The organism is Pseudomonas sp. A-RE-19 (assembly GCF_019956555.1).
Lineage (GTDB): Bacteria > Pseudomonadota > Gammaproteobacteria > Pseudomonadales > Pseudomonadaceae > Aquipseudomonas.
Window position 1 is genome coordinate 1 of the sequence record NZ_JAHBDQ010000070.1, and the last position, 115,343, is coordinate 115,343.

Below are 115,343 nucleotides of genomic sequence, written 5' to 3' on the forward strand. Positions count from 1 at the left end.
GTCCCCAAAATGATGGCGTTAATGGGCTGAAAAGCCTTTTTTCGTCTGCTTCCCGCACAAAAGCAAACGCCCCGAACAAGTCGGGGCGTTTGCTTGATCCGCTAATATTGCGTTTTCACACAGTCTGCTTCGGCAGCTCCTACGGTGGGCAGTGTGTTCAACCCGGATTCTCGCGAACCCTCTCCAGAAATGTCGCCACCACCCGCCGTGTGCAATCGGTAATCGACAAAGGCGTCACTGCATGGGATCCGAGCGGTTGATCAGCCAATCAAGCAGCAGACGGCCATCGCGGTGTGTTTCGGGGGCTGGCCGGGAAGGTTGGAGATGGCCCATGCCGGCACACAGCACCGGCCGGTCCGGGTCGCTGTCGAGAAAACTGATCAGCACGTCGGTGCCGGCCATGGGCAGCCTGGCCGGATCGATCCGACTGTCCGGCATGGCGAGGGCGACCGGTAGCCAGAGGCCGACGGATTCTTCCGCCTCGAACGCCGGCGTCGGCCATAGCCTTACCTGGATGCGGCCCTGATCATCGAGCGGCGCCGGTTGCCCGACGGGGCCCAGCACCCGAGCGCTCTGATAGCCCGGGATACTTGGCCTGGCCTGTTTGAGCGCCGGCCTGTACGCCGTTGACCAGGGAATGGCGGTGAACCGATTGCTGTAGCGCCGGGCAATGCCAGGCTTCTCCTCGGTGAGAATCGACGGCTGCTGCCCTTGGTGCTGGATCTCGGTGAGCAGCCACTGATCGTTGAAGCTCGAGAGCGGGTGCTGCGCCACTTGCAGAATCCGTCCACTGCGCAACTCACTCTGGTTGCTTTGGCCGTGGATCTGTCGGTGCTGGCAACGCAGACGCTCCAGTAAGCGGCGGCCGAGCTGATCACGATAAAGCTGTTCGGGCGCGTGGCGTGTCGTCACGGGGGCCGTGTTGGCGAGCGGATGATTGGCCGCTCCATCGCCGCTTATCGGCGTGCCGCGGTTTCTGGCATCCCATTGCGCAGAGGTGGGGGTCGAGTCATGGCGCAGGAACAGTTCGCTGATCACCGGCGAGAGCGGGGCATTGAATGCATTGTCATGGAACGGCGTCAGCAGCGGCTCCTGCGGGAAACTCAGGCTGTCATCGGCCAGAACCAGCACATGCCCGTCGCGCTGATGTTCGAAGTGATAGTGAATGCCTTCTTCTTCACACAGCCGCTGCATGAAGGCCAGATCGCTTTCGTCGTATTGAATGCAAAAAGGCCGGAGCGGGTAGCGCCCGCTTGTCAGGTTGAAGCGATAGCTATGCTCGGGCAGCCGATGTTCCTCCAGCAACTGACGCATGATCATTGGCACGCTGAGGCAATGAAACACCCGACGCGGGCTGCGACACGCCAGTACTTGAAGGTGAGGTACCAACACCAGTCGGTAGCCGACCCGGTGCGGGCCGCGATGTTCACGACTGACACTGTGGATCACACCGTGAATGCCCTGGTCATCCACCAGCTTCAGGAATGCCGGTTGCCGTAGCCATTGATCGAGGTTCATCGCCGGCGCGAGGCCGATCACTTCGATGTCGAATCGATAGGGCTGGTTGAGGCCTTCACGGCCACTGAACTGCAACACCTGCATGCTCAACCCGCCGTCGATGAGTGTCAGGGTAAAGGGGCTTTCCTTGTCGTTGTGCATCGAACGCGCTTCTGCCAGGGAGGATGGGCGCAGAGGGTACGAAACCACAGCCCTGAAGCGTCACCGCAAATCGACTTTTCAGAATCGCCCTACAAACGCTGGTGAAGATGTCGATACGTCACGGGGTGAAGTTCTTGGAATTTTTGGTCGATTGGCATCTTTAGGCCGTATAAACTTGCGCAACGCGTCGGCCAATAGATGTCTCGGCGCCACAGATCAAGAGAGTGAGTAATGGGCGCACAGTGGAAGGTTAAACACAAAGAAGCGGCAGCCAACGCCAAGGGCAAGATCTTCGGCAAACTGGTGAAAGAAATCACCATCGCTGCCCGCAACGGTGCCGATACCGCCACCAACGCACACCTGCGTCTGGTGGTCGAACAGGCGAAAAAAGCCTCGATGCCCCGCGAAACCCTGGAACGCGCGATCAAGAAAGGCTCCGGCCAGCTCGGCGAAACCGTGCAATACCATCGCGTGACGTATGAAGGGTTCGCACCGCATCAGGTGCCGCTGATCGTTGAATGCGTGACAGACAACATCAACCGCACCGTCGCTGAAATCCGCGTCGCGTTTCGCAAGGGCCAATTGGGCGCTTCCGGTTCGGTGGCCTGGGATTTTAACCACGTCGGCATGATCGAGGCGTCCCCGGACAGCCCTGACGCCGACCCGGAAATGGCTGCGATCGAAGCCGGTGCTCAGGATTTCGAGCCGGGTGAAGACGGCGCGACGTTGTTCCTGACCGAACCGGCGGACCTGGACGCGGTACAAAAAGCACTGCCGGAGCAGGGTTTCACCGTGTTGTCGGCCAAGTTGGGTTACCAGCCGAAAAACCCGGTCACTGGTTTGAGCGACGAGCAGATGGCGGAAGTCGAAGCGTTCCTCGAAGGCCTCGATAACCATGATGACGTGCAGGACATGTTTGTCGGGTTGGCGGGTTAAGTCTGGCTGTCATTGATGGTTCTGTTACCTGACAGGCCGTCATCGCGAGCAGGCTCGCTCCCACAGGAGATTTGTGAACGCCACAGATCAATTGTGGGAGCGAGCCTGCTCGCGATTGACCGCATAGCGGTCACCGTCCCTTCAATTCCCGCACAACCTCGCTGAAACCCGGCCGCGCCAGCACCTGCGGCTGACAACAGCGCTGCTGCAATGCCACTAACGACTCACGCCCTGCATCGCTCAGCCCCGAGTCGATGCGCTCCAGCAATTCCCCCAGCAAAACACCAAACGCCCGCACCTCGATCCGTTGCAGCGCGCGGCTTTCAAGGTTGTCCGAAGTGGCATGGAAGGATGCCGCCCCAAAGTCTCCCAACAGGCAATCACCGTCCTCGTTCCAGAGAATGTTGTGACCATAGAGGTCACCGTGAGTGATGCCTTGGCGGTGCAAATGTTCAGCCACTGAAGCAATGCCACTGGCGATGCGCAGTGCCACGCCAGCGCTGAACCGGGTGTCGTCGGTGTAGACGTCGCGGGTGCAGGACGCCAGGCTCGGCAGCGCGGCCAGGTTGCGGTAACTCGGATCGATCAGTTGCATCACCAGCCCGGCCTGCGCCTGCGGATGGCCGACGATGCGCCCTTCGACCCGGATCAGGTTGGGGTGGAGGCCGGCGGTGATGCAGGCGTTCATTTCGTGCAACGGCGAGCCATCGCTGGTCATTTCGCCTTTGTAGAGTTTTACCGCGACCCGTTTCGTTTGCTCCCACAACGCCTGATGAATAATCCCCGACGCACCTTCGCCGAGTTTTTTCTCCAGATTCAGCTCGGACCAGGGAATGCTCGCCGTGGCGTCGAGGGCCGCCGCATCGGCTTCGGTTTCCAGCGGGTTACCGGCGTACGCCAGCCAGGTCAGGCTCGGCAGGGTCAGCAGCCACTCGGGAAGCTCGGTGAGCTGATTGGCGGCGATGCGGATCAGTTCGAGTCGATGGCAGCGGCTCAGGCTTTCGGGCAAACGCTGTAACCGGTTGCCGGCGAGCATGAGTTTTTGCAGGTGCGGTCTATCACCCAGTTCGCTCGGCAGATCGGTGATGCGGTTGTCGGTGAGGATCAGCCAGCGCAACAGCGGGGGCAGGGCGGCGGCCGGCACCTTTTCGATGGCGTTGGCCTTGAAGCCGATCATCGTCAGCGCCGTGCACTGGCCGAGGCAGGCGGGCAGTTCGGTGAACAGGTTGTCCGAGCAGAACAGCACGCGCAAACGGGTCAGGCGGTGCAGGTCGTCCGGCAGGCTGCGTAAGGCGTTGCCGCTGAGGTTGAGCACTTCCAGCGAGTCCGCCAGGTCGAAGATTTCCCGGGGGAACTCGGTCAGGCCGCAGGCCAGATCCAGACGGGAGATGCCCGACAGTTGGCCGGTGCGTAGTTGTGCGAGGGTATCCATGGGCAGGTTCGCTATTGATCAGGAGGAGGGCGTGGGGGCCTGGAAATGGGCGACATGATAGCGGGAATGTTGTGGTGCTTGTCAGGGCCTCATCGCGAGCAGGCTCGCTCCCACACTGGACCGCCATTGTTCGCGGATTTTGTAGCCACTGGACATCCAATGTGGGAGCGAGCCTGCTCGCGATGAGGCCGGTGCCGCACCACAAACCCTGCGGTCAAGCCAGATCCCTGACCTCCACCAACTGCCCCAACCGACTGCGCGTCCGCGCCAGGTCGATGGCATCGCCACCCAGGCTTTCGCGCAATGCCTGTTGGCCGAGCAGAATCAGGTGCTTGTCCTGGTCATACAGGACGTCGATCAGGTTGATGAAGCGCTGTTGAGCAGCGATCGAACAGTCCGCCAGGCTGGGCAGTTTGTCGATGATCCAGCGGTCGAACCGCCGGCACAGTTCCAGATAATCCATGACCGCTGTGGGATATTCGCACAGGTCGCCGAAGGTGAAACCGATGGTTCGCCCCGCGCAGTATCGGGCTTGAAGGTGGCGTGTCCCGACGGGCAACGGGATGGCCGGCGCGTCGTGTTCAGGCAGACTCAATGCCTGACGCTGCGCCACCGTGGCTGGCCAGACATACTGGCCCTGGGTGAACAACTGCTGGGCGTGGGTTTTCACCTGGCCGCGGTAATCATGGGGGCCGCCGACTTCCATGACCTGCATGTGCGCGTTGATCAAGTCGATCACCGGTTTGAAACGTGCGTGGTAGAGCGGGTTGGGCAGCAGACCTTCCGGTGGGTAATTGGAGGTCACCAGCAGCACAATACCGCGCTGAAACAGCGCCTTGAACAGCTGCGTGATGAGCATCGCATCGCCGATGTCATGCACGTGGAATTCATCGAAACACAGCACCCGGCAATCTTGCAGCAGTTCGTTAAGGGTGGTCGCCAGTGGGTCGGGCTGATCGCGATGGCTGAACATGCCTTGGTGCAGTCGAGCAAAAAACTCATGGAAGTGCAGGCGCTGTTTTTCCTCGAGCGGGATGGCCTGGAAAAAACCGTCGAGCAACCAGCTCTTGCCGCGCCCGACTGCACCATAAAGATAAAGACCGGGGCGTGTTGGCGCCGATGTGCCCAGCAGCGCCGACGCGTGCTGCGCCATACAGTCGATCACTCGCTGCTGACTGTGGCTGAGGGTGTAGCCCAGGGCATGGGCCTTATGGCGAAAGTAGTCATGAATCACCCGACCCTGCGCGCTGCCACTGGCCGGGGCCGCGAATGCCGTGCCGAAGAAACGGCGTAGCGCGGGCCAGCGTGGCGTGAGTCGCGGACGGTTGGGCGGTCGAGCGGCCACTGTGGTGTCACCCCATAATCTTCAGGCCGGCTCCCTGAGCCGCGGCGGCGTAGTGTAACCAAATGGGGAATTTGCCTTCCACTGGTGTCGATGAAACTCCTGTGTCCCTAAGACCTGTAGGAGCGAGGCTTGCCCGCGAAGAATGCACTGCGGTTTTACAGGTATTACGCGTCATCGTTCTTCGCGGGCAAGCCTCGCTCCTACAGGATTTTCGTCGCTCACTCCGCGCCACAGGCAGGAGCTGCCACATGCGATCCTTTGATCTTCGAGGCTAGCGCTCGATGCTGCGATTCCACCGGTCATTCCACGCCGGCCGCTGTTCGTTGACCTGATCCCAATCGATGGCGATCGCGGTCGCCAGATACTGCTTCATCGCCTCGACCTGACCGCGGGTCTTGTCGGTGGTTGGCGTATTCGGGTTGGACGGAATCTGATCGCCGTCTTCAAGCGCGGCGGCTTGCGCTTCGGGCGTCAGCAGGAAGGCGGCGAGTTTTTGCGCCAGTGCCGGTTGGGTGTTGTTGGCGATGGCGCATTCGGCAACGTTGAGCACCACGGCGCCTTCCTTCGGCTGCGCATATTCCACCGGCATGCCCTTGAGTTTCAGCGCGGTGACCTGGGTCGGCGTGAGCGGGAACAGCGCCGCTTCGTCGGTCTGGAGCATTTCGGAAATCTTCGCCGAGCTCGGAATGTACTCCAGCACATTGCGTCCGACGGTGTTCGGCCAGGCCTTGAACCCTGGTTCGACATCGGTTTCGCTGCCGCCCTGAATCCGGTTGAACATCAGGAAACCATGCAGGCCGAAGGTCGAGGAGGCCATCGACTGGAACACCAGTTTGTCCTTGAAGCGCGGGTCGGCCATGTCCATCCAGGAGGTCGGCGCGTTCCAGCCTTTTTCCTTGAACAGTCGCGTGTTGTACGCCAGCCCTGTGACCCCAAGGCTGACCGCCACCGCTTGATCCTTGATACGGCCCTTGGCCGGAATCTGCGCCAGGGTCGGGCTGTCTTCGAGTTTGTCGCACAAACCCATGGCGATGGCGCGGTACATGATGCCGTCGTCGAGGAACATCACGTGCATCTGCGGGTTGCCTTTGCTGGCCTGGACCTTGGCCAGAATATCGGCGGAGGTTCCCGGCACGATCACCACTTTGACGTTATTGGCTTTCTCGAAAGCCGGCAGCACCTTGTCGGCGTAGAGCCGCTCCATGGTTCCGCCGTTCATGCCCAGGTAAAGCGTCGGTTCGGCCTGGGCCTGGCTGACCGTGAGCAGGGCGCCCACGCAAGAAAAACTTAGCCAAGAGAAACCGAGCAGTGCACTGCGTTTGAAATGATTCATGGTGCGACCTTCCTCTATCAAGCTACGGAGATGGAGTGAAACCGGGTGATGGAAAACGCATCCAGCGGCGTCTTTGACGCGCCGCTACAGATGATCTCGGTGAGCGCCTGGCCTACCGCAGGCCCGATCTGAAAGCCCGCGCCGGCAAAGCCGAACGCGTGCAACAGACCGGGTTGAGTGCTGCTGTGGCCGATCACCGGTTGGCGATCGGGCAGATAACCTTCGGTGCCGCTCCAGGTGCGAATCGCCTGGGCGCCTTCCAGAAACGGGTAGAGCTCGACGGCCTGACGCAGAATCTCGATGACTGCGTTTTGACCAGGCCTGGCGCGGGCACCGTCGAGGGCGAAGCCCTGGCCGCCACCCAACACGCAGTTGCCGCGAGCGACCTGACGGGCATAGATGCCGCCGCCCTCGACACCGGTGCTGGCATTCATCACCAGTGGCAACGGCTCAGTGACCAACATCGCCGGGTGCCCGGCGTGCATCGGCACCGCTTCACCGAACTGCGCGGCGAGCTTTCCGGCCCAGGCGCCGGCGCAGTTCAGCAGCCAGGGAGCCTGCACTTCGACGCCGGATTGAGTGCTGACGCGAAAGCGCTGACCGTCGTGCTCCACCGCTGTCACTGCGCATTGTTCATGGATTTGTGCACCGTGCCGACGCGCCGCCTGCGCGAAGGCGGGGGACACCAGGCGCGGGTTGGCGTGGCCGTCGTCCGGGCACAACGAGGCGCCGACCGCCACCTCACCGACCCACGGAAAACGTGCGCGCACTTCATCGCGATCAAGCACCTGCAAATCGAGGCCGAACCCCTGGCTGCTGTCGGCGTAGTCCTGCAAGGCGTGCAGGTCGTTGAGACTGCGGGCAAGTTTCAGATGGCCGCTGCGCTGGTACTCGCCGTCGATGCCGATCAACTGCGGCAGCTGGCCCCAGATCTCATGAGCCCGTTGCGACAGCGGCAATTGCGACAGTGGCCGGCCCTGACGACGCACGCCGCCGTAGTTCACGCCGCTGGAATGCGAGCCGCAAAAATCCCGCTCCAGTAATGCAACGCGCCGGCCAGCCTTGCTCAGAAACAGGGCGGCGGAGGCCCCGACAATGCCACCGCCAATGATGATTGCATCAACCTCGATCATGGCTCGACCTCCAGACCGAACGGCAAGGGTTTGATCGGTGCTTGAGCCCGCAATCGGCCGATGTCGGACACGGGGCGCTGGCTTTCGCAGGCAATGATTTCTGCTGCTGCGGCACCGCACATTCGTCCCTGACAGCGACCCATGCCGACCCGGCAATGGGCCTTGACCCGGTTGATCTCCCAATGGCCTTCGCGCACGACCTGGCGGATGTCGCCGGCGCGTACTTCCTCGCAGCGGCAAATCATCAGGTCATCCGCAGCGTCGGCGGCCCAGCTTTCGGGAAAGATAAAGGCGCGTTCAAGGCCTTGGCGGAACCTGCCGATAGTTTGAAGCGACTGTTCCAGCTGGATGGCGCGTTGCGGTGCCATCAGGTAACCGATGTCTTCGAGCAGTGCCAGAGCGGCCCGTTCACCGGCCATTTCCGCCGCGTCGGCGCCCATGATGCCGGCGCCGTCACCGGCCAGGTACACCTCGGCGACACTGCTGCGACCGACGCTGTCGCGCTGCGGCAACCAGGCGCGGTTGAGCGGGTTCCAGATGAATTCACAACCCAGCAGATCGGCGAGTTGGGTTTCGCTGCGCAGACCATGGGCGAAGGCCACGGCGTCACAGTCGATTCGATGTTCGCCTTTTGCGTTGCGCCAGTTCAGCGATTGCACGCGCTGTTCGCCATTGATGCGTTTCAAGGTAGCGTCCTGGTGCACCGGGATGCCGTGGGCGGTCAGCCAGGCGCGGTAATAAATGCCTTTGGCCAGCGTGGAGGGTTGCGACAGCAGGCCGGGCAGGGCGCGGGCTTGAGCGCTGAAGGGCGAGCTGTCGAGCACCGCGACCACGTTTGCCCCGGCCTTGGCGTATTGATAGGCCACCAGGTAAAGCAACGGTCCGCTGCCGGCGAACACCACGCGTTCACCGATGGCACAGCCTTGAAACTTCAAGGCGATCTGCGCTGCGCCAAGGCTGTAGACCCCGGGCAACGTCCAGCCCGGCACCGGCAGAATCCGGTCGGTGGCGCCCGTGGCGACGATCACGCGCGAGAACTCCACGCGCATAACGCGGCCTTCATGCAAGGTGTCGAGCGCGCCGGCCTCGGCGTTCCACACCAGTGTGTCGGGGCGGTAATCGAGTTGTTCTCGCAGCCCGTCAATTGTTTGATGCAGCGCGTTGGCCCTGGCGGCTTCGAAGCCATACAACTTGACCGACGAACGCTTGAAGTTGGCCGGCTGACGCCGATAAATCTGCCCGCCACCGCGTGCGGCTTCATCCAGCAGCACCGGGCGCACGCCGTGGGCAACGAGGGTTTGCGCCGCACGGATTCCAGCGGGGCCTGCGCCGATGATGACTACAGACTTCATACCCACCTCGTTGGCGTTGCCCAGATTATTTGTGACCGCCGCTGAACCCCTGTGGGAGCGAGCCTGCTCGCGATGACGGGGGTACATTCAACATTGATGCTGGCAGACAGTCCGCTTTCGCGAGCAAGCCCGCTCCCACAGTTGATTGGTGTTGCCCACCTGTTTTGTGATTTGCACGGAACCCCTGTGGGAGCGAGCCTGCTCGCGATGACGGGGGTACATTCAACATCGGTGCTGGCTGACAATCCGCTATCGCGAGCAGGCTCGCTCCCACAGGGGAGCTCGGTTGTGCAGGTAGAAAAAAAGTTCACAGGGATCGCCCCGGTTCGCGGCTGATGTGTTGCCCCGCTTCAAGCAACGTCGAACAGGCCCGCACCCGGCGGCCATCGCCCAGGCGCACCCAGCAGTCCTGGCAGGCGCCCATCAGGCAGAAACCGGCGCGGGGTTCGGCGCTGAAGTCGCTGCCGCGCAGGTGTTCGCTGCAGGTCAGCACGGCCGTCAGCAAGGTGTCGCCGAGCAGGCCACGGGCAGGCTTGCCGTCGAGGGTAAAGTCCAGGGCCGGGCGGTCGCCTTCGGCCAGTCGTTTCAGCAGAGCCATGGCGCCCTCATTGTTTACCCACCAGAACCCGATCCAGGCCATAGACCCGATCAAGCAGAATCATCGTCAGCGCGGTCAGCGCGATCACCAGGGCCGACACCGCCGCCATCATCGGATCGATGGATTCGGTGGCGTACACGTACATGCGCACCGGCAACGTTTGGGTGGCCGGCGAGGTGACGAAGATCGACAACGTGACCTCATCGAAACTGTTGATGAACGCCAACAGCCAGCCACCGGCGACCCCCGGCAAAATCATCGGCAAGGTGATTTGCCGGAACAGCGTGAAGCGTCCGGCGCCCAGGGATTGCGCGGCATGTTCGGCGCTGCGGTCCAGGCCAATGGCCGAGGCCAACACCAGTCGCAGCACGTACGGCGTGATCACCAGCACATGGGCGAAGATCAGCCAGGTGAAGCTGCCGTTGACGCCCATCAGCGCGAACAGGCGCAGCAACGCCACCCCCAACACCAGGTGCGGAATGATGATCGGCGACAGGAACAGACCGTTGAAAAAGTCCCGTCCGGGGAATTCGAAGCGCGTGATCGCCAGGGCTGCCGGCACCGCAATCAGCGTCGCCAGGGTGGCGGCGCAGAACGCCAGGATCAGGCTGTTGTAGAACGCATCGACAAAGTCCGCGCGTTCGAACACTGCGCGGAACCAGCGCAGGGAGAACTCCGTGGTCGGCAGGCTCAGGGTGTTTTCCGGGGTGAAGGCGACGAGGCAAACCACCACCAGCGGGGCGAGCATGAACAGCACCACCAGGGTATGGAACAGCAGGGCGAAAGGACCGTTTCTGGACATGACGAATTATCCCAATGACTTCTTGTAGCGGCCTTCGATCATCCGGTTCCACGACAGCATGATCAGCAGGTTGAGCAACAGCAGGGCGACGGCAATCGCGGCGCCCATCGGCCAGTTGAGTTCCGACAGGTACTGGTCGTAGATCAGCGTGGCGACCATCTTTATCCGGCGTCCGCCGAGCAATCCGGGAATGGCAAATGAACTGGCCGCGAGGCCGAACACGATCAAGGTGCCGGACAGCACACCGGGCATGATTTGCGGCAGCACCACTTTGCGCATCACCGTGAGGTGGCTGGCGCCCAGTGACAGCGCAGCCTGTTCGGCGGCGGGGTCGAGTTTTTGCAGCGAGGTCCAGACCGGAATGATCATGAACGGCAGCATTACGTGAACCAGCGCGATCACCACCGCGAACGGCGTGTAAAGCAGCTTCATCGGCGAACCACCGAAGGCTCGCAGCGTCTGGTTGACCAGGCCGTCGGCACCGAGCAACAGGCTCCAGCCAAAGGCGCGCACCACCACCGAAATCAGCAACGGCGTGAGGATCAGAATCAGGAAAATCGAGCGCCACGGCGCGCCCATGCGGCTGAGGATGTAGGCCTCGGGCACGCCGATCACCACGCAGAGCAGGGTGGTCAGGGCGCTGATCCAGAACGTGCGCAGAAAGATTTCGTAGAAGTACGGGTCACCCAGCAGGCTGCTGTAATGGACGAGGGTGTAGGCGTCGCTGTTGATCCCCGAGCTGTAATCGAAGACGTTGAACGACAGCACCAGCGTCAGGCCCAACGGGATGACCAGTAAACCGAGGTACAAGGCCAGGGCCGGTGCTGACAGCCAATAACCCTGGCGTCCTTGGTGTCCGTGGCGAATGGCGACAAGCGTACTCATGCCGACACCTCGTCGACACTCAGCACCCGCAACAGCGCCGCGTCCCAGTCGAGCCCGACCGCCGTGCCTTCGATCAAGGGGGCCGAGCCGTCGTTACGACGTACCACGCAGAGTTCGCCCAACGATGTCGATACGCCGTACAGCCATTGGCTGCCGAGGAAGAAGCGGCTGGCGATCTTGCCTTGCAGTCGACCCAGACCTTTATCCAGCAAATCGATTTTTTCCGGACGCAGGCTCAGGGTCAGTTCGCCGTCGCCACGATGGCAGACCTGCACGACACCAGCGCTGTCCCGCTCACCGGGCAGCAGGTTGGCCTTGCCGACGAAGCCGGAAATGAATTCGGTGCGCGGGTGTTCGTAGAGGGTGTAGGGCGCGTCGATCTGGGTGATGCGCCCGGCCTGCATCACTACCACCCGGTCGCTGATCGACAGCGCTTCGGACTGGTCGTGGGTGACCATCAGCGTGGTGATGCCGACTTCGCGCTGGATGCGGCGGATTTCGAACTGCATCTCTTCACGCAAATTGGCGTCGAGGTTGGACAGCGGTTCGTCGAGCAGCAACACCGGCGGTTCGATCACCAATGCCCGGGCCAGCGCAACCCGTTGGCGCTGACCGCCGGAAAGCTCCCGTGGATAACGCTCGGCGTGCAGGTGTAAGCGCACCAGTTTCAGCACCCGATCCACTCGCAGCTGTAACGCTGCGTTGGGTACTTTGCGCATGCGCAGGCCGAAGGCGACGTTGTCTTGCACGGTCATGTGCGGGAACAACGCGTAACTCTGGAACACCACGCCCAGACCGCGACTGGCAGGTTTGGCGTGGGTGATGTCGCGACCGTCCAGCACAATGCGCCCGCTGCTGACTTCGACGAAGCCGGCGATCATTTGCAGGGTGGTGGTTTTGCCGCAGCCGGAGGGGCCGAGCAAGGAGACGAACTCGCCTTTCTCCACCGACAGGTTGGTGGCGACGACCGCGTCGATTTCGCCGTAACGTTTGCCGAGGTTTTCAAGTTGCACGAAGGCCATGACTGCGCTCCACCTGAGATTGTTATGCGTCGCCAAAGGCGCGCTTTTTTGTATGGGCAGATACGAAAAGGATGTTGCCGGGGTGCGTTGGCGCTCGACTTCTGTCGGCTGCCGCTGTTGTTCGAATCGCCCCTGTATGGACGCAGAGTAGGACGAAGAATAGGATGGGCTCAATGACCTATTTCACTGAAGCGATGACTATTTTCAGTTTCATTCAGTGAGTAAATTTATCGTCGAGAAATCACATGCCTGATTCCATTGAGCGGAATGAAAATAAAAATGAAGTCGGCGTCGGTGCCGTCTCAAGGCTATTTGCGGTACTGCGCAGTCTGGGGGACACCGTCGAAGGTGGAGAGCGCGTGACGCAACTGGCCCAACGCATCGGTTTGTCGCAACCGACCACCCACCGCTTGCTGCGCAGCCTGATGGACGAGGGCATGGTCGAGCAGGACGCGCGCAGCAAACGCTATCGCCTGAGCCTGGAGTTTTTTGCGCTGGCGGCCCGCGCTGGCAACACGGGCAATTTGCGCGAACTGGCGCGGCCGGCATTGCTGCGGCTGTCGGCTTCGTTGGGGGATTCGTTGTTTTTACTGGCGCGCAGCGGCTTCGATGCGATCTGTCTGGACCGCAGTGAAGGGCCGTTCCCGATCCGCACGTTTACCGGTGACATTGGCGGGCGGGTGGCGCTCGGTGTGGGGCAGGGCAGTCTGGCGATTCTGGCGTTTCTGCCGCAAGAGGAGCGCGACACGGTGATTCATTACAACTTGCCGCGGCTCAAGGATTTTCACCTGTATGACGAGGTGTTCCTGCGCTCGGAAGTCGACAATGTGCGCACCCTCGGTTACGCCGGGCGCAACACCGGCGTGTTGCAAGGCATGGCCGGGGTGGCGGTGCCGATCCTCGACCGTGAAGGCCGGGCAGTGGCGGCGCTGAGTGTGGCCACGGTCAGCGATCGCCTGGGGCCGGATCGTTTGCCGACCGTGGTGGAAATGCTCAAGCGCGAAGCCGCGCTGATCGGGCCGCGGATCAATCCGTTTGATCCGCTGTTGCGAAGGCCTTCGCAGGTCTTCGGGCAGGGGTGACTGCAATCTCCAAGCCTCCGCCGACCCAATGTGGGAGCGAGCCTGCTCGCGATAGCGATGTATCAGTCGACATTAAATGTTGAATGTACCGGCCTCATCGCGAGCAGGCTCGCCCCCACAGGGGAATGATGGTGATCAGAACTTCAACGTCTGCTTGAGCATCTGCGCCGCCGGCGTGTCACTCAGGCTGACCATCGCGTAGTTGTACCCGGCCCCCGACCAGTACTCAGCCTGCAACTCGCCATCACTGCGACTACCGCGAGGCAGCAGGGTGTTTTTCGGCCCGGGTGGACGGACGTAGAAGCTGACTTTATGGCCGTTCTGATCCTCGTACACCACCATCGCCGCTGGCCCTTGTTCGGTGCTGAGCAGCCGCCCGCTGATGGGTGTGTACCCGGCAGCGGTCAGGTTCGGCAGGCGTTGGGCCTGGTTGAAATACCGATCGAGCCAGCCCTGCATGTCGCCGTCATCGCTGACTGTGTAATCCGCCGGCAGGATGCCTTGCTGGGCAATCAGCCGGTAGGCCTGCATCGCATCGGTCATTGGCAGCGGGGCGCTGACCAGGGTCATTTGCCGGGCCTGCCAACCGCCCAACCCGCCGACGCTGAGCGCGATCAGCAACACCGCGGCGCTGGCCAGATGACGACGGGACTGGCGTTTGAGGCGCTGGCGAATCAGCGCCGGGTCGAGTTCCGGGTTAGCCGGTTGCTGCAAGGCGCCGTTCAGGGCCGCGCGCAATTGTTGGGCATCGTGCTGCCAGGCGCGTACTTGCGCGGCCATTTCAACGTTGCCGGCCAGATAAGTCTCCACCCGATGTCGGTCGGCATCGCTGAGTTGGTGATCGACGTAGGCATGCAGGTCACGCTCACTGGGAGGCATGCTGATCATTTGAGTCTCCGCAGGGAAGGGCGGGTGATTTCGCCGTCGCTGAGCTGGCGCAAGGCCTGGCGTGCGCGGGACAGGCGTGACATCACGGTACCGGTGGGGACGTCGAGAATCTCGGCGACCTCCTTATAACTCAAGCCTTCCACCGATACCCAGAGCAGCAGCGCGCGCTGTTCGGTGCTGAGTTGATCGAAGGCTTGCAGGGTCGATTGGGCGATCACCGTGCGTTCTGCCGAAGGCTGCGCATCGTCACGGCCGGTAAAGAATTCGAGCATCCGCGCATAACGCCGGGAGCGGCGGTGGGCGTCGAGGAACTGTCGATAAAGAATCGAAAACAGCCAGGCACGCAAATCACCCTCGGGACGTTTGCCGTCCCAATTCGACAGCGCGCGCTCGAGGCAGGCCTGCACCAGATCGTCGGCGCTGCTGGAGTTGCGCGTCAGCGATACGGCGAAACGCCGCAGCCTTGGAATGATTTCCCTGAGTTGTTCGTCGATATCGTTCATGAAGTTCGGACTAGTCACTACGCTTGAGTGTTCAGGAAGACGCCCGGCATTGGAGGTTATTCCACGCCTGAAAAAATAAACACCGGGCGATGGAATAAACCCTGGTGGGGGTCGTCTGCCTGATTCTTCTCACTTGTGGCCGATGGCCCTGGAGTCATTCATGGTAGATCGCTCATCACCACCAACGGGGCCTGGCCGGCCACCGCTGAGTGCCGCGAGCCTGACGTTGCGCCTGACCGGCATTGCCCTGGTGGTCGCCGCGCTGGCCGGGGCTTTTGCCTACGTCAACGGCACACTCGACCCACAGCGTCTGACACCGAACGCCTTGATCAATGTGCTGGAGAAAAACAACGGCGTGCATCCGGGGTTTCGTCGCAATCACGCCAAAGGCGTGTGCGTGATCGGGCATTTCGAGAGCAGCAGCCAGGCGCGCGAGTATTCCAGTGCCCAGGTGTTCAGCGAAGCGCGGACCCCGGTGGTCGGACGTTTCGCACTGCCTGCCGGCAACCCTTACGCGCCGGACAACAGCGTGCCGATCCGCAGTCTGGCGTTGCGTTTCACCCAGGCCAACGGTCAGCAATGGCGCACCGGGATGAACAGCATGCCGGTGTTCCCGGTGGGCACACCGGAGGCGTTCTATCAGCTGCAACAGGCGCAATCACCGGACCCGGCTACCGGCAAACCGAACCCTGCGGCTGTGCCAGCGTTTTTCGGTTCTCACCCGGAAGCCGCGCCGTTTCTGGCCTGGATCAAGACCGCCAAACCTTCGGCCAGTTACGCGACGGAAACCTATAACAGCGTCAATGCGTTTTACCTCGTCAACGGGGCCGGGCAGCGGCAGGCGGTGCGCTGGAGCATGGTGCCGGTCGCTCAGGACGCGGCAGGCGCAACGGCCCCCGAGGGCGGTGATTTCCTTGAGAAAGATCTGGTGCAGCGCTTGTCCGCCGGCCCGCTGCGTTGGCAGTTGAACATCACCCTGGCGAACCCTGGGGATCCGGTCAACGACGCGAGCAAGGCATGGCCCGACGGCCGCAAAGTGCTGAACGCCGGCACTCTGGTGCTCGAAAGTACCCAGCCGCAACTCAATGGCGAGTGCCGTGACATCAACTACGACCCACTGGTATTGCCCAGTGGTATCGAAGGCTCCGACGACCCGCTGCTCGCCGCTCGCTCAGCGGGTTACGCCCGTTCCTACCTGCGCCGCACCAGCGAAGTGAAGCAGTTGCCCAACGCCAAACAGGAGTCTCAACAATGAGTGCTCAATCGAACCATTTCGCGCCATTGGCGCGACTGCTGCACTGGCTGATGGCGCTGATGATCATCGCGATGCTGTTTATTGGCGCGGGCATGGTGGCCTCAGTGTCCGAGCGACATGAGTGGCTGATCCACCTGCACAAACCTTTGGGCGTTGCGATTCTACTGTTGGTAGTCGTGCGTCTGGCCGTGCGTTTCTCGACCCGGCAACCACCGCTGCCGGCAGACCTGCCGGGGTGGCAAGTGCTCGCGGCGAAGGCCTCACATGTTTTGCTGTATGCCTTGATGCTGATTTTGCCGCTGCTGGGCTGGGCAATGATTTCGGCGGCCGGCGACCCGGTGATGCTCAGTAATTCGCTGCAGTTGCCGTCGATCCTGCCGGCCAATGCGCAGGTGTTTGCGTTCCTGCGCAAGGCGCATGGGTATTTGGCGTATCTGCTGTTTCTAACCGTGCTGCTGCACTTGGCGGCGGCGTTGTTTCACGGCTGGGTGCGTCGTGATGATGTGCTGAACAGCATGCTGCGAGGTAAGGATCGCGGCTGATCCTAGCAGCCGCAGCTAAATACTGTGGATGTACGCGGTCAATGTAGGAGCTGCCGCAGGCTGCGATCTTTTGATCTTGGGGACACCTTCGATTTCTAAGATCAAAAGATCGCAGCCTGCGGCAGCTCCTACGCGTCAGCGTGAAGCTGCTTCCATAGGTTGGTCCTTTGTGGCCAACGTCATCCACCAATAAATCAACGCCACGGCATTGATCCCCGCTCCCAACAGGCACACTCCAAGCCATCCGGCCCAGGCATACATCGTCGTCGAACCGATAGAGCCCAAGGCGCTGCCGATCGAATAGAACAGCATGTAGCCGGCGGTGAGTCGGCTCTGTGCTTCGGGGCGCACGCTGTAGATCATGCTCTGACTGGTAACGTGAACGGCTTGTAAGCCCAGATCCAGCGTGATCACTCCAAGCAGTAGGGCCCACAGCGAGGATTGGGTGAGTGCGATGGGCAGCCATGAGGCGAGCATCAGCAATAACGACAGTCCGCTGGTCCATTGCCCCAGGCCGCGATCGGCCAGATGCCCGGCACGAGCGGCGGCCAGTGCGCCGGCAGCTCCGGCCAGTCCGAACAGTCCGATTTCGGTGTGGGAAAGTGAAAGCGGCGGGGTACTCAGCGGCAATACCAAGGGTGTCCACAGAACCATGGCGCTGGCGAAGGTCAGCAGGGCGAGCATGGCCCGTTGACGCAATACAGGTTCTTCCTTGAACAACGTGAATACCGAGCCGATCAATGCACCGTAAGCGCTGTCCGGTCGAGAATCTTCATGCTTGGGCAGTACGCGAAACAACAGCAGTGCCATCACCAGGGTCAACCCGGCGGACAACAGATAAATTGAACGCCAACCAGCCAGATCGGCCATGCCGCCCGCCACCGTTCGTGCCAACAGGATGCCGACGACAATGCCGCTGGTGATCACGCCCACCACACGTCCACGTTGCGCCGGGATGGCCAGAGTCGCGGCGTAGGCCACCAGGACTTGCGTCACGACCGCCAATAACCCGGTCAGCGCCATGCCGAGCAACAGCCAGGTGCTGCTCGGCGCTAATGCAATCATCAACAAGGCCAGCGCCGACAGCAGGGTTTGCAGGACGATCAGCCGGCGGCGATTGAGCAGATCCCCTAGCGGAACCAGCAACAACAGACCCACGCCATAACCAATCTGGGTAAGGGTGACAACGATACCGATGGTTGCCGGGTCCATGGCGAAGGCTTCTGCCATGGCGTCGAGTAGCGGTTGCGCGTAATACACATTGCCGACGGCCAGGCCGCAGGCGATGGCAAACAACAGCACCACTGTGCCGCTTAACGGGTGGTCAGGTTTCATCACAGACTTCCTTTTGTGGTTTCAAAACAAAACCAGTTGTACGGTAGGGAGTCTGGTTTTATATTGCAACCACATTTGTTGCCGGTGGACGCGATCATGGTTAAACGTACAAGCATGGAAGGTGCCGAGTGCCCGGTCGCCCGCTCACTGGATGCGATTGGTGATTGGTGGTCGTTATTGATCGTGCGCGATGCGTTCGATGGCCTGCGGCGATTCGGTGAGTTTCAGCGCAATCTGGGCATGGCCAAAAACATTCTCTCGGCCCGCCTGCGCACGTTGGTGGCTCACGGGATTTTCGACCTTGTGCCAGCGTCGGACGGCAGCGCGTATCAGGAATACGTGCTTACGGAGAAGGGCGAGGGCCTGTTCCCATTGATCATCGGGTTGCGGCAGTGGGGCGAGGCGTTTTTCTATGAGGCGGGGGAGGCGCATTCGCGGGTTGTCGATCGTGAGAACGGTCGACCGGTGCGGCCGCTGGAGTTGCGTGCCGAAGATGGGCGTTTGTTGGGGCCGGAGGATTGTGTGCGGATTGCTGCCAAGTGAAACGTCAAAAGATCGCAGCCTTCGACAGGAGTTGGCGAAGCCTGCGATCTTTTGATCTCAGGGGCGATCAGCGCAAGGTATCGACCATGTCGGCGATGGTCGTCAGTACGTCCTTGCCTAACTGCTTCGAGCGCTTGCCGGACCAGCCGGTGAGGGCATTCGGTGCGTCGTTGTTGTCCTTGAAAGGCATTTCCAGGGTCAGCGACAGGCAGTCGAACTTCTGACCGACGCTGTTGCAGGCCAGCGTCATGTTGGCTTTGCCAGGCTCGTCGCGGGTGTAGCCGTGTTTGGTCTGGAAGTCTTTGGTCTGGTGTTTCAGATGATCGCGAAAATGCGCTTCGAGTTTCTCGATACGGGGCGTATAGCCCGGGTTGCCTTCGCAACCGGCGGTGAACACGTAGGGGATTTCTTCATCGCCATGGATGTCGAGGAACAGGTCGACGCCATATTTTTCCATTTGCTGCTGAACGAATAGCACTTCCGGGCTGATGTCCTGGCTGGCGCTCTGCCAGGCGCGGTTCAGGTCCTGGCCCATGGCGTTGGTGCGCAAATGACCGTGGAAGGCGCCGTCCGGGTTCATGTTCGGCACCAGGTACAGGTCGGCGCTGGCCAGGAGCTTTTTCAGCACCGGATCGTCGTGTTTCTCCAGGCGCTCGATCACGCCTTCCATGAACCATTCGGCCATGTGTTCGCCGGGGTGTTGCTGGGCGATGATCCAGACCTTGCGCTGACCTTCGGCACCCGTACCTTTGCGCAACAGCTGAATGTCGCGACCTTCAACGCTTTTGCCGGTGGCCAGCAGTTCAGTGCCAGCTTTGGTCAGCGCCTGTTCGATCAGCCAGTCATGCCGACCACGGCTGTAGGGCTCGAAATAGGCGAACCAGGCGTGGGTGGCGGTGGCTTCGAGGCTGAAACGCAGGCAGTCGCCTTCGAAGATGGTCGGCACCCGGAACCAGTTGACGTGGTCATAGGATGCCACCGCCTGATAGCCATCCCAGGCCTTGTTATACGAGGATTTGCTGGCGTTGTTCAGACGAAACCAATGATCTTGACCGACGTGCAGACCGCTGGCCTTGAAATGGAACCACTGGAAGTGCTGGCTGCGGGTGTCTGGCTTGATCGCCAGCAGCGCTTGCAGAGGATTGCTGATGTCCAGCACTTCGATGTTGCCGCTGTCAAAGTTTGCGCTGATGTCGAAAGAAGATTTACCCACGGCCATAGTCGGTTCCTGAATATGATTTTTATGGCTGCTACTTTACACGCAAGGGAGGGAGAAACCGGGGGAAATTGCGGGGGGATAAAAAGGGGGGGCGTCCTCCTTGACGCCGATGCAGCTTAGAGACTGCACGAGTGATTCTCAAGTGCTATTTTCGTTAGTTTGGCCCAATGCTGCCGGGCCTCTCTGGCCAGCAGATATTCTTTTGATATCATCCGCGTCAATCGAATTCGCAGCGCCTGCAGACTTCATTAGCCTGAAGCTCAAAGCCAGATTAACGGGCAAAAAAAGACCCGGCAAAAAGCCGGGTCAAAAACCGTGATTAGCCTGATGAGGAGATAGTCCAGGAAACCGACCTAAGGTCCCTGGTCCATCGACTGATCTCGCGACCAGATGCATGCAATAATAATCATTATCATTTACAAGTCAAATGTTTTTATCTGCTCGATTGGGAAAGTCTTTTCTTTCCTCCTCCAGCGATTCACCTCACTCGGGCCGGACGCCTTCCAGGGATCGATCTACCATCGCCTTGGCCATGTCGATCATGTGCACCGTCGAAAACGCCAGATCCCGGTTTGTGCCCTGCAGATGGTTGGCTGATTCATGCGCGGTGGCGGCGGCACACCGCAACAGATCCGAAGCATGGACCAGCGCTTCTTCGCTGCTGATGCTACGGTTCACATCGAAGAAACGTTCTTCGCTGGCCTCTTCTGACACAGCTGGTTTCAAGTAATAGTCCAGCGCGCGCTGCGCGGCGGCAGAGCCTTTTGGCGAGGTGAGGGTGGTGTCGATTTGCATGTCGGGCAGGGAATTGCTGGGCAGGGTCATGACGATGGCAAGCTCCGTAATAGATTCAGATCCGTGAGCCCAGCTTAGTACGTACTGTATTTGTTTCTTGAATTTAAATACTACAATTTGTGTTTTGATGGTCGGAGTACCCCACGTATCGTGCCGCACATGGATAAATGGATTGAATTGGTCAAGGCCAAAATGAGTGAACTCAAAGTCACTCAAGAGATACTCGCCGAGCGCATCGGAATGTCCCAGGGCGGCGTCGGCCATTGGCTGAATAAACGTCGTCAACCCGGCATCCAAGAGATGAACCGTGTCTTGCAGGCGCTGGGGATGGACTATCTGGAAGTCGCGATGGTGATCAGGGAACCGCAGACCTCACGGGAAGAGGAAGTCTCTCTGACGCAAAAGTACAACCCGTACTTTCGCTACCCCGTCAGTGACTGGCGAGAAACGGGGGAGGTGCGCGATGGAGAGCTATCGACCTACGGCGCTTCATCGGCTGCCGGCAAGCCGCGTTTCGAACTGTCCGATTACCACGCACAGGGCGCGGCGTTCTGGCTGGTGGTGGCTGGCGATGCGATGACCGCACCCACAGGTGTGAGCATTGCCGAGGACATGCTGATTCTGGTGGATCCGGCCATCGTGCCAGAGCCCGGTAAGCTGGTGATCGCCCAATGGCCCGGTAGCACCGAGGCGGTTTTTCGTAAACTGATCGAAGAGGGCGGGCAGCGTTACCTGGTCCCGCTCAATCCGACATATCCGAAAGCCCTTTACACCGAAGAATGCCGAATCATCGGCGTGGTGGTTCAGGCAACTGCCAAATTCTAATCAGATCGGTCCTCGCAACGCGTAGGACCGATCTTCATTTCACGCTTGTTCCAACTCCACCAACGCACTGCCTTCGCTGACCATTTCGCCTTCCTGGCAATACAGCGCCTTGATCACTCCGGCATGGGGCGCGCGAATGCTGTGCTCCATCTTCATCGCTTCCAGCACCACCAGTTGCGCCCCGGCTTCGACCGTTTGCCCGGCCTCCACCAGCACTCGCACGATGCTGCCGTTCATGGGCGCGGTGAGCCCGCCCTGATGGCTGTGACTGGCTTCGACGGCACTGATCGGGTCATACGACTCGATGCGGCGCAGTTCGCCGTCCCATTGCAGATAAAGCGTATCGCCACAGCGGATTGCCCGGTGCTGGCGGCGCATGCCGTTGTGTTCGGTCAGCAGGTATTCACCCTTGAGCTGCGCGGTATGAGTGTCGGCATCACCCAAAGTCAGCGCCCGGTCTTGCCCTTCGCAACTCAAATGCAGGGTGATTTCTGACGGCAGTCCGGCACGCAAGCCGTTGTTGATCGCCCAAGGTGAACTCGGATCATCGGCGCGCGGAGTATTCGGCTGGCTTTGCGCAAACGCCTGGGCCGCCGCTTGCCAGAACGCATCACTCAGTGGCGCAGGTTCTGGCAGCAGTTGTTCCTGATAACGCGGAATGAACCCGGTATCCAGTTCGGCCGCGGCAAACGCCGTGTGGCCGATGATCCGGCGCAGGAAGTTGATGTTGGTCTTCAGCCCGCCAATGGCAAACTCATCGAGCATGCTCAGCAATCGCAACCGCGCCTGTTCACGGTCTTCGCCCCAGGCAATCAGCTTGCCGAGCATCGGGTCGTAGAACGGCGAAATCTCGTCGCCTTCTTCGACGCCACTGTCCACGCGACGTCCCGGTCCTTCGGCGGATTCGCGGTACAACGCCAGATGCCCGGTGGCCGGCAGAAAGTCGTTGCCCGGGTCTTCGGCGTACAGCCGCACTTCGATCGCATGGCCGATCAACGGCACCTGGTCTTGAGTCATCGGCAGCGCTTCACCGCGAGCCACGCGGATTTGCCAGGCCACCAGGTCGAGGCCGGTGATAGCTTCGGTAACCGGGTGTTCGACCTGCAGGCGCGTGTTCATCTCCATGAAGAAGAACTCACCGCGCGCATCCAGCAAAAACTCCACGGTGCCGGCACCGACGTAACCGATGGCCTGCGCTGAACGCACGGCGGCTTCACCCATGGCGCGACGCACCTGCGGGCTCAGACCTGGAGCCGGTGCTTCTTCGACGACTTTCTGATGCCGACGCTGGATCGAGCAATCACGTTCGTTGAGGTACAGACAATTGCCATGCTGGTCGGCGAACACCTGGATTTCCACATGGCGCGGCTTGAGCAGGTACTTCTCCACCAGCATCCGCGAATCGCCGAACGACGATTGCGCTTCACGCTGCGCCGAGGCCAGCGCTTCGGCCAGTTGGCTGACATCCTCGACCACTTTCATGCCTTTACCGCCGCCACCCGCCGTGGCCTTGAGCAGCACCGGATAACCGATGCGTTCGCAGGCGTCGCGGAAGGTGTCGAGGTCCTGGGCTTCGCCGTGATAGCCGGGCACCAGCGGCACGCCGGCGGTTTCCATCAAGGCTTTGGCCGCGGACTTGCTGCCCATGGCGTCAATGGCCGAGGCGGGCGGGCCGAGGAAGATCAGGCCGGCCGCTTCGATTGCGCGGGCGAACCCGGCGTTTTCCGAGAGAAAGCCATAACCGGGATGTATCGCCTGAGCGCCGCTGGCTTGCGCGGCGGCGATCAGTTTGTCGATTTGCAGGTAACTGTCAGCGGCTTTGCTGCCGCCCAGGTCGACGCGTATATCTGCTTCGCGGCTGTGCCGGGCGTCACGGTCTGTGGCGCTGTGCACAGCCACGGTGGTCAGGCCCAGGGCCTTGGCGGTGCGCATCACTCGGCAAGCGATTTCGCCGCGGTTGGCCACCAGCAGGGTGGTGAGAACAGGTGCGCTCATCAACGCGGCTCCTTGAGGGTGGTTTCGGCTTGCCAGGCTGGCGAGCGTTTTTGCAGGAAAGCGCGCAATCCTTCCTGGCCTTCGGGGCTGACGCGGATTCGGGCGATGGCGTTCTCGGTGTAGCGCCGCAACGCCGGGGTCAGCGCGCCATGACCGACTTCACGCAGCAAATCCTTGCTGGCGCGCATGGCCGCCGGGCTGTTGAGCAGCAGGTTGTCGATCCACTGATCGACTTTCTGCTCCAGTTCAACCGTCGGATAGCTCTCCGACAACAAGCCGATTTCCCGAGCCCGTTGCCCGCCGAAACGTTCGGCGGTCAAGGCATAGCGGCGTGCCGCGCGTTCACCGATGGCTTGCACCACGAACGGGCTGATGACCGCTGGCGCCAGGCCGATGCGTACTTCCGACAGGCAGAACTGCGCGTCGTCGGCACCGATGGCCATGTCACAGCAGCTGATCAGGCCTAGCGCGCCACCATAGGCCGCGCCTTGCACCACCGCCACGGTCGGGACTTTCAGTTTGGCGAGGTTGTACATCAATTCCGCCAGTTCCCGGGCGTCGTCGAGGTTGGTGTGGTAATCGAGTTCGGCCGATTGCTGCATCCAGGCCAGATCGGCACCGGCGCTAAAATGTTTGCCGCGCCCGCGGATCAACAGAAAGCGCAGGCTGGCATCGCTCGACACTTTGTCCAGAGCAAGGATCAGTTCGCGGATCATTTCGGCGTTGAAGGCGTTGTTCTTTTCTTCACGGCTGAGCCACAAGGTCGCAAAACCCCTTGGATCGCTCAGCAGTTCGAGGGTGTTGAAGTCGCTCATATTCATCCGTCTCCACAACTCTTTCTGGATAGGAGCGAGGCTTGCCCGCGAAAGCGGTTTGTCAGTCACATCTATATTGGATGTGCCGACGCCTTCGCGGGTAAGCCTCGCTCCTACAAGGTCGGATCACATCCGGAACACGCCGAAGCGGCTCGGTTCGATAGGCGCATTCAGCGACGCCGACAAGGCCAGGGCCAACACGTCGCGGGTTTGCGCCGGGTCGATGACTCCGTCGTCCCACAGCCGGGCGCTGGAGTAGTAGGGATGCCCCTGTTCTTCGTACTGATCGAGAATCGGTTGCTTGATCTCGGCTTCCTGCTCGGCGCTGAAACCATGGCCACTGCGCTCGGCCTGCTCACGCTTGACCTGCACCAGCACGCCCGCCGCCTGTTCGGCCCCCATCACGCCGATCCGTGCGTTCGGCCACATCCACAGGAAGCGTGGATCGTACGCCCGACCGCACATGCCGTAGTTACCGGCACCGAAGCTGCCACCGATGATCACGGTGAATTTCGGCACTTTGGCGCAGGCCACGGCGGTGACCAGTTTCGCGCCGTGCTTGGCGATGCCGCCTGCTTCGTATTTCTGACCGACCATGAAACCGGTGATGTTTTGCAGAAACAGCAACGGAATGCCGCGCTGGCAGGCCAGTTCGATGAAGTGCGCGCCTTTCTGCGCGGCTTCGGCGAAGAGGATGCCGTTGTTGGCGAGGATCGCGATCGGATAACCGTGCAGGTGGGCAAACCCGCACACCAACGTCGTGCCGAACAATGCCTTGAACTCATCGAACACCGAGCCGTCCACCAGTCGCGAAATCACTTCGCGCACGTCGAACGGTTGCTTGGCATCTGCCGAGACCACGCCGTACAACTCGTCGCTGCTGTACAGCGGCGCGATTGGCGTGCGTTGTTGCAGTTCACCGAGCTTGCGCCAGTTGAGATTGGCAACGCTGCGTCGGGCCAATGCGAGGGCGTGTTCATCACTCTCGGCGTAGTGGTCGGCGACACCGGAAATCTTGCAGTGCACATCGGCCCCACCGAGGTCTTCGGCGCTGACTACTTCACCCGTCGCGGCCTTCACCAGCGGTGGGCCGGCGAGGAAAATCGTTGCCTGCTGACGAACCATGATCGCTTCATCGGCCATCGCCGGTACGTAGGCGCCACCGGCGGTGCAGGAGCCCATGACCACCGCAATCTGCGGAATGCCCATGGCGCTCATGTTGGCCTGGTTGAAGAAGATCCGCCCGAAGTGTTCGCGGTCCGGGAACACTTCATCCTGACGCGGCAGGTTGGCGCCGCCGGAGTCCACCAGGTAGATGCAGGGCAGGCGATTTTGCTGGGCGATGGTTTGCGCGCGCAGGTGTTTTTTCACCGTCAGCGGGTAATACGAGCCACCTTTCACGGTGGCATCGTTGGCGACGATCATGCATTCGACGCCTTCCACCCGGCCGATACCGGCAATCACGCCAGCGGCGGGAACGTCTTCGCCGTACACCGCGTAGGCGGCCAGTTGGCTGATCTCGAGAAACGGCGAGCCGGGATCGAGCAGACGATTGATCCGTTCACGGGGCAGCAGTTTGCCCCGCGAGGTGTGGCGTTCTTGAGCCTTCGGGCCACCACCTTGCTGCACTTGCGCGAGCAGGGTGTGCAGGGCGTCGACCTGTTTGAGCATCGCCGCGCTGTTGGCCGCGAACTCCGCTGAACGGGGGTTGAGCTGGGTATGCAGGATAGCCATGGACAGCTCCGTTTAGCGGGTTTCGTTGAACAGTTCGCGACCGATCAGCATGCGACGGATCTCACTGGTGCCGGCGCCGATTTCATACAGCTTGGCGTCACGCAGCAGACGACCGGCCGGGAATTCGTTGATGTAGCCGTTGCCGCCGAGAATCTGGATCGCGTCGAGGGCCATTCGGGTGGCGCATTCTGCGCTGTAGAGGATGACTCCGGCGGCGTCCTTGCGGGCGGTTTCGCCGCGTTCGCACGCTTGGGCCACCGCATAAAGGTAGGCGCGGCTGGCGTTGAGTTGGGTGTACATGTCAGCAACTTTGCCCTGGATCAGCTGGAATTCACCGATGCTCTGGCCGAACTGTTTGCGGTCGTGGATGTACGGAACGATCAGGTCCATGCAGGCCTGCATGATCCCGGTCGGGCCGCCAGACAGGACAACGCGTTCGTAATCGAGGCCGCTCATCAGCACTTTCACGCCGCCGTTGAGCACGCCGAGGATGTTTTCTTCCGGCACTTCGACGTCATCGAAAAACAGCTCGCAGGTATTCGAGCCGCGCATGCCGAGCTTGTCGAACTTGTTGCTGCGGCTGAAGCCTTTCCAGTCACGCTCGACGATGAACGCGGTGATGCCGTGCGGGCCTTTTTCCAGGTCGGTCTTGGCGTAGATCACGTAGGTGTTGGCGTCAGGGCCGTTGGTGATCCAGGTCTTGCTGCCGTTGAGCACGTAATGGTCGCCGCGTTTGTCGGCGCGCAGCTTCATCGACACCACGTCGGAACCGGCATTCGGTTCGCTCATGGCCAGGGCGCCGATGTGCTCGCCGCTGATCAGTTTCGGCAGGTATTTGCTTTTCTGTTCGTGAGTGCCGTTGCGGTTGATCTGGTTGACGCAGAGGTTGGAGTGGGCGCCGTAGGACAGCGCAACCGAGGCCGAACCACGGCTGATTTCTTCCATGGCGACGACGTGCGCCAGGTAACCCAGGCCAGCACCGCCGTACTCTTCCGGCACGGTAATGCCGAGCAGGCCCATGTCGCCGAATTTGCGCCACAGGTCGGCGGGGAACAGGTTGTCGATGTCGATCTGAGCGGCGCGCGGGGCGATCTCTTTGGCGACGAAGGACTGAACCTGATCGCGCAGCATGTCGATGGTTTCACCGAGGGCAAAGTTCAGGGATGGGTAGCTCATGGGGCACCTTTTGGCATTTTTGTAGGGTGGGGAGGGCAGTGATTCGGCTCTCACCTTTACGTTAACGTAAGCCTGTGACGAATGGCTGTCAATCACCCTTTACGTTAACGTCAACTTGAGCGAGAGTAGAGCCAGTTCAAGATAGAAAAGCGGACCAACCCTGTGGGAGCGAGCCTGCTCGCGAAAGCGTCGGATCAGTCGACATCAATGTTGAATGTTCGGCCGCTTCGCGAGCAGGCTCGCTCCCACGGGTGACCGTCGGCAGCCCATTAAAAAAGACAACAGGGGTCGTCATGGATCAACCCAGTGCAAGCCCGCAGCGCAGCTATACCCGTGGTTCCCAGGATAAAGCCTTGCTGGCGATGACCATCGGTCAGGCGTTCGATAACACAGTCGCGCAATACCCGAACGGGGAGGCGCTGGTCGTGCGCCATCAGCAGCTGCGCTACACCTGGCAGCAGTTGTCAGAGGCCGTCGACGTGCATGCCAGAGCACTTTTGGCGTTGGGCTTGCAAACCGGTGACCGGCTCGGCATCTGGGCACCGAACTGCGCCCAATGGTGCATCAGCCAGTTTGCCAGCGCGAAAATCGGTGTGATTCTGGTCAACATCAACCCGGCTTACCGCAGCTCCGAGCTCGAATACGTGTTGAAGCAATCGGGTTGCCAATGGCTGGTCTGTGCCGGGGCCTTCAAGACCTCCGACTACCATGGCATGTTGCAAGGGCTGGTACCGGAATTGGCGGAGCAATCCATCGGCCAGTTGCAGAGCGAACGCCTGCCGGAACTGCGCGGGGTGGTCAGCCTGGATGCGCAGCCGCCCTCGGGTTTTCTGCCGTGGTCGCAGTTGGCCGATCTGGCGGCCAGCGTGTCGGTCGAGCAATTGCGCGAACGCCAGGACAGCCTGTATTTCGACCAGGCGGTAAACATCCAGTACACCTCTGGCACCACCGGTTTCCCCAAGGGCGCGACCCTCAGTCACTACAACATTCTCAACAACGGTTACATGGTCGGCGAAAGCCTCGGGCTGACGGCCAATGATCGGCTGGTGATTCCGGTGCCGCTGTATCACTGCTTCGGCATGGTCATGGGCAACCTCGGCTGCGTCACCCACGCCAGCACCATGATTTACCCCAACGATGCCTTCGATCCGCTGCTGACCCTGACTGCCGTCGCCGAAGAAAAGGCGACTGCGCTTTACGGTGTACCGACCATGTTCATCGCCATGCTCGATCAGCCCCAGCGCGCCGAGTTCGATTTGTCGAGCCTGCGCACCGGGATCATGGCCGGGGCAACGTGCCCCATCGAGGTGATGCGCCGGGTTATCAACGAAATGCACATGAGCGAAGTGCAGATTGCCTACGGCATGACGGAAACAAGTCCGGTGTCTTTACAGACCGGTCCGTCAGACGAGCTGGAATTGCGCGTCACCACCGTCGGCCGCACCCAGCCGCAACTGGAAAGCAAGATCATCGACGAGGCGGGCAACCTGGTGCCACGCGGCACCATCGGCGAGCTGTGCACTCGGGGTTACAGCGTGATGCTCGGCTACTGGAATAACCCGCAAGGCACCGCTGAGGCTATCGATCAGGCGGGCTGGATGCACACCGGCGATCTGGCGAGCATGAACGACGAAGGCTACGTGCGCATCGCCGGGCGTAACAAAGACATGATCATCCGCGGCGGTGAGAATGTTTACCCAAGAGAACTGGAAGAGTTCTTCTTCACCCACCCGGCGATAGCCGACGTGCAGGTGATCGGCATTCCTTGCTCCCGGTACGGCGAAGAAATCGTCGCCTGGATCAAATTCCACCCCGGCCACAGCGCCACCGAGCAGGAACTGCAAGCCTGGTGCAAGGAGCGCATCGCACACTTCAAGACACCGCGTTACTTCAAGTTCGTCGAGGAGTTTCCGATGACGGTGACTGGCAAGATCCAGAAGTTTCGGATGCGCGAGATCAGTATCGAGGAGCTGCGAGGTAATCACGCCTGACCACAATTCCTTGTGGGAGCGAGCCTGCTCGCGATGACGGCAGCACATCCAATATAGATGTCGACTGAACCACCGCTATCGCGAGCAGGCTCGCTCCCACAGGGGGGCGCAGTGGAAATGGCAAACATGATAAAGCACAAAGGGGAGCCGAAGCTCCCCTTTAATTTTGTCGTACGTGCTCTTTTTTTATTATTGAGGGGCGGTCTGTTGTTGTTTTTGGCAACCGTGGCCCTTTACCGCTGTTTTTGTCGATCCCCATCCGGGATCAAGAGCAAACGTATTTTTTTGAGCGCTGATCTACTTTTTCGCCAAGCGATCCAACCAGTTCGGGAGCTACCTGAAGGTAGTTTTATTGTTCTCTGCCCGGTTGCGGGTTACTTCGAAAAGCACCCTGAAAAGCACACCTTCTCCAAAAAAATCTGTTAGCTGCGTCTCTGCCGTGTTGTTCTTGTTATGTCAGAGTCGTTACGTCTTATTTTTATTGGTTTGCAGTTTTTATTCTTGTTATGCCATAGAGATAGCAGAAGCCGTGCCAACTTTTAAAAACCCTTTAAATTCAATGCTTTGAGTTTTTAGTAAGATTTTTCATCCAACCCAAACCCGACAATTTGTTTCCGTGTTACTCGTTTCCGCCCCACGTCTCAGAACACGCGGTAACACCCGGACACATCGATACTGTCACTGCGCGCTGCGGGCCTTGGCCACGCGCGAGCCGGTAGGGCGCCCCAACACCGCGCAAATCTGCTGGCCGGCTCGAATCAAGGCGTCCAGGTCGATTCCGGTCTCGATGCCCAGGCCGTTGAGCAGGTAAACCACGTCTTCGGTCGCGACGTTACCGCTGGCGCCCTTGGCGTACGGGCAGCCCCCGAGGCCGGCGATGGAGCTGTCGAACACCGCGATGCCTTCCAGCAGGCTGGCGTAGATGTTGGCCATGGCCTGGCCATAGGTATCGTGAAAGTGCCCGGCCAGTTTTTCACGTGGTACATCGGCCGACACCACTTCGAACATCTTGCGGGTCGCGCCGGCGGTGCCGGTGCCGATGGTGTCACCCAGGGAGACTTCGTAGCAGCCCATGGCGTAAAGCTCGCGCGCCACCCGGGCGACTTGTGCAGGTGCGACGTCACCTTCATAAGGGCAGCCCAGCACGCAGGACACGTAACCGCGCACACTGACACCGTGTTGCTTGGCGGCGTCCATGATCGGCACGAACCGCTCCAGACTCTCGCTGATCGAGCAGTTGATGTTGCGCTGGGAAAACGCTTCGGACGCTGCGGCAAACACGGCGACTTCCTTGACCCCGGCGGCGATGGCGTCTTCAAAGCCCCGCAGGTTGGGGGCGAGGGCGCCATAGGTGACGCCCGGCTTGCGCCGGATCTGCGCGAAGACCTCGGCGGAGCCAGCCATTTGCGGCACCCATTTGGGCGAGACGAAACTGCCGACTTCTATATAGCCCAGGCCGGCGGCGGTCAGTGCGTCGACCAGTTGCACCTTGTCCGCAACGCTGATGGGTTGGGCTTCGTTTTGCAGGCCGTCGCGGGGGCCGACTTCGACCAGGCGTACGTGGGTGGGTAGGGACATGGAGTTGACCTGTGTTGATTGTCTGAATGTTCAGAGAACCCTGTGGGAGCGAGCCTGCTCGCGATAGCGCCGGGTCAGTCGACATAAGTGTTGAATGCGCTACCGCCATCGCGAGCAGGCTCGCTCCCACAATGGAATGGTTAAACCGCTTGCTGGCTCTTGATCGTTTGCTCCAGCGCCTGGGTACAGCGCTCTTCGGCCGTGTCGAGTTCCAGTTTCATCTGTTCGATGTCCAGCAGTTGCTGTTCGAGTTGTTCCCGACGCTCGGCGATTTTCGCCAGCATGCTGTGCAATTGCTTGGTGTTACCGCTGGAGGGGTCATAGAGCTCGATCAGTTCGCGGCATTCGGCCAGGGAAAAACCAATGCGTTTGCCCCGCAGGATCAGTTTCAGGCTGACCTTGTCACGGGGCGAATAAATGCGTTCCTGGCCACGACGCTCGGGGCTGAGCAGGCCTTGCTCTTCATAGAAGCGAATGGCCCGGGTGGTGATGTCGAGCTCGCGGGCGAGGTCGGAAATGCTATAGGTCTGGCTGCTCATGGAAGCGCTCGAAAAAGGTCATGGCGCTAAGCTAATGGCAGGTTGACGTTTACGTCAAGCGGCATGGATTTTCAGTGTGCTTGCAGGCCTCATCGCGAGCAGGCTCGCTCCCACAGTAGCTCTACGGTGAACACAACATTTGTGTGAAACAGAGATTCCCTGTGGGAGCGAGCCTGCTCGCGATGAGGGCGCCGCGGCCCCTACACCTTATCGAGCTTCTTCTCATGCGCCGTGACCTGTTGGCACAACTCGATCATCTGCTCACGCATCCAGCGGTTAGCCGGGTCCTGGTCGGTGCTTTCATGCCAATAGAGATGAGTTTCCACCGGCGGAACGTCGTTGACCGGCAGGTTCACGGAGTACAAATCATGGCGACGGGCGAAGCGTTCCGGCACGGTCATGACCATATCGGTCTGCTGCAACACCTGGGACGCCATCAGGTAATGCTGAGAGCGCAGGGCGATCTTGCGCTGGATGCCCATTTTGCCCAGGGCCAGGTCGACATAGCCCAGACCGCTGCGGCGGCTGGAAATATGGATGTGGGTCAGCGACAGGTAATCGTCGAGGGTGAACTTCTCTTTGCCCGCCAACGGATGCCCCTTGCGCATGGCGCACACGTAACGGTCCTCCATCAACTTGACGTGACGCACTTGCGGGTCAGTGTTGAGCGGCGCATCCACCGCGAAATCGAGACGCCCGGCCGCCAGTTCCTTGGTGGTTTCCCGACGTTTGGACAGAAAGCTTTCGATGATCACCGTCGGCGCCAGGCGACGCAGGCGCTGGAACAGCGGCGGCAGGATCACCGCCTCAGTGAGGTCGGTCATGCTGATGCGATAGGTCTTGACCGCCTGCAACGGGTTGAAAATGCGGCTTTCCTGCACCGACACCCGCAGCAGGGAGAGGGCATTACGCACCGGGCCGATGATGTTTTGCGCCATTGGCGTCGGCACCATGCCTTGGGCGGTGCGCACGAAAAGCGGATCGTTGAAGGTCTCGCGCAGGCGGGCCAGAGCGTTCGAGACTGCCGGTTGAGTAATGCCGACAATCTGCCCGGCGCGAGTCAGGTTGGCTTCGGTGTAGATCGCGTCGAAGACGATGAAAAGGTTGAGGTCGACCTTGCTCAGATTCATTGCACTGCGCTCTCTGCTCTTGTTTTAGGAAGGTAGCTCGATCAGTCGATCATATATCGGTGATGAATGTTAATACACGCCGAGAATAGGCTAGGTAAATTATCAACGCTGTTCTAGCATCGATTGCATGACCTGAACAACTCCTCTGAACCCTCTGTTAAAAAGGTAGAGCTGCCATGGATTTCGCTTATTCGCCCAAGGTCCAGGAACTGCGTGAGCGCGTGACCGCGTTCATGGACACCTACGTTTATCCCGCCGAAGCGGTGTTCGAACGCCAGGTCGCCGAGGGTGATCGCTGGCAGCCGACGGCGATCATGGAAGAACTCAAACTCAAGGCCAAAGCTGAAGGCTTGTGGAATTTGTTTCTGCCTGAATCCGAACTCGGCGCCGGCCTGACCAACCTCGAATATGCGCCACTGGCGGAAATCATGGGCCGCTCGCTGCTGGGCCCTGAACCGTTCAACTGCTCCGCGCCGGACACTGGCAACATGGAAGTGCTGGTGCGTTACGCCAATGAAGAACAGAAACAACGCTGGCTCGAACCGCTGTTGCGCGGCGAGATCCGTTCCGCGTTCGCCATGACCGAACCGGACGTGGCCTCATCCGACGCCACCAACATGGCCGCCCGTGCCGTGCGTGATGGCGACGAGTGGGTGATCAACGGCAAGAAATGGTGGACGTCGGGTGCTTGCGATCCACGCTGCAAGATTCTGATTTTCATGGGCCTGAGCAACCCGGATGCACCGCGCCATGCGCAGCACTCGATGATTCTGGTGCCGGTGGATGCCCCGGGCGTGAAGATTGTGCGTCCGTTGCCGGTGTTCGGTTACGACGACGCGCCTCACGGCCACGCCGAAGTGCTGTTCGAAAACGTCCGGGTGCCGTACGAAAACGTCCTGTTGGGTGAAGGACGCGGCTTCGAAATTGCTCAGGGTCGCCTTGGCCCGGGCCGGATTCACCACTGCATGCGTTCGATCGGCATGGCCGAGCGTGCGCTGGAGCTGATGTGCAAACGTGCGGTCAACCGCACCGCATTCGGCAAACCCCTGGCGCGGCTGGGCGGTAACATCGACAAAATCGCCGACTCGCGGATGGAGATCGACATGGCGCGACTGCTGACATTGAAAGCGGCGTACATGATGGACACCGTCGGCAACAAGGTGGCGAAGAGCGAAATCGCACAGATCAAAGTCGTTGCGCCGAACGTGGCATTGCGGGTGATCGATCGGGCGATCCAGATCCATGGCGGGGCAGGGGTTTCCAACGATTTCCCGCTGGCCTACATGTATGCCATGCAACGCACCCTGCGCCTGGCCGACGGCCCGGATGAAGTGCACCGCGCGGCGATCGGCAAGTTCGAGATCGGCAAATATGTGCCGAAGGAGATGATGCGCAGCGGGCAGTAACACCGCGTCATCGTTCTTCGCGGGCAAGCCCGCTCCCACAGTGTCCGTGTCGTACACAAAATCTGTGAACACCACTGCAACTGTGGGAGCGGGCTTGCCCGCGATGGCGTCGGCCCATTCAACCCATCAACATCAGACTCAATACACCCAAACCTCAACCCGCCGATTCTTGATCCGCCCCTCATCCCCGCTGTTGGCCGCCACCGGCATTTCGGCACCGAAACCGCGAATCTCGCGAAACACCACGCCGCTTTTCACCAATTCTCGCCGCACCGCCATGGCCCGCAGCTTCGACAGCAAGTCGGCCCGCGCCGGGTCGCTCTTGGCGTCGCCAAACCCTGCCAGCGTCACCTGTCGATTGGTTTTGTCGTGCTGCTTTATATAGTCGAGCACCCGCGACAAGTCCTGTCGGGCCTTGTTGTCCAGTGTTGCGCTGCCTTCTTCGAAGCGAAAATTCACCGTCAGCCGCTGGGCATGGCGGCTGAGCGCCTGATAACCCTCTGGCATCAATGCATTTGGCGTGACCGCCATGGCCTGAACGGTCTGAGCGATAAAACCATTGGCGGCGACGATCGCCTGGCCTTTATTGCTTTGGGCGAATTTCACCAAGGCCTGGGCCCAGGGATTTTTCCCATTTGGCGGTAGGTAAAAGAACAGCCGACGGGACAACGGGTAATCTTCCGTCGCGATCAGGCTATTGAGCGGCAGCATGGCCTGGGAGTCGCCATCGACAATGGCCACGGCTTTGGCCTGGCGCACATAAGGCAAACCGATGAAGCCAATGCCTTGCGGGTCCAGACTGACGGCGTCGGACAATTGTTCGCTGGATTCGAATCGTTTCGCGTTGGTGCTCAGCGTTTTCCCATGCGGGCTGAGGACCAGTTCCTTGAACGTGTCATAGGTGCCCGATTGATCATCCCGCGCATAGAGATGAATCGTCCCGCCGGTGCCGCCGAGTGCTTCCCAGGTTTTCGCTTCACCGCTGAAGATTCGCGCCAGTTGTACGGTGTCAAGTTGCTTCAGCGGATTGTGCGGATGAAGGATGATTGCCAGCCCATCGATGGCGATGACCTGCTCGGCTGCCGGGCTTTTCAGGTCGCCCAGCGGTTCAAGATCCGCCCGTTCACTGTCCTTGATCGGACGCGACGACGCCGCGAGATCGGCAGAGGCAATTTTCAGGGCTTTGAACCCGGTGCTGGAACCATGGGCCGCGACCTCCACCTCGACTCGGTGTCCCTGAACGGTTTCGCCGACGATGCGTTGTTCATTGGCTTTGTCCGGGACTTCGCGATGAACCTTGAGCAGGCCCTGTTCGCGCATCATCCCCTCGACCAGCGCCGGGCCCAATGCCGCGCCAATGGTATTGGAGCCCTGGATGCGCAGCACCGGGCCACGTTCGGGCGTCGGCAAATCGCCGGCCGACACCGTCAAGGGCAGCACGGTGGCGAGCATCCACAGGAACAACATGCGCAGCGTCATGCGGCACCTTATAAGCCAAAGAAAGTGCCGGGAGAATAAGACAGTAAGGTTTCTGAACGATGACAGTTACCAAGTGTGGGAGCGGGCTTGCTCGCGAAGGCGATCGATCATTCAACATTGATGTCGACTGACCCACCGCCTTCGCGAGCAAGCCCGCTTCCACATTAGCTTTGTGTAGATTTGTAGGATTAGCTCAACTCAAGCCAGATCGGCGCATGATCGGAGGGTTTTTCCATCCCGCGCAGATCGTAATCCACGCCGGCATCCCTCACTCGCGGCAACAATCCATGGGATGTCAGGATCAGGTCAATCCGCAGCCCGCGCTTGGGCTCATCCTCAAAACCGCGGCTGCGGTAGTCGAACCAGCTGAAACGGTCGGCAACGTCCGGGTTCAGGTGACGGAAGCTGTCCACCAGGCCCCAGTTCTTCAGGCGGGCCATCCATTCGCGTTCCTCGGGCAGGAAACTGCATTTGCCGGTTTTCAGCCAGCGTTTCATGTTGTCCGGGCCGATACCGATGTCGCAGTCTTCCGGAGAAATATTTACGTCGCCCATCACCACAACGGGCTGTTCATTGCTGAACCGGCTTTCCAGCAACTGCTGCAAATCGCTGTAAAAACGTTCCTTGGCCGGGAATTTGGTGGGGTGATCGCGACTTTCGCCCTGTGGGAAATAGCCGTTCATGATGGTCACCGGCACGCCATTGGCGTCGGCGAACGTGCCCCAGATGAAACGCCGCTGAGCGTCTTCTTCGTCAGTGGTAAACCCCTTGTACAGGGCAAGCGGCGCCTGACGCGACAGCAGGGCGACGCCGTAGTGGCCCTTTTGCCCATGGAAATGCACGTGATAACCCAGCGCCTGGACCTCAGCGAGTGGAAACTGATCGTCATGGACCTTGGTTTCCTGCAACCCGATCACGTCCGGTTGATGCTTTTCGATCAGCGCCGCCAGCTGATGGGGGCGAGCGCGCAGCCCGTTGATGTTGAAGGAGACGATCTTCATGGTCGGCAGTCCTGGCAAAAATGCGATGCTAGCTGACATGTAGGAATGGGGCCAGCCTTGGGGTGAGGCGATTCGTTGTGTTCTGTCAGAGATGTGTTGGCAGATCGGGCCTCTTCGCGGGCAAGCCTCGCTCCTACAAGGTTCGCGTCGAGCCACGATTAAATGATCGACATCAAACTTGTAGGAGCGAGGCTTGCCCGCGAAGGCGTCAGCCCAGTCGATGAAGATCCTGGCTTGGTCTATACCTGTCAGGGGAACTGTGAAGCTACCCAAAGGCTCGTACCAATAAGAACGCGGCCTTCTGAGCCGCGCCCCAGGGGAGATCTACCGTTATGCCCGAAACCTCGACCGTCATTGCCGATATTCACATGCTCGACAGCGGCTATTCCCGCGAAGCACGCTCCCTGTTGTATCAGGCGTACCGGCACGAGCCGACATTCGGCTACCTGTTCGAAGCCGAACGCCCCGGTTATGAACAGCGGGTACGGGCAACGGTGCGCGAACTGGTCAAACAACACTTTCTGCAGGATTTGCCGGCCATTGGCCTGCTGGTCAATGACCGCTTGATTGGCATTGCCCTGATCGCACCGCCGCAACGCCGCCTGGGCATCACCGAAAGCTGGGCCTGGCGCCTGCGGATGGTACTTAGCACCGGTTTTCGCTGCACTCGACGCTACTTGGATTACCACGGCGCCGTGATGGCGTGCGTGCCGTCCGACGCGGTGCACGTCTTGCCATTACTGGGCGTTCATCCGCAATTTCAGGGCAAGCACTTCGGCGAACAATTGCTGCAAGCAGTCCATAACTGGTGCGCGGTCGATGAGCACTCCCAGGGCGTGATCCTCGACACCGGGAATCCTCGTTATCTTGAGTTCTATAAGCGTCAGGGCTACGAGGAAATCGGCGAAGTGGCCGTAGGGCCGATTCGTGAGCACGTGTTTTTCCACGCCAACCCGCAGGTGTTACAAACAGCAACGGCTTAAAGTAGAACTTTCGCGGCAGGTCAGGCTCTATCAGGCTCCCAAGCTCGTGATAGCATCCGCGCTATGAAGTTTTCCGGAAGATTTACCAGTGGCGTGATCATGCTGATCTCCAGCTGCACGGTGCTGGCGCAAAGTGAATTGGATGTGCGGATCAAACCGTCCAACGATGAACTGAAGGCCAATATAGAGGGCTATATCGGTAGCCTCGGCGATCGCGATGAAGAAGCCTTGCTGCGCTTCAGTCGTGGCGCCGAAGAACAGGCGCGCAAGGCGGCCCAGGCCATGGGTTATTACCAGCCGCACATCGACAGCGACGTGAAGGGCGGCAAGACGCCGCGCCTGGTGCTGAACATCGACCCCGGCGAGCCCATCCATTTGCGCAACGTCACGGTGCGCATCGAAGGCCCGGCGGCCTCGCTCAAATCTTTTCGTGTACCCCAAAGCGACCTGCTGAAATCCGGCGCGGTGCTTAACCACGGACACTATGAAGACGCCAAGCGGCTGATCCAGAATCAAGCCTCGCGCTATGGCTTTTTCAGTGGGCATTTCACCCGCCAGAAACTGTTGGTGGACCCGCGTGCCGGTGTCGCCGACATCGAATTGATCTACGACAGCGGCCCGCGCTATGCGCTGGGCAAAGTCAGTTTTGAAGGCGACACGCCGTTCGACGAAGACCTGCTGCAACGCATGGTGCCGTTCAAGGCCGGTACGCCCTATGACTCCGAACTGATCGCCGAACTCAATCAGGCGCTGCAATCGAGCGGTTATTTCGAGGGCGTGCGCGTGGACGCGGCGCCGACCGCCTCCAAAGACGATGTGATTCCGGTGGCGGTCAAGCTCGAAACCCGCAAGCCTCGGACCATGGGCTTGGGTCTGGGGTTCTCCACCGACGTCGGCCCGCGAATCAAGGCCAACTGGACCCGGCACTGGGTCAACCCGCAAGGCGACAGCTATGGCTGGGAAGCCGAGCTGTCGGCACCGCGGCAGAACGTCGGGGTGTTTTACGACATTCCCCTGGACCCGCCGCTGACCGACAAACTGCGCTGGGCCGCCGGCTATCAATATGAAGAAATCGCGGGCACCGACTCCCTGAGCAAGCTGCTGACCCTCGGCCCCGAATGGCACAGCAAGTTGCCCAGCGGCTGGCAGCGGGTGGTGTCCCTCAAGTGGCAACGCGAGGAATATCAACTCGGCGACGACTCGGGGCTCAGTACCTTGCTGATGCCCGGCGTGAGTTATTCGTACCTCAAAAGCGACAACCGCATCGACCCGCACAACGGTTATCGCCTGCAATTCGAAACCAAAGTCGCCAAGGAAGGATTGGGTTCGGACACCAATCTGGTCTACGGCACGGCACTGGTCAAAGGCCTGACCACGGTCTTCGATAAACACCGTTTGCTCGGTCGGGTGCAGGTCGGCGGTAGTGCCACCAACGGCTACAAATCAGTGCCGCCATCCTTGCGCTTCTTCGCCGGTGGCGATCAGAGCGTGCGTGGTTACGACTACCAGAGCCTGTCCCCGGAAAACTCCGATGGCGACCGTATCGGTGGCCGTTACATGGTTGCCGGCAGCGTCGAGTACCAATACTCCATCGCCGAAAAATGGCGGGTCGCAACCTTCATCGATCAGGGCAACTCCTTCAACACACTCCAATTGCCGAACCTCAAGACCGGTGTCGGTATTGGCGTGCGCTGGGTCTCGCCAGTGGGGCCGATTCGCCTCGACCTGGCCCATGCGCTGGACGACGACGGCGGCATTCGACTGCACTTTTCCATGGGGCCTGAGCTGTGAAGCGTGGTTTGAAAATAACGCTGCTGGTGATCCCGGCGCTGCTGATGCTGATCGTGCTGACACTGGCCGCGGTCCTTGGTACTCCGGCGGGCAGTCGTTGGGCGCTCGGGTTCGTGCCGGGTTTGACGGTGGAGAATTTCCAGGGGCGTTTGGGGGGACAGTGGAGCGCCGATCATCTGGTGTGGCAGCAGGACAGCAGCCGGGTTGAGCTGAGCAAAGCGATTTTCGCCTGGTCGCCGCTGTGCCTGACGCGGATGACACTGTGCATCGAGCAATTGCAGGCCGAGCAGGTCAGCCTGCAGTTCCCGCCCGGCGTGGAAGAGCCAAGCAGCGGTCCGATCCGTCTGCCGGACTTGAAGTTGCCGCTGGCCATTGAATTGGGTGACGTGCAGGTTGGCCGTCTGATATTCAACGGCAGCGAAGAACTCAAAGGGCTGCAATTGGCTGCGCACTGGACCGCCAAAGGTTTGCAGATCGACTCGGTGCACTTGCAGCGTGACGAACTGAGCCTGAATCTGTCTGGCCTGCTGCAACCCACCGGCAACTGGCCGCTCAACGTCGAAGGCAAACTGACCTTGCCGGCGCCAGGCACCGAGCCTTGGGCTCTGGCTTTGAAGGTCGACGGCGACCTGCTGAAAACCCTGAACCTGAAAGCCGACAGCAGCGGCTACCTGAACGGACAACTCAGCGGCGAGCTGCAACCGCTGGTGGAAAACCTGCCGGCCAACGTGCGGATCACCGCCGACGGCTTCAAACCCAGCGCCGATCTACCGGACACCTTGCAACTCAATCAACTGGAACTCACCGGCGACGGCGACCTGAAAAATGGCTACCAGTTGCTCGGCAAAGCCACGTTACCCGCCGAACTTGGCCCGGTCGCGTTGTTGCTGCAAGGCAAGGTCGACGCCAAGGGCGCGCAGATCGCCGGTCTCGACTTGACGGCCAACGACAAACAAAGCCTCAAACTCACCGGGCTTGTGGACTGGAGCAAAGGCCTGAGCGCTGATGCAAAAATCGACTGGATGGATTTCCCGTGGCACCGTCTCTATCCGTTGATCGACGAGCCGCAAGTGGCGCTGCGCAGTTTTAACGGTGAAGTCTCTTATACCGACGGCAACTACATCGGTAACTTCAAAGCCGCACTGGATGGGCCGGCCGGGGCGTTCAGTCTGAGCAGCCCGTTCAGCGGTGATCTGAGCAAAATCCATCTGCCGCAATTCAAGCTCGAAGCCGGGCAGGGCAAGGCCGAAGGGCACCTGAACCTGCAATTTGCCGACGGCATCGCCTGGGATACCGCGCTGGACCTCTCGGCGCTCAACCCGGCGTACTGGCTCTCGGAGTTGCCGGGCACCTTGGCTGGCTCCTTGCGCAGCAAGGGCGAGATGAAAAACGAAGCGCTCAGCCTGACCGCCGACCTGGACCTCAAAGGCAAACTGCGCGGGCAACCGGCCGTATTGCAAGCCAAGGCCGAGGGCGGCGGCGAGCAATGGAACCTCAGCGCGTTGCAGATTCGTCTCGGTGACAACAGCATCAACGGTCAAGGCAGCCTGCAACAGAAACTCGCCGGCCGGATCGACATCAAGATGCCGCGTCTGGCCCAGCTCTGGCCGCAACTGCGCGGTCAACTCAATGGTCGGGTCGATGTCGCCGGCACGCTCAAGGCGCCTCAAGGCAAGCTCGGTCTGCAAGGCACGCAACTGGCGTTCGAAGACAATCATCTGCAAAGCCTGAATCTGGACGCCACCCTCGACAGCGCCCAGCGGGCGAAGATCGATCTCAAGGGCAGCGGCATTCAGGCCGGCGACACGTCGCTGGGTACGTTGACCGTCAATGGCCAGGGCGATATCAAAAACCAGAAACTGGCCCTCGACCTTCAGGGGCCGAAGCTGAAACTGGCGCTTGGCCTCGACGGCACGCTGGACAAGGGCAATTGGCGCGGGCGTCTGGCCAGTGGCGATATCCAGGCCGGCGGTCAGGACTGGAAGCTGCAAAATCCGGCGAAGCTTGAGCGACTGGCGGATGGCAAAATCAACGTTGGCGCCCATTGCTGGATGTCCGGTGAGGCCAGCTTGTGTGGCGAAGACCAGCGCTTGATGCCCGAGCCGAAGCTGCGTTACCACCTCAAGCAATTCCCCATCGACAGCCTGGCGCAATGGCTGCCGAAGGATTTCGCCTGGAAGGGCAAGCTCAATGCCGACCTGCAACTGGATTTACCGGCCAGCGGCCCGAACGGCCAGGTCAGCATCGATGCCAGTGGCGGCACGTTGCGTATGCGCGAGAAGGAGCAATGGCTGGACTTCCCGTACCAGACCCTGAAACTCACCAGCAAACTCACGCCAAAACGCATCGACACCGACCTCAACTTTGTCGGTGGCAAGCTCGGTGAGCTGATGCTTCAGGCGCAGATCAACCCGCTGGCGAAGAACAAACCGCTGACCGGCTCATTCCGCCTCAGTGGTCTGGACTTGTCGGTAGCGCGACCGTTTGTGCCGATGGTCGAAAAACTCACCGGGCATTTGAACGGCAGCGGCACGCTCTCCGGCGGGTTGCTGGCGCCGCTGGTCAACGGCAACCTTGAGCTGCGCGACGGTGAAATCTCCGGGCCTGAGCTGCCGATGGCGCTCCATGCCTTGCAACTTCAAGCCGAGATTGCCGGTGAAACCGTGCAGTTGCATGGCGGCTGGAAAAGCGGAAAGACCGGGCAGGGCAACCTCAATGGCAACATCGCCTGGGGCCAGGCGTTGGTCGTGGATCTGGCGCTCAAGGGCTCGCAGTTACCGGTCACCGTTGAGCCCTACGCCGCACTGGAAGTCGCGCCGGACCTGAAGATCTCCATGAAGGACGACAGACTGGCGATTGTCGGCAAGGTGCTGGTGCCCAAGGGCGAGATCACCGTGCGTGAGCTGCCGCCGTCCACGGTCAAGGTCTCCGATGACACGGTGATCGTCGGTCAGCAGACCGAAGAGGGCAAACCGCCGATGGCCATGGCGATGGACATCGATGTGGTGGTGGGGGAGGACAAGCTGAGCTTTGCCGGATTCGGCCTGACCGCCAACCTGCAAGGTCATGTGCACATTGGCGACAACATGGACACCCGAGGCGAGCTGTGGCTCAACGACGGGCGTTATCGCGCCTACGGTCAGCGGCTGACGGTGCGCCGGGCGCGTCTGTTGTTTGCCGGCCCCATCGATCAGCCGTATCTGGACATCGAAGCGATCCGCCAGACCGACGACGTGATCGCCGGCATTCGCCTGAGTGGCAGTGCCGAGCAGCCGACCACGCAGATCTTTTCCGAACCGGCGATGAGTCAGGAGCAGGCGTTGTCCTATCTGGTGCTGGGGCGTCCGCTGAGCACCACCGGTGAAGACAACAACATGCTCGCCCAGGCCGCCCTCGGGTTGGGCTTGATGGGCAGTTCGGGTGTAACCAGCGGCTTGGCCAAGGACCTGGGGATTCAGGACTTCCAGCTTGATACCCAGGGCAGCGGGACCAACACTGCGGTGGTGGCCAGTGGCAACATCTCGGAAAAACTCAGCTTGCGTTATGGGGTTGGGGTGTTCGAACCCGCCAACACCATTGCCTTGCGCTACAAACTGAGCAAAAAAGTCTACCTCGAAGCCGCCAGCGGCGTGGCCAGTTCGCTGGATATCTTCTACAAGCGGGATTTCTAAAACCTCGATCCTTTCAGATAGACCGGGTCGCTCCCATCGTAAGCAGGCCCGCCCCCACACGGTTCGGTGTGGTCTTTGTGGGAGTGGGGCGGCGGCGCTTTGAGTGGCCAGTGCCAGGCTCTTGCCCATGGCGTTCACGGCCCCGTCGGCTCCGCGTTGCACGGTGCTGATCATGCCTTCGATTTCCACGGTGGAGGCCTGAGTGCGATGGGCCAAGGCACGAACTTCGTCGGCAACCACGGCAAAACCACGACCTTGCTCACCCGCACGGGCCGCTTCGATAGCGGCATTCAAGGCCAGCAGGTTGGTGTGCTCGGCGATGCTGCAAATCACGTCCAGCACCTTGCTGATCTCCCGGACATTGCCGGCCAGTTCGGTCACTGCCTGGTTGGAACCGGTGATTTCGGCCACCATGTGGGTGATGCCTGTCACGGTCTGTTTTACTTGTGACTGACCGTTAACGGCGTCGCTACTGGCGCTGCTTGAGGCTTGTGAAGTGGTGACGGCGTTACGTGCTACTTCTTCAACCGCAGCGGTCATCTCGTTGACCGCCGTAGCAGCCTGCTGGATTTCATCATTCTGACGGGTTAACCCGCGTGTGCTTTCTTCGGTCTCGGCTGACAGTTCTTCGGCGGCCGAGGCCAGTTGATCCGAAGCGTTGGCGATTTGTGTGAGGGTGCGCTTCAGGCCCCCTTGCATCGCAGAAATGGCATTGAGCAACTGGCCTGCTTGAGGGGTAATCGGATGCCGCGATTGACATCAAAATGTCATCTTTTAATCGCATGAACGCCATGTTCGCTGAGTAATGTTCTCGCCAATGAGATCGATCTCAAGCGAGCGACAATGACTGATTTGAAAGAAGTTGCACGACTGGCAGGTGTATCGCGGGCGACTGCCGCGCGGACCTTTGCCTCCCCCGAAGTGGTGCGTCCGGCGACCCGCGAGCAAGTGTTCGCCGCTGCCCGCGAGCTGGGTTTTCGGCCCAATCGCCTCGGCCGCCAACTGCGTTTGCAAACCACCAACCTGATCGGGGTGGTGGTCCCCAATCTCCTCAATCCGGTGTTCGCCGAGCAGTTCCAGGCAATGGAGCGGGCCGCGCGTTTGCGTGGCTACAATTTGTTGCTGGCGACCACCGATTACAACAGCGAGCGTGAAAGCGCGGTGGTCGAGGAGTTGTTGCGCCAGCGGGTTGACGGGCTGGTGCTGACCGTCACCGATGCCGAAAGCAACCGCGTGCTGCAAAGCCTCGCCAGCGAGGACACGCCGTTTGTGCTGGCTTATCACCAACCGGGCAATCCCGATTACAGCGCGGTGTCGGTCGACAACCGCGCCGGGATGGCACTGGCCACGCGTTACTTGTTGGACGCGGGGCATCGGCGCATTGGCATGGTCGCCGGCCCGGCATTGCAGTCTGACCGTGCCCGTCTGCGTTACGCCGGTTATGGCGACGCGATGCGTGAGCACGGCCTCGACAGCTTGCCGGTGATCGAAATGCCCGCCCATACCCAAGCCGATTTCGCCGCCCTTGAACCTTTTTTGTCCGGACCACAGGCGCCCAGCGCGTTGGTCTGTTCCAACGATTTGCTGGCGATCAGCCTGATCGCCGAACTGCGCCGACACGGCTGGAATGTGCCTCGGCAACTGTCAGTGATCGGTTTCGACGGTATCGCCCTGGGCACGCAAATGCACCCCACGCTGTGCAGCGTGGTGCAGCCAATTGCAACGCTGGCCAGCACGGTCATTGACCAGTTGCTGGCACAAATTGCTGGCGCCGCCCCGGTTTCCCATTGCCTGCCTTGCCATGTCCGGCCAGGCGAAAGTACTCAACCCTATGAGGAGAAACTCGATGATCCGCTTCACTAAAACCCTGGCGGCGTTATGGCTGTGCGGTGTGGCCAGCCTGGCCCAGGCCGCTGAAACGGCGATTTGCTACAACTGTCCGCCGGAATGGGCGGATTGGGGCACTCAACTCAAGGCCATTGCCGACACCACAGGCGTGCAGGTACCGCTGGACAACAAAAACTCTGGCCAGGCCCTGGCGCAGCTGGTTGCCGAGCACGCCGCGCCGGTGGCGGACGTGGTGTATTACGGCGTGACGTTCGGTTTACAGGCACAAAAAGCCGGAGTGGTCGGGACTTATAAACCCAAAGGCTGGGAGCAGATTCCGACGGGGTTGAAAGACCCGCAGGGGCACTGGTTTGCAATTCATTCCGGCACGTTGGGAATCATGGTCAACGTCGATGCGCTGGGTGGCTTGCCGGTTCCGCAGAGCTGGGCTGATCTGCTCAAGCCTGAGTACAAAGGCATGGTCGGCTACCTCGACCCATCCAGTGCATTCGTCGGTTACGTGTCGGCGGTCGCCATTAATCAGGCCATGGGCGGGACCCTGGATAACTTCGCGCCCGCCATTGATTACTTCCAGAAACTGGCGAAAAACGCGCCCATCGTGCCGAAACAAACCGCGTATGCGCGGGTGCTTTCCGGTGAGCTGCCGATTCTGGTCGACTACGATTTCAACGCTTACCGCGCGCGCTACAAAGACAAGGCCAACGTCGCTTTCGTGATCCCCAGGGAAGGCAGCATCAGCGTGCCTTACGTGATGAGCGTGGTCGACAACGCGCCGCATCGCGCCAACGCCGAAAAGGTCCTGGATTTTGTGCTGTCCGACCAGGGGCAGGCGTTATGGGCCAAGGCATATCTGCGTCCGGTTCGTGAGATGAAGATGCCGGCCGACGTCGCCGCGCAGTTCCTTCCAGACAGTGACTATGCCCGCGCCGGCGTGGTCGATTACGAAAAAATGGAGGCGGTGCAGGAAGCCTTTGCTGCGCGCTATCTGAGTGAGGTCAAGTAAGTGACGACTGTGCCGCTCAACGTGCAGGACGTCTCGTCCCGCCACGATGTTTTACAGCGCTTGCGACCAACGGCCGCCTGGGCGCTGGCCCCGGCGGCGGCGGTTCTGCTCGCGTTCTGGCTGTTGCCGCTGGCGCATTTGATTCTGCTGGGTGGGCAACGGCGCGACGGCAGCGACAGTGGCTATTGGCAAGTGCTCAGTAGTGCGCAATACCTTGGCAGCTTGGTGCAGACCTGCCTCCTGGCGGCGTTGGTGGCACTGGCGGCGTTGTTGGTCGGTGGCATCAGCGGGGTGTTTCTCGCTCGCCAGCAGTTCTTCGGGCGCTCGGCGTTGGTTGCGCTGCTGACGTTTCCGCTGGCGTTTCCCGGGGTGGTGGTCGGCTTTCTGGTGATTCTGCTGGCCGGTCGACAAGGCCTTTTTGCCTCGCTCGGTCTGGAGCTGGCGGGTGAGCGCTGGATTTTCGCTTACTCGCTGACGGGGCTGTTCATCGGTTATCTGTACTTCTCGATTCCGCGGGTGATTCTCACGGTGATGGCCGCGTGTGAAAGCCTGGATCGCAGCCTGGAAGAAGCCGCGCACTCACTCGGCGCCGGGCATTGGCGGGTGGTGTGCGACGTGATCGTGCCGGGGTTGGCTCCCGCGCTGGTGTCCTGCGGCGCCATTTGTTTCGCGACGTCGATGGGCGCTTTCGGCACTGCGTTCACCTTGGGCACGCGGCTGAACGTGACCCCCGTGGCCATCTATAACGTGTTCACCAACTACGCCAATTTCACCGTGGCCGCTGCGCTGTCGGTCATCCTCGGAGCGGTCACCTGGGCGGTGCTGTTACTGGCACGGCGCGTGGCCAAACAGTCGGGGACGGTTTTGTGAAACGAACAACACTGTTTATCGCACAGCTGGTTTTTACCCTGCTGGTCTGTGCCTTCATGTTGCTGCCCGTGCTGATGTCGTTGCTGGCGGGGCTGACGCGCAATTACTTCGTCGGGGTGTCCGGTGGCCTGACGTTCGACTGGTTGATTCAGGTCTGGCAAAGCTACTCGCCGACGGTCTGGTTATCGCTGCAATTGGCGGTTGCCTGTGCCGTGTGTGTTTGCGTGATCGGCGTGCCGGCGGCTTATGCCCTGGTGCGGATGAACAACCGCTTCAGCCGCGCATTCGAAGAGCTGATGGTATTGCCCGTGGCCATGCCAGGCTTGGCCACTGCTTTGGCGTTGCTGCTGACCTACGGGCAGTTCGGTGAATTTCGCAGCAGTTGGCTGTTTATCCTGGTGGGTCATGTGCTGTTTACCTTGCCATTTCTGGTGCGCCCAGTGATGGCGGTGATGCAGCGCCAGCACTTGCCGACGCTCGAAGAGGCGGCGGCGAGCCTCGGTGCCGGGCCGATCAAGCGTTTCTTCAGTGTGGTGGTGCCCAATTGTCGGGCCGGGATACTGGCCGGAGTGCTGATGGTCGTCACCCTGTCGCTGGGTGAGTTCAACCTGACCTGGATGCTCCACACACCGATGACCAAGACCTTGCCAGTGGGCCTGGCTGACAGCTATGCCTCGGCGCGGCTGGAAGTGGCCAGCGCCTACACCCTCATATTTCTGTTGATGATCGTGCCGCTGCTGATTGCGTTGCAGGCCATCAGCGCCCGTCTTTCTCGTGGAGAGCGTCGATGACTGGAACCACTATTCGCCTGCAGGGTTGCCGCAAGGCGTTCTCTGACGGAACCGTTGCTGTAGACGATTTGAACCTGACTATCGAGGCCGGGGAAACCTTGGCGATCCTTGGCCCGTCCGGTTGCGGTAAAACCACCACGTTGCGCATGATCGCCGGCCTTGAGCGCCCGGATGTCGGGCAGATTTTCTTTGCCGACAGTGACGTCACACGCCTGCCCATCGAGCGCCGCGACGTGGGCATGGTGTTTCAGAATTACGCGTTGTTTCCGAACCTGGACGTGGCCGGCAATATTGTTTACGGCCTGAAGATAAGAGGCCTGTCGCCCGCCGAACGCAACAAGCGTTGCGCCGAGTTACTGGAACTGGTCGGCCTGCAGGGTCACGGCAAACGCCGCATTCACGAGTTGTCCGGCGGCCAGCGTCAGCGGGTGGCACTCGCCCGTGCGTTGGCCCCCCGGCCTCGGGTGTTGCTGCTTGATGAGCCGTTGGCAGCGCTGGATGCGCAGTTGCGCGAACGGCTGCGCAGCGAGCTGGATCAACTGCTGCGCAGCTTGCGCATTACCTCGGTGTTTGTGACGCACGACCAGGGCGAGGCCATGGCGCTGGGGGACCGGATCCTGGTCATGGAGCGCGGACGCATCGCACAACTGGCCACGCCGCGAGACATCTATCAGCAACCCGCCAACGCGTTTGTCGCCAGTTTCGTCGGCAACCTCAATGCGTTCCCGGTGATCGAGCCGACCGCCCATGGCTTGAAGGTCAGCGGCGGCGAGTTGCCCTGGAAGGGCATCCCTGTGCCGACGACGGTGTACTGCCGTCCTGAGCATTTGCGGGTGATGGACGGTGCCGGGCATGTGCGCGGTCGTCTGGTCGGGCAGTTTTTCCAGGGGGCGCAAAGTCGCCTGTTGGTGGACGTTGGGGCTGGGCAGCCATTGCTGGTCGACAGCGCTGACGGCGTCATTCATGCCACCGGCGCGCTGATTGCCCTGGCCATCGAGCCACACGTGTTGTTCACCCTGCATTCGTGATGTTTTTTGTTTAAGAGCACTTATTTTGAACAGTCCGTTTCTTATTGCGCAGATCAGCGATTTGCACCTTAAAGCCGATCAAAAGCTGACCTATGGCGTGGTCGACTGTCTGGGCGCGTTGCGGCGCGCGGTCGATCATTTGAATGCCAGCCAACCACGCCCTGACATCGTGGTCATCAGCGGCGACCTGGTGGATTTCGGCCGTGCCGATGAATACGCGGTGCTCAAGCGCGAACTGGCGCGATTGCACATGCCTGTCTATCTGGTACCCGGCAATCACGATGATCGCGAGCAGCTACTGGCGGGATTTACCCATCACACTTATTTGCCGACTAACGCCAATGCGCCGCTCGATTGGGTGGTCGAGGAGCACCCGGTACGCCTGATCGGCCTGGACTCGACCCGGCCGGGCGCCCATGGCGGTCAATTGCTGGACAGCCAGTTGCGCTGGCTCGATGAGCAATTGTCCCGTCGCCCCCATGTACCGACGCTGTTGATTCTCCATCATCCGCCGTTTATCACCGGTATCGGCCACATGGACCACGAGCCGTTTATCAATACCGCGGCGCTGGAAGCGCTCGTCGCTCGCCATCCGCAGGTAGAACGCTTGCTTTGTGGGCATCTGCATCGGCCGATGCAGCGTCGCTTCGGCGGCTCGCTGAGTTGTGTGTGCCCCGGCACTTCCCACCAGATTGTGCTGGATCTGGAGGCATCCGCGCCCGCACATTTCAATCTGGAGCCAGCGGGGTACCTGGTGCATCGCTGGCATCCGCAACAAGGTCTGGTGACCCACAACGCCGTGTTCGGTGAATACGCCGGGCCTTATCCATTTTATGACGTTCATGGATTGATCGACTGATAACACCAGGACGATGACGATGCTGTCCTTATTTAGCTTGGGGAGGTTTTAACGACGGCCACTTAGTACGGTTACACGACGTTTATCTCAATGATGACTTAATGCTCGGGCTTATCCATTGGCGGGCCCGTTGCTTCCTGCTGTCTTTTTACTGCGCACAGAACATGGTTTCTGCGCTGGAGTTCGCCCTGATGAAAGCCTCGCTTCAAGTATTAAGTTTTTTGACCGGCGGTTTGGGCATGGCCCTGAGTCCCCTGGCGTCTGCTGATTTCATTAATGACAGTAAAGCCAACTTGAACTTGCGTAACTTCTATTTCAATAACGATAACCGCGACGGTGCCGCCGCGCCGTCGAAAACCGAAGAGTGGGGCCAAGGCTTCATGCTCAACTATCAGTCGGGGTTCACCGACGGTACGGTGGGTTTCGGTCTGGATGCGATCGGTTTGCTTGGGATCAAGCTCGATAGCGGTGAAGGACGGCATGTCGGCAGTTCAATGATTCCCAGCGATGGCGATAAGGCCGCGGATCAATGGGGGCGTGTCGGTGCGACGGCAAAGATGCGGTTCTCCAAGACCGAGTTGCGCTACGGCACCTTGCAGCCGAAGTTGCCGATTCTGGTGGCGAACGATGGTCGACTGCTGCCGCAAACCTTTGAAGGCGGTCAGGTCACCAGCAACGAACTCGATAACCTGACCTTTACCGCCGGCCAAATTGAGCATGCTACTGGCCGCGGTTCCAGCGACAGTGCCGGCCTGGCGGTGGCGGGCGCCACCCAGGAAAGCAACAAGTTCACCTTTGCCGGCGGTGATTACAAACTGACTAAAGACCTGACTGCCCAGTATTACTACGCCAATCTCGAAGACTATTACCAACAGCACTTCGCCGGTTTATTGCATGTTCTGCCGTTGGGTGAATACGGCTCGCTGAAAACCGACTTGCGATATTTCAAGACCACTTCCGATGGCAAGAACAGCAATGCAGCCGGGCGTGCCAGTGGTTACAAGTTTGGTGGTTATACCAAAGGCGGGACGGGTGAAATCGACAACGATACCTGGAGTGCGGCATTCATTTACTCGTTAGGCGGCCATGCCATTACGGCGGGTTATCAAAGCGTTTCCGATGACAGCAACTTTGCTCAACTCAATCAGGGCGGGTTGGTCGACAAAGGCGAGGGCGGCGCCAGTCTTTATCTGTACACCGACCGCACCATCCAAACCTTCATCCAGGCCGGCGAACGGACCGCTTTCGCGCAATACGCCTACGACTTCGCCGCAATGGGAGTTCCGGGCCTGAAGGCGTCGGTCATGTACCTCAAGGGCAACAACATCCAGACGACCAGCGGCCAGGACGCGAGCGAATGGGAGCGCGATATATCCCTGGATTATGTAATTCAAAGTGGCGCGTTGAAAAACGTCGGTTTCGGCTGGCGCAACGCAATGTTACGCAGCGATATCGCCCGCAACCAGGATCAGAATCGCCTGATCGTGAGCTATTCCATTCCCCTGATGTAAGCCCGCCTTCAAGCCCATCGGCGAACAGGTTCACGATCATGTGCGTGAACCTGTTCCTGCCGACGATTTGCCCCTTCGTTCCCCGCCGCTGATCAGCCAAATACAAAGCATCCTAACTAATGCGTTGACATTGGCTGCCTAGGCAGTAATATCTCGACATACATTCTCTGCCTAGGCAGCTAATTGGTGTTCAGATGAAACATTTCAGCTCATACGATTTCCATAATTGCCATCTCGGCCTCCTGCTCGGACGCGCCGCGCTGCTCAAGGACCGGATCATCGACACGCACATGGAACCCCACGGCATCACCGCCGCGCAGTTCAAGGTGCTGATCATCATGGCCCAGTTCGGCGTCGATACCCCGGCCGAGCTATGCCGTCACCTATCGCTGGACAGCGGTTCGATGACTCGCATGCTCGATCGTCTGGAACAGAAAGGTTTCCTCGCCCGCCAACGCTCCGAGGCGGACCGCCGTCAGGTTCAGTTGGTGCTGACCGAACAGGGCCAGCAGCTGACCGACCAGTTGCCGCAGATCGGCGCCGACGCCATGAATGAACTGGCCGGCGCCATCACCCCGGAAGAATTGAAAACCCTGGAACAGATCCTGAAGAAAATTCTGGTAGCAGCGGGTGACTCGATCACCTTGTTGCGGGTAGGTGGCGATGAACAGTAAAAGCCTGCGTAGCGGACTGAGCCTGGTGCTGTTGGCCATGAGCCTTGCCGGTTGCGCCAGTTACAGCGGCCTGACCACCGAAGGCGTCAGCCTCGATGCGAAAAATCTCAAGGCCGGGCAATCCCTCAACGGCGTGACCCTGTCACCCGCCGCGTGGCCGAAAAGCGACTGGTGGAAAAACCTCGGCGACCCGCAGCTTGACGGTCTGATCCGCGAAGCCCTGCACGACAGCCCCGACATGCAAATCGCCGACGCCCGTGCCCATCAGGCCAGCGCCGCCGCGTATGCCGCCGATGCCGCACGGATGCCGACTCTGGATGCCAGCGCCGGTGTCAGTCGTTCGCGTCTGGCTCGCGATCAGGACCCGAGCGGGCAGGGCGGCACCTACTCCACCGTGCGTAATCTCGGCGCCAAGTTCAATTACAACTTCGACCTCTGGGGCGGTCAGCGCGATGCCTGGGAAGCCGCATTGGGCCAGGCCCGCGCCGCCGAAGTCGATCAGCAGGCCGCGCAGCTGACCTTGTCCGCCGACGTCGCCCGCGCCTACAGCGATTTGGGCCAGGCACACATCATCCATGACCTGGCCAGTGAAGACCTCAAGCGCACCAAGCAAATGCTCGACCTGAGCCAGCGTCGCCTGAACTCGGGGATCGACAGTCAGTACCAGTTCCAGCAGACCGAAAGCCTGGAAGCCAGCGCCGAAGCCAGCCTGATAGACGCCGAGAAACGCCTGCAAAGCGCGAAAATCGCTTTGGCTGTGCTACTCGGCAAAGGCCCGGATCGCGGCAATGAAATCGCCCGGCCGAAAATCCTTCAGGCCAGCGCAGTGGCACTGCCATCGGTGTTGCCGGCCGAGTTACTGGGTCGTCGTCCAGACCTGGTAGCCGCCCGCTGGCGGGTCGAAGCGGCGAGCAAGAACATCGCCGCCGGCAAAACCCAGTTCTATCCCAATCTGAACCTTAGCGCCGCGGCCGGTGCCGAATCGTTATTGGGAGACGCAATGTTCGGTTCCGCCAGTCGCTTCTTCAATATCGCGCCGACCATCTCGGTGCCGATTTTCGACGGCGGCCGTTTGCGTGCCGACCTTGATTCCCGCGACGCCGATTACGACCTCGCGGTGGCGCAGTACAACAAAAGCCTGGTGAAAGCCCTGGGCGATGTCAGCGACACCATCAACCAGCTGCGTGATATCGGCCGGCAAATCGGCGCCCAGCAACATGCGACCGACATTGCCCAGGATTCTTACAACACCGTGGTCCAGCGTTACGGTTCCGGTATCGGTAACTACCTGGACGTGCTCAGCATCGAGCAGCAATTGCTCCAGGCCCAGCGTCAGCTGGCCAACCTGAATGCCGAGCAGATCGACCTGTCGATTCAATTGATGCAGGCGCTGGGTGGCGGTTTTCAGGGCGAAACCCTGACCGCAGCCAACGCAATCCCAGCCACGCAGCACAACTAATTCAAGGTACTCGTCATGGCCACTGTCGATACAACCCCTGCTCCAACTGATATAGCGTCTGACAACGCTCAAGACACGAGCAATCCACGCAAACGCAAAGTGATGCTGTTTGTACTGACCCTCGTGGTCATCCTCGCCGGGCTCGGCGTCTGGGGTTATCACGAACTCTTCGGTCGCTGGAATGAAAGCACCGACGACGCCTATGTGAACGGCAACGTGGTGGAAATCACCCCGCTGGTCACTGGTACCGTGGTCAGCATTGGCGCCGACGATGGCGATCTGGTCCACGAAGGCCAGGTGCTGATCAACTTCGACCCGAACGATGCCGAAGTCGGGCTGCAAAGTGCCCAGGCCAATCTGGCCCGCACCGTGCGTCAGGTGCGCGGTTTGTACAGCAACGTCGACGGCATGAAAGCCCAGGTCAATGCGCAGCAGGCTGAAGTGCAAAAAGCTCAGGACAACTTCAATCGCCGGAAAAACCTCGCCGCTGGCGGCGCGATTTCCCAGGAAGAACTGTCCCATGCTCGCGATGACCTGACCTCGGCGCAAAACGCCCTGGCCAACGCCAAACAACAGCTCATGACCACCAGCGCGCTGGTCGATGACACCGTGGTGTCGTCGCACCCGGACGTAATGTCCGCTGCCGCGCAATTGCGTCAGGCGTACCTGAACAATGCCCGCAGCACCTTGATCGCACCGGTCACCGGTTACGTTGCCAAACGCAGCGTGCAACTGGGGCAGCGGGTCCAGCCGGGCACCGCGCTGATGGCGGTGATCCCGCTGGATCAACTGTGGATCGACGCCAACTTCAAGGAAACCCAACTGCGTGACATGCGCATCGGTCAGCCAGTGGACATCGAAGCCGACCTCTACGGCAGCGACGTCAAATACAGCGGCACCATCGACAGCCTTGGCGCCGGGACCGGCAGCGCGTTTGCCTTGCTGCCGGCGCAGAACGCCACCGGTAACTGGATCAAGATCGTCCAGCGGGTGCCGGTACGCATTCACATCAACACCGAAGAACTGGCCAAGCACCCGTTGCGGGTCGGCCTGTCGACTCAGGTCGATGTGAACCTGCATGACCAGAGCGGTCCGGTGCTGGCGCAACAGCCGCCGCAACAGGCGTCGTTCAGCACCAGTGTCTACGACCGTCAGTTGGCCGAGGCCGACGCGATGATCACCCAGTTGATCCACGACAACAGCGCCGCGGTCATTAAAACCGCGCACCGCTGATTCGCCACAGCTCGCTCCCACAAGGTCAGCTGCGTCAGTAACAGGCGCAGCGCCATCCTCGTTCCAAAGGATTCGCGATGAGCAAAAACGCCTCTTTCTCGCCGCCCAGCCTGGTGCTCAGCACCATCGGCCTGTCGCTGGCGACGTTCATGCAGGTGCTCGACACCACCATCGCCAACGTGGCCTTGCCGACGATTTCCGGCAACCTGGGCGTGAGTTCGGAGCAGGGCACCTGGGTGATTACCTCGTTTGCCGTGAGCAACGCCATTGCGCTGCCGCTGACCGGTTGGCTCAGCCGGCGCTTTGGCGAGGTGAAGCTGTTTCTCTGGGCGACGATGCTGTTCGTGCTGGCGTCGTTTCTCTGCGGTATCTCGACCTCGATGCCGGAGCTGATCGGCTTTCGGGTGCTTCAAGGCTTGGTGGCCGGGCCGTTGTACCCGATGACCCAAACGCTGTTGATCGCGGTCTATCCGCCCGCCAGGCGAGGCATGGCCCTGGCGTTGCTGGCAATGGTCACGGTGGTGGCGCCGATTGCAGGGCCCATCCTCGGCGGCTGGATCACCGACAGCTACAGCTGGCCGTGGATTTTCTTTATCAACGTACCGATCGGGGTTTTCGCGGTGATGGTGGTGCGCCAGCAACTCAAGGCGCGTCCGGTGGAGACCAGTTACCAGCCGATGGATTACGTGGGTTTGATCTCCTTGATCATTGGTGTCGGCGCACTGCAGGTAATCCTCGACAAGGGCAATGACCTGGACTGGTTCGAATCGAATTTCATCCTGATCGGCGCGGCTATTTCGGTGATAGCACTGGCGGTATTCGTGATCTGGGAAATGACCGACAAACACCCGGTGGTCAACCTGCGGCTGTTTGCTTACCGTAATTTCCGCATCGGCACCGTTGTGTTGGTGCTGGGTTACGCCGGGTTCTTCGGCATCAACCTGATCCTGCCGCAATGGTTGCAAACCCAGATGGGCTACACGGCCACTTGGGCGGGGCTGGCGGTGGCGCCGATCGGTATTTTGCCGGTGCTGATGTCGCCGTTTGTCGGTAAATACGCACACAAGTTCGACCTGCGGCTGCTGGCCGGCCTGGCGTTCCTGGCGATTGGCCTGAGCTGCTTCATGCGTGCCGGGTTTACCAACGAAGTGGACTTCCAGCACATCGCCCTGGTGCAGCTGTTCATGGGCATTGGCGTGGCGCTGTTCTTCATGCCGACCCTGAGCATCTTGATGTCGGACTTGCCACCGAGCCAGATTGCCGATGGCGCGGGGCTTGCGACCTTCCTGCGGACCCTGGGCGGTAGTTTTGCCGCGTCGTTGACCACCTGGATCTGGATTCGCCGTGCCGATCAGCACCATGCCTATTTGAGTGAAAGCATCTCCACCTATGAGCCGGCGACCCGGGATGCCCTGAATGCGCTGGGCGGGGCGGGCAACCCGGCCTACGCGCAGCTGGATCATGTGCTGACCAGTCAGGCGTACATGCTCTCCACCGTGGATTACTTCACGTTGCTGGGGTGGGCGTTCATGGGGTTGATTGTGCTGGTGTGGCTGGCGAAACCGCCGTTTGCGGCGAAAGCGGGGCCGGCTGCTGCCGGTCATTGAGCGAAACCCTGTAGGAGTGAGGCTTGCCCGCGAAGGCGTCACCACATTCAACATCAATGTTGACTGATATGACGCCTTCGCGGGCAAGCCTCGCTCCTACAAGGATTTCACTCTGCAGTCAGGCGCGGGTTACCAAAATCAAACGGCGCCAGCGCAAACCCTTGCTCATCCACCTGCAACGCCCAGCCCTGACGATCCCAATCCCCCAACACAATGCGTTTGGCCGCCTGCTCGCCAATCTGCAACTTGTGGATGGCGGGGCGATGGGTGTGCCCGTGGATCAGGGTTTTCACGCCATATTGCTGCATGATCCGCGGTATTTCTTCCGGCGTGACATCAACAATGTCATTGGCCTTCATCCGCGTCTGCGCACGGCTTTCACTGCGCAGCTTGCGCGCCAGTTTATGGCGAGTGCGCAAGGGCAGGTGCCGCAGGACAAACAGGGTGATCGGGTTACGCAGGTAGCGTCGCAGCTTCATATAGCCGACGTCGCGGGTACAGAGGCTGTCGCCGTGCATCAACAGCACCGGCTCGCCGTAAAACTGCACGACACTCGGGTCTTTGAGCAAGGTGCAGCCGGCTGCTTTGCAGAAGGCCTTGCCGAGCATGAAGTCGCGATTGCCGTGCATCAGAAAAATGGCCGTGCCGCTGTCGCCAAGTTCGCGCAGGGCCTGGCAGATGGAACGCTGGAACGGCGTCATGGCATCGTCGCCAATCCACGCCTCGAAAAAGTCGCCCAGAATGTACAACGCACTCGCCGAGCGGGCGCGTTCGGCGAGCAAATCCAGAAACGCCCGGGTAATGTCCGGGCGCTCCTCTTCCAGATGCAAGTCTGAAATCAGCAATATCACGCTTCGATGATCTCGGCTTTCTCGATGATCACGTCTTCTGCGGGTACGTCCTGGTGGCCGGCTTTGGAGGTGGTGGCCACGCCTTTGATCTTGTCGACTACATCGGTGCCTTCAACGACTTTAGCGAACACCGCGTAGCCCCAACCCTGAGTGGTTTTGCCGCTGTGGTTCAGGAAGCTGTTGTCAGCCACGTTGATGAAGAACTGGGCGGAAGCCGAATGCGGCTCCATGGTGCGGGCCATGGCCACGCTGTACTTCACGTTCGGCAGGCCGTTGTCGGCTTCGTTCTGGATGCTTGGGCGCTTGTCTTTCTTTTCTTTCATGCCTGGCTCGAAACCGCCGCCCTGGATCATGAAGTTACCGATGACGCGGTGGAAAACAGTGTTTTCGTAGTGACCGGCTTTAACGTACTCGATGAAGTTGGCCACGGTGATCGGGGCTTTCTCAGCGTTCAGTTCCAGGACGATGTCGCCATGGTTGGTGGTCAGTTTGACTTGGGTCATGATCATCACTCTTTATGAGGTAAAGCGTTTTCTATGAATTCGTGGGTTTCGGGGCGTTCAGGCCCTCAACCGGTCCGGCCAAATTCGGCCAAGGTGCGCAGTTTAGCGTGCCGGGCGCGAATTTCGAGGCTGTTTTTCATTGGCAACCGATTAAATGCAACCGATTGCCGGCCTGCTCTGTCAGCCACTTGACAGCATCGGCTATGATAAGCCCCTTTGATTTATAACAGCCGCTTTGATTTGGCCAACTGGCCGCGCACTTGTACGTTCAAGGATCCTATGAGCAAGCCCACTGTCGACCCTACCTCGAATTCCAAGACTGGCCCTGCCGTGCCGGTCAACTTCCTGCGGCCGATCATCCAGGCAGACCTGGACTCGGGTAAGCACACGCAGATCGTCACCCGTTTCCCGCCTGAGCCCAACGGCTACCTGCACATCGGTCACGCCAAGTCGATCTGTGTGAACTTCGGCCTGGCCCAGGAATTCGGCGGTGTCACGCACCTGCGTTTCGACGACACCAACCCGGCCAAGGAAGACCAGGAATACATCGACGCGATCGAAAGCGACGTCAAATGGCTGGGTTTCGAATGGTCCGGTGAAGTGCGCTATGCCTCGCAGTATTTCGACCAGTTGCATGACTGGGCGGTAGAGCTGATCAAGGCCGGCAAGGCTTACGTTGACGATCTGACCCCTGAGCAGGCCAAGGAATACCGCGGCAGCCTGACCGAGCCGGGCAAAAACAGCCCGTTCCGTGACCGCTCCGTGGAAGAAAACCTGGACTGGTTCGCCCGCATGCGCGCCGGCGAGTTCCCTGACGGCGCACGCGTGCTGCGGGCCAAGATCGACATGGCCTCGCCGAACATGAACCTGCGCGACCCGATCATGTATCGCATCCGTCACGCGCATCACCACCAGACCGGCGACAAGTGGTGCATCTACCCGAACTACGACTTCACCCACGGTCAGTCGGATGCCCTCGAAGGCATCACGCACTCGATCTGCACCCTGGAGTTCGAAAGCCACCGTCCGCTGTACGACTGGTTCCTCGACAACCTGCCAGTGCCGGCGCACCCGCGTCAGTACGAGTTCAGCCGCCTGAACCTGAACTACACCATCACCAGCAAGCGCAAGCTCAAGCAACTGGTCGATGAAAAGCACGTTCATGGCTGGGACGATCCGCGCATGTCCACGTTGTCGGGTTTCCGCCGCCGTGGCTATACGCCGAAATCGATCCGCAACTTCTGCGAAATGATCGGCACCAACCGTTCCGACGGCGTGGTCGATTTCGGCATGCTCGAATTCAGCATCCGTGACGACCTCGACCACAGCGCTCCGCGCGCCATGTGCGTACTGCGTCCGTTGAAAGTCGTGATCACCAACTACCCGGAAGGCCAGGTCGAGAACCTCGAATTGGCGTGCCACCCGAAAGAAGACATGGGCGTGCGCGTCCTGCCGTTCGCCCGTGAGCTCTACATCGACCGTGAAGACTTCATGGAAGAGCCGCCGAAAGGCTACAAGCGCCTGGAGCCGAACGGCGAAGTGCGTCTGCGCGGCAGCTACGTGATCCGTGCCGACGAAGCGATCAAGGACGCCGAGGGCAACATCGTCGAACTGCGTTGCTCCTACGATCCGCAAACCCTGGGCAAGAACCCTGAAGGCCGCAAGGTCAAAGGCGTGGTGCACTGGGTGCCGGCCGCGGCCAGCGTCGAATGCGAAGTGCGTCTGTACGATCGCCTGTTCCGTTCGGCCAACCCTGAAAAGGCCGAAGACAGCGCCAGTTTCCTGGACAACATCAACCCTGACTCGCTGCAAGTCCTCACCGGTTGTCGTGCCGAGCCTTCGCTTGGCAATGCACAGCCGGAAGACCGTTTCCAGTTCGAGCGCGAAGGTTACTTCGTCGCGGATATCAAGGACTCGAAACCAGGTCATCCGGTGTTCAACCGTACCGTGACCTTGCGTGATTCGTGGGGCCAGTGATTCAAGGAAACTAAAGTGCTTACGATCTACAACACGCTCACCAAGAGCAAAGAAGTCTTCAAGCCTCTGGATGGCAACAATGTGCGCATGTACGTCTGCGGGATGACCGTGTACGACTACTGCCACATTGGCCATGGCCGCAGCATGGTCGCGTTCGACCTGGTGACCCGCTGGTTGCGGTTCAGCGGTTATAACCTGACCTATGTGCGTAACATCACCGACATCGAAGACAAGATCATCAATCGGGCGAAGGAGAACGGCGAGCCGTTCGACGCGCTGACCGAGCGCATGATCACCGCGATGCACGAGGACGAGGCGCGCCTCAACATCCTCAAGCCGGACATGGAACCGCGCGCCACCGATCACATCGCTGGCATGCAAACCATGATCCAGACCTTGATCGACAAGGGCTATGCCTACGCACCGGGCAATGGCGACGTGTACTACCGCGTCGCCAAGTTCATGGGCTACGGCAAGTTGTCGCGCAAGAAGATCGAAGACCTGCGCATCGGCGCACGGATCGAAGTCGACGAGTCGAAACAGGACCCGCTGGACTTCGTGCTGTGGAAAGCCGCCAAGCCGGGCGAGCCGAGCTGGGAATCGCCGTGGGGCGCCGGTCGTCCGGGCTGGCACATCGAGTGCTCGGTGATGTCGACCTGCTGCCTCGGCGAGACCTTCGACATTCATGGCGGCGGCAGCGACCTCGAGTTCCCGCACCACGAAAACGAAATCGCCCAGAGCGAAGCGGCCACCGGCAAGACCTACGCCAACACGTGGATGCATTGCGGCATGATTCGCATCAATGGCGAGAAGATGTCCAAGTCCTTGAACAACTTCTTCACCATTCGCGACGTGCTCGACAAGTACCACCCGGAAGTCGTGCGGTACCTGCTGGTGTCGAGCCACTACCGCAGCGCCATCAACTATTCGGAAGACAACCTCAAGGACGCCAAAGGCGCACTGGAGCGTTTCTACCATGCGTTGAAAGGCCTGCCGAGCGTGGCGCCGGCTGGCGGCGAAGCCTTCGTCGAGCGCTTCACTCAGGTGATGAACGATGACTTCGGCACGCCGGAAGCCTGCGCGGTGCTGTTCGAGATGGTGCGCGAGATCAACCGTCTGCGCGAGAGCGATCTCAATGCGGCGGCCGGTCTGGCGGCGCGCTTGAAGGAACTGGCAAGCGTCCTGGGTGTGTTGCAGCTTGAGGCCGATGACTTCCTGCAGGCCGGTGCCGAAGGGCGGGTCGATGCGGCGCAAGTCGATGCACTGATTCAGGCTCGTCTGACGGCCCGTGCCAATAAAGACTGGGCCGAATCCGACCGCATCCGCGACCAGCTCACCGCCATGGGCGTGGTGCTGGAAGACGGCAAGGGCGGGACGACCTGGCGATTGGCTGACTGATTGCTGCGTTCGTTACGCCTTTCACAAAAACGAAAACCCGCCTTGTGCGGGTTTTTGTTTGTTTGAAGATCAAAAGATCGCAGCCTTCGGCAGCTCCTGCACCGGACGGCGTCCAACCGCGTCATTGGGCGAACGAAATCCTGTAGGAGCTGCCGAAGGCTGCGATCTTTTGATCTTCGCTTTTAACCTTCCAGCTGGCGCAATCGCTTGTAAAGGGTGTTGCGACTAACCCCGAGCCTGCGGGCTAAATGGGAAATATTGCCTCCCGCCGCCTGCAACTGCCGATTCAATGCCTCGGCATCATTCAAATCAATCGCTACCGGCTCCGGCGAATCCACCGGTTCCATCTCCAGATCGACAAAAAAATCATCCGGCAAATGCTCGGGCCGCACCGGTTGCTCCTCGGCCATGGCCAGCGCTACCTGCATCACACTGCTCACCTGACGTAAATTCCCCGGCCATGGATGACGACTGAACAGCTCCATCACTTCGGGACTCAACCCAGCCCACTGCGATGGTTCACGATGCTGTTCCCACAAGCGCTTGAACAGCGCCTGCTTGTCGCTGCGCTCCCTGAGTGGCGGCAGCTCCAGGGTCAAACCACCGATGCGGTAATAAAGATCTTCACGAAACCGCCCCAACTGAACCTGCTCGCGCAATGAGCGATTGGTCGCTGAAATGATCCGGATGTCTACCGGGAACAGCTCGCTGCTACCCACCGGTTGCACGCAACGTTCCTGCAAAACGCGTAACAACCGAGCCTGGGTCGGCAACGGCATGTCGCCGATTTCATCGAGGAACAGCGTGCCTTTGTCGGCCTTGCGGATCAGGCCGATGCTGCCTTTCTGGTTGGCGCCGGTGAACGCGCCTTTCTCGTAGCCGAACAGCTCGGATTCCACCAGTTCGGCGGGGATGGCTGCACAGTTGACGGCAATGAACGGCTGTTTGCTGCGCGAGCTGGCCTGGTGCAGGGCTTTGACGAACACTTCCTTGCCGACCCCGGTCTCGCCGTGGATCAGCAGGGGGATGTCTTTCTCCAGCAAGCGCTCGGCCTGACGCACGGCTTTTTCCACGCGACTGTCGCCGAAATGCAGGGTGTTGAGGCTGATCGCGTTCGATGCGGCGACTTTCGGCTCGGTACTTTTGGGCTCAGCAAACACCCTGGGCTGAATCGATGCCTGCTTCGGTCGCTTCAACAAACACTGAAAACGATTACGCCCGGATGTCTGCAAGGCGAACGGCAATCCATCGGGTTGATTGATCAATTCCAGCAGCGACACCTTGAACAGACTCTCGACACTCACCCGCGACAGGCTGATGCCCAGCAGATTGTCGGCCCGGCGATTGGCGGACAGCACCTGGCCGCTTTCATCGAAGATCAGCAACCCGGCCCATTGGCTGTCGAGGTTGTTCAGCCCGGTGTTGAAGGTCAGTTGGAAATGCTGGCCGTGGAACAGGTTGAGGATCAGCCGGTTCTCCACGGTCTGGCTCATCATCTTGACCATGCCCAGGGTATGAGACGGCGGCAGGTAGCTGTCGCTGGACACATCCAGCACCGCGATCACCTTGCGCTCGGCATCGAAAATCGGCGCGGCGGAACCGGTCATGAAACGGTTGGCCTTGAGAAAATGTTCATCGTGCTCAATGTGCACTGCCTGTTCGCAGGCCAGCGCGGTGCCGATCGCATTGGTACCGCTGCAATGTTCCATCCAGCTGGCGCCCGCGCTGAAACCGCGGGTCAGGCTCGGCTCGATGAAACGCTGGGTGCCCCAGGACGTCAGCACCTGGCCCTGATTGTCGGCGAGCATGATCAGGCAATTGGAGTTGCTGAGGATGTTCTCGTAATACGGCAGGACTTCCTGATGGGTGGTCTGCACCAATGAATGCTGGCTCTCCAGTAACCGGGCGATGCCAGCGGCCGGCAACTGATCGAACGCCGGCGCGCTCTGATGATTGAGCCCGAACGCGCGGCAGCGGGACCAGGAGTTCTGGATGATGGCGTCGTGGGAGAGCGGCGGGGCAGGTGCGGCCATGGCATTCAGCCTCTAAATAAAGCTTTTTATTGTTGTTATAGGTTTTGCATCACGTTCAAACGCCACGTACCCCGTAGGAGCCAGGCTTGCCGGCGAAGGCAATTTCGATGACGCCTTCGCCGGCAAGCCTGGCTCCTACGGGGGCAATGTGTGGCTGAAAACATCCGTAGAGTGTTGTTCACATTTGTTCATTGTCAATCGTTGAACTGTTCAATTGTTCAGTCGCGGTTGTTCATTTCTGTTCAGCAACGAACGCGGTTTCTATCTCATTTGAAGGAATTTCCAGCCAGATCAACCGCTTGGATTTTCTGGCACGAATGTCGCTGTAGTGCTCCGGTCGCTTGACTCCAATAATAAAAAGGCCGAGCCATGTCACTAATCCTGGAGCACGTCAGTCGCACCGTCGAGGGCCAGACCTGGATCGACGATGCGTGCCTTAACTTCGAACCCGGATCGTTCAACGTTTTGCTCGGTCGCACGCTGTCCGGCAAAACCAGCCTCATGCGCCTGATGGCAGGTCTGGACAAGCCCGACAGTGGCCGCATCCTGATGAACGGCGTCGACGTCACCCAGCGTCCGGTGCGGTTGCGCAATGTGTCGATGGTCTATCAGCAGTTCATCAATTACCCGACCATGACGGTGTTCGAGAACATCGCATCACCCCTGCGCCAGTCCGGTGTTTCCAATGAGCTGATCCAGAGCAAAGTGCTGGAAACCGCGAAGATGTTGCGCATCGAGAAATTCCTCCAGCGCCATCCTTTGGAACTCTCCGGCGGCCAGCAACAGCGCACGGCGATGGCCCGGGCGCTGGTCAAGGACGCCGAGCTGATTCTGTTCGACGAGCCGCTGGTCAACCTCGATTACAAGCTGCGTGAAGAGCTGCGTCAGGAAATGCGCGAGCTGTTCAAGGCCCGGCACACCATCGCGATTTATGCCACCACGGAACCCAACGAAGCCCTGGCGCTGGGTGGCACCACCACGATTCTTCACGAAGGTCGGGTGATTCAGAGCGGCAAGTCCTCCGAGGTTTATCACCAGCCGCAAACGGTGCTGGCGGCTGAGCTGTTCTCCGAGCCGCCGATCAACCTGATGCCGGGGCGCATCGCCGGCAACGAAGTCAGTTTCGCCAATTTTGTGCATTTCCCGTTGAACGTCGATCTACGCCCGGTGGGCGAGGGCGAGTTCCGTTTCGGCGTGCGCCCCAGCCACATTTCGCTGGTGCCGAGCAACGATGACGATCTGGAACTGGCGGTGACCGTCGAAGTGGCCGAGATCAGCGGCTCGGAAACCTTCCTGCACGTGCGCAACGAGTATTTCCTGCTGGTGCTGCATTTGCCGGGTGTTCATGAATACGACGTCGACGCGCCGATTCGCATCTATATCCCGACCCATAAACTGTTTGTGTTCGATATGCAGGGGCGGCTGGTTCAGGCGCCCGGTCGCCGCATTGCGAGGGTTGCCTGATGGCCGAAATCCGTTTGCAGAGCCTTGCCCACAGCTACACCCCTACGCCGACCGGCCCTGAGGATTACGCGATTCGCGAGATGGACCACGTCTGGGAGCAGGGCGGCGCTTATGCGCTGCTCGGACCCTCGGGGTGCGGCAAGTCGACCTTGCTCAACATCATTTCCGGGTTGCTCAGCCCGTCCCAGGGCCAAGTGCTGTTCGACAGCAAAGTGGTCAACGAACTGACCCCGGAAAAGCGCAACATCGCCCAGGTTTTCCAGTTTCCGGTGGTCTACGACACCATGACGGTGTTCGATAACCTGGCCTTCCCGTTGCGCAATCAGGGCATGGCGGAAGCGAAAATTTACAGCAAGGTGCATGAAATCGCCGAAGTCCTCGACCTTCAGGCGTTGCTGCACAAGAAGGCGCGCAACCTCACCGCCGATGAAAAACAGAAAGTCTCAATGGGCCGTGGGCTGGTGCGCGATGACGTGTCGGCGATCCTCTTCGATGAACCGCTGACGGTGATCGACCCGCATCTGAAATGGAAGCTGCGACGCAAGCTCAAGCAGATCCACGAGCAGTTCAACATCACCATGGTCTACGTCACCCACGACCAGCTCGAAGCTTCGACCTTCGCTGACAAGATCGCGGTGATGTATGGCGGGCAAATCGTGCAGTTCGGTACGCCACGGGAATTGTTCGAGCGGCCGAGCCACACCTTTGTCGGTTATTTCATTGGCAGCCCGGGGATGAACCTGATCGAGGTCCAGCCGCAAGCCGGCGGTGTCGGTTTCGCCGGGACCCACTTGCCGTTGTCCGACGCGATGCAGAAACGAATCGCCGACACCGAATGGAAAACCCTGAAGGTCGGCATCCGTCCGGAGTTCGTCCATGTGTGGGAAGAATCCTTTGATGACGCGATGCAGGCACAGGTCGTACACGTCGAAGACCTGGGCACCTACAAAATCATGACACTTAACCTTGATGGCGCGCCGCTGAAAGTACGTCTGGCCGAAGACAAACCGGTGCCCGAAGGCACGGCGTACATCAGCTTTCCGGCGCAATGGCTGATGGTCTATGCCGATGATTATTTGCTGGAAGCGAACGCCATGAACGAGGTGCAGCCATGAACAAGGTGCAGAACAACAAGGCCTGGTGGCTGGTGTTGCCCGTGTTTCTGCTGGTGGCGTTCAGCGCGGTGATCCCGATGATGACCGTGGTCAACTACTCGGTGCAGGACATCTTCGACCAGTCCAGCCGCTACTTCGTCGGCGCCGACTGGTACAAGCAGGTGCTGCTCGACCCACGGTTGCATGACTCGTTGCTGCGCCAGTTCATCTACTCCGGCTGCGTGTTGCTGATCGAAATCCCGCTGGGCATCGCCATCGCCCTGACCATGCCGACCAAGGGCCGCTGGTCTTCGGTGGTGTTGATCGTGCTGGCGATTCCGTTGCTGATTCCGTGGAACGTGGTCGGCACCATCTGGCAGATCTTCGGTCGCGCGGACATTGGTCTGCTCGGCGCCAGCCTCAAGGCCATGGGCCTGAACTACAACTATGCATCCAACACCATGGACGCCTGGGTCACGGTGTTGGTGATGGACGTCTGGCACTGGACGTCACTGGTGGCGTTGTTGTGTTTCTCCGGTCTGCGGGCGATTCCGGACGTGTATTACCAGGCCGCACGGATCGATCGGGCGTCGGCCTGGGCGGTTTTCCGACACATCCAGTTGCCCAAGCTCAAGAGCGTGTTGCTGATCGCAGTGATGCTGCGGTTCATGGACAGTTTCATGATCTACACCGAGCCGTTCGTGCTGACCGGTGGCGGTCCGGGCAATGCCACGACTTTCTTGAGTCAGACCTTGACCCAAATGGCCGTAGGGCAATTCGACCTTGGCCCGGCGGCGGCATTCTCGCTGGTGTACTTCCTGATCATCCTGTTGGTGTCGTGGCTGTTCTACACCGCCATGACTCACTCTGACGCCAATCGGTGAGGCCCGCCATGAGCAAGAGAAAGCTTATCCCGCTGCTGATCTACATCCTGTTCCTGCTGGTGCCGATCTACTGGCTGCTGAACATGTCCTTCAAGAGCAACACCGAAATCCTCGGCGGTCTGACGCTGTTTCCCCAGAGTTTTACCTTCGCCAACTACAAAGTGATCTTCACCGACCCGAGCTGGTACAGCGGTTACCTCAACTCGCTGTACTACGTGAGCCTGAACACGGTGATTTCCCTGAGCGTGGCATTGCCGGCCGCGTATGCGTTCTCGCGCTATCGGTTCCTCGGTGACAAGCACCTGTTCTTCTGGCTCCTGACCAATCGCATGGCGCCGCCGGCGGTGTTTTTGCTGCCGTTCTTCCAGCTGTACTCCTCGATCGGTTTGTTCGACACCCACATCGCGGTGGCGTTGGCTCATTGCCTGTTCAACGTGCCGCTGGCGGTGTGGATTCTTGAAGGCTTCATGTCCGGTGTCCCCAAGGAAATCGACGAAACCGCCTACATCGATGGCTACAGTTTTCCCAAGTTCTTCGTGAAGATCTTCGTCCCATTGATCGGCTCCGGGATCGGCGTGACGGCGTTTTTCTGCTTCATGTTTTCCTGGGTCGAGCTGTTGCTGGCGCGAACGCTGACCTCGGTCAACGCCAAACCCATTGCGGCGGTGATGACCCGCACGGTCTCGGCATCCGGCATCGACTGGGGCGTGCTGGCGGCGGCGGGGGTGTTGACCATCCTGCCGGGCATGCTGGTGATCTGGTTTGTTCGCAACCACGTGGCCAAGGGCTTTGCCCTGGGCCGGGTCTGAGGAGCTGATGATGGAATGGATGAGTTGGACCACCCCCACAGCGGCGTTCTTCGGTGTCATTGGCCTGATTCTGGTGGGCATGACGACCTGGGAACTGCGTTCGCCGAGCATTCTTCGGCGTGGTTTTTTGCCGATTGCCACCACCCGTGGCGATCGGTTGTTTATCGGTCTTCTCGGCAGCGCCTACCTGCATTTGCTGGTAATCGGCGTCACCGACTGGAGCATCTGGGTGGCGTTCGCGTTGTCCCTGGTGTGGCTGTTGGCTGTGATGCGTTGGGGCTAGTCGAATCGCTCGGCAAAGTTGCTCCGAAACCCTAAAAGGAGGTCTCTATGTTCGACAAAAACAATAAGCTGCGACATAGCGTTTCATTGGCAGCCATGCTGGCACTCAGCGGGTTGAGCGCTGCGGCCTGGGCCGATGCCTATGAAGACGCCGCCAAAAAATGGATTGGCAGTGAATTCAAACCGTCCACCCTGACGGCCGATCAGCAGCTCGCGGAATTGAAATGGTTCATCAAGGCGGCCGAGCCGTTTCGCGGGATGGACATCAAGGTCGTCTCGGAAACCCTGACCACCCATGAATACGAGTCCAAGGTGCTGGCCAAGGCCTTTACCGAGATCACCGGGATCAAGGTCACCCACGACCTGTTGCAAGAAGGCGACGTGGTGGAAAAACTGCAGACCGTGATGCAATCGGACAAGAGCATCTATGACGGCTGGGTCAACGACTCGGACCTGATCGGTACGCACTTTCGCTACGGCAAGACCGAATCGATCACCGACCTGATGGCCAACGAAGGCAAGGACTACACCTCGCCGACCCTGGACATCAAAGACTTCATCGGCATTTCCTTCACCACCGCGCCGGACGGCAAGATCTATCAACTGCCCGACCAGCAGTTCGCCAACCTCTACTGGTTCCGCGCTGACTGGTTTGAACGGCCGGAGCTGAAAGCCAAGTTCAAGGAAAAGTACGGCTACGAATTAGGCGTGCCGGTGAACTGGTCGGCTTATGAAGACATTGCCAAATTCTTCAGCGAAGACGTCAAGGAAATCGACGGCAAACGGATCTACGGGCACATGGACTACGGCAAGAAAGACCCGTCCCTGGGCTGGCGCTTCACCGATGCGTGGTTCTCCATGGCCGGTGGCGGCGACAAGGGCCTGCCCAACGGTTTGCCGGTGGACGAGTGGGGCATTCGCGTCGAGGATTGCCACCCGGTCGGTTCCAGCGTCACTCGCGGTGGCGACACCAACGGTCCGGCGGCGGTGTATGCGACGCAGAAATACGTCGACTGGATGAAGGCCTACGCGCCTCCGGCAGCGGCGGGCATGACCTTCTCCGAATCGGGCCCGGTGCCGTCTCAGGGCAGCATCGCCCAGCAGATCTTCTGGTACACCGCGTTTACCGCCGACATGACCAAGCCGGGCCTGCCGGTAATGAACTCCGATGGCACGCCGAAATGGCGCATGGCCCCATCGCCTCGCGGGCCGTACTGGGAGGAGGGCATGAAGCTCGGTTATCAGGACGTGGGTTCCTGGACCTTCATGAAGTCCACGCCTGAGAAACAAAAACTCGCCGCCTGGCTGTACGCGCAGTTCGTGACGTCGAAAACCGTGTCGCTGAAGAAAACCATCGTCGGCCTGACGCCGATCCGCGAGTCGGATATCAACTCGCAGGCAATGACCGATCTGGCACCGAAACTCGGTGGTCTGGTGGAGTTCTACCGCAGCCCGGCCCGCGTGCAATGGACCCCGACCGGGACCAACGTGCCGGACTATCCGCGCTTGGCGCAACTGTGGTGGAGCCACATCGCCGAAGCCGCCAGCGGCGAGAAAACCCCGCAACAAGCACTCGATGGCCTGGCCAAGGACCAGGACGCAATCATGACGCGGCTTGAACGCTCCAAGGCCCAAGCCACTTGCGCGCCGAAGATGAACCCGGAACGCGACGCGCAATATTGGTTCGACCAGCCAGGCGCACCGAAGCCGAAACTGGCCAACGAGAAGCCGAAAGGCGAGACCGTGAGCTACAACGAACTGCTCAAGTCGTGGGCGGATGCGCGTAAGTAAAAGCTCAACCGTGGAAGGCGAACGGCACCGTGAGGTGCCGTTTTCTTTGGTGTTTTTGCCGCCAATCGCGAGCAGGCTCGCTCCCACACTGGTCGGTTGTGTCCGCCGCAAAACCTGTGGGAGCGAGCCTGCTCGCGATGGCGGACTGACATTCAAAACAATGTCGACTGACCCGACGCCTTCGCGGACAAGCCACGCTCCCACAAGGGGCTCGGTTGTTCGCAAGATATGTGAACACCAGTGAAACCTGTGGGAGCGTGGCTTGCCCGCGAAGAGGCCGGCCCTGACAGTGCAGATCTGAAGCCTGACACCTCAGCGCGCCACCCCTTCAACCGCGGGAAACCCCAACCTGAACACCGTCATCGTACCCGGCAAGCTCTTCACCTCAGCCACCCCCTGATGCAGGCTCATGATCGAGCGCACGATGGCCAGGCCCAGTCCGGTGCTGCCTTGCGAGCGGGACCGGCTGCTGTCGACCCGGTAAAAGCGGTCGAACAGGTGCGGCAGATGCTGCGCTTCAATCCCCACGCCGGGGTTGCTGACCAGCAGCGAGACCTGTGTCGCCCCTTGTTCAATCAGCAGTGAAACCGTTTGCCCGGCCGGGCAGTGACGCAGGGCGTTGGACAGCAGGTTGGAGATCGCCCGTTGAATCATCAAGCGGTCGCCCAGCACCCGAGCGCTACCGACCACGATCAGGTTGATCTGCTTATCCTGAGCCGACAGGGAAAACAGATCGGCGACTTTCAGCGCTTCATCCTCCAGTGCAATCGACTCGAACGGCGTAAGCGCCGACGGGTGACTGACCTGGGCCAGAAACAGCATGTCCGAGACAATTCGTGCGACGCGCTCCAGCTCTTCAGTGCAGGACACCAACACGTTTTTGTATTCCTCAGCCGTGCGCTCCCGGGACAGTATCACCTGCGCCTTGCCCATCAAGTTGTTGATCGGCGTGCGCAGTTCGTGGGCCAGATCGTCGGAGAACTGCGACAACTGCTGCACGCCGCTGTCGAGGCGGTGCAGCATGAAGTTGATGCCTTGTGCCAGTTCACTGAGTTCCTGAGGCATGTTCACCACCGACAGCCGATGGTCGAGGTCTTGCGTCGAAACCATCGCCGCCACCTTGCGAAACTCGCGCATCGGCGCCAGACCGCGCTGCACCGCCGCCCAGGCACTGAGACCGATGAAGATCAGCAGCAACGGTAAAGCAATCAATGTCGAGCGCAGATAAGCATTGAGCAGCGCCTGATCGTGGGCATTGTCCATCGATAGCAGCACCGGGACGCTGGTGCCGTCCTTGATGCGGATCAGTCGGGAGGCGGTGAGGAATTTTGCGCCCTTTGCGTCGGTGCTGGCGGAGTAGGCCAACTGATCGGTCACCGACCGGACCGCTTTGATTTGTTGGCGCGGATCGGCCATGCCGGAGCCGGATTTGAGCAGCGGCGTGCGCCAGTTGGTCCGGTCGTAAATGGTCAGGGTGAGGTTGTCGTGCCCCATGACTTGATCGAGCAAGATATGCGGTTTCGCGCTGATTTCGCCGGTATCGGTGTACAGCGACAGGCTGTGTTCAACCTGCTCCATTTTCCTTTCCAGACTGTCTCTGGATAACGCGTTCAGCTCATGGGTCAGGGCGAAATACGCGAGGATCGCCAAGAACACCACCAGCAGTGCCCCGAGAATACTGACCGTCAGACCTAGCCGCAGCGACAGGCTGGCAGGCTTCATTCCCGGGCCTCCAGCACATAGCCGACACCGCGCAGGGTATGGATCAATTTGTTGTCGAACGGGTCGTCGATTTTCGCCCGCAGACGGCGGATCGAGACTTCGACCACGTTGGTGTCGCAATCGAAGTTCATGTCCCACACCAACGAGATGATCTGGGTGCGGGTCAGCACTTCGCCGGACTGGCGCATCAGCAGGTGCAGCAGGGCGAACTCCTTGGTGGTGAGGTCGATGCGTTGTTCGCCACGGAACGCGCGATGGCGTCCGGGATCGAGTTCCAGATCGGCGACTTTGAGCACCTGCGGCACCGGAATGTTCTCGCTGCGGCGCATCAGGGTGCGCACCCGCGCCAGCAATTCCGGAAACTCGAATGGCTTGACCAGATAATCGTCGGCACCCAGGTCGAGGCCACGGATCTTGTCTGCCAAACGACCCCGTGCGGTCAGCATCATCACCCGGGTGGAGTGGGTGCGACGCAGTTGTTCCAGCACGCCCCAGCCGTCCAGTTCCGGCAGATTGACGTCCAGTATCACCAGGTCATACACCTGCTGTCGGGCCAAGTGCAGTCCATCGGCACCGGTGGCCGCGTGGTCAACGATATAACCACTTTCCGTCAATCCCTGATGCAAGTATTCGGCAGTTTTAAACTCGTCCTCGACGACAAGAATTCGCATGATCAGTCACCCTGTTTATTCAATGGGTATTTAATTAAGGTGGCCGGGAAAGTTGTTGTTTTTGTAGGGGCTTCCGGACGTGTTTCAGTAACAACTAGTTGTCTTGTTTCCTGTTTTCCTACAGAGAGATCTCCAGCTGAAGGCGTGCAGGATAAAGTCTGTAGTGGCTACAGGGTCAACTGAAGACCTTGGTTTTGAGCCTTTAAGCTTGCTCTCTGCGACGGCATGTCGCACCGGATGAAACGGAAAGTTCATCTGCCTCATGGGAATTGAATTCAGACAAGTGCTGTTCGACGGATAACCATAGGGCATTTGTTTCTATATATTGCTATATCGGATTTTGCACTTTGCATGCTAGAGCAAAACAACTTGTCGTGGCCGTGGATAACGAATTTGTAATGTTCCAGTCACCTTGTCGATAAGTTCAAAACCCTACCGTGGCGGCATCGAATTTTCTTGATTTAAAAAGGAAGTATTCAATTGCCCGGTTTAAGAGAACTGACGGCGCGATCACGCCTGAAAAAAACAGGAGCGGTGGTCACGGCCAGCTGCCTTTTGTTGCTGGCCGGCCCCGGTTTGGCGGCGGTTTCGTCCGGCTCGACGCTGACGCTGGATCAGGCCCTGCAAACGGCGTTTGCTGGCAACCCTGACTTGGCAGCCGCCCAGTGGGAAATCGGCATTGCCCAAGGGGATCGACAGCAAGCCGGTTTGATCCCCAACCCCGAACTGTCGTGGGAGGCCGAAGACACCCGGCGCGATTCGCGAACCACAACGGTGCTGATCAGTCAGCCGATTGAGCTGGGTGGCAAACGCGGCGCACGTATCGACGTCGCGAGCCGCGCTCAGGATGCGGCCGGGATCGAACTGGAGCGCAAGCGCAACGCTCTGCGTGCTGATGTGATTCAAGCGTTCTCCAGCGCACAGACTGCGCAGCAGCGGTTGCAGTTGTCGCGTCAGTCGCTGCAACTGGCCGAGCACGGTTTGCGGGTGGCGCAGGGGCGTATCGAGGCGGGCAAATCGTCGCCGGTCGAAGGCACGCGGGCGCAGGTGCAATTGTCGCAAGTGCGCCTGGAACTGAGCCGCGCCGAGCGCGACCAGGCCAATGCCTACCAGCAACTGGCGCAGGTCATGGGCGCCCCGTTGCCGATGTCGGTCAATGTGCAGACGGCCGCGCAAGGCATGTCCACTGTGCCGCCAGCGACCCGGTTGCTTGAGCGTCTGAATGAGACCGCCGAGTTGCGACTGGCCAAATTGCAGATCGATCAGCGCGAAGCCTCATTGGGTCTGGAGAAGGCCCAGCGGATTCCCGATCTGACCGTGAGTGTCGGCAGCCAGTACAGCGAACTGGAGCGCGAGCGGGTGAACGTGGTCGGGTTGTCGATGCCGATTCCGCTGTTCAACCGCAATCAGGGCAACGTGCTGGCGGCAGCGCGGCGCGCCGATCAGGCGCGGGATCTGCGCAACGCCACCGAGCTGCGCTTGCGCACGGACATCCAGACCACCCTTGAGCAATGGCAGACCGCCAACGGCGAAGTCAACGCGTTCAACCAGACCATTCTGCCCGCCGCGCAGAGTGCGGTCGACACTGCCACGCGCGGTTTCGAAATGGGCAAGTTCGGCTTCCTCGACGTGCTCGACGCCCAGCGCACCCTGATCAGCGCCCGCACGCAGTACATCCAGGCCGTTGCTGAAGCAACGGACGCGCGGGTGCGCATCGAACGCATTTTTGGCGATCTCGGTGCGTTTGCGGTCAGCCCCTGAATTTCATCTTTTAGATCACTGCGCGATGGCCTGACGCAGAGGAGTTTCCATGGATAAAAAACTGATCGTTGTCGCGGTGGCGACGTTGGCGCTGGGCATGGGTATCGGTTCGACATGGACGGGCAACTCACCCATTGACGTCCACGCCGATGAAGCGGCGGAGCATGCCGATCATGCCGAAGAGGGCGCCGCAGCCGATGGTGAGCACGCCGAAGGTGAGGGCGAAGAGGGACACCTGACACTGAGCGTCGAGCAAATCGCCTCGGCAGGTATTCAACTGGCCGAAGCGCGGTCGCAAAGCATCAGCCTTGGTTTGCCGTTCCCCGGCGAAGTGCGTTTTGACGAAGACCGCACCGCCCACGTCGTGCCGCGAGTGCCAGGGGTGGTCGAGTCGGTATCGGTCAATCTCGGGCAGACGGTGAAGAAGGGCCAATTGCTGGCGGTGATTGCCAGTCAGCAGGTTTCTGATCAGCGCAGCGAGCAGGCTGCGGCGCTACGACGTCTGGCATTGGCGCGCACCACCTATGAGCGCGAGAAGCAGTTATGGCAGGACAAGATTTCCGCCGAACAGGATTTCCTCCAGGCCCGACAGGCGTTGGAAGAAGCCGAAATCGCCCTGAACAATGCCCGACAAAAAATCAGCGTACTCAGCGGCAGCATGGTCGCCAGCGGCGGCAATCGTTATGAGCTGCGCGCACCGTTCGACGGCGTAGTGGTGGAAAAACACCTGACGCCGGGGGAAGTGGTCGACGAAGCCACGAGTGCTTTCACGCTCTCGGATCTGTCCCGGGTCTGGGTGACTTTCGGCGTTTCGCCCAAGGATCTGACCAAGGTGCAGGTGGGTAAACCGGTCACCGTCAGCGCCCCGGAATTGAATGCCGAAGTCGCCGGCACCGTGGCCTACGTCGGCAGTTTGCTCGGTGAACAGACGCGCACCGCCACCGTTCGCGTCACCCTGGACAACCCGCAAGGCTCGTGGCGCCCCGGACTGTTCGTCACCGCGCTGGTGGCGACTGACAGCCGTCAGGCCAAAGTCGCCGTACCCGAAGCCGCCATCCAGACCGTCGAGCACAAACCCACGGTGTTCGTGCGCACCGACGACGGCTTCAAGGCGCAAGCGGTGGAGCTGGGCAGTCGCGCAGCCGGTCAGGTGGAAGTCACGCAGGGCCTGGAACCCGGCGCACAAGTCGCCGCGGCCGGCAGCTTCGTTCTCAAATCGGAACTGGGTAAAGCCTCGGCTGAACACTCTCATTAAAGACGCTCACTGAAGACTCCCACTGATCCGCCCCCTCGACGAGAAGGTTCTCATGTTCGAACGCCTGATCCAGTTTGCCATCGAGCAGCGCATCATTGTGCTGCTCGCCGTTTTGCTCATGGCCGGCCTCGGCATCGCCAGTTATCAAAAACTGCCGATCGACGCCGTGCCCGACATCACCAACGTCCAGGTGCAAATCAACACCGGTGCCGCCGGGTTTTCGCCGCTGGAAACAGAGCAACGCATCACCTTCCCGATTGAAACCGCCATGGCCGGTTTGCCGGCGCTGGAGCAGACCCGTTCGCTGTCGCGTTCGGGGCTGTCGCAGGTCACGGTGATCTTCAAGGACGGCACCGATCTGTTCTTCGCCCGGCAACTGGTCAACGAGCGCTTGCAGATCGCCAAGGAGCAATTGCCCGAAGGCACCGAAGCGGTGATGGGGCCGATTTCCACGGGGCTTGGCGAGATTTTCCTGTGGACGGTGGAAGCCAGGGAAGGGGCGCTCAAGGACGACGGCTCGGCCTACACACCGACCGATTTGCGGGTGATTCAGGACTGGATCATCAAGCCGCAATTGCGCAACGTCCCCGGTGTGGCCGAGATCAACACCATCGGCGGTTTCGCCAAGGAATACCAGATCGCCCCCGACCCGAAACGGCTGGCGGCTTACAAACTGACCCTCACCGATCTGGTCACGGCGCTGGAACGCAACAACGCCAACGTCGGCGCCGGTTACCTGGAGCGCAACGGCGAGCAGCTGCTGATTCGTGCGCCCGGGCAGGTGGCGAGTACCGAGGACATCGCCAATATCGTGATGGCCAACGTCGACGGCACGCCGATCCGGGTCAAGAACGTCGCGACCGTGGACGTCGGTCGCGAACTGCGTACCGGTGCCGCTACCGAAAACGGTCGCGAAGTGGTGCTCGGCACCGTGTTCATGCTGATCGGTGAAAACAGTCGCACCGTCTCCCAGGCAGTGGCCAGCAAGCTTGAGCAGATCAATCGCTCGCTGCCTGAAGGTGTGGTCGCCGTCCCGGTGTATGACCGCACGCACCTGGTGGACAAAGCCATCGCCACGGTGAAAAAGAACCTGGTGGAAGGCGCGATTCTGGTGATCGCGATTCTGTTCCTGTTCTTAGGCAACATCCGCGCCGCGCTGATCACCGCGATGGTCATCCCGTTGTCGATGCTGTTCACCTTCACCGGCATGTTCAGCAACAAGGTCAGCGCCAACCTGATGAGCCTCGGTGCCCTCGACTTCGGGATCATCGTCGATGGCGCCGTGGTAATCGTCGAAAACACCCTGCGGCGGCTGGCCCATGCACAGCAACATCACGGGCGTTTGCTGACCCGTTCCGAGCGTTTCCACGAAGTCTTTGCAGCGGCCAAAGAAGCACGCCGACCGCTGATCTTTGGCCAGTTGATCATCATGGTCGTGTACCTGCCGATCTTCGCCCTGAACGGTGTCGAAGGGAAAATGTTCCACCCGATGGCCTTCACCGTCGTGATTGCGCTGCTGGGCGCCATGCTCTTGTCCGTCACCTTTGTCCCGGCAGCCATCGCGCTGTTCGTCACCGGCAAAGTCAAAGAAGAGGAAGGGGCGGTCATGCGCGGCGCGCGGCGAGCCTATGCGCCGGCGCTGGCCTGGGTGATGTCTCATCGCGCCGTGGCGGTGGGCGCGGCGCTGGGTGTGATTGTGCTCAGCGGCGTACTGACCAGCCGCATGGGCAGCGAGTTTGTGCCGAGCCTCAGTGAGGGCGACTTTGCCCTGCAAGCCTTGCGCGTGCCGGGCACCAGCCTGACCCAGTCGGTCGATATGCAGCAGCGCCTGGAAACCCTGATCCTGGGCAAAGTGCCAGAAGTCGAGCGCGTGTTCGCCCGCACCGGCACCGCCGAAATCGCCTCCGACCCGATGCCGCCGAACATCTCCGACAGCTACGTGATGCTCAAACCGAAAGAGCAGTGGCCGGACCCGGGCAAGTCTCGCCAGACCCTGATGGCCGAACTGCAACAAGCCGCTGCGACGCTGCCGGGCAGCAACTATGAATTGTCCCAGCCGATCCAGTTGCGCTTCAACGAACTGATCTCCGGCGTGCGCAGCGACGTGGCGGTCAAGGTGTTCGGCGATGACATGGACGTGCTCAACGCCACGGCTGCGAAAATTGCTGCTGCCATGCAGAAGGTCAATGGCGCGTCCGAGGTCAAGGTCGAGCAAACCACCGGCCTGCCGGTGCTGACCATCAACATCGACCGCGACAAGGCGGCGCGATACGGGCTCAACGTCGGCGATGTGCAAGACACCATTGCGGTGGCGGTCGGCGGGCGTAAAGCCGGGACGCTGTATGAAGGCGACCGGCGTTTCGACATGGTGGTGCGTTTGTCCGATGCCATGCGCAAGGACATCGAAGGTCTGTCGGTGTTGCTGATTCCAGTGCCGGCGCCGCTCAATGGGGCTGCCGATCAGATTGGTTTTATTGCGTTGAAGGAAGTCGCCAGCCTCGATCTGGTGCTGGGCCCGAATCAGGTCAGCCGTGAAAACGGCAAGCGCCTGGTGATTGTCAGCGCCAACGTTCGCGGTCGTGACATCGGTTCGTTCGTTAAAGAAGCGGGCGAGGTGATCGAGCGCGATGTTCAGGTTCCGGCCGGTTACTGGACCCGTTGGGGTGGGCAGTTCGAACAGTTGCAATCGGCGGCCAAACGCTTGCAGATCGTGGTACCGGTCGCGTTGCTGTTGGTGTTCGGGCTGCTGTTCATGATGTTCAACAACCTCAAGGACGGCTTGCTGGTGTTCACCGGGATTCCGTTTGCGTTGACGGGCGGCGTCATGGCGTTGTGGTTGCGGGACATTCCGTTGTCGATTTCGGCGGGTGTCGGATTTATTGCGCTGTCGGGGGTGGCAGTGCTCAACGGTCTGGTGATGATCGCGTTCATCCGCAACCTGCGGGAGGAGGGGCGCTCCCTTGGCGACGCGATCAACGAAGGCGCGCTGACGCGGCTACGACCGGTGTTGATGACGGCGCTGGTGGCGTCCCTGGGCTTCATTCCCATGGCGTTGGCGACGGGCACTGGCGCCGAGGTGCAACGTCCTCTGGCGACGGTGGTGATTGGCGGGATTCTGTCTTCGACCATTTTGACGCTGCTGATATTGCCGGTGCTGTATCAGTTGGCGCATCGGCGTGAGGAAGATGTGACACCGGCTAAGTAGGTGATCCCTGTGGGAGCGAGCCTGCTCGCGATGGCGCAAGTCCATTCAACATCAATGTTGACTGACCCACCGCTATCGCGAGCAGGCTCGCTCCCACAGGTTTTTGCGCCAGATAACGGATATGTAATTTGCGCGCCACCGTCACGAAAGGTTCGGATTGTTACCTTGATCCCGTTAGTTAATTAAACGAGGAATCAAACATGAAATTTGCACAACTGAGTGCCTTTGCAGTGGCGTTGGTAATGTCTTCTCTGGTCATGGCTGAAGGCGGCGGTGACAGAACTTTCGAGAAAATGATGGCGGCCAATGACCGCTCCATGGAGCTGTTTGTTGCCAAGGAACAGGCACGTGATCCCGTCGTCGTGAATGAAAAGAAAAACGACAAGAACCAAGACTTGTAAGCGCGTCGCACTTGAACGAGCCCGTCATCGATTGCCGATGCTGGGCTTTTTTTTTGAGCCCGGATTTGAAGGTATTGGATATGAAAGTTGTTAAGTGGATGGCGTTCGTCGGCGTGATGGCGATGTCATTGAATGCGCTGGCAGAAGGCGGCGGTGACAGGACGTTTGAGAGGGCGTTCAATGCCAACGCCAAAGCCATGGAGCAGTACGCTGCCAGCCAGGGAAAACCTGCGCCGGTGGTGAAAGACTACGCATACGGAATGAAGCTGGACGTGGTCAAAGTGGTGAGCATTGTGCGGCCGCAAGATGCCTGCACCGCAGTACCCACCGCCATGACCTACGAAGATTCTCAGGGCCAACTCAACACCATCAAATACACAGTGGCAGGCGATTGCCGCAAACGCGGTGGCTAACACCGCTTCCCTCTCTGCAAATGCGGCAACTGACACCGCTTTCCTTCCTGCAAATGCGGCAACTGATGTCGGCCCCCCCTGTAGGAGCTGCCGAAGGCTGCGATCTTTTGATTTTGCTTTTAAAGATCAAGATCAAAAGATCGCAGCCTTCGGCAGCTCCTACGCGTGTGTATTTCAATTCGGGATGTTTAACGGATGTGGCGCAAGTACAGAAGCTTCCCACAATGTTTTCAGGTTGTCCGTCGGACGTCCGGTCTCTAGCCTGTGTTCGTCGCTGCCAATTCAGCGACCGGGCCTGGAAACCCCGGAGGTAAGAGAGCACAAAAGCGCCTTTCATAACGTATGCTTGCGCACCTTCATGGTGTGCACTCCGTTATGGCGGCTGTGCGTGGGAGACCTTCGGGTCGACCGGGTCGCTCGCTCCCGGGTTTCCAACCTGCGTACAGCTGCCACCCATTCGCTTGGAAACCGAACGGGCCAGCTGCAACTATCAAAGAGAGAGAAACATCATGAAAAAACCAACACCAAATCCTCCCGAAACAGAAGCCGGCGCAACGTCCCCCGACACCACCATCAACTCCAAAAAACTCGACGAAGCTGCCGAACGTGCGCTCGATTACTACCTGAACCCTACCGCCCACGTCATGGCCACGCCCTACACCCCTAACCAGATGTATTTCGCCAATCCCAAAGCCGACACCGAATCCCTGCTGACCAATGCCAGCGAGTCATTGTCCTCGGCCACGGTCATGCTCGGTGACTTCGCCGCGCTGCTGGAAGGCACCCACCGCAAGACTTTGTTGGGTATTGCACAAGTGGTCATGTTGGGCGAACTGGCGGTGAATCAGGCGTTGGATAACGTCGAGCCGGGTGAGTAACTCTCCCACAACGCAATCCCTGTAGGAGCTGCCGAAGGCTGCGATCTTTTGATTTTGCTTTTCAAGATCAAAAGATCGCAGCCTTCGGCAGCTCCTACGCGTGTGTATTTCAATTCGGGATGTTTAACGGATGTGGCGCAAGTACAGAAGCTTCCCACAATGTTTTCAGGTTGTCCGTCGGACGTCCGGTCTCTAGCCTGTGTTCGTCGCTGCCAATTCAGCGACCGGGATTGGAACCCCGCGGCTCCACTGAAAGCAAAAGCGCCTTTCATGACGTATGCTTGCGCACCTTGATGGTGTGCACTCCGTTATGGCGGCTGTGCGCGGGAGACTTCGAGTCTGTCGGGTTTTGCTCAGTGGCCCGGGTTCCAACCTGCGTACAGCTGCCACCCCTTCGATTGGAACCGAACGGGTCAGCTCCAACCATCACACTGAGTACCAAAATCATGAAAAAGCCAACACCCAACCCTCCCGAAGCAGACGCCGTTGCGGACGCCGACTCAACGTCCCCCTACACCACCATCAACTCCAAAAAAAAAAACTCGACGAAGCTGCCGAACGTGCGCTCGATTACTACCTGAACCCTACCGCCCACGTCATGGCCACGCCCTACACCCCTAACCAGATGTATTTCGCCAATCCCAAAGCCGACCCCGAATCCCTGCTGACCAATGCCAGCGAGTCATTGTCCTCGGCCACGGTCATGCTCGGTGACTTCGCCGCGCTGCTGGAAGGCACCCACCGCAAGACTTTGCTGGGTATTGCACAAGTGGTCATGTTGGGCGAACTGGCGGTGAATCAGGCGTTGGATAACGTTGAGGTGACTGCCTAGGTGTTGAGCAATGTGGCGAGAGTTTTGTTTCTCGCCACATTTAGATGAGCGTCGACCGTATATCAGAAAGCTACACGCGTATATGCATTAGCTATACGGTCGGTATAGAATCGATTCCGACGCCGCCTTCATGGCTTCACACCTAAAACGTTAGATCTCACGTTAAGCAGCATGGCCCAAGTCTCTCCGGGCCACTCAAGGAGTCAAAAAAATGAAAAGCAAATACATGCTGATGTGCTAATGCCATAAGGAGGCTCCGGCTCCAACATCACCTACCCAGATGGGAAACAGAACAATGTCCACCACAGCTGAAAGCGTTGAAAAATCCAAACCCGTTCCAATCAACATGAGAGCGGACGAAAAGAAACGTAACTTGATCGATCTGGCAGCTGCCATGTCCGGTCGTGATCGCACAAGCTTTATCCTGGAAGCAGCGTGTCAAAAAGCTGAAGAAGTGATTCTGGATAAACGATTGTTCCTTCTCGACGACGTTGCATTTGACGCATTCGAACAGGCTATTGAAGCCAACCCGGCCCGAGGTAACGAATGCCTGCACCAACTGCTCGCACGTCCAAAGCGGTGGAGCTGACCGCACCCGAAAGACTTAACGATCATCACGAGCTTGATGACTTCGATTCGGGTGAAGTGTCCATCGATCAATACCTGCAAAAGAAGGCACGAAAGGCGCAAGCCGCTAAACAGGCGGTTGTTTATGTCAGCTGCCGCAAAGCCACGTCGATCGTGATGGCTTATTACACTCTGTCGAGCGGTTCAGTCGCTCGTGCCAACGTCATGCCGAAAAGTCATCAACGCAATTCACCAAGCGTCCATCCAGTGACGCTACTAGGGCGTATGGGAGTAACACGCGAAGCTCAGGGTGAGGGTTTCGCCATCGACTTGCTGCAGGATGCGATTGAGCGAGCCATCAACGCATCCCAATCTATCGGCTCGAGCGCAATCATCGTCCACCCACTTAACGACCGCCTGTCAAATTTCTACATTAAGTACGCGGGATTTATTCCGTGCCCAGGCATTTCCCCTATTACCCTGATGCTGCCGCTGCGCTAGCACTCGATGTTGTCGCAATAGCGGGTTGATTATGCCGAGAGTGCAGCATGGGTACTGAGTCAGGTCGCGATCTACGGTAGCTTGCAGCTGGCAATCCTAGGGTATAAAAAAGGCGCCCCGAAGGACGCCAAAAGATTCACCTCTTACCAAAGGAGCAAGGAGCTTCTAAAGGTGAATTTGCATTAACCGTGAAATCAGAGAATCGCCAGCGGATATTCGACAATCACCCGCACTTCATCCAGATCCGACTCAAATGCCGTGGCGCGGGTTGTGGCCTGGCGCAGGCGCAAGGACATGTCTTTCAGCGAGCCGCTCTGCACCACGTATTTGACTTCGATGTCGCGCTCCCAGCGCTTCTGGTCGGTCAGCGGGTTGCCGTCGGCATCGCGACGCATGTACACGGCGTTGGCGTTGGAGTAGTCGGCGTCGGTGCCCCGGGCGTAACGGGTCATGAACGACAACCCCGGCACGCCATAGGTCGTCATGTCGAGGTCGTAGCGCACCATCCACGAACGTTCCTTGGGCGAGTTGAAGTCGCTGTACTGGATGGAGTTGTCGAGGAAGATCGAATCGGACTGGCGCAGATAATCGAAATCGTCATTGCCGTTGTTGCGCTGGTGCGACAGCGCGAAGGAATGGGCACCGAGTTTCACGCCGACGCGGCCGCTCCAGATGTTGTTGTCGAATTCGCCGAGCAACTTTTTGCCTTCGTCGACAGCCTTGTAATAGCTAAGGCCGCCAAACAGTGACAGGTCATCCGACAGTGGGTAAGTCCATGCGGTGCCAGCGTAGTACTGATTCCAGGCATCCTTGAGACGGCTGGAATACAGGCTGAAACTGAGGTTCTTGTTCAGCGAGTAGTCACCGCCGAAATAACCGATCCACGGCGAATTGACCGGGCCGGCATAGAAGGTCGCGAAGTTCTCGCGCATGTCGCTGGACACCGGTTGGCTCATCGCATGCAGTCGACCGCCCTGGACCGACAGACCCTCGACGCTGGTGTTGGTCGCCGTGACGCCGCGGAAACTTTCCGGCAACAAACGGGAGTCACCCGCCGCCACGACCGGGGTGGCGGGGAACACATCGCCCACCTTGATCACCGTATCAAAGGCGCGCACTTTGGCGGCGCCACCGAACTTGGTGTATTCGTCCCGCGCTTCGCCGTCACTGTTGACCGGCAGCACATCAAACGAACTGCGGCCACCGTTGCGACCGTCACCGGTGTCGAGCTTCAAGCCGATCATCGCAAACGCATCAACACCGACCCCGACGGTGCCTTGGGTGAAACCGGATTCGAACTTGCTGATGACCGCGTGGGCCCAGGCTTCGGAATAACCGTTGCCGGTGGGACTGGACTGGCCGTTGCGGTGATCACGATTGAAGTAGACGTTGCGGTTGAGCACCGTCAGGCTACTGCCCTCGATAAACCCCTCGGCTTTATCTTCCGCCAACACCATGGACGGCCCGGAGCCGACAACCACCGCTAAAGCGGCCATCGACATTTTTGTATTGTTAACCATCAATCACTCCTTGGGTTCGGCAGAACGGGAACGTGCTTCGGCGCAGGTTTTATTGTTCGGCGGGCAAGGGCCCGCCGGCATGGTCGCCGGGTGACATCGTTGCAAGCTGCGGATAACGCCAAGGTGATGGGGGAATTACAATTTCGTCATGTGGGTGGAATGACAACCCTGCACGTTCAGGTCAGCGCTGCGAGTTGTTCGATTGTTTGCGGAAAGCGTTCAACCAAGCGGATCAGTGTCGTGGCTTGGGCATTTGGTGTTGCCCGTCCCTGTTCCCAGTTTTCGAGGGTTCGGGTGTTGGTGCGTAGATACATGGCGAACACCGACCGGGAAAGATTGAGCTGTTGACGGATGGCTACCACTTCCTCGGCAGTGATGGGTACCAGTTCCGGCAGCTTGACCTTGTGGGTCCGCAGCGTGACCTTGCCTTGGCGCTCGTCAGCCAAGGCTTCGAGGCCTTCCATCAGTTCGGAAAAAATGTCACGTTTCATAGTGGGTTCTCGTGTTGATTTCTCTATCCAGCGTTTGTCTGAAAAGTTTTTTCTGGTCAGGCGACAGATCTTCTTGCTCGTTTTTGCTATACACGGTGAACAGCCAGAATTGATCGAAACCTGACCACCAGTAATAAATCACCCTAAGCCCGCTACGCTTGCCTTTGCCGCGACGTTGATCAAAAAAGCGGATTTTTCGCAGTCCGCCCGTGCCTTCAATGAGATCGCCCGCTTCGGGGTTTTTTAGCAGCTCCAACTGAAAGCTGCGAAACAGATCGTCATCCAGATAGTCATCGCGGTGTTTCTGAAACGCAGGTAATTCGATAAAAAGAGCATCCATGTTTTGTACGTCACCTACGTATAGTGTTGTCTTGATAATCGAATAGGTCAAGGCATCGAAGCCATCCTTTTCGTCCCCCGTTTTCAAGGTAGACCTCGGTCGTAAAAACGCCTGTAGGACGAAGCGACCAGTCCGGTGAGAATTTTCGTGTAGTGCTGGGGGAGGGGGACTTCGCAATTGACTCATCGGTTCATCCACAGCACTATCTGTCGATGAATGATCTACGCCGAATGAACATGATGTGTTCCTCTATGACCGCTTCCGGTGGGCCATAAGGTCATACGTGCTTGGCATTTGACGTGTTACCCAAAGCCCCGCCAGAGATGGACGGGGCTTTTTGATTCTCCGTCTGCACATGGCTGATGGAGAGTGAAATGTTCGAAATTAGAAAAGCTACCCAAAGCGACGCGCAGACTGCATTCGACATACGGCTGCTAGCCATCCGACATCAATGCATCGGTGCCTATACCGAGAAGCAAATGCTGACTTGGACATCGGGGTCAGCTGAGGACGGTTACTGCGCGCTCATGGAAAAGTATTTCTATCTGGGGTGCGTTCAGAGTGAGCCAGTGGCGACAGGCATGCTGGATCTGGAGAACCGCGAAATCGGTGCAATCTTTATACATCCTGACTTTATGCAACGAGGTTTGGGCAAGCGCGTCGTGGGCTTTCTCGAAGATCTGGCGCGGGATCTTGGCTTGGCGGAAGTCCGCCTAGATGCGACTTTGAATGCCGCCGACTTTTATCGACGCTGTGGTTACATTGGGGAGGAACCTGCGGTTTACCATTCCCCCTCCGGTCTTCAACTGGCCTGCGTTCCTATGGTGAAGAAACTGTGAAGGTTTCGGAAGCGGCCTGAGAAACACCGCATAATTCGGCGCCTGAAGCTCCGATCTCAAAACGCAAAAACGGCACCCGAAACGTGCCGCTCTCATTTGTGCCTGTTCCATTGCTATCGCGAGCAGGCTCGCTCCCACAGTTGATTTCCGTCTATCGCATAGTGTGTGTCCGCAGCTGATTCGATGTGGGAGATTCTATGTTGCAGGGCAACCCTGCAACTTCAGGCTGGTTGGTATTCACTCTGATTTTTCATCAGGGCAATGCCACACGGCAGTGTTCCGGGCAAGGGTCACCAATGTCTGAGCTTTCGAGACGCCTCATTCTTGAGTGCCTTCAAAAGCATTGAGCAAGTCGTCCGGTAGTGAGGCGTCATAGTCTTCGGGAAGCACCAGTTTGCCTTTCATCGCACCGATACGCTGGCCGCAGGGTTTTCCCGCCGGAACCAGACGCGCAAGAGCCCGACCATGTTTGGCAATCGTGATGATCTGCCCGGCGGCTGCGTCGTCGACGAGTTTGGACAGATTTTTTTTGCTTCGGCCAACGGAACGACGATGCCACGGTTCATTGTTCTTTCTCGCGTTGATTTATCTATCCAGCCAGTCATTCAAGATAGAGCCAAGTGCGCAGTGCTGGATGTAGGACGGAACGGACATTCCCGCGCGAACTTTCGGGGATTGCAGAAGGGAGGGAAGGGCAGCAGTAACAAATCCCACAAACGCAAAAACGGCACCCGAAGGTGCCGTTTCTGTTTTCTGCCGAGTACGCCTAAGCGATCAACCCGCCAACCCCGACTGTTGAACCAGGTTCAGCAGCGGCTGTGGATACAGGCCAAGGAAGAACGCCAGTACTGCAATCGCCAGCAGCATCACACCGCCTGCACGTTGTTCCCAGTGCAGTTGCGCATCGTGGCGACGCAGGTTCGGTTCGATCAGGTACAGGGTGACCATCACGCGCAGGTAGTAGAAGACGCCGATGGCGCTGCCCAGTACCAGAGAACCGACCAGCCACCATTGGTGCGACTCGACGCCGGTGGCGATGATGTAGAACTTGCCGATGAAGCCCGCGGTCAGCGGGATACCGGCCAGGGACAGCATCATCACGGTCAGGACGGCGGTCAGGTACGGACGGCGCCAGAACAGGCCGCGGTATTCGTACAGGGCGTCCGCGTCACGGCCGTTGTACGGCGAGGACATCAGGGTGATCACACCGAACGCGCCGAGGCTGGTGATCACGTAGGTGACCAGGTACACGCCGATGGCTTCCACGGCCAGGCCTTTGCTCGCCACCAGGGCGATCAGCAGGTAGCCGAAGTGAGCGATGGACGAGTAACCCAGCAGACGCTTGAGGTTGCTTTGGGTCAGTGCCAGCAGGTTACCGAACAGGATCGACGCGATGGCGATGATGGTCAGCACGTCGCTCAGCACGCCGCTGCTCGCCGCTGGCGAGATCTGGAACAGACGCACCATCACCGCGAACACAGCGACTTTCGATGCGGTGGCCAGGAACGCCGCCACCGGAGCCGGAGCCCCTTCATAAACGTCCGGGGTCCAGAGGTGGAACGGCACCAGCGACAGTTTGAACGCCAGGCCGATCAGCATCATGCCCAGGCCCATTTGAGCCAGCGAACTTGGCAGGCCAGTGGCCGCCAAGGCCTGGCCGATACCGACGAAGCTCAGGCTACCGGAGTCGGCGTAGAGCAGGGCCATGCCGAACAACAGGAACGCGGAACCGGCGGCCGACAGCACCATGTACTTGATGCCGGCTTCCAGCGAACGCTTGTTGAAGAAGGCATACGCCACCAGACCGTAGACCGGTACCGAGAGCAGTTCCAGACCGACGAACAACCCGGCCAGGTGCTGCGCGCTGACCAGTACCAGGCCACCGGCGGCGGCCATCAGGATCAGCAGGTAAAGTTCTTCACGGTTGCCCGGGTAACCCGAACCGCCATCGCCGAGGTAGGCGTGGGCGAGGGTGACACAAGCGAGGGTGGCGACCAGGATCAGCGCCATGTACAAGCAGGCGAACGTGTCGATCTGCAGCAGTGGAGTCACGGCCAGCGGCGCGACTTTCAGGGCTGGCAGGATCGACAGCAACGCCAGGTTCAGACCCGCCACGGAAATCAGGAAGGTCTGCGAGTGGTTGCGGCGCCAGGCGATTGCCAGCATCACCACGATGATCGTGGCGCTGGTGATCAACAACGGCGCAAGCGCGATAAAGTGTTGAGTCGTGAATTCCATAGCGCTCTTACCGGGCCGAAGCGAGTTGAGTGAAGGCGGTGCCGAGCCACTGCTGCACGCCATGCATCGTAGCGGCAGAGGTATCGAGGAACGGTTGCGGGTACACGCCGATGTAGAGCAGCAGTGCCGCAAGCCCAACCACCATGATCAGTTCGCGACCGTCCATGCCATGCAACACCGCGTCCGATTTGGACGGGCCGAAGTAGGCACGGTGGATCATGATCAGCGAGTAGACCGAACCGAACACCAGGCCGGACGTCGCAATCACAGTGACCCATGGGGCGCTGGCGAAGGTGCCGATCAGAATCAGGAACTCACCGACAAAGTTACCGGTCGCCGGCAAGCCCAGCGACGCGGCGGCGAAGAACAGGCTGAGAGCCGGCAGGTAAGCGATCTTCGACCACAGGCCACCCATCTCACGCATGTCGCGGGTGTGGGTGCGCTCGTACAGCTGACCGGAGAGGATAAAGAGTGCTGCCGCCGACAGACCGTGCGCCAGCATCTGCATCACCGCGCCCTGCAGCGCCAGTTGGCTGCCGGAGTAGATGCCGATCAGCACGAAGCCCATGTGGGAAACGGACGAAAAGGCAATCAGACGCTTGATGTCGGTTTGCGCGAAGGCCAGGAACGCACCGTAGAAGATCCCGATCAGACCCAGGGTCATGGCGAACGGCGCGAACTCGGCCGAGGCATTCGGGAACAGCGGAAGGGCGAAACGCAGCAGACCGTAAGCAGCCGTCTTCAACAAGATACCGGCCAGGTCCACGGAACCCGCGGTCGGTGCCTGGGCGTGAGCGTCAGGCAACCAGGAGTGGAACGGCACCACGGGCAGCTTGACCGCGAAGGCGATGAAGAAACCGAGCATCAGGATGTACTCGGTGGTCATCGACATCTTGGTTTTCAACAGATCGGCGTAGTTGAAGGTAATCACGCCAGTGTTGTTGAAGTTGACCAGGACCAGACCCAGGATCGCCACCAACATGATCAGGCCGGAAGCCTGAGTGAAGATGAAGAACTTGGTCGCCGCGTAGATCCGGGTTTTCTTGCCGTCCGAAGAACTGTGACCCCAGAGCGCGATGAGGAAGTACATCGGCACCAGCATCATTTCCCAGAAGAAGAAGAACATGAACAGGTCGAGGGCGAGGAACACGCCGACGACACCGCCCAGGATCCACATCAGGTTCAAGTGGAAGAAGCCCACGTGACGCTGGATCTCTTTCCACGAGCAGAGTACCGAGAGGACACCCAGCAGACCGGTCAGCAGGATCATCAACAGCGACAGGCCGTCGAGGGCCAGGTGCACGTTGATGCCGAAGCGCTGGATCCAGACGTGCTTGAACTCAAGCGCCCAGGTCGGGTCGGCGCCAGGCGCCGGGGCAAATGAATAATCACCGTTGGCCCACAGCCAGAGGCCGAGGGAGAGCAACAGGGACATGGTGATCAGCGCAATCCAGCGGGGGAGGGTGGCGCCGAAGCGCTCACCCATCCAGCACAGCAGGCCGCCGATGAAGGGGATCAGGATTAGCCAGGGCAAAATCATGACGGGCTCGTTTCCTTTCGCAAGTTCGCAAGGTTCATATCAGACCGCTACCAGCACGACGGCGCCGATTACCAGCACGGCACCAGCAGCCATCGAGGCGGCATACCAACGCAATTGACCGGTCTCGGTGCGGCTCAGGGCGGTGTGACCGCCTTTGGCCATACGCGGGATCAGACCGATAGTCTGGTCGAGCGGGTCTTTGCGCAGTACATGGCTGATCGCAAGGTAAGGCTTGACGAACAGTTTGTCGTAGATCCAGTCGAAGCCCCAGGCAGCGAACCACCAGGCCGAAAGGAAGCGGCCGACGCCGCTGTTGGCGATGGCGGTGACGAAGCGGCGCTTGCCGAGGAACAGTAGCGCGGACAGCAGGATACCGGCCAGGGCAATGGCGCCCGACGCGATTTCCAGACTGTGCTTGGCTTCGCCGCCGGCATGGCCGACGCTTTCCGGCAGTACATCGTGCAGCGGTGGAACGATCATCGCGCCGACGAACGTCGACAGTACGATCAGCACCGACAGTGGCAACCAGTGAGCGATACCGTGACCGGCGTGTGCTTCGGTCTTTGCTTCACCGTGGAACGCGATGAAGATCAGGCGGAAGGTGTACAGCGAGGTCATGAAGGCACCGACCAGACCTGCATACAGCAGACCCTGGTTACCGCTGGCGAACGCTTCCCAGAGGATTTCGTCCTTGGAGTAGAAGCCTGCGGTCACCAGAGGCAAGGCCGCCAGGGCCGCGCCGCCGACGATGAAGCTGGTGTAGGCCAGCGGCAGTTTCTTCCACAGACCGCCCATCTTGAAGATGTTCTGCTCGTGGTGGCAGGCAACGATCACCGAACCGGACGCAAGGAACAGCAGTGCCTTGAAGAAGGCGTGGGTCATCAGGTGGAAGATCGCGCCATCCCATGCACCCACGCCCAGGGCCAGGAACATGTAGCCGATCTGGCTCATGGTCGAGTAGGCGAGGATACGTTTGATGTCGGTCTGAACCAGTGCGGCAAAACCTGCCAGCACCAGCGTCACGCCACCCACGACACCCACCAGGTGCAGGATATCCGGCGCCAGGGCGAACAAGCCGTGAGTACGGGCGATCAGGTAGACACCGGCGGTCACCATGGTCGCGGCGTGGATCAGTGCCGAAACCGGGGTAGGGCCGGCCATCGCATCCGCCAGCCAGGTTTGCAGCGGCAGTTGCGCGGATTTACCGACAGCGCCGCCCAGCAGCATCAGGGTCGCCAGAACGATCCAGAAGTCGCCGGCCTTGAAGTGCTCAGGCGCCTTGACCAGCAGTTCCTGGATGTTCAGCGTGCCCAACTGCTGGAACAGGATGAACAGGCCGATGGCCATGAACACGTCGCCGACGCGGGTGACGATAAAGGCTTTGAGTGCCGCGTTACCGTTGTTGCGGTTGCTGTAGTAGAAACCGATCAACAGGTACGAGCACAGGCCCACGCCTTCCCAGCCGAAGTACACGAACAGCAGGTTATCGGCCAGGACCAGGAACAGCATGCTGGCGATAAACAGGTTGGTGTAGGCGAAGAAGCGCGAGTAACCGGCTTCACCGCGCATGTACCAGGACGCGAACAGGTGGATCAGGAAGCCCACGCCCACCACCACACCGAGCATGGTCACGGACAGACCATCCAGGTACAGGGCGAAGTTCGGCGTAAAGCCTTCCACCGCCATCCATTGCCACAGTACGTGGGTGTAATGACCACCCTCGGGTGGCGCAACGTTGAACTGCCAGATCACATAAGCCGCGACGATTGCCGACAGGCCGATGGAACCGACGCCGATCAGCGCCGAAAGGTTTTCCGAGAAGCGACCGCGTGAGAACGCCAGCAGCAGGAAACCTATGAGAGGGAATACGAAAGTCAGATAGAGAAGGTTCATCCGCGCATCTCACTGGCAGCGTCGATATCGAGCGTGTGGAAGCGGCGATACAGTTGCAGCAGGATCGCCAGGCCGATACTGGCCTCGGCGGCTGCCAGGCTGATCACCAGGATGAACATGATCTGTCCATCCGGCTGCGCCCAGCGGCTACCGGCAACGATGAACGCCAACGCGGAGGCATTCATCATGACCTCCAGGCTCATCAGCACGAAAAGAATGTTGCGCCGGACCATCAGGCCGACCAGACCGAGGCAGAACAGGATGCCGGCAACCGCCAGACCATGCTCCATAGGGATAGCAGGCATCGTCATTGCTCCTTGGCTTCGTTGCGGCCCAAGTGGAACGCCGTGACGGCTGCGGCGAGCAGCAGCATCGAGGCGAGTTCGACCACCAGCAGATAAGGACCGAACAGGCTGATGCCCACGGCCTTGGCGTCTACGGTGGTGTGGCCGAGGGCCTGACCGCTGGAATGGCTGAACAGCACGTACAGCAGTTCAACCAGCAGCAGGGTGCCGAGTGCGACCGGGCCCAGCCAGATACCGGGTTTGAGCCAGACGCGCTCTTGCTGAACCGAGGCAGGCCCCAGGTTCAGCATCATCACCACGAACACGAACAGCACCATGATGGCGCCGGCGTAGGCGATCACTTCCAGCACACCGGCGAACGGTGCGCCGAGGGCGAAAAAGGTCATGGCCACGGCGATCAGCGAAATGATCAGGTAGAGCAGGGCGTGCACGGGGTTGGTGTTGGTGATCACGCGAAGCGTGGACACAACCGCGATACCCGATGCGAAATAGAAAGCGAATTCCATCTTTCTTCCTTAAGGCAGCAAGCTCTTCACGTTGATCGGTTCGGCTTCATTTTGCGCGGAGCCTTTTGGCTTACCGGCAATCGCCATACCTGCAACACGATAGAAGTTGTAATCAGGGTTTTTGCCGGGGCCGGAGATCAGCAGATCTTCTTTCTCGTAAACCAGGTCCTGACGTTTGAACTCGGCCATTTCGAAATCCGGTGTCAGCTGGATCGCGGTGGTCGGGCAGGCTTCCTCGCAGAGGCCGCAGAAAATGCAGCGCGAGAAGTTGATGCGGAAGAACTCCGGGTACCAGCGACCGTCATCGGTTTCAGCTTTCTGCAGCGAGATGCAGCCCACCGGGCACGCCACGGCGCACAGGTTGCAGGCAACACAACGCTCTTCGCCGTCGGGGTCGCGGGTCAGCACGATACGTCCACGAAAGCGCGGCGGCAGGTACACGGCTTCTTCCGGGTACTGCAGCGTGTCGCGCTTGCGGAAGGCGTGGCCGAAAATCATCACCAGGCTGCGAAGCTGGGTGAAGAAGCCATGCACGATGTCAAAAATGTACTTCATGATTCTCTATCCTCACTGAGCCGCGACGGCGGGCGTGTTGAGCAACACGATCGCAGCGGTCACCAGCATGTTGACGAGGGTCAGTGGCAGGCAGAACTTCCAGCTGAAGTCCATCACTTGGTCATACCGTGGGCGCGGAATCGAGGCGCGCAGCAGGATGAAGAACATGATGAAGAACGCGGTTTTCAATGCGAACCAGATGAACGGGATCTGCGGCAGAATGCCGAACGGACCGTGCCAGCCACCGAAGAACAAGGTTACCAGCAGCGCCGAAATCAGCACGATGCCGATGTACTCGCCGACGAAGAACATGCCCCATTTCATGCCGGCGTATTCAATGTGGTAACCGTCGGCCAGTTCCTGTTCCGCTTCCGGCTGGTCGAACGGGTGACGGTGAGTCACGGCGACGCCAGCGATGAAGAAGGTCAGGAAACCGAAGATCTGCGGAATGACGAACCACAGGTTCTGGGCTTGATATTCAACGATGTCGCGCATGTTGAACGAGCCGACCTGGATCACGATGCCCATCAGCGACAGGCCCATGAACACTTCGTACGACACGGTTTGTGCCGAGGCCCGCAAGCTGCCCAACAGGGCGAACTTGTTGTTACTCGACCAGCCTGCGAACAGCACCGCGTAGACCGACAGACCGGCCATGGCGAAGAAGAACAGGATGCCGATGTTGATATCCGCCACGCCCCAGGTCGGGGTGATCGGGATGATCGCGAAGGCAATCAGCAAGGCACTCATGGCCACGACCGGCGCCAACGTGAAGATCACTTTGTCGGCGAACGGCGGGGTCCAGTCTTCCTTGAAGAACATCTTGATCATGTCGGCCGCAATCTGGAACGCGCCGAACGGGCCGACGCGGTTCGGACCGTAACGGTCCTGCCAGAGGGCGAGCAGACGACGCTCGACCCAGCTCAGCAGCGCGCCGCACACCACCACGGCGAGCAGAATCACGATGGCCTTGAGGACCGCGATGATGATGTAGATCACTTCAGGAGTGAACAGGGTCATAGTGCTGCCTCCTGCAGACCGTCAACGGATTTGCCAAAGATCGCAGGCGGAATGCCGGCGATACCGGCTGGCAACGCGACCAGACCGGCGCCCAGCTCTTCGTTGATGCGCAGCGGCAGACGCAGGGTCTGGCCGGCCACGTTCAGGCTCAGCAGGGCACCGTCATTGACACCCAGACGATCGGCTTCGGACTTGGCCAGCGACAGGTACGGGGCTGGAATGCGTTCTTGAACCGGCGCGGCTTTGGAAGAGTTCTCTTCGCTGCCGAACAGGTGGAAGAACGGCACGACCTGCCAGGTGCCCGGAGCCGGGTTGAACGCACGCGGAACACTGGCAAACCAGTTCAGCGAATCACCGCTGCTTTCGATCAGGCGAGTGCCCGGGTCGCCAGCGCGGATGTGACCACCGACTTCGTCCTGGAACTTGTTCCAGGCTTGCGGCGAGTTCCAGCCCGGAGACCAGGCGAAGGGTACTTGCTGACGCGGTTCGACCGAGCCCGAGTAACCTTCCATGGAGAACGAGAACGCAGTGTCGTTGTCCTGGGAGGTACGCGGTTCGTGCACGCTGATGTCGGCGCGCATGGCGGTCCGGCCGCTGTAACGCAGCGGCTCGCGAGCCAGTTTCAGGCCTTTGATACGGAACGCGGCGGACGGCGCGGCGTCGACGATGCGCGCCAGTTGCGGTGTGCTTGCAGCGCAGGCAGCGGTGACGTGGTCCAGTTGGGTCCAGTCGATCGGCTGGTTCAGCAAGGTCGAACGCAGGGCATGCAGCCAGCGCCAGCCTTCGCGAACCAGAATGCTCGCGTCGAGGTAAGTCGGGTCGAAGACCTGGAAGAAACGCTGGGCGCGGCCTTCCTGGCTGATCAGCGTACCGTCGCCTTCAGCGAAGCTGGCCGCTGGCAGTACCAGATGCGCGCGATCACTGGTGGCAGTCTTCTGATGGTCCGCCACGATCACCACTTTCGCGGCGTTCAGGGCGGCATCGACACGGGCTTTGTCGGTGCGGGTGTACAGGTCGTTTTCCAGTACCACGATGGCGTCGGCTTTACCGTCGATCACCGCTTGCAGGGCTGCGTCGACCGATTCGCCACCGAGCATGGCCAGGCCAAGGCTGTTGGCCTCCGGCACGATCAGGCTGATGGAACCGTTCTTCTCGCGCAGCTTCAGGGCCTTGGCGATGTTCGCCGCGGCTTCGATCAGCGCCTTGGAACCCAGCGAGGTACCGGCAATGATCAATGGACGCTTGGCAGCGAGCAGGGCGTTGGCGATGCGCTGAGCCAGTTCGAGGGCTTCAGTGTCCAGGCCTTCAACGGCCGGCGCGCTGGCATCGAGGGCGTGAGCCACGGCGAAACCGATACGGGCCAGGTCGTCGGGAGCGGCGTGAACGCATTCTTCAGCCACGTCGTCGAGCTTGGTTTCAGCCAGGCTGGCGATGAACAGCGGGTTCATTTCGTGCTGGCCGATGTTCTTCACGGCAGCGTCGAGCCACGGCTGAACGCGCATGGCGTCGGCCATGTCTTCGGCCTTGCCCTTGACCGATTGACGCAGGGCCAGGGCCATGCGCGCAGCGGTCTGGGTCAGGTCTTCACCGAGGACGAAAATCGCATCGTGATCTTCGATGTCGCGCATGTTCGGGATCGGCAGCGGGCTGTCTTTGAGCACCTGCATGACCAGACGAATGCGCTCAAGCTCAGCGGCTTCGATGCCGGAGTAGAAGTGCTCGGCGCCGACCAGTTCGAGCAACGCGTAGTTGCTTTCGAGGCTGGCGCGTGGCGAACCGATACCGACGATGTTGCGACCACGCAGCAGGTCGGCGGCTTTATCCAGCGCTTCGTCGAGGCTCAGCTTCGTGCCGTTGGCCAGCAATGGCTGACGCGGGCGGTCTTCGCGGTTGACGTAGCCATAGCCGAAACGGCCACGGTCGCACAGGAAGTACTGGTTCACCGAACCGTTGAAACGGTTTTCGATGCGACGCAGTTCACCGTAACGCTCGCCCGGGGAAATGTTGCAACCGCTGGAGCAGCCATGGCAGATGCTCGGCGAGAACTGCATGTCCCACTTGCGGTTGTAACGCTCGGAGTGAGTCTTGTCGGTGAACACACCGGTCGGGCAGACCTCGGTGAGGTTGCCGGAGAACTCGCTTTCGAGGGTGCCGTCTTCAACGCGACCGAAGTACACGTTGTCGTGAGCGCCGAATACGCCGAGGTCGGTGCCGCCGGCGTAGTCCTTATAGAAGCGCACGCAGCGATAGCAGGCGATGCAGCGGTTCATTTCGTGGGAAATGAACGGGCCCAGTTGCTGGTTCTGGTGAGTACGCTTGGTGAAGCGATAACGGCGCTCGTTGTGGCCGGTCATCACCGTCATGTCTTGCAGGTGGCAGTGACCGCCTTCCTCACAGACCGGGCAGTCGTGAGGGTGGTTGGTCATCAACCATTCAACGACGCTGGCGCGAAACACTTTCGCTTCTTCGTCGTCGATGGAGATCCAGCTGCCGTCGGTGGCGGGGGTCATGCAGGACATGACGATCCGACCACGCTTGTCGTTCTCGTCGGTGTACTGCTTGACCGCGCACTGGCGGCAAGCGCCAACGCTGCCCAGGGCTGGGTGCCAGCAGAAATAAGGGATATCGAGGCCTAGCGACAGACATGCCTGTAACAGGTTGTCTGCCCCATCGACTTCGAGCTCTTTGCCGTCTACGTGGATAGTGGCCATGGTTCAAAGTTCTTCGTTGGCCCGGTGTCAGCGGGCGTGGCTAATGGAATCTTGTTATCCGCGCGAATCAAAACAGCCGTTAAAGGCGTCATCGCGCGAAAAGCGAACGGCACGGACCGTTCGCCTTTTTTAAAGCGTTAAGCGCCGACTACGATCGGCTTTGCCAGAGGCGGGACGGCGGCGCTGGTGGGCGCGATGCCGGCTTCGAACTCTGGACGGAAGTATTTGATGGCGCTGCCCAACGGCTCCACGGCACCCGGTGCGTGAGCACAGAAGGTCTTGCCCGGGCCGAGGAAACCGACCAGACCCAGCAGGGTCTCGATATCGCCGGCTTGCCCCTCACCGTTCTCGATCGCGCGCAGCAGCTTGACGCTCCACGGCAGACCGTCACGGCACGGGGTGCAGAAGCCGCAGGATTCACGGGAGAAGAACTCTTCCATGTTGCGCAGCAAGGACACCATGTTGACGCTGTCGTCCACCGCCATGGCCAGGCCGGTCCCCATACGGGTGCCCACTTTGGCGATGCCGCCGGCATACATTTGTGCGTCCAGGTGTTCCGGCAACAGGAAGCCGGTACCGGCGCCGCCTGGCTGCCAGCACTTGAGCTTGTAACCGTCGCGCATGCCGCCGGCGTAGTCTTCGAACAGCTCGCGACCGGTGACGCCGAACGGCAATTCCCACAGCCCCGGATTCTTGACCTTGCCGGAGAAGCCCATGAGCTTGGTGCCCATGTCTTCGCTGCCGACCCGGGCCAACGATTTGTACCAGTCCACGCCGTCGGCAATGATCGCCGGCACGTTGCACAGGGTTTCAACGTTGTTCACGCAAGTCGGCTTGCCCCACACGCCCACGGCGGCAGGGAAGGGCGGCTTGGAGCGCGGGTTGGCGCGGCGGCCTTCGAGGGAGTTGATCAGCGCGGTTTCTTCACCGCAGATGTAACGCCCGGCGCCGGTGTGCACGAACAGCTCGAAATCGAAGCCGCTGCCCAGGATGTTTTTACCCAAAAGGCCCGCTGCCTTGGCTTCTTCCACGGCACGGTTCAGGTGCTTGGCGGCGGTGGTGTATTCGCCACGCAGGAAGATGTAGCCACGGTAGGTTTTCAGCGCGCGAGCACTGATCAGCATGCCTTCGATCAGCAGATGGGGCAGTTGCTCCATCAGCATGCGGTCTTTCCAGGTGTTCGGCTCCATCTCATCCGCGTTGCACAGCAGGTAGCGGATATTGATGGATTCGTCCTTGGGCATCAGGCCCCACTTCACGCCCGTGGGGAAGCCTGCACCGCCACGGCCCTTGAGGCCGGAGTCTTTCACGGTCTGGACGATGTCGTCCTGGGCCATGTCGGCGAAGGCCTTGCGCGCAGCGGCGTAACCGTTCTTGGCCTGGTACTCGTCGAGCCATACGGCTTCGCCGTCGTCACGCAGACGCCAGGTGAGCGGGTGAGTCTCGGCCGAACGCTTGATGCGGTTGGCTGGACCGAAGGAAGTCAGGGTCATACGTAGCCCTCGAGCAATTTGGCAACGCCGGCAGGCTGCACATCACCGAATGTGTCGTCGTCGATCATCAGCGCCGGCGCCTTGTCGCAGTTGCCGAGGCAGCAGACCGGCAGCAGGGTGAAACGACCGTCGGCGGTGGTCTGACCCAGGCCGATGCCCAGCTTGCTCTGGATTTCGCTGACCACCGACTCGTGGCCGCCGATGTAGCAGACCATGCTGTCGCAGACGCGAATGATATGACGGCCCACGGGCTGACGGAAGATCTGGCTATAGAACGTCGCCACCCCTTCAACGTCGCTGGCCGGGATGCCGAGGATTTCGCCGATGGCGTAGAGCGCGCCGTCAGGCACCCAGCCACGTTCCTTCTGGACGATCTTCAGGGCTTCGATCGACGCCGCGCGCGGGTCTTCGTAGTGATGCAGCTCGTGCTCGATGGCCGAGCGCTCGGTTTCGCTCAGGGCGAAACGGTCTGTCTGGATAAGCGGGCTGTTCATGCTTAGCGGTCCACGTCGGCCATAACGAAATCGATACTACCCAGGTACGCGATCAAGTCCGCGACCATGCTGCCTTTGATCACCGAAGGGATCTGCTGCAGGTGCGGGAAGCTTGGGGTACGAATCCGGGTGCGGTAGCTCATGGTGCCGCCATCGCTCGTCAGGTAATAACTGTTGATGCCCTTGGTCGCTTCGATCATCTGGAAGGATTCGTTGGCCGGCATGACCGGGCCCCACGAAACTTGCAGGAAGTGCGTGATCAGGGTCTCGATGTGTTGCAGCGTGCGCTCTTTGGGCGGCGGCGTGGTCAGCGGGTGATCCGCCTTGTACGGGCCTTCCGGCATGTTGCGCATGCACTGCTCGATGATCTTGAGGCTCTGGCGCATTTCTTCGACGCGAACGATGCAACGGTCGTAGGCATCGCCATTGGCCGCCAGCGGGATTTCGAATTCGAAGTTTTCGTAGCCGGAGTAAGGGCGAGCCTTGCGCAGGTCGAAATCGCAACCGGTCGAACGCAGGCCGGCACCGGTGACGCCCCATTCCAGGGCTTCTTTGGTGTTGTAGGCGGCGACGCCGATGGTCCGGCCACGCAGGATGCTGTTGTCCAGTGCGGCTTTCTGGTATTCGTCCAGACGCTTTGGCATCCACTCGACGAAATCCTTGACCAGTTTTTCCCAGCCGCGCGGCAGGTCGTGAGCCACGCCACCGATGCGGTACCAGGCCGGGTGCAGACGGAAACCGGTGATGGCTTCGATCACCGTGTACGCCTTCTGGCGGTCGGTGAAGGTGAAGAATACCGGGGTCATGGCGCCGACGTCCTGGATGTAAGTCCCCAGGAACAGCAGGTGGCTGGTGATCCGGAAGAACTCGGCCATCATGATGCGGATGACGTCGACCTTCTCGGGCACCTTGATGCCGGCCAGCTTCTCGACCGAGAGCACGTACGGCAGGTTGTTCATCACGCCGCCGAGGTAGTCGATACGGTCGGTGTACGGAATGAAGCTGTGCCAGGACTGACGCTCGGCCATCTTCTCGGCACCACGGTGGTGGTAACCGACGTCCGGCACGCAGTCGACGATTTCTTCACCGTCCAGCTGCAGGATGATACGGAACGCACCGTGGGCCGAAGGGTGGTTCGGGCCGAGGTTGAGGAACATGTAGTCCTCGTTCGGGCCGGAACGCTTCATGCCCCAGTCTTCAGGCTTGAAGCGTGCGGCTTCTTCCTCAAGCTGTTGCTTGGCCAGGGTCAGGCTGAACGGATCGAATTCGGTGGCACGGGCCGGGAAGTCCTTGCGCAACGGGTGACCTTCCCAGGTCGGCGGCATCATGATGCGGGTCAGGTGCGGGTGACCGGCGAAGTTGATGCCGTACATGTCCCAGACTTCACGCTCGTACCAGTTGGCGTTCGGCCAGATGCTGGTGACGGTCGGCAAGCTAAGGTCGCTCTCGGACAAGGCGACCTTGATCATTACGTCACTATTACGTTCGATCGACATCAAGTGATAGAACACAGTGAAGTCGGCGCCGCTTGGCAGCCCTTGACGCTTGGTGCGCAGACGCTCGTCCACGCCGTGCAGGTCATAGAGCATGACGTACGGCTTGGGCAGGTTGCGCAGGAAAGTCAGGACTTCGACGAGTTTGGCGCGGGCAACCCAAAGCACCGGCATGCCGGTGCGGGTCGGCTGGGCGGTGAACGCCTCCGGGCCAAAACGATTGTTCAGTTCGACGACCACATCCTGGTCGTCTGCCTTATAAGGCGGGATGTACAGAGCACTGCCTGTAGTCATGGTTATTTATCGCTTTCGGTCAACGTAAAGAATGAAGCCAGTTTCTTGTTTCTTTGTAAGAACAGACTGGATCAGACTTCGTCGGGGCTGCGCAGGTTGGTTACCTGAATACGCTGTTCGCGGCGCTGTTCCTTTTGCGAAGGCATCTCGGCGCGATAAACGCCTTGATCACCAACGACCCAGGAAAGTGGGCGACGCTCCTGGCCAATCGACTCCTGCAACAGCATCAAGCCTTGCAGAAAAGCTTCAGGGCGGGGCGGGCAGCCAGGCACGTAGACGTCCACGGGCAGGAACTTGTCCACCCCTTGAACGACGGAGTAGATGTCGTACATGCCACCGGAGTTGGCGCACGAACCCATGGAGATGACCCATTTAGGCTCGAGCATTTGCTCGTAGAGACGCTGAATGATCGGCGCCATCTTGATGAAGCAGGTACCGGCGATAACCATGAAATCCGCCTGACGCGGTGATGCCCGGATAACCTCGGCGCCAAAGCGCGCGATGTCGTGGGGCGCCGTGAAGGCGGTGGTCATTTCCACGTAGCAGCACGAAAGACCGAAGTTATACGGCCACAGGGAGTTTTTGCGCCCCCAGTTGATCGTGCCGTTGAGCACGTCTTCGAGCTTGCCCATGAAAATGTTTTTGTGGACTTGATCTTCTAACGGATCGGAAACGGTTTCCCGTTTGCCAATCGGATACTGCTCGTTAGGAGCATCGGGGTCGATCCGGGTGAGATTGTATTGCATTGCCAAAGCCTCATTGTTTCAGCTTCGCTTGCCGCTTACGACGAGCTTCCGGAGCCCAGTCAAGGGCGCCCACTCGGAATAGGTAGACAAGACCTGCCAACAGAATTGCTATGAAAACGAGAGCTTCGACGAATCCGGTCCAGCCGCTTTCGCGGACGGACACAGACCAGGCAAAGAGAAAAAGGGCTTCGATATCGAAGATCACGAAGAGCATCGCGACCAGATAGAATTTGGCTGAGAGCCGCAAGCGGGCGCCACCTGTAGGTAGCATGCCGGACTCGAACGGTTCGTTTTTGCTGCGGCCCCAGGCTTTTGACCCGAGGAGGCTGGAGACGCCGAGCATGAAGGCGCAAAGGCCGCCGACACCCAGAAGGAAAATGGCAAAGCCCCAGTTGTGGGCCATGAGTCCGGTCGCTTCGGGCATGCTGGTAATCCTTAACAGAGAGCAAAGGTCTCTGAGCTTGAAAAGAAACAAAGCAGTGACGATATGTCGCAGCAATCAATCGCGGTGATTTTATGGCTAAACACCGAGCAAGTAAAATTCCGATAGCGAAATTATTTACGAGAATAAGGACATAGCGCACCTCCAAAGCCCTGTAGCCCATGCGGTCCGGGCATTAGCGGGGGTTTCGTCAATTATGTTTTGTAGGGAATGTAACGAACATAGCTCTCGTTAAATGATAATCAATATTATTTGTAGCGGTTTTCAAACTGTTTAGCGGGTAGAGGCTCGCGAAGTTGTCTTATATGCACGTTACTGCAAGTAGCGGGCGTGCTCCTTTTACCCACTTTTCCGGATCATGAAACTGCTCTGGATCAATGTTTTTCGCAAAGTGTTGTGGGTTGACGCGTTCCCTGTAGGAGCCGGGCTTGCCCGCGATGGCGGTGTGTCAGACGCAGCAGATGTTGACTGACAGGCCGCCATCGCGGGCAAGCTCGGCTCCCACCGGGTTTTGCAGTGGTCGAAAAATCGCAGGCAAAAAAACGCCCCGAACCAGTCGGGGCGTCAGATGGGCGGCTTTGCGGTTAGCTTTTTATTCGGTCCGCAAGGGCCGTTTGCTTAAACGAAGCAGATCAGTGGAACTGTTCTTCTTCGGTCGAACCGGTCAGCGCGGTCACCGAGGACGTGCCACCCTGGATCACGGTGGTCATGTCGTCGAAGTAGCCGGTACCCACTTCCTGCTGGTGAGCCACGAAGGTGTAACCCTTGGCAGCGTCAGCGAACTCTTGCTCTTGCAGCTTCACGTAGGCAGTCATGTCGTTGCGGGCGTAGTCGTGCGCCAGGTTGAACATGCTGTGCCACATGTTGTGAATGCCGGCCAGGGTGATGAACTGGTGCTTGTAACCCATGGCGGACAGTTCGCGCTGGAACTTGGCGATGGTCGCGTCGTCCAGGTTTTTCTTCCAGTTGAAGGAGGGCGAGCAGTTGTACGACAGCAGTTGGTCCGGGTATTCCTTTTTGATCGCTTCAGCGAAGCGACGGGCTTCTGCCAGATCCGGTTTGGCGGTTTCGCACCAGATCAGGTCGGCGAACGGTGCGTAAGCCAGGCCGCGAGCGATGGCCTGGTCCAGACCGGCGCGCACTTTGTAGAAACCTTCCTGGGTACGTTCGCCAGTTACGAATGGCTGGTCGTACGGGTCGCAGTCGGAGGTCAGCAGGTCAGCCGCGTTGGCGTCGGTACGCGCCAGGATGATGGTCGGCGTACCGGCAACGTCAGCGGCCAGACGAGCAGCGGTCAGCTTCTGTACAGCTTCCTGGGTCGGAACCAGTACCTTGCCGCCCATGTGGCCGCATTTTTTCACGGAAGCCAGTTGGTCTTCGAAGTGAACGCCGGCGGCGCCTGCTTCGATCATGCTCTTCATCAGCTCGTAAGCGTTCAGAACGCCGCCGAAACCGGCTTCGGCGTCAGCCACGATCGGTGCGAAGTAGTCGATGTAACCTTCGTCGCCCGGGTTCTTGCCGGCTTTCCACTGGATCTGGTCGGCGCGACGGAACGAATTGTTGATGCGCTTGACCACGGTTGGAACCGAGTCCACCGGGTACAGCGACTGGTCCGGGTACATCGATTCGGCGGAGTTGTTGTCCGCGGCCACTTGCCAGCCCGACAGGTAGATCGCCTGGATGCCGGCCTTGACTTGTTGCACAGCCTGGCCGCCGGTCAGGGCGCCCATGCAGTTGACGAAATCTTTCTCAGGACGGAAGGACGGTTTGGCACCCTGGGTGACCAGGTTCCAAAGCTTCTCGGCGCCCATTTTTGCAAAGGTGTGCTCAGGTTGAACCGAGCCACGCAGACGGACGACGTCAGCAGCGGAGTAATTGCGTGTCACGCCTTTCCAGCGCGGGTTTTCAGCCCAATCTTTTTCGAGGGCTGCAATTTGCTGTTCGCGTGTCAGTGCCATGGAGATAAACCTCGTCGCATAGGTCTTGGGTGGAAAATTCCTGCTCCAACCGGGTACGCAATTCAAAGGGCGTACAAGGCTGCTCGCTGACCAGAAGCTTAGGTGGTCAAGTCGGGTTCGGCGGGGAAGACGACGGGATGAACGATGGGCTCGAGGGGAAAGTGAGCAGGTAAGGGCGAACTGGCGAGCGCATTCGGGCGTCGTGGGCCTTGGTGCGAACTTCAGTGTGGAGCCGGGTTACCTAATTACGCTTCCGTCCCTCGGGACAACTTCGTTCCAGTCGGCAACCTCGTCAAACACACCTTGTGGGCGGTACAGACACGAATCGGCTCGCGGGGTAGGTGCGAACAGCGACTCGAAAGCCCTTGCCAGGGCCTCTGATTAGCGGGAGCGAGGCCATCATGCCTTTGCTTTTTTGACTCGTCAAACGTTTTGTAGTGCTTTTTTTCAGGCACTACATCTTTGGTCTAATACGACTAATCAGTCAGTTTTTGGTGCTTTAGTCCAAAGTATCGACTTTCACTCGCAGGGTCATGTCATCCCGACCTTGAGTCGAGTAGCTGCGGGTCAGGCCCTGTTTGTCGGCCTGAGTCTGACGATTCACGCCGGCCAGGGTGATCCATTCGCCCAGTCGACCGCTGACAGTTGTGTCGGTGCTTTGGACGTTCACTACATCGGGACGTTCCTGGCTCATCCGGTCACGGTTAGTACTGATTGCCAGATGAACGATGTCGCCGGTGACGCTGGCGGTGACATAAAAACCCTGGGTGACGTTACGGTATTCGGTCTGGCTGCGCAGGTCGCCATAGCTGTCGGTTTGCGTGCTGGTGAGTGGGACGCTCTGGCCGACCTGGATCAGCGCCGGTGTGCCTTCGCTGGCCTGAACCTGCTGGATGCCGCCGTCGCGGCTGTCGGTGCTGCGATTGATGATGCGAGTCTGGCTCGGCTTGGCACCGTTCACGGAGTAGCCCTGATCGCCCTGGAAGTTGTTTTCGTTGGTGTCGACGGTGATCAGCAAGCGCTTGGCGGCCACATCGAGCTGGCTGATCAAGGCCTTGAGTTCATCGATCTTGCGCTGTTCTGCGTTGACGATCAGCTGATTGCCATAGGCGCTGACCTGGCCGTCCTTGCCGATGAAATTCTGCGCCACCGGCAGCAGATCGTCGCTGGTGCGATAGTTCAGGGGCACGATCTCGGTGGCGGCCATGACCGAAAAACTGCAGGTCAACAGCAGCGTGGTGAGCAGGGTGCGTAGGGACATATCCGTTATCTCCGCCTTCAAAGTCTTGATATTGCCAGTTTGTCGGCCCGCGGTGGGGCAAGTTGAATCGTAGACAGCAAAACGCCCCGGCATCCGAGGATGGCGGGGCGTTTTGTGGTGTTCTTGAGGATGCTTTCGCGGGCAAGCCTCGCTCCTACAGGTTCAGCGTTATCCCTGTGGGGGCGAGGCTTGCCCGCGAAGGCCGCACCTCGGTCTCAAGCCGAATGCCGCACCATGTCCACATGCGGAATCCCGGCTTCCAGGAACTCCTCACTGACCATGCTGAAGCCCAGGCGCTCATAGAACGCCGTGGCCTGTACCTGCGCGCTGAGCATCTGCTGCTTCAGCCCACGCTTCTCGGCTTCGCTGATCACCGCTTGCGTCAGCGCATCGCCGACCTTCAAGCCGCGCCAGTCCTTGAGCACCGACACCCGGCCGATGTGACCATCGGGCAGCAGGCGGGCGGTGCCGATCGGGAAGTCGCCTTCAAAGGCCAGAAAGTGGACTGCCGTTGCGTCATCGGCATCCCATTCCAGCTCAGGTGGAACGGATTGCTCGGCAATGAACACCGTCTCACGAATGCGCCGGATCTCGGCGTTATCCTTTTGCCAGTCTGCGACACGAACGTGAATTTTATTCATCGGCAAACCCCAGGCTTCCCTGCTTGATCAGCTCGCACAGCAGGCCGCGGCCGTCTTCATCGCTCAGCCAGTCGCCGAGGTTGTCGACGTGCAACGCATCGGCGGCGCAGATCATCTTCAGCAGCTCGCGCAACTTGCCCGGCAGATAACGGCTCTGACCGCTGGCAAACAGCAGCAGGTCGTCATCGACTTCGGACCAGGCCAGGCGCGCGCTCGGGTTGCGGATCAGCACCGCGCCTTGCTCGAGGCTGGCGAGCAGGTCGTCTTCTTCGATCTCTTCCGGGCCCACCACCAGCTCCGGGTAGCGCGGCTCGGTCATGAACTGGCCGAACCAGGTCAGCAGCAGGCGCTCGTCGCTCATGTGCTCGGCCAGCAGGCTTTTCAAGCGATCGAGGGCATCGTGCTGGATCTGGTGCGGATCGACCGCCGGCTTGGCGTCGGCGTCGGTATAACGCTCTTCGTCCGACAGGAACTGGCTGAGGAAATCGGTGAAGTGAGTCAGCACTTCAGCGGCGCTCGGTGCACGGAAACCGACCGAGTAAGTCATGCAGTCGTCAACGGCCACACCGCAATGCGCCAGGCGCGGCGGCAGGTAGAGCATGTCGCCCGGTTCCAGAACCCACTCATCGGTGGCTTCGAAATCAGCGAGGATGCGCAGGTCCGCGTGTTGCAGCAACGGGCTCTCGGAATCGCACATCTGGCCGATTTTCCAGTTGCGCTTGCCGTGGCCTTGCAGCAGGAACACGTCGTAGTTGTCGAAGTGCGGACCCACGCTGCCACCTGGAGCGGCGAAGCTGATCATCACGTCGTCGATGCGCCAGCTCGGCAGGAAACGGAAGTTCTCCAGCAGCTCGGCGACTTCCGGAACGAATTGGTCGACGGCTTGCACCAGCAGGGTCCACTCGCGTTCCGGCAATTTGCTGAATTCATCTTCGGCAAAAGGGCCGCGGCGCAATTCCCATGGACGCTCGCCGTGCTCGATCAGCAGGCGCGATTCGACTTCTTCTTCCAGCGCCAGGCCGGCCAGTTCGTCGGCGTCGATCGGGCTTTCGAAATCAGGAATCGCCTGACGGATCAGCAGTGGTTTTTTCTGCCAGTAATCGCGCAGGAATTCCCGTGCCGTGATGCCGCCCAGAAGTTGAAGAGGAATGTCAGGATTCATGTGTAACCTATTGAAAAAAAGCACTTTTCAGACGGGAATAAAAACGCCCGGCGCTGCCGGGCGTCTCAAACGGGTAAAGCGGTCGATCAGATGCGTTTGGCTTGCGCCACGGCGTTGCCGATGTAGTTGGCCGGGGTGAGCAGTTTCAGCTCGGCCTTGGCTTGCGCAGGCATGTCCAGCCCGTCGATGAAGGTCTGCAACGCTTCAGGGCTGATGCCCTTGCCGCGCGTCAGCTCTTTCAATTTCTCGTACGGGTTTTCGATGTTGTAGCGACGCATCACGGTCTGGATCGGCTCGGCCAACACTTCCCAGCACGCGTCCAGGTCAGCGGCAATCTTTTGCTCGTTGAGCTCCAGTTTGCTGATGCCTTTGAGGCTGGCTTCGTACGCGATAACGCTGTGGGCGAAGCCGACACCGAGGTTGCGCAGTACGGTGGAGTCGGTCAGATCGCGCTGCCAGCGGGAGATCGGCAGCTTGCTCGCCAGGTGCTGGAACAGCGCGTTGGCGATGCCCAGGTTGCCTTCAGAGTTTTCGAAGTCGATCGGGTTGACCTTGTGCGGCATGGTCGACGAACCGATTTCGCCAGCGATGGTGCGCTGTTTGAAATAACCCAGGGAGATGTAGCCCCAGATGTCGCGGTCGAAGTCGATCAGGATGGTGTTGAAGCGCGCGATCGCGTCGAACAGCTCGGCGATGTAGTCGTGCGGTTCGATCTGCGTGGTGTACGGGTTGAAGCCCAGGCCTAGCTCGTCTTCGATGAAGGCGCGGGCGTTGGCTTCCCAGTCGATCTCAGGGTAGGCCGACAGGTGGGCGTTGTAGTTGCCGACAGCGCCGTTGATTTTGCCCAGCAGCGGAACGGCGGCGACTTGAGCGATCTGACGCTCCAGACGGTAAACCACGTTCGCCAGCTCTTTGCCCAGGGTGGTCGGCGAGGCCGGTTGACCGTGGGTGCGCGACAGCATCGGCACTTCAGCGAAACGGATGGCCAGTTCGCGAATGGCTTCGGCGGTCTGGCGCATCAGTGGCAGCATCACGTCATCACGGCCTTCGCGCAGCATCAGGGCGTGGGACAGGTTGTTGATGTCCTCGCTGGTGCAGGCAAAGTGGATGAACTCGCTGACCTTGGCCAGTTCCGGCAGCTTGGCCGCTTGTTCCTTGAGCAGGTACTCAATGGCTTTGACGTCGTGGTTGGTGGTGCGCTCGATCTCTTTGACACGCTCGGCGTGCTCCAGAGAGAAGTTTTCCGCCAGGGTGTTCAACACCGCGTTGGCTTCGGCGGAGAACGCCGGCACTTCGCTGATGGCGGGGTGAGCGGCCAGGCGCTGGAGCCAGCGCACTTCAACCAGAACGCGAGCACGGATCAGACCGTATTCGCTGAAAATTGGGCGCAGGGCCTGGGTTTTGCCGGCGTAGCGGCCGTCAACAGGGGAAACCGCAGTGAGCGAAGAGAGCTGCATGGGGTGTTCTCGGACAGTCGGGCAACGAAATGGGGCGCGTATCATACATGAAAAAATCCGCCGGTCCGTTGCCAACTGACCGGCGTATTACGCGTTACTGACTACAAAGCGGTATTGCGGGCGCGGTTCAGCTGCTGCGCATCAGCGGGTAAAGCTCTTTAAGCAATTTGCGACGGCTGATCACCAACTGCCAACGATGACCGCCCAACTGCCGCCACAGGCGTGCCGAGCGGATCCCGGCCAGCAACAGCGCGCGGATTTTCGAGGCGTTGCTCGGTTGCTGCAGGTTACGCATGTCGCCATGCACCTGAATCCGTTGGCGCAGGGTGCTCAGGGTATCCTGATACAGCGCACCGCAGGCGGCGATCACGTTTTCGTGAGCCGGGCCGAAGTGCTCGACCTGAGACTGAATCTGCGGCAGACGCTTGCCGATTACGTCCAGCATGTCGTCGCGCTTGGCCAGCTGACGCTCCAGCCCCAGCATCGCCAGGGCATAGCGCAGCGGTTCGCGCTGAAGGGTGCTGGGATCGCGTTCCAGGGCGCCGATCAGGGCGCGGTAACCTTCACGCAGGTTGATGTCGTCACCGCCATAGACTTCCAGCGTGTCCTTGGGGTCGCGAATCAACAGGCTGCCGAGCATGCAGGTCAGGCCGGCTTCGTTGGTCTGGCCGCTCTTGGCGATCTTGTCGACCAGTACGGCGGCGAGAAACACGCCGCCCAGAGCCGTCAGTTGCTCCTGAGTCGGGCTCATGAACGCTGACCTTGGCTGGTCCAGGGTTCGGCCACTTCGATCACGCCGCCGCCGAGGCAGATTTCACCGTCGTAGAACACCACGGATTGGCCCGGGGTGACCGCGCGTTGCGGGTCATCGAAGGTGGCGCGGTAGCCGTTGGCGGTTTTTTCCAGCGTGCAAGGCTGGTCGCTCTGGCGATAACGCACCTTGGCGGTCAGTTTGCGCGGCTCGGTCAAGTCGATCGGGTTGACCCAGTAGATGTCCGAGGCGAGCAGGGCGCGGGAAAACAAATAAGGGTGATCGTTGCCCTGGCCAACGATCAGCTCGTTGTGTTCCAGGTCTTTGATCAGCACGTACCACGGTTCGTCACTGGCGTCTTTCAGGCCGCCGATGCCCAGGCCCTGGCGCTGGCCGATGGTGTGATACATCAAGCCATGGTGGCGGCCGATGACTTCACCTTCGGTGGTCTTGATTTCGCCTGGCTGTGCCGGCAGGTATTGCTTGAGGAAGTCGCTGAAGCGGCGTTCACCGATAAAGCAGATCCCGGTGGAATCCTTTTTCTTGGCGGTGGCCAGGTCGTGTTTCTCGGCAATCGCGCGCACTTCGGGTTTTTCCAGCTCGCCGACCGGGAACAGCGTCTTGGCGATCTGTTCACCGCCGACGGCGTGCAGGAAGTAGCTCTGATCCTTGTTCGGGTCCAGGCCCTTGAGCAATTCGGTACGACCGTCGATGTCGCGGCGGCGCACGTAGTGGCCGGTGGCGATCAGGTCGGCGCCGAGCATCATTGCGTAGTCGAGGAACGCTTTGAACTTGATTTCGCGGTTGCACAGGATGTCCGGGTTCGGCGTGCGACCGGCCTTGTACTCGGCCAGGAAATGCTCGAACACGTTGTCCCAGTACTCGGCGGCGAAGTTGGCGGTGTGCAGCTTGATGCCAATTTTGTCGCACACGGCCTGAGCGTCCGCCAGGTCATCCATGGCGGTGCAGTATTCCGTTCCATCGTCCTCTTCCCAGTTCTTCATGAACAGGCCTTCCACCTCATAGCCCTGCTCGATCAGCAGGAGAGCGGAAACGGAAGAGTCCACGCCGCCGGACATGCCGACAATGACGCGCTTCTTTTGTGTGTCAGAAGGGGCTGGATCACGCATAGGGATTCAATGAGTGTCTTGAAAAAGGACGCGATTCTAGCAGGCCGAAGCGCGCAAGGCTAAAGAGAAGGGCGGATCAGTTCGAGACCGAAGTGTTTGCCGTCCAGATAATCATCGATACAACGGATGATCAGCTCACTGCGCCAGTTTGCGCGCTGTTGCAGCAGTTCGTCACGCGTCAGCCATTTTGCGCCGACGATGCCGTCATCCAGCTGATAGTCCGGGTGGTGTTTGAGCGGTTTTGCGGTGAAGCAGACCCGCTGGTAAGTCACGCCGTTGCTGGGCGCGGTGTAGAGGTAAATACCTATTACGCCCGTCGGCTCGACGTCCCAGCCGGTTTCCTCGAGGGTTTCGCGCACGGCGGCCTCGATCAGGGTTTCGTCCGGGTCCAGATGGCCGGCGGGCTGGTTGAGCACCGTTTGTCCGTGCTTGAGTTCTTCGACCATCAGGAAGCGACCATTGTCTTCGACGATGGTGGCGACGGTGATGTGGGGTAGCCAATCCATGAAGCTTCCTCGTCTTGAATGTTGGAATAAAGAACAGTGTAGGAGCGAGCCTGCTCGCGATGACGGTGGGTCAGTCGACATCAATGTTGAATGATATATCGCTATCGCGAGCAGGCTCGCTCCCACATTGGTCCGTATTTCATAGATGAAAAGTGTGGGGCGCAAACAGAAACCCCGGCACTGGGCCGGGGCTTCTTTGCATCCTTACAACCTTAAACCAGCGCAGCGATCGCGGCGTTGAAGGTGTTGCTCGGGCGCATGGCCTTGCTGATCAGATCGGCATTGGCGTGGTAGTAACCGCCGATGTCCACTGGCTTGCCCTGAACGGCGTTGAGCTCGGCAACGATGGTCGCTTCGTTCTCGGCCAGGGTCTTGGCCAGTTCGCCGAACTGCGCTTGCAGTGCAGTGTCTTCGGTCTGGGCGGCCAGGGCTTGAGCCCAGTACAGCGCCAGGTAGAAGTGACTGCCGCGGTTGTCGATGTTGCCGACTTTGCGCGATGGCGACTTGTTGTTATCCAGGAACTGGCCAGTGGCCTGATCCAGGGTCTTGGCCAGCACCAGCGCTTTAGGGTTGTTGTAGGTAACACCCAAGTGCTCGAGGGAAGCGGCCAGGGCCAGGAACTCGCCCAGGGAATCCCAACGCAGGAAGTTCTCTTCCAGCAGTTGCTGAACGTGTTTCGGTGCCGAACCGCCAGCGCCGGTTTCGAACAGACCACCGCCGTTCATCAGCGGAACGATCGACAGCATCTTGGCGCTGGTGCCCAGTTCCATGATCGGGAACAGGTCGGTCAGGTAGTCGCGCAATACGTTGCCGGTCACCGAGATGGTGTCCTTGCCTTCGCGAGTGCGGTCCAGGGTGAACTTCATCGCGTCGACGGGCGACATGATGCGGATGTCCAGGCCTGCGGTGTCGTGATCCTTCAGGTAAGCCTGAACTTTTTCGATCACTACGCCGTCGTGGGCGCGCATTGGGTCCAGCCAGAAAATGGCCGGAGTTGCGCTTGCACGAGCACGGTTGACGGCCAGTTTGACCCAGTCCTGGATCGGCGCGTCTTTGGTCTGGCACATGCGGAAGATGTCGCCGGCTTCAACCGACTGTTCCAGCAGAGTGCGACCAGCGCTGTCGGAAACCCGAACCACGCCGTTGCTCTTGATCTGGAAAGTCTTGTCGTGGGAGCCGTACTCTTCGGCTTTTTTCGCCATCAGGCCAACGTTTGGCACGCTGCCCATGGTGGTCGGATCGAAAGCGCCGTGCAGCTTGCAGTCTTCGATCACCGCCTGGTAGATGGTGGCGTAGCAGCGATCCGGGATCACAGCCTTGGTGTCGTGCAGCTGACCGTCAGTACCCCACATTTTGCCGGAGTCACGGATCATTGCCGGCATCGAGGCGTCGACGATGACGTCGCTCGGCACGTGCAGGTTGGTGATGCCTTTGTCGGAGTTGACCATGGCCAACGACGGACGAACGGCGTAGACCGCCTGGATGTCCGCTTCGATCTGCGCTTGTTGCTCGGCAGGCAAGGCCTTGATGCGAGCGTACAGGTCGCCGATGCCGTTGTTCAGGTTAAAGCCGATCTGTGCCAGCACGTCAGCGTGCTTGGCCAGTGCGTCTTTATAGAACTCGGCAACGATCTGGCCGAACATGATCGGGTCGGAGACCTTCATCATGGTGGCTTTCAGGTGAACCGACAGCAGCACGCCTTTTTGCTTGGCGTCTTCGATCTCGGCGGCGATGAAGCTGCGCAGCGCGTTTTTGCTCAGAACGGCGCAATCGAGGATCTCACCGGCTTGTACGGTGGTTTTTTCTTTCAGGACGGTGGTAGTGCCGTCTTGAGCGATCAGTTCGATTTTGACGGCGTCAGCGGCGTCGATCAGGGCGGCTTTTTCGCTGCCGTAGAAATCGCCGGTGCTCATGTGAGCCACGTGGGACTTGGAGTCTTTGGCCCAGGCGCCCATTTTGTGCGGGTGCTTGCGTGCGTAGTTCTTGACCGACAGCGGTGCACGACGATCGGAGTTGCCTTCGCGCAGAACCGGGTTCACGGCGCTGCCCTTGATCTTGTCGTAACGCGACTTGGCGAGCTTGTCGGCATCGCTGGTCACGGTTTCCGGGTAATCCGGCAGTGCGAAGCCCTGGGCTTGCAGCTCTTTGATCGCGGCCTGCAGTTGCGGAACCGAAGCACTGATGTTCGGCAGCTTGATGATGTTGGCTTCAGGCGTAACGGCCAGGTCGCCCAGTTCGGCGAGGTGGTCGGCTACGGCTTTGTCACCCAATTGCTCGGGGAAGCTGGCCAGAATGCGCCCTGCAAGAGAGATATCGCGGGTTTCAACGGCGATATCAGCCGAGGCGGTGAACGCCTCTACGATAGGCAACAGTGAATAGGTGGCGAGGGCTGGGGCTTCGTCGGTGAAGGTATAGATGATCTTCGAGCGGGTGGGCATATTCGGATTAACTCTCTCTTCTTTGCTAAAGCGTGCGCAGAAACTCGAGGGGCGCCGGGTAAGCGCGTTCGTTCAAAGTCATCCATGAGCCGAATGTCGAGATTTCTTCGCGGTGATGTTGGGTGCATCAGTCGAGCGTCAAGCGGGTGGACTGCGATAACAATCCGGCTTATTCGGGCCCAACGTCTTGTGATAGAGCGGTCGGCCGTAGTGACTCTGTGGTCAGCGGCGGCATTATACATAGGTAGCTGGCAATCTGCCGATGGTTCATATGCAACGATTCTCGTCCATTGGTCTAAAGGTCGCAGGCCAGCGTGGGGCGTAGAGTCGTCCACCGTGCTTGAGTTTGGCGCTTTTCCCTTTGCTTTCAGGCTTGTACGTCGCGAACCGTACAGCTTTGCGGCCGTTGGGCGGAACATAGGGTTTGCGCGCCGATTTAACTGGGGTACGCTCGGACCAAGCCAGATGTTCAATCCAAACAATGGAGTTCAGCATGGGATACAAGAAGATTCAGGTTCCAGCCGTCGGCGACAAAATCACCGTCAACGCGGACCATTCTCTCAATGTTCCTAACAACCCGATCATCCCCTTCATCGAAGGCGATGGTATTGGTGTTGATATCAGCCCGGTCATGATCAAGGTTGTCGATGCTGCTGTTAAGAAGGCTTACGGCGGCGAGCGCAAAATTTCCTGGATGGAAGTCTACGCCGGGGAGAAAGCGACTCAGGTTTACGATCAGGACACCTGGCTGCCTCAGGAAACCCTGGACGCGGTCAAGGACTACGTCGTTTCTATCAAAGGCCCTCTGACCACGCCGGTCGGCGGCGGCATCCGTTCCCTGAACGTGGCCCTGCGTCAGCAACTCGACCTGTATGTGTGCCTGCGTCCGGTGCGCTGGTTCGAAGGCGTGCCTAGCCCGGTCAAGAAGCCAGGCGATGTCGACATGACCATCTTCCGCGAAAACTCGGAAGACATTTATGCCGGTATCGAATGGAAGGCCGGTTCGCCGGAAGCGACCAAGGTCATCAAGTTCCTTAAAGAAGAAATGGGCGTCACCAAGATCCGTTTCGACCAAAACTGCGGTATCGGCATCAAGCCGGTGTCCCTGGAAGGCACCAAGCGTCTGGCGCGCAAGGCCCTGCAATATGTGGTCGACAACGATCGTGATTCGCTGACCATCGTGCACAAAGGCAACATCATGAAGTTCACCGAAGGTGCCTTCAAGGAATGGGCCTACGAAGTGGCGGCTGAGGAATTCGGCGCGACCCTGCTCGATGGCGGTCCATGGATGCAGTTCAAGAACCCGAAAACCGGCAAGAACGTCATCGTCAAGGACGCCATCGCCGACGCCATGCTCCAGCAGATCCTGCTGCGCCCGGCCGAGTACGATGTGATCGCGACCCTGAATCTCAACGGCGACTACCTCTCCGACGCCCTGGCGGCCGAAGTGGGTGGTATCGGCATTGCGCCGGGTGCGAACCTGTCCGACACCGTGGCCATGTTCGAAGCGACCCACGGTACTGCGCCGAAGTATGCCGGCAAGGACCAGGTCAACCCGGGTTCGTTGATCCTGTCCGCCGAAATGATGCTGCGTCACATGGGCTGGACCGAAGCGGCCGACCTGATCATCAAGGGCACCAACGGCGCCATCTCCGCGAAAACCGTGACTTACGACTTCGAACGTCTGATGGAGGGCGCGAAACTGCTGTCGTCGTCCGCGTTTGGTGATGCGTTGATCTCGCACATGTAAACCAGCCGACAAAAAAAACCGCCTTCGGGCGGTTTTTTTATGACTGGATGATCAGGTTGCGTCAGCTCGACACTGTTTCTTGTTGCCGGTTGGCGGGCGCAGCCTGTTCGTTCGCGCTGTCAGCGGGCGCAATATCCACTGCGTGAAGCCCCTTGGGGCCCTGAATGATCTCGAAACTTACGGCTTGTCCGGCTTTGAGGGTCTTGTAACCTTCCATTTTAATAGCCGAGTAGTGCGCAAAGAAATCGATCTCCTTGCCATCCTCGTCACGACCTTCTCTGGCGTCGGTGTTAATGAAACCGAACCCCTTGGCATTGTTGAACCATTTCACCTTACCGACAGCCATACCCATATCCCTCTGCAACAGACTCCATCACTGGAGTATCATCCAGTTAATCCGCAGTCTAATCTTGTAAATAGATTGACTCCGCGGACCTTTTTTACCCACTGTGGGCTCTATTGGTTGTAACACCGATTTTCCGATAGTCAAGGTGACCGGGCAGTCGGAGTTGAAATCGTTCATAACCGCCCCCACCACTGTATTTGCACAACTGACGAACCTTTCTTTCCATGCATGCAATCAGCCAGATTCGACTAACATTCAATCAGGATCGCCCTGATTTACACGACGACGATTCCGCAGGCATTGCTGTTCAGGAGGCTAAGCCTGCTTTACAGGCGCCACCGATGTACAAGGTGGTTTTGTTCAACGATGACTACACACCGATGGATTTCGTCGTCGAAGTGCTCGAGGTGTTTTTTAACCTGAATCGCGAGCTGGCGACCAAGGTCATGCTGGCCGTCCACACAGAAGGACGGGCAGTATGTGGAGTGTTTACCCGCGACATCGCCGAGACCAAGGCCATGCAGGTCAACCAGTACGCCAGGGAAAGCCAGCATCCGCTACTCTGTGAAATCGAGAAGGACGGTTAATCGCCGACCACTTGGGTATGAGGTGAAGCTATGTTAAACCGCGAGCTCGAAGTCACCCTCAATCTTGCCTTCAAGGAGGCTCGTTCGAAGCGTCATGAATTCATGACCGTCGAGCACCTTCTGCTGGCCCTATTGGATAATGAGGCTGCCGCCACCGTTTTGCGTGCCTGCGGCGCAAACCTCGACAAACTCAAGCATGATCTGCAGGAGTTCATCGACTCCACCACGCCATTGATCCCCCTCCATGACGAGGATCGTGAAACCCAGCCAACCCTGGGCTTCCAGCGTGTACTGCAACGTGCTGTCTTTCACGTACAGAGCTCGGGCAAACGCGAAGTGACTGGCGCCAACGTGCTGGTCGCAATCTTCAGTGAGCAAGAGAGTCAGGCAGTGTTTCTGCTGAAACAGCAGAGCGTTGCGCGCATCGATGTCGTCAACTACATCGCCCACGGTATTTCCAAAGTGCCGGGGCACGGCGATCACTCTGAAGGTGAGCAAGATATGCAGGACGACGAGGGCGGTGAGTCTTCTTCTTCAGGCAATCCTCTGGATGCTTATGCTAGCAACCTCAACGAACTCGCGCGCCAGGGTCGTATCGATCCGTTGGTAGGCCGTGAGCTGGAGGTCGAACGCGTCGCGCAGATCCTGGCGCGCCGTCGCAAGAACAATCCGTTGCTGGTAGGCGAGGCGGGCGTGGGTAAAACCGCAATTGCCGAAGGCCTGGCCAAGCGCATTGTCGACAACCAGGTGCCGGACCTGCTGGCCAACAGCGTGGTGTATTCCCTCGATCTGGGGGCCTTGCTGGCCGGGACCAAATACCGCGGCGATTTCGAGAAGCGCTTCAAGGCGCTGCTCAATGAGCTGAAAAAACGTCCGCAGGCGATCCTGTTCATCGACGAAATCCACACCATCATTGGTGCGGGTGCCGCGTCCGGTGGCGTCATGGATGCCTCGAACCTGCTCAAGCCATTGCTGTCGTCCGGCGATATTCGCTGCATCGGTTCGACCACGTTCCAGGAATTCCGCGGGATCTTCGAGAAGGACCGCGCCCTGGCTCGGCGCTTCCAGAAGGTCGATGTGTCGGAACCTTCGGTGGAAGACACCATTGGCATCCTGCGTGGCCTGAAAGGGCGTTTCGAAGCGCACCACAACATCGAATACAGCGATGAAGCCCTGCGCGCCGCTGCTGAACTGGCCTCGCGTTACATCAATGACCGGCACATGCCGGACAAGGCTATCGACGTTATCGACGAGGCGGGTGCCTATCAGCGTCTGCAACCGATCGAGAAACGCGTGAAACGCATCGAGGTTCCTCAGGTCGAGGACATCGTTGCGAAAATCGCGCGAATTCCGCCAAAACACGTCACCAGTTCCGACAAGGAGCTGCTGCGTAACCTTGAGCGTGACCTGAAGCTCACGGTATTTGGCCAGGATGCGGCGATCGACTCCTTGGCGACCGCGATCAAGCTGTCCCGTGCCGGCCTTAAA

At 59.7% G+C, this 115,343-nt stretch carries 99 protein-coding genes and 2 pseudogenes (1 of these 101 running past the window's edge); 44 read left to right on the forward strand and 57 right to left on the reverse strand.

Annotation, left to right across the window (positions count from 1 at the left end):
- On the forward strand, window positions 1-260 hold a 260-nt coding region (locus tag KGB14_RS25455; RefSeq protein ID WP_223489765.1), incomplete at its 5' end, for a hypothetical protein.
- Here KGB14_RS25455 and KGB14_RS25460 read toward each other — a convergent pair.
- On the reverse strand, window positions 235-1,659 hold the full coding sequence (locus KGB14_RS25460) for a type VI secretion system Vgr family protein (protein WP_223489775.1): 1,425 nt from the start codon (window positions 1,657-1,659) through the stop codon (window positions 235-237). The genes KGB14_RS25455 and KGB14_RS25460 overlap by 26 nt on opposite strands.
- Before the next feature lie 231 nt (window positions 1,660-1,890).
- Here KGB14_RS25460 and KGB14_RS25465 point away from each other — a divergent pair, with 231 nt between their 5' ends.
- Complete coding sequence (locus KGB14_RS25465) at window positions 1,891-2,595, forward strand: YebC/PmpR family DNA-binding transcriptional regulator (protein ID WP_223489777.1); 705 nt, start codon at window positions 1,891-1,893, stop codon at window positions 2,593-2,595.
- A gap of 130 nt (window positions 2,596-2,725) precedes the next feature.
- Here the strand turns inward: KGB14_RS25465 and KGB14_RS25470 are convergent, their stop codons facing one another.
- From KGB14_RS25470 to KGB14_RS25510, 9 genes are all read right to left on the reverse strand, one after another.
- Window positions 2,726-4,027: a leucine-rich repeat-containing protein kinase family protein gene (locus KGB14_RS25470; protein ID WP_223489779.1), complete on the reverse strand. Its 1,302-nt coding sequence runs from the start codon at window positions 4,025-4,027 to the stop codon at window positions 2,726-2,728.
- A gap of 214 nt (window positions 4,028-4,241) precedes the next feature.
- Window positions 4,242-5,372 carry a cell division protein ZapE gene (gene zapE, locus KGB14_RS25475; protein WP_223489789.1) on the reverse strand — a complete coding sequence of 377 codons (1,131 nt, stop codon included), beginning with the start codon at window positions 5,370-5,372 and terminating at the stop codon, window positions 4,242-4,244.
- A 271-nt stretch (window positions 5,373-5,643) separates the two neighbouring features.
- On the reverse strand, window positions 5,644-6,705 hold the full coding sequence (locus KGB14_RS25480; RefSeq protein WP_223489791.1) for an ABC transporter substrate-binding protein: 1,062 nt from the start codon (window positions 6,703-6,705) through the stop codon (window positions 5,644-5,646).
- A gap of 17 nt (window positions 6,706-6,722) precedes the next feature.
- Window positions 6,723-7,838 (reverse strand): NAD(P)/FAD-dependent oxidoreductase, encoded by a 1,116-nt coding sequence (locus KGB14_RS25485; RefSeq protein WP_223489793.1) that lies wholly within the window; start codon window positions 7,836-7,838, stop codon window positions 6,723-6,725.
- Window positions 7,835-9,190, reverse strand: a complete 1,356-nt coding sequence (locus KGB14_RS25490; protein ID WP_223489795.1) for an NAD(P)/FAD-dependent oxidoreductase — start codon at window positions 9,188-9,190, stop codon at window positions 7,835-7,837. The genes KGB14_RS25485 and KGB14_RS25490 overlap by 4 nt, the downstream gene beginning before the upstream one ends.
- 307 nt (window positions 9,191-9,497) lie before the next feature.
- Entirely contained in the window at window positions 9,498-9,788 is a 291-nt protein-coding gene (locus KGB14_RS25495) for a (2Fe-2S)-binding protein (protein WP_218394397.1), read from the reverse strand.
- Between the two features lie 7 nt (window positions 9,789-9,795).
- A complete protein-coding gene (locus tag KGB14_RS25500) occupies window positions 9,796-10,590 on the reverse strand; it encodes an ABC transporter permease (protein ID WP_223489797.1) in 795 nt (264 codons plus the stop codon).
- Window positions 10,591-10,596: 6 nt separating this feature from the next.
- Window positions 10,597-11,475, reverse strand: coding sequence for an ABC transporter permease (locus tag KGB14_RS25505; protein ID WP_223489799.1), 879 nt, complete (start codon window positions 11,473-11,475; stop codon window positions 10,597-10,599).
- Window positions 11,472-12,497: an ABC transporter ATP-binding protein gene (locus tag KGB14_RS25510; RefSeq protein ID WP_223489801.1), complete on the reverse strand. Its 1,026-nt coding sequence runs from the start codon at window positions 12,495-12,497 to the stop codon at window positions 11,472-11,474. Before KGB14_RS25510 ends, KGB14_RS25505 begins: the two co-directional genes overlap by 4 nt.
- Window positions 12,498-12,742: 245 nt before the next feature.
- On the opposite strand from KGB14_RS25510, the gene KGB14_RS25515 reads away from it, so the two are divergent.
- Window positions 12,743-13,579, forward strand: a complete 837-nt coding sequence (locus KGB14_RS25515; RefSeq protein WP_223489803.1) for an IclR family transcriptional regulator — start codon at window positions 12,743-12,745, stop codon at window positions 13,577-13,579.
- Window positions 13,580-13,714: 135 nt separating this feature from the next.
- On the opposite strand, the gene KGB14_RS25520 is transcribed toward KGB14_RS25515, so the two are convergent.
- Together KGB14_RS25520 and KGB14_RS25525 are read right to left on the reverse strand one after the other, a co-directional pair.
- Window positions 13,715-14,467 carry an anti-sigma factor family protein gene (locus KGB14_RS25520; RefSeq protein ID WP_223489805.1) on the reverse strand — a complete coding sequence of 251 codons (753 nt, stop codon included), beginning with the start codon at window positions 14,465-14,467 and terminating at the stop codon, window positions 13,715-13,717.
- Window positions 14,464-14,970, reverse strand: a complete 507-nt coding sequence (locus tag KGB14_RS25525) for an RNA polymerase sigma factor (protein WP_223489807.1) — start codon at window positions 14,968-14,970, stop codon at window positions 14,464-14,466. Before KGB14_RS25525 ends, KGB14_RS25520 begins: the two co-directional genes overlap by 4 nt.
- A 160-nt stretch (window positions 14,971-15,130) precedes the next feature.
- On the opposite strand from KGB14_RS25525, the gene KGB14_RS25530 reads away from it, so the two are divergent.
- Window positions 15,131-16,225: a catalase family peroxidase gene (locus tag KGB14_RS25530; RefSeq protein WP_223489810.1), complete on the forward strand. Its 1,095-nt coding sequence runs from the start codon at window positions 15,131-15,133 to the stop codon at window positions 16,223-16,225.
- Window positions 16,222-16,767: a cytochrome b gene (locus KGB14_RS25535; protein ID WP_223489812.1), complete on the forward strand. Its 546-nt coding sequence runs from the start codon at window positions 16,222-16,224 to the stop codon at window positions 16,765-16,767. Before KGB14_RS25530 ends, KGB14_RS25535 begins: the two co-directional genes overlap by 4 nt.
- A gap of 135 nt (window positions 16,768-16,902) precedes the next feature.
- Here the strand turns inward: KGB14_RS25535 and KGB14_RS25540 are convergent, their stop codons facing one another.
- Window positions 16,903-18,102, reverse strand: coding sequence for an MFS transporter (locus KGB14_RS25540; RefSeq protein ID WP_223489814.1), 1,200 nt, complete (start codon window positions 18,100-18,102; stop codon window positions 16,903-16,905).
- A 96-nt stretch (window positions 18,103-18,198) separates the two neighbouring features.
- On the opposite strand from KGB14_RS25540, the gene KGB14_RS25545 reads away from it, so the two are divergent.
- On the forward strand, window positions 18,199-18,645 hold the full coding sequence (locus KGB14_RS25545) for a winged helix-turn-helix transcriptional regulator (RefSeq protein ID WP_223489816.1): 447 nt from the start codon (window positions 18,199-18,201) through the stop codon (window positions 18,643-18,645).
- A gap of 67 nt (window positions 18,646-18,712) precedes the next feature.
- Here the strand turns inward: KGB14_RS25545 and KGB14_RS25550 are convergent, their stop codons facing one another.
- Together KGB14_RS25550 and KGB14_RS25555 are read right to left on the reverse strand one after the other, a co-directional pair.
- Complete coding sequence (locus KGB14_RS25550) at window positions 18,713-19,864, reverse strand: M14-type cytosolic carboxypeptidase (protein ID WP_223489818.1); 1,152 nt, start codon at window positions 19,862-19,864, stop codon at window positions 18,713-18,715.
- A 483-nt stretch (window positions 19,865-20,347) separates the two neighbouring features.
- The gene (locus tag KGB14_RS25555) at window positions 20,348-20,689 is read right to left on the reverse strand and encodes a DUF6124 family protein (RefSeq protein ID WP_223489821.1); all 342 of its coding nucleotides are present in this window, start codon (window positions 20,687-20,689) and stop codon (window positions 20,348-20,350) included.
- Between the two features lie 129 nt (window positions 20,690-20,818).
- Here KGB14_RS25555 and KGB14_RS25560 point away from each other — a divergent pair, with 129 nt between their 5' ends.
- Window positions 20,819-21,484: a LexA family protein gene (locus KGB14_RS25560; RefSeq protein WP_223489823.1), complete on the forward strand. Its 666-nt coding sequence runs from the start codon at window positions 20,819-20,821 to the stop codon at window positions 21,482-21,484.
- Window positions 21,485-21,523: 39 nt separating this feature from the next.
- On the opposite strand, the gene KGB14_RS25565 is transcribed toward KGB14_RS25560, so the two are convergent.
- From KGB14_RS25565 to KGB14_RS25580, 4 genes are all read right to left on the reverse strand, one after another.
- Window positions 21,524-23,479 (reverse strand): acetyl/propionyl/methylcrotonyl-CoA carboxylase subunit alpha, encoded by a 1,956-nt coding sequence (locus KGB14_RS25565; protein WP_223489826.1) that lies wholly within the window; start codon window positions 23,477-23,479, stop codon window positions 21,524-21,526.
- Window positions 23,479-24,294, reverse strand: coding sequence for a gamma-carboxygeranoyl-CoA hydratase (locus KGB14_RS25570; RefSeq protein WP_223489828.1), 816 nt, complete (start codon window positions 24,292-24,294; stop codon window positions 23,479-23,481). The genes KGB14_RS25565 and KGB14_RS25570 overlap by 1 nt, the downstream gene beginning before the upstream one ends.
- Window positions 24,295-24,420: 126 nt before the next feature.
- Window positions 24,421-26,028: a carboxyl transferase domain-containing protein gene (locus KGB14_RS25575; RefSeq protein ID WP_223489830.1), complete on the reverse strand. Its 1,608-nt coding sequence runs from the start codon at window positions 26,026-26,028 to the stop codon at window positions 24,421-24,423.
- Between the two features lie 12 nt (window positions 26,029-26,040).
- Window positions 26,041-27,204, reverse strand: coding sequence for an isovaleryl-CoA dehydrogenase (locus KGB14_RS25580; protein ID WP_223489832.1), 1,164 nt, complete (start codon window positions 27,202-27,204; stop codon window positions 26,041-26,043).
- A gap of 293 nt (window positions 27,205-27,497) precedes the next feature.
- Between KGB14_RS25580 and KGB14_RS25585 the strand changes: the two genes are divergently transcribed.
- Window positions 27,498-29,195, forward strand: coding sequence for an AMP-binding protein (locus KGB14_RS25585; protein ID WP_223489834.1), 1,698 nt, complete (start codon window positions 27,498-27,500; stop codon window positions 29,193-29,195).
- A gap of 678 nt (window positions 29,196-29,873) precedes the next feature.
- On the opposite strand, the gene KGB14_RS25590 is transcribed toward KGB14_RS25585, so the two are convergent.
- From KGB14_RS25590 to KGB14_RS25600, 3 genes are all read right to left on the reverse strand, one after another.
- Window positions 29,874-30,773, reverse strand: coding sequence for a hydroxymethylglutaryl-CoA lyase (locus KGB14_RS25590; RefSeq protein ID WP_223489837.1), 900 nt, complete (start codon window positions 30,771-30,773; stop codon window positions 29,874-29,876).
- Between the two features lie 140 nt (window positions 30,774-30,913).
- On the reverse strand, window positions 30,914-31,312 hold the full coding sequence (locus KGB14_RS25595; protein ID WP_052967733.1) for a MerR family transcriptional regulator: 399 nt from the start codon (window positions 31,310-31,312) through the stop codon (window positions 30,914-30,916).
- A 200-nt stretch (window positions 31,313-31,512) separates the two neighbouring features.
- The gene (locus tag KGB14_RS25600; RefSeq protein ID WP_223489839.1) at window positions 31,513-32,442 is read right to left on the reverse strand and encodes a LysR family transcriptional regulator; all 930 of its coding nucleotides are present in this window, start codon (window positions 32,440-32,442) and stop codon (window positions 31,513-31,515) included.
- A gap of 176 nt (window positions 32,443-32,618) precedes the next feature.
- Here KGB14_RS25600 and KGB14_RS25605 point away from each other — a divergent pair, with 176 nt between their 5' ends.
- The gene (locus tag KGB14_RS25605; protein WP_095053146.1) at window positions 32,619-33,848 is read left to right on the forward strand and encodes an acyl-CoA dehydrogenase; all 1,230 of its coding nucleotides are present in this window, start codon (window positions 32,619-32,621) and stop codon (window positions 33,846-33,848) included.
- Between the two features lie 138 nt (window positions 33,849-33,986).
- Here KGB14_RS25605 and KGB14_RS25610 read toward each other — a convergent pair whose 3' ends face one another.
- Complete coding sequence (locus tag KGB14_RS25610; RefSeq protein WP_223489841.1) at window positions 33,987-35,327, reverse strand: substrate-binding domain-containing protein; 1,341 nt, start codon at window positions 35,325-35,327, stop codon at window positions 33,987-33,989.
- A 188-nt stretch (window positions 35,328-35,515) separates the two neighbouring features.
- Window positions 35,516-36,328 (reverse strand): exodeoxyribonuclease III, encoded by an 813-nt coding sequence (gene xthA / locus KGB14_RS25615; RefSeq protein ID WP_223489843.1) that lies wholly within the window; start codon window positions 36,326-36,328, stop codon window positions 35,516-35,518.
- Between the two features lie 332 nt (window positions 36,329-36,660).
- Here xthA and KGB14_RS25620 point away from each other — a divergent pair, with 332 nt between their 5' ends.
- The 3 genes from KGB14_RS25620 to KGB14_RS25630 all read left to right on the forward strand — a co-directional run bounded on the left by KGB14_RS25620 (window position 36,661) and on the right by KGB14_RS25630 (window position 42,773).
- A complete protein-coding gene (locus tag KGB14_RS25620) occupies window positions 36,661-37,311 on the forward strand; it encodes a GNAT family N-acetyltransferase (RefSeq protein WP_223489845.1) in 651 nt (216 codons plus the stop codon).
- Between the two features lie 63 nt (window positions 37,312-37,374).
- Window positions 37,375-39,102, forward strand: coding sequence for an autotransporter assembly complex protein TamA (locus KGB14_RS25625; protein ID WP_223489847.1), 1,728 nt, complete (start codon window positions 37,375-37,377; stop codon window positions 39,100-39,102).
- Window positions 39,099-42,773 carry a translocation/assembly module TamB domain-containing protein gene (locus KGB14_RS25630; protein WP_223489849.1) on the forward strand — a complete coding sequence of 1,225 codons (3,675 nt, stop codon included), beginning with the start codon at window positions 39,099-39,101 and terminating at the stop codon, window positions 42,771-42,773. The genes KGB14_RS25625 and KGB14_RS25630 overlap by 4 nt, the downstream gene beginning before the upstream one ends.
- Window positions 42,774-42,940: 167 nt before the next feature.
- Here KGB14_RS25630 and KGB14_RS25635 read toward each other — a convergent pair.
- A pseudogene (locus KGB14_RS25635) lies at window positions 42,941-43,505 on the reverse strand (methyl-accepting chemotaxis protein); the annotation flags it as partial.
- A gap of 111 nt (window positions 43,506-43,616) precedes the next feature.
- Between KGB14_RS25635 and KGB14_RS25640 the strand changes: the two are divergent.
- The 11 genes from KGB14_RS25640 (at window position 43,617) to KGB14_RS25690 (ending at window position 55,656) form a co-directional block, all read left to right on the forward strand.
- Complete coding sequence (locus tag KGB14_RS25640) at window positions 43,617-44,636, forward strand: substrate-binding domain-containing protein (protein ID WP_223489851.1); 1,020 nt, start codon at window positions 43,617-43,619, stop codon at window positions 44,634-44,636.
- Window positions 44,620-45,624, forward strand: coding sequence for an ABC transporter substrate-binding protein (locus KGB14_RS25645; protein ID WP_223489853.1), 1,005 nt, complete (start codon window positions 44,620-44,622; stop codon window positions 45,622-45,624). Before KGB14_RS25640 ends, KGB14_RS25645 begins: the two co-directional genes overlap by 17 nt.
- Window positions 45,625-45,645: 21 nt before the next feature.
- Window positions 45,646-46,494 (forward strand): ABC transporter permease, encoded by an 849-nt coding sequence (locus KGB14_RS25650; RefSeq protein ID WP_223490195.1) that lies wholly within the window; start codon window positions 45,646-45,648, stop codon window positions 46,492-46,494.
- On the forward strand, window positions 46,491-47,285 hold the full coding sequence (locus KGB14_RS25655; protein ID WP_223489855.1) for an ABC transporter permease: 795 nt from the start codon (window positions 46,491-46,493) through the stop codon (window positions 47,283-47,285). Before KGB14_RS25650 ends, KGB14_RS25655 begins: the two co-directional genes overlap by 4 nt.
- A complete protein-coding gene (locus tag KGB14_RS25660) occupies window positions 47,282-48,313 on the forward strand; it encodes an ABC transporter ATP-binding protein (protein ID WP_223489857.1) in 1,032 nt (343 codons plus the stop codon). The genes KGB14_RS25655 and KGB14_RS25660 overlap by 4 nt, the downstream gene beginning before the upstream one ends.
- 25 nt (window positions 48,314-48,338) lie before the next feature.
- Window positions 48,339-49,172 carry a phosphodiesterase gene (locus KGB14_RS25665; RefSeq protein WP_223489859.1) on the forward strand — a complete coding sequence of 278 codons (834 nt, stop codon included), beginning with the start codon at window positions 48,339-48,341 and terminating at the stop codon, window positions 49,170-49,172.
- A 191-nt stretch (window positions 49,173-49,363) separates the two neighbouring features.
- Window positions 49,364-50,683, forward strand: a complete 1,320-nt coding sequence (locus KGB14_RS25670) for an OprD family porin (RefSeq protein ID WP_223489861.1) — start codon at window positions 49,364-49,366, stop codon at window positions 50,681-50,683.
- Between the two features lie 194 nt (window positions 50,684-50,877).
- Window positions 50,878-51,357, forward strand: a complete 480-nt coding sequence (locus KGB14_RS25675; RefSeq protein ID WP_223489863.1) for a MarR family winged helix-turn-helix transcriptional regulator — start codon at window positions 50,878-50,880, stop codon at window positions 51,355-51,357.
- Complete coding sequence (locus tag KGB14_RS25680) at window positions 51,347-52,816, forward strand: efflux transporter outer membrane subunit (protein ID WP_223489866.1); 1,470 nt, start codon at window positions 51,347-51,349, stop codon at window positions 52,814-52,816. The genes KGB14_RS25675 and KGB14_RS25680 overlap by 11 nt, the downstream gene beginning before the upstream one ends.
- 15 nt (window positions 52,817-52,831) lie before the next feature.
- Window positions 52,832-54,049 (forward strand): HlyD family efflux transporter periplasmic adaptor subunit, encoded by a 1,218-nt coding sequence (locus KGB14_RS25685; RefSeq protein WP_223489868.1) that lies wholly within the window; start codon window positions 52,832-52,834, stop codon window positions 54,047-54,049.
- 77 nt (window positions 54,050-54,126) lie between these two features.
- On the forward strand, window positions 54,127-55,656 hold the full coding sequence (locus KGB14_RS25690; protein ID WP_223489870.1) for a DHA2 family efflux MFS transporter permease subunit: 1,530 nt from the start codon (window positions 54,127-54,129) through the stop codon (window positions 55,654-55,656).
- Between the two features lie 107 nt (window positions 55,657-55,763).
- On the opposite strand, the gene lpxH is transcribed toward KGB14_RS25690, so the two are convergent.
- Both lpxH and KGB14_RS25700 read right to left on the reverse strand, forming a co-directional pair.
- Complete coding sequence (lpxH, locus tag KGB14_RS25695; protein ID WP_223489873.1) at window positions 55,764-56,507, reverse strand: UDP-2,3-diacylglucosamine diphosphatase; 744 nt, start codon at window positions 56,505-56,507, stop codon at window positions 55,764-55,766.
- On the reverse strand, window positions 56,504-57,010 hold the full coding sequence (locus KGB14_RS25700) for a peptidylprolyl isomerase (RefSeq protein ID WP_223489875.1): 507 nt from the start codon (window positions 57,008-57,010) through the stop codon (window positions 56,504-56,506). Before KGB14_RS25700 ends, lpxH begins: the two co-directional genes overlap by 4 nt.
- 279 nt (window positions 57,011-57,289) lie before the next feature.
- On the opposite strand from KGB14_RS25700, the gene KGB14_RS25705 reads away from it, so the two are divergent.
- Window positions 57,290-58,987, forward strand: a complete 1,698-nt coding sequence (locus tag KGB14_RS25705; protein WP_223489877.1) for a glutamine--tRNA ligase/YqeY domain fusion protein — start codon at window positions 57,290-57,292, stop codon at window positions 58,985-58,987.
- A 15-nt stretch (window positions 58,988-59,002) separates the two neighbouring features.
- The gene (gene cysS / locus KGB14_RS25710) at window positions 59,003-60,385 is read left to right on the forward strand and encodes a cysteine--tRNA ligase (RefSeq protein WP_223489879.1); all 1,383 of its coding nucleotides are present in this window, start codon (window positions 59,003-59,005) and stop codon (window positions 60,383-60,385) included.
- A 182-nt stretch (window positions 60,386-60,567) separates the two neighbouring features.
- Here the strand turns inward: cysS and KGB14_RS25715 are convergent, their stop codons facing one another.
- The gene (locus KGB14_RS25715; RefSeq protein WP_223489882.1) at window positions 60,568-62,418 is read right to left on the reverse strand and encodes a sigma-54-dependent Fis family transcriptional regulator; all 1,851 of its coding nucleotides are present in this window, start codon (window positions 62,416-62,418) and stop codon (window positions 60,568-60,570) included.
- Window positions 62,419-62,787: 369 nt separating this feature from the next.
- Between KGB14_RS25715 and KGB14_RS25720 the strand changes: the two genes are divergently transcribed.
- Genes KGB14_RS25720 through KGB14_RS25745 form a run of 6 tightly spaced genes read left to right on the forward strand, consistent with a single transcriptional unit; the run spans window position 62,788 to window position 68,742 of the window.
- Window positions 62,788-63,882 carry an ABC transporter ATP-binding protein gene (locus tag KGB14_RS25720; RefSeq protein ID WP_123358321.1) on the forward strand — a complete coding sequence of 365 codons (1,095 nt, stop codon included), beginning with the start codon at window positions 62,788-62,790 and terminating at the stop codon, window positions 63,880-63,882.
- Entirely contained in the window at window positions 63,882-64,997 is a 1,116-nt protein-coding gene (locus KGB14_RS25725; protein WP_223489884.1) for an ABC transporter ATP-binding protein, read from the forward strand. Before KGB14_RS25720 ends, KGB14_RS25725 begins: the two co-directional genes overlap by 1 nt.
- Window positions 64,994-65,860: a carbohydrate ABC transporter permease gene (locus tag KGB14_RS25730; protein WP_063343097.1), complete on the forward strand. Its 867-nt coding sequence runs from the start codon at window positions 64,994-64,996 to the stop codon at window positions 65,858-65,860. The genes KGB14_RS25725 and KGB14_RS25730 overlap by 4 nt, the downstream gene beginning before the upstream one ends.
- 8 nt (window positions 65,861-65,868) lie before the next feature.
- Complete coding sequence (locus KGB14_RS25735) at window positions 65,869-66,669, forward strand: carbohydrate ABC transporter permease (protein WP_223489886.1); 801 nt, start codon at window positions 65,869-65,871, stop codon at window positions 66,667-66,669.
- Window positions 66,670-66,679: 10 nt separating this feature from the next.
- Window positions 66,680-66,952: a DUF2160 domain-containing protein gene (locus KGB14_RS25740; protein ID WP_223489888.1), complete on the forward strand. Its 273-nt coding sequence runs from the start codon at window positions 66,680-66,682 to the stop codon at window positions 66,950-66,952.
- Window positions 66,953-66,999: 47 nt separating this feature from the next.
- Window positions 67,000-68,742 carry an extracellular solute-binding protein gene (locus KGB14_RS25745; RefSeq protein ID WP_223489890.1) on the forward strand — a complete coding sequence of 581 codons (1,743 nt, stop codon included), beginning with the start codon at window positions 67,000-67,002 and terminating at the stop codon, window positions 68,740-68,742.
- Between the two features lie 312 nt (window positions 68,743-69,054).
- Here KGB14_RS25745 and KGB14_RS25750 read toward each other — a convergent pair whose 3' ends face one another.
- Window positions 69,055-70,464, reverse strand: a complete 1,410-nt coding sequence (locus tag KGB14_RS25750) for a heavy metal sensor histidine kinase (protein WP_223489893.1) — start codon at window positions 70,462-70,464, stop codon at window positions 69,055-69,057.
- On the reverse strand, window positions 70,461-71,135 hold the full coding sequence (locus KGB14_RS25755; protein ID WP_223489895.1) for a heavy metal response regulator transcription factor: 675 nt from the start codon (window positions 71,133-71,135) through the stop codon (window positions 70,461-70,463). Before KGB14_RS25755 ends, KGB14_RS25750 begins: the two co-directional genes overlap by 4 nt.
- Window positions 71,136-71,615: 480 nt before the next feature.
- On the opposite strand from KGB14_RS25755, the gene KGB14_RS25760 reads away from it, so the two are divergent.
- The 9 genes and pseudogenes from KGB14_RS25760 to KGB14_RS25800 all read left to right on the forward strand — a co-directional run bounded on the left by KGB14_RS25760 (window position 71,616) and on the right by KGB14_RS25800 (window position 80,948).
- On the forward strand, window positions 71,616-72,896 hold the full coding sequence (locus tag KGB14_RS25760) for a TolC family protein (protein WP_223489897.1): 1,281 nt from the start codon (window positions 71,616-71,618) through the stop codon (window positions 72,894-72,896).
- A gap of 49 nt (window positions 72,897-72,945) precedes the next feature.
- Entirely contained in the window at window positions 72,946-74,151 is a 1,206-nt protein-coding gene (locus KGB14_RS25765; protein ID WP_223489898.1) for an efflux RND transporter periplasmic adaptor subunit, read from the forward strand.
- Between the two features lie 52 nt (window positions 74,152-74,203).
- Window positions 74,204-77,356 carry a CusA/CzcA family heavy metal efflux RND transporter gene (locus KGB14_RS25770; protein WP_223489900.1) on the forward strand — a complete coding sequence of 1,051 codons (3,153 nt, stop codon included), beginning with the start codon at window positions 74,204-74,206 and terminating at the stop codon, window positions 77,354-77,356.
- A gap of 200 nt (window positions 77,357-77,556) precedes the next feature.
- Window positions 77,557-77,757: a co-regulatory protein PtrA N-terminal domain-containing protein gene (locus KGB14_RS25775; RefSeq protein WP_223489902.1), complete on the forward strand. Its 201-nt coding sequence runs from the start codon at window positions 77,557-77,559 to the stop codon at window positions 77,755-77,757.
- 80 nt (window positions 77,758-77,837) lie between these two features.
- The gene (locus KGB14_RS25780; protein WP_223489904.1) at window positions 77,838-78,170 is read left to right on the forward strand and encodes a DUF2790 domain-containing protein; all 333 of its coding nucleotides are present in this window, start codon (window positions 77,838-77,840) and stop codon (window positions 78,168-78,170) included.
- Window positions 78,171-78,679: 509 nt separating this feature from the next.
- The gene (locus tag KGB14_RS25785) at window positions 78,680-79,048 is read left to right on the forward strand and encodes a DUF6124 family protein (RefSeq protein ID WP_223489906.1); all 369 of its coding nucleotides are present in this window, start codon (window positions 78,680-78,682) and stop codon (window positions 79,046-79,048) included.
- Window positions 79,049-79,494: 446 nt separating this feature from the next.
- Window positions 79,495-79,880: pseudogene (locus KGB14_RS25790) on the forward strand (DUF6124 family protein).
- Window positions 79,881-80,175: 295 nt separating this feature from the next.
- Complete coding sequence (locus tag KGB14_RS25795; RefSeq protein WP_223489909.1) at window positions 80,176-80,469, forward strand: DUF1778 domain-containing protein; 294 nt, start codon at window positions 80,176-80,178, stop codon at window positions 80,467-80,469.
- Window positions 80,427-80,948: a hypothetical protein gene (locus KGB14_RS25800; protein ID WP_223489911.1), complete on the forward strand. Its 522-nt coding sequence runs from the start codon at window positions 80,427-80,429 to the stop codon at window positions 80,946-80,948. The genes KGB14_RS25795 and KGB14_RS25800 overlap by 43 nt, the downstream gene beginning before the upstream one ends.
- A 194-nt stretch (window positions 80,949-81,142) precedes the next feature.
- Here KGB14_RS25800 and KGB14_RS25805 read toward each other — a convergent pair whose 3' ends face one another.
- The 3 genes from KGB14_RS25805 to KGB14_RS25815 all read right to left on the reverse strand — a co-directional run bounded on the left by KGB14_RS25805 (window position 81,143) and on the right by KGB14_RS25815 (window position 83,299).
- Window positions 81,143-82,468: an OprD family porin gene (locus KGB14_RS25805; protein ID WP_223489913.1), complete on the reverse strand. Its 1,326-nt coding sequence runs from the start codon at window positions 82,466-82,468 to the stop codon at window positions 81,143-81,145.
- 176 nt (window positions 82,469-82,644) lie between these two features.
- A complete protein-coding gene (locus tag KGB14_RS25810) occupies window positions 82,645-82,959 on the reverse strand; it encodes a helix-turn-helix domain-containing protein (protein WP_223489915.1) in 315 nt (104 codons plus the stop codon).
- Window positions 82,949-83,299 carry a type II toxin-antitoxin system RelE/ParE family toxin gene (locus KGB14_RS25815; RefSeq protein WP_223490197.1) on the reverse strand — a complete coding sequence of 117 codons (351 nt, stop codon included), beginning with the start codon at window positions 83,297-83,299 and terminating at the stop codon, window positions 82,949-82,951. Before KGB14_RS25815 ends, KGB14_RS25810 begins: the two co-directional genes overlap by 11 nt.
- 374 nt (window positions 83,300-83,673) lie before the next feature.
- Here KGB14_RS25815 and KGB14_RS25820 point away from each other — a divergent pair, with 374 nt between their 5' ends.
- A complete protein-coding gene (locus tag KGB14_RS25820; RefSeq protein WP_223489917.1) occupies window positions 83,674-84,138 on the forward strand; it encodes a GNAT family N-acetyltransferase in 465 nt (154 codons plus the stop codon).
- A gap of 318 nt (window positions 84,139-84,456) precedes the next feature.
- Here the strand turns inward: KGB14_RS25820 and KGB14_RS25825 are convergent, their stop codons facing one another.
- From KGB14_RS25825 to KGB14_RS25935, 23 genes are all read right to left on the reverse strand, one after another.
- Window positions 84,457-84,723 carry a type II toxin-antitoxin system Phd/YefM family antitoxin gene (locus KGB14_RS25825; protein ID WP_223490199.1) on the reverse strand — a complete coding sequence of 89 codons (267 nt, stop codon included), beginning with the start codon at window positions 84,721-84,723 and terminating at the stop codon, window positions 84,457-84,459.
- A 189-nt stretch (window positions 84,724-84,912) separates the two neighbouring features.
- Window positions 84,913-86,376: an NADH-quinone oxidoreductase subunit NuoN gene (gene nuoN / locus KGB14_RS25830; RefSeq protein WP_223489919.1), complete on the reverse strand. Its 1,464-nt coding sequence runs from the start codon at window positions 86,374-86,376 to the stop codon at window positions 84,913-84,915.
- A 7-nt stretch (window positions 86,377-86,383) separates the two neighbouring features.
- Window positions 86,384-87,916: an NADH-quinone oxidoreductase subunit M gene (nuoM, locus tag KGB14_RS25835; protein ID WP_223489921.1), complete on the reverse strand. Its 1,533-nt coding sequence runs from the start codon at window positions 87,914-87,916 to the stop codon at window positions 86,384-86,386.
- A gap of 39 nt (window positions 87,917-87,955) precedes the next feature.
- Complete coding sequence (gene nuoL, locus KGB14_RS25840) at window positions 87,956-89,809, reverse strand: NADH-quinone oxidoreductase subunit L (RefSeq protein WP_223489923.1); 1,854 nt, start codon at window positions 89,807-89,809, stop codon at window positions 87,956-87,958.
- On the reverse strand, window positions 89,806-90,114 hold the full coding sequence (gene nuoK, locus KGB14_RS25845; protein ID WP_007946416.1) for an NADH-quinone oxidoreductase subunit NuoK: 309 nt from the start codon (window positions 90,112-90,114) through the stop codon (window positions 89,806-89,808). The genes nuoL and nuoK overlap by 4 nt, the downstream gene beginning before the upstream one ends.
- Window positions 90,115-90,116: 2 nt before the next feature.
- Window positions 90,117-90,620 carry an NADH-quinone oxidoreductase subunit J gene (gene nuoJ, locus KGB14_RS25850; RefSeq protein WP_223489925.1) on the reverse strand — a complete coding sequence of 168 codons (504 nt, stop codon included), beginning with the start codon at window positions 90,618-90,620 and terminating at the stop codon, window positions 90,117-90,119.
- Between the two features lie 9 nt (window positions 90,621-90,629).
- Complete coding sequence (nuoI, locus tag KGB14_RS25855; RefSeq protein WP_200889382.1) at window positions 90,630-91,175, reverse strand: NADH-quinone oxidoreductase subunit NuoI; 546 nt, start codon at window positions 91,173-91,175, stop codon at window positions 90,630-90,632.
- Window positions 91,176-91,187: 12 nt separating this feature from the next.
- Complete coding sequence (gene nuoH, locus KGB14_RS25860; RefSeq protein WP_223489927.1) at window positions 91,188-92,195, reverse strand: NADH-quinone oxidoreductase subunit NuoH; 1,008 nt, start codon at window positions 92,193-92,195, stop codon at window positions 91,188-91,190.
- On the reverse strand, window positions 92,192-94,906 hold the full coding sequence (gene nuoG, locus KGB14_RS25865) for an NADH-quinone oxidoreductase subunit NuoG (RefSeq protein ID WP_223489929.1): 2,715 nt from the start codon (window positions 94,904-94,906) through the stop codon (window positions 92,192-92,194). The genes nuoH and nuoG overlap by 4 nt, the downstream gene beginning before the upstream one ends.
- A gap of 137 nt (window positions 94,907-95,043) precedes the next feature.
- The gene (gene nuoF, locus KGB14_RS25870; RefSeq protein ID WP_223489931.1) at window positions 95,044-96,399 is read right to left on the reverse strand and encodes an NADH-quinone oxidoreductase subunit NuoF; all 1,356 of its coding nucleotides are present in this window, start codon (window positions 96,397-96,399) and stop codon (window positions 95,044-95,046) included.
- Window positions 96,396-96,893, reverse strand: coding sequence for an NADH-quinone oxidoreductase subunit NuoE (nuoE, locus tag KGB14_RS25875; protein ID WP_007940871.1), 498 nt, complete (start codon window positions 96,891-96,893; stop codon window positions 96,396-96,398). The genes nuoF and nuoE overlap by 4 nt, the downstream gene beginning before the upstream one ends.
- Before the next feature lie 2 nt (window positions 96,894-96,895).
- Window positions 96,896-98,680, reverse strand: coding sequence for an NADH-quinone oxidoreductase subunit C/D (gene nuoC, locus KGB14_RS25880; protein WP_223489933.1), 1,785 nt, complete (start codon window positions 98,678-98,680; stop codon window positions 96,896-96,898).
- A gap of 71 nt (window positions 98,681-98,751) precedes the next feature.
- Window positions 98,752-99,426: a NuoB/complex I 20 kDa subunit family protein gene (locus KGB14_RS25885; RefSeq protein ID WP_008014893.1), complete on the reverse strand. Its 675-nt coding sequence runs from the start codon at window positions 99,424-99,426 to the stop codon at window positions 98,752-98,754.
- 10 nt (window positions 99,427-99,436) lie between these two features.
- Window positions 99,437-99,850 carry an NADH-quinone oxidoreductase subunit A gene (locus KGB14_RS25890; protein WP_007905050.1) on the reverse strand — a complete coding sequence of 138 codons (414 nt, stop codon included), beginning with the start codon at window positions 99,848-99,850 and terminating at the stop codon, window positions 99,437-99,439.
- 650 nt (window positions 99,851-100,500) lie between these two features.
- A complete protein-coding gene (gene aceA / locus KGB14_RS25895; RefSeq protein WP_223489935.1) occupies window positions 100,501-101,826 on the reverse strand; it encodes an isocitrate lyase in 1,326 nt (441 codons plus the stop codon).
- 499 nt (window positions 101,827-102,325) lie between these two features.
- Window positions 102,326-103,087, reverse strand: a complete 762-nt coding sequence (locus tag KGB14_RS25900) for a secretin N-terminal domain-containing protein (RefSeq protein WP_223489937.1) — start codon at window positions 103,085-103,087, stop codon at window positions 102,326-102,328.
- 215 nt (window positions 103,088-103,302) lie between these two features.
- On the reverse strand, window positions 103,303-103,728 hold the full coding sequence (locus KGB14_RS25905; protein ID WP_223489939.1) for a GNAT family N-acetyltransferase: 426 nt from the start codon (window positions 103,726-103,728) through the stop codon (window positions 103,303-103,305).
- Window positions 103,721-104,890, reverse strand: coding sequence for a cupin domain-containing protein (locus KGB14_RS25910; RefSeq protein ID WP_223489941.1), 1,170 nt, complete (start codon window positions 104,888-104,890; stop codon window positions 103,721-103,723). The genes KGB14_RS25905 and KGB14_RS25910 overlap by 8 nt, the downstream gene beginning before the upstream one ends.
- Window positions 104,891-104,976: 86 nt before the next feature.
- On the reverse strand, window positions 104,977-106,347 hold the full coding sequence (gene purB, locus KGB14_RS25915; RefSeq protein WP_223489943.1) for an adenylosuccinate lyase: 1,371 nt from the start codon (window positions 106,345-106,347) through the stop codon (window positions 104,977-104,979).
- A gap of 127 nt (window positions 106,348-106,474) precedes the next feature.
- On the reverse strand, window positions 106,475-107,098 hold the full coding sequence (gene hflD, locus KGB14_RS25920) for a high frequency lysogenization protein HflD (RefSeq protein ID WP_223489945.1): 624 nt from the start codon (window positions 107,096-107,098) through the stop codon (window positions 106,475-106,477).
- Entirely contained in the window at window positions 107,095-108,228 is a 1,134-nt protein-coding gene (gene mnmA / locus KGB14_RS25925; protein ID WP_223489947.1) for a tRNA 2-thiouridine(34) synthase MnmA, read from the reverse strand. Before mnmA ends, hflD begins: the two co-directional genes overlap by 4 nt.
- 59 nt (window positions 108,229-108,287) lie before the next feature.
- Entirely contained in the window at window positions 108,288-108,734 is a 447-nt protein-coding gene (locus tag KGB14_RS25930) for an NUDIX hydrolase (protein WP_223489949.1), read from the reverse strand.
- Between the two features lie 212 nt (window positions 108,735-108,946).
- A complete protein-coding gene (locus KGB14_RS25935) occupies window positions 108,947-111,172 on the reverse strand; it encodes an NADP-dependent isocitrate dehydrogenase (protein WP_223489951.1) in 2,226 nt (741 codons plus the stop codon).
- A 493-nt stretch (window positions 111,173-111,665) separates the two neighbouring features.
- Between KGB14_RS25935 and icd the strand changes: the two genes are divergently transcribed.
- Window positions 111,666-112,922 (forward strand): NADP-dependent isocitrate dehydrogenase, encoded by a 1,257-nt coding sequence (gene icd / locus KGB14_RS25940; protein WP_054597846.1) that lies wholly within the window; start codon window positions 111,666-111,668, stop codon window positions 112,920-112,922.
- Window positions 112,923-112,983: 61 nt separating this feature from the next.
- Here icd and KGB14_RS25945 read toward each other — a convergent pair whose 3' ends face one another.
- Window positions 112,984-113,268, reverse strand: a complete 285-nt coding sequence (locus tag KGB14_RS25945) for a cold shock domain-containing protein (RefSeq protein WP_223489953.1) — start codon at window positions 113,266-113,268, stop codon at window positions 112,984-112,986.
- A gap of 224 nt (window positions 113,269-113,492) precedes the next feature.
- Here KGB14_RS25945 and clpS point away from each other — a divergent pair, with 224 nt between their 5' ends.
- Complete coding sequence (gene clpS, locus KGB14_RS25950) at window positions 113,493-113,855, forward strand: ATP-dependent Clp protease adapter ClpS (RefSeq protein ID WP_015094394.1); 363 nt, start codon at window positions 113,493-113,495, stop codon at window positions 113,853-113,855.
- A gap of 30 nt (window positions 113,856-113,885) precedes the next feature.
- Window positions 113,886-115,343, forward strand: the 5' portion of a protein-coding gene (gene clpA, locus KGB14_RS25955; RefSeq protein ID WP_223489955.1) for an ATP-dependent Clp protease ATP-binding subunit ClpA. The gene runs 813 nt beyond the window's last position; only the first 1,458 of its 2,271 coding nucleotides appear in the window; the start codon lies at window positions 113,886-113,888; the stop codon falls past the right edge of the window.

Bases quoted from the DNA above. Each gene is read 5' to 3' on its own strand.
- KGB14_RS25460 (WP_223489775.1), bottom strand. From the start codon at position 1,659: ATGCACAACGACAAGGAAAGCCCCTTTACCCTGACACTCATCGACGGC.
- KGB14_RS25465 (WP_223489777.1), top strand. From the start codon at position 1,891: ATGGGCGCACAGTGGAAGGTTAAACACAAAGAAGCGGCAGCCAACGCC.
- KGB14_RS25470 (WP_223489779.1), bottom strand. From the start codon at position 4,027: ATGGATACCCTCGCACAACTACGCACCGGCCAACTGTCGGGCATCTCC.
- KGB14_RS25480 (WP_223489791.1), bottom strand. From the start codon at position 6,705: ATGAATCATTTCAAACGCAGTGCACTGCTCGGTTTCTCTTGGCTAAGT.
- KGB14_RS25485 (WP_223489793.1), bottom strand. From the start codon at position 7,838: ATGATCGAGGTTGATGCAATCATCATTGGCGGTGGCATTGTCGGGGCC.
- KGB14_RS25490 (WP_223489795.1), bottom strand. From the start codon at position 9,190: ATGAAGTCTGTAGTCATCATCGGCGCAGGCCCCGCTGGAATCCGTGCG.
- KGB14_RS25495 (WP_218394397.1), bottom strand. From the start codon at position 9,788: ATGGCTCTGCTGAAACGACTGGCCGAAGGCGACCGCCCGGCCCTGGAC.
- KGB14_RS25500 (WP_223489797.1), bottom strand. From the start codon at position 10,590: ATGTCCAGAAACGGTCCTTTCGCCCTGCTGTTCCATACCCTGGTGGTG.
- KGB14_RS25505 (WP_223489799.1), bottom strand. From the start codon at position 11,475: ATGAGTACGCTTGTCGCCATTCGCCACGGACACCAAGGACGCCAGGGT.
- KGB14_RS25510 (WP_223489801.1), bottom strand. From the start codon at position 12,497: ATGGCCTTCGTGCAACTTGAAAACCTCGGCAAACGTTACGGCGAAATC.
- KGB14_RS25515 (WP_223489803.1), top strand. From the start codon at position 12,743: ATGCCTGATTCCATTGAGCGGAATGAAAATAAAAATGAAGTCGGCGTC.
- KGB14_RS25520 (WP_223489805.1), bottom strand. From the start codon at position 14,467: ATGATCAGCATGCCTCCCAGTGAGCGTGACCTGCATGCCTACGTCGAT.
- KGB14_RS25525 (WP_223489807.1), bottom strand. From the start codon at position 14,970: ATGAACGATATCGACGAACAACTCAGGGAAATCATTCCAAGGCTGCGG.
- KGB14_RS25530 (WP_223489810.1), top strand. From the start codon at position 15,131: ATGGTAGATCGCTCATCACCACCAACGGGGCCTGGCCGGCCACCGCTG.
- KGB14_RS25535 (WP_223489812.1), top strand. From the start codon at position 16,222: ATGAGTGCTCAATCGAACCATTTCGCGCCATTGGCGCGACTGCTGCAC.
- KGB14_RS25540 (WP_223489814.1), bottom strand. From the start codon at position 18,102: ATGAAACCTGACCACCCGTTAAGCGGCACAGTGGTGCTGTTGTTTGCC.
- KGB14_RS25545 (WP_223489816.1), top strand. From the start codon at position 18,199: ATGGTTAAACGTACAAGCATGGAAGGTGCCGAGTGCCCGGTCGCCCGC.
- KGB14_RS25550 (WP_223489818.1), bottom strand. From the start codon at position 19,864: ATGGCCGTGGGTAAATCTTCTTTCGACATCAGCGCAAACTTTGACAGC.
- KGB14_RS25555 (WP_223489821.1), bottom strand. From the start codon at position 20,689: ATGACCCTGCCCAGCAATTCCCTGCCCGACATGCAAATCGACACCACC.
- KGB14_RS25560 (WP_223489823.1), top strand. From the start codon at position 20,819: ATGGATAAATGGATTGAATTGGTCAAGGCCAAAATGAGTGAACTCAAA.
- KGB14_RS25565 (WP_223489826.1), bottom strand. From the start codon at position 23,479: ATGAGCGCACCTGTTCTCACCACCCTGCTGGTGGCCAACCGCGGCGAA.
- KGB14_RS25570 (WP_223489828.1), bottom strand. From the start codon at position 24,294: ATGAGCGACTTCAACACCCTCGAACTGCTGAGCGATCCAAGGGGTTTT.
- KGB14_RS25575 (WP_223489830.1), bottom strand. From the start codon at position 26,028: ATGGCTATCCTGCATACCCAGCTCAACCCCCGTTCAGCGGAGTTCGCG.
- KGB14_RS25580 (WP_223489832.1), bottom strand. From the start codon at position 27,204: ATGAGCTACCCATCCCTGAACTTTGCCCTCGGTGAAACCATCGACATG.
- KGB14_RS25585 (WP_223489834.1), top strand. From the start codon at position 27,498: ATGGATCAACCCAGTGCAAGCCCGCAGCGCAGCTATACCCGTGGTTCC.
- KGB14_RS25590 (WP_223489837.1), bottom strand. From the start codon at position 30,773: ATGTCCCTACCCACCCACGTACGCCTGGTCGAAGTCGGCCCCCGCGAC.
- KGB14_RS25595 (WP_052967733.1), bottom strand. From the start codon at position 31,312: ATGAGCAGCCAGACCTATAGCATTTCCGACCTCGCCCGCGAGCTCGAC.
- KGB14_RS25600 (WP_223489839.1), bottom strand. From the start codon at position 32,442: ATGAATCTGAGCAAGGTCGACCTCAACCTTTTCATCGTCTTCGACGCG.
- KGB14_RS25605 (WP_095053146.1), top strand. From the start codon at position 32,619: ATGGATTTCGCTTATTCGCCCAAGGTCCAGGAACTGCGTGAGCGCGTG.
- KGB14_RS25610 (WP_223489841.1), bottom strand. From the start codon at position 35,327: ATGACGCTGCGCATGTTGTTCCTGTGGATGCTCGCCACCGTGCTGCCC.
- xthA (WP_223489843.1), bottom strand. From the start codon at position 36,328: ATGAAGATCGTCTCCTTCAACATCAACGGGCTGCGCGCTCGCCCCCAT.
- KGB14_RS25620 (WP_223489845.1), top strand. From the start codon at position 36,661: ATGCCCGAAACCTCGACCGTCATTGCCGATATTCACATGCTCGACAGC.
- KGB14_RS25625 (WP_223489847.1), top strand. From the start codon at position 37,375: ATGAAGTTTTCCGGAAGATTTACCAGTGGCGTGATCATGCTGATCTCC.
- KGB14_RS25640 (WP_223489851.1), top strand. From the start codon at position 43,617: ATGACTGATTTGAAAGAAGTTGCACGACTGGCAGGTGTATCGCGGGCG.
- KGB14_RS25645 (WP_223489853.1), top strand. From the start codon at position 44,620: ATGATCCGCTTCACTAAAACCCTGGCGGCGTTATGGCTGTGCGGTGTG.
- KGB14_RS25660 (WP_223489857.1), top strand. From the start codon at position 47,282: ATGACTGGAACCACTATTCGCCTGCAGGGTTGCCGCAAGGCGTTCTCT.
- KGB14_RS25670 (WP_223489861.1), top strand. From the start codon at position 49,364: ATGAAAGCCTCGCTTCAAGTATTAAGTTTTTTGACCGGCGGTTTGGGC.
- KGB14_RS25675 (WP_223489863.1), top strand. From the start codon at position 50,878: ATGAAACATTTCAGCTCATACGATTTCCATAATTGCCATCTCGGCCTC.
- KGB14_RS25680 (WP_223489866.1), top strand. From the start codon at position 51,347: ATGAACAGTAAAAGCCTGCGTAGCGGACTGAGCCTGGTGCTGTTGGCC.
- KGB14_RS25685 (WP_223489868.1), top strand. From the start codon at position 52,832: ATGGCCACTGTCGATACAACCCCTGCTCCAACTGATATAGCGTCTGAC.
- KGB14_RS25690 (WP_223489870.1), top strand. From the start codon at position 54,127: ATGAGCAAAAACGCCTCTTTCTCGCCGCCCAGCCTGGTGCTCAGCACC.
- KGB14_RS25700 (WP_223489875.1), bottom strand. From the start codon at position 57,010: ATGACCCAAGTCAAACTGACCACCAACCATGGCGACATCGTCCTGGAA.
- KGB14_RS25705 (WP_223489877.1), top strand. From the start codon at position 57,290: ATGAGCAAGCCCACTGTCGACCCTACCTCGAATTCCAAGACTGGCCCT.
- KGB14_RS25715 (WP_223489882.1), bottom strand. From the start codon at position 62,418: ATGGCCGCACCTGCCCCGCCGCTCTCCCACGACGCCATCATCCAGAAC.
- KGB14_RS25720 (WP_123358321.1), top strand. From the start codon at position 62,788: ATGTCACTAATCCTGGAGCACGTCAGTCGCACCGTCGAGGGCCAGACC.
- KGB14_RS25725 (WP_223489884.1), top strand. From the start codon at position 63,882: ATGGCCGAAATCCGTTTGCAGAGCCTTGCCCACAGCTACACCCCTACG.
- KGB14_RS25730 (WP_063343097.1), top strand. From the start codon at position 64,994: ATGAACAAGGTGCAGAACAACAAGGCCTGGTGGCTGGTGTTGCCCGTG.
- KGB14_RS25735 (WP_223489886.1), top strand. From the start codon at position 65,869: ATGAGCAAGAGAAAGCTTATCCCGCTGCTGATCTACATCCTGTTCCTG.
- KGB14_RS25740 (WP_223489888.1), top strand. From the start codon at position 66,680: ATGGAATGGATGAGTTGGACCACCCCCACAGCGGCGTTCTTCGGTGTC.
- KGB14_RS25745 (WP_223489890.1), top strand. From the start codon at position 67,000: ATGTTCGACAAAAACAATAAGCTGCGACATAGCGTTTCATTGGCAGCC.
- KGB14_RS25750 (WP_223489893.1), bottom strand. From the start codon at position 70,464: ATGAAGCCTGCCAGCCTGTCGCTGCGGCTAGGTCTGACGGTCAGTATT.
- KGB14_RS25755 (WP_223489895.1), bottom strand. From the start codon at position 71,135: ATGCGAATTCTTGTCGTCGAGGACGAGTTTAAAACTGCCGAATACTTG.
- KGB14_RS25765 (WP_223489898.1), top strand. From the start codon at position 72,946: ATGGATAAAAAACTGATCGTTGTCGCGGTGGCGACGTTGGCGCTGGGC.
- KGB14_RS25770 (WP_223489900.1), top strand. From the start codon at position 74,204: ATGTTCGAACGCCTGATCCAGTTTGCCATCGAGCAGCGCATCATTGTG.
- KGB14_RS25775 (WP_223489902.1), top strand. From the start codon at position 77,557: ATGAAATTTGCACAACTGAGTGCCTTTGCAGTGGCGTTGGTAATGTCT.
- KGB14_RS25780 (WP_223489904.1), top strand. From the start codon at position 77,838: ATGAAAGTTGTTAAGTGGATGGCGTTCGTCGGCGTGATGGCGATGTCA.
- KGB14_RS25785 (WP_223489906.1), top strand. From the start codon at position 78,680: ATGAAAAAACCAACACCAAATCCTCCCGAAACAGAAGCCGGCGCAACG.
- KGB14_RS25795 (WP_223489909.1), top strand. From the start codon at position 80,176: ATGTCCACCACAGCTGAAAGCGTTGAAAAATCCAAACCCGTTCCAATC.
- KGB14_RS25800 (WP_223489911.1), top strand. From the start codon at position 80,427: ATGCCTGCACCAACTGCTCGCACGTCCAAAGCGGTGGAGCTGACCGCA.
- KGB14_RS25805 (WP_223489913.1), bottom strand. From the start codon at position 82,468: ATGGTTAACAATACAAAAATGTCGATGGCCGCTTTAGCGGTGGTTGTC.
- KGB14_RS25810 (WP_223489915.1), bottom strand. From the start codon at position 82,959: ATGAAACGTGACATTTTTTCCGAACTGATGGAAGGCCTCGAAGCCTTG.
- KGB14_RS25815 (WP_223490197.1), bottom strand. From the start codon at position 83,299: ATGGATGCTCTTTTTATCGAATTACCTGCGTTTCAGAAACACCGCGAT.
- KGB14_RS25820 (WP_223489917.1), top strand. From the start codon at position 83,674: ATGTTCGAAATTAGAAAAGCTACCCAAAGCGACGCGCAGACTGCATTC.
- nuoN (WP_223489919.1), bottom strand. From the start codon at position 86,376: ATGGAATTCACGACTCAACACTTTATCGCGCTTGCGCCGTTGTTGATC.
- nuoM (WP_223489921.1), bottom strand. From the start codon at position 87,916: ATGATTTTGCCCTGGCTAATCCTGATCCCCTTCATCGGCGGCCTGCTG.
- nuoL (WP_223489923.1), bottom strand. From the start codon at position 89,809: ATGAACCTTCTCTATCTGACTTTCGTATTCCCTCTCATAGGTTTCCTG.
- nuoK (WP_007946416.1), bottom strand. From the start codon at position 90,114: ATGCCTGCTATCCCTATGGAGCATGGTCTGGCGGTTGCCGGCATCCTG.
- nuoJ (WP_223489925.1), bottom strand. From the start codon at position 90,620: ATGGAATTCGCTTTCTATTTCGCATCGGGTATCGCGGTTGTGTCCACG.
- nuoI (WP_200889382.1), bottom strand. From the start codon at position 91,175: ATGAAGTACATTTTTGACATCGTGCATGGCTTCTTCACCCAGCTTCGC.
- nuoH (WP_223489927.1), bottom strand. From the start codon at position 92,195: ATGACCCTGTTCACTCCTGAAGTGATCTACATCATCATCGCGGTCCTC.
- nuoG (WP_223489929.1), bottom strand. From the start codon at position 94,906: ATGGCCACTATCCACGTAGACGGCAAAGAGCTCGAAGTCGATGGGGCA.
- nuoF (WP_223489931.1), bottom strand. From the start codon at position 96,399: ATGACCCTGACTTCCTTCGGTCCAGCCAACCGCATCAAGCGTTCGGCC.
- nuoE (WP_007940871.1), bottom strand. From the start codon at position 96,893: ATGAACAGCCCGCTTATCCAGACAGACCGTTTCGCCCTGAGCGAAACC.
- nuoC (WP_223489933.1), bottom strand. From the start codon at position 98,680: ATGACTACAGGCAGTGCTCTGTACATCCCGCCTTATAAGGCAGACGAC.
- KGB14_RS25885 (WP_008014893.1), bottom strand. From the start codon at position 99,426: ATGCAATACAATCTCACCCGGATCGACCCCGATGCTCCTAACGAGCAG.
- KGB14_RS25890 (WP_007905050.1), bottom strand. From the start codon at position 99,850: ATGCCCGAAGCGACCGGACTCATGGCCCACAACTGGGGCTTTGCCATT.
- aceA (WP_223489935.1), bottom strand. From the start codon at position 101,826: ATGGCACTGACACGCGAACAGCAAATTGCAGCCCTCGAAAAAGATTGG.
- KGB14_RS25900 (WP_223489937.1), bottom strand. From the start codon at position 103,087: ATGTCCCTACGCACCCTGCTCACCACGCTGCTGTTGACCTGCAGTTTT.
- KGB14_RS25905 (WP_223489939.1), bottom strand. From the start codon at position 103,728: ATGAATAAAATTCACGTTCGTGTCGCAGACTGGCAAAAGGATAACGCC.
- KGB14_RS25910 (WP_223489941.1), bottom strand. From the start codon at position 104,890: ATGAATCCTGACATTCCTCTTCAACTTCTGGGCGGCATCACGGCACGG.
- purB (WP_223489943.1), bottom strand. From the start codon at position 106,347: ATGCAGCTCTCTTCGCTCACTGCGGTTTCCCCTGTTGACGGCCGCTAC.
- hflD (WP_223489945.1), bottom strand. From the start codon at position 107,098: ATGAGCCCGACTCAGGAGCAACTGACGGCTCTGGGCGGCGTGTTTCTC.
- mnmA (WP_223489947.1), bottom strand. From the start codon at position 108,228: ATGCGTGATCCAGCCCCTTCTGACACACAAAAGAAGCGCGTCATTGTC.
- KGB14_RS25930 (WP_223489949.1), bottom strand. From the start codon at position 108,734: ATGGATTGGCTACCCCACATCACCGTCGCCACCATCGTCGAAGACAAT.
- KGB14_RS25935 (WP_223489951.1), bottom strand. From the start codon at position 111,172: ATGCCCACCCGCTCGAAGATCATCTATACCTTCACCGACGAAGCCCCA.
- icd (WP_054597846.1), top strand. From the start codon at position 111,666: ATGGGATACAAGAAGATTCAGGTTCCAGCCGTCGGCGACAAAATCACC.
- KGB14_RS25945 (WP_223489953.1), bottom strand. From the start codon at position 113,268: ATGGCTGTCGGTAAGGTGAAATGGTTCAACAATGCCAAGGGGTTCGGT.
- clpS (WP_015094394.1), top strand. From the start codon at position 113,493: ATGCATGCAATCAGCCAGATTCGACTAACATTCAATCAGGATCGCCCT.